At 70.9% G+C, this 115343-nt stretch carries 80 protein-coding genes, 1 tRNA gene and 3 pseudogenes (1 of these 84 running past the window's edge); 36 read left to right on the forward strand and 48 right to left on the reverse strand.

The window, feature by feature from the left end; translation table 11 throughout:
- Positions 1 to 125 (reverse strand): annotated as a pseudogene (locus ACFVUT_RS28170) (xylose isomerase); the annotation flags it as partial.
- Positions 126 to 402: 277 nt separating this feature from the next.
- Between ACFVUT_RS28170 and xylB the strand changes: the two are divergent.
- The 5 genes from xylB (at position 403) to ACFVUT_RS28195 (ending at position 6675) form a co-directional block, all read left to right on the forward strand.
- Positions 403 to 1884, forward strand: coding sequence for a xylulokinase (gene xylB / locus ACFVUT_RS28175; protein ID WP_389653418.1), 1482 nt, complete (start codon positions 403 to 405; stop codon positions 1882 to 1884).
- 251 nt (positions 1885 to 2135) lie between these two features.
- Entirely contained in the window at positions 2136 to 3413 is a 1278-nt protein-coding gene (locus ACFVUT_RS28180) for a VWA domain-containing protein (RefSeq protein WP_389653415.1), read from the forward strand.
- Positions 3413 to 4252, forward strand: coding sequence for a hypothetical protein (locus ACFVUT_RS28185; RefSeq protein ID WP_389653412.1), 840 nt, complete (start codon positions 3413 to 3415; stop codon positions 4250 to 4252). The genes ACFVUT_RS28180 and ACFVUT_RS28185 overlap by 1 nt, the downstream gene beginning before the upstream one ends.
- A 288-nt stretch (positions 4253 to 4540) precedes the next feature.
- Complete coding sequence (locus ACFVUT_RS28190; protein ID WP_389653409.1) at positions 4541 to 5908, forward strand: cytochrome P450; 1368 nt, start codon at positions 4541 to 4543, stop codon at positions 5906 to 5908.
- A 236-nt stretch (positions 5909 to 6144) separates the two neighbouring features.
- A complete protein-coding gene (locus tag ACFVUT_RS28195; protein WP_389653406.1) occupies positions 6145 to 6675 on the forward strand; it encodes a DUF4232 domain-containing protein in 531 nt (176 codons plus the stop codon).
- A 175-nt stretch (positions 6676 to 6850) separates the two neighbouring features.
- Here ACFVUT_RS28195 and ACFVUT_RS28200 read toward each other — a convergent pair whose 3' ends face one another.
- Positions 6851 to 8185 (reverse strand): aspartate aminotransferase family protein, encoded by a 1335-nt coding sequence (locus ACFVUT_RS28200; RefSeq protein ID WP_389653404.1) that lies wholly within the window; start codon positions 8183 to 8185, stop codon positions 6851 to 6853.
- Between the two features lie 90 nt (positions 8186 to 8275).
- On the opposite strand from ACFVUT_RS28200, the gene ACFVUT_RS28205 reads away from it, so the two are divergent.
- Complete coding sequence (locus ACFVUT_RS28205) at positions 8276 to 9025, forward strand: SDR family oxidoreductase (protein ID WP_389653401.1); 750 nt, start codon at positions 8276 to 8278, stop codon at positions 9023 to 9025.
- A gap of 36 nt (positions 9026 to 9061) precedes the next feature.
- Here the strand turns inward: ACFVUT_RS28205 and ACFVUT_RS28210 are convergent.
- The 4 genes and pseudogenes from ACFVUT_RS28210 to ACFVUT_RS28225 form a co-directional block, all read right to left on the reverse strand.
- Positions 9062 to 9538, reverse strand: a pseudogene (locus ACFVUT_RS28210) (DUF6309 family protein); the annotation flags it as partial.
- On the reverse strand, positions 9535 to 10335 hold the full coding sequence (locus ACFVUT_RS28215; protein WP_389653398.1) for a phytanoyl-CoA dioxygenase family protein: 801 nt from the start codon (positions 10333 to 10335) through the stop codon (positions 9535 to 9537). The gene ACFVUT_RS28215 and the pseudogene ACFVUT_RS28210, both read right to left, overlap by 4 nt.
- Positions 10336 to 10587: 252 nt before the next feature.
- Positions 10588 to 12861, reverse strand: a complete 2274-nt coding sequence (gene yicI, locus ACFVUT_RS28220; RefSeq protein WP_389653395.1) for an alpha-xylosidase — start codon at positions 12859 to 12861, stop codon at positions 10588 to 10590.
- Positions 12862 to 12922: 61 nt separating this feature from the next.
- Positions 12923 to 15961 (reverse strand): glycoside hydrolase family 3 C-terminal domain-containing protein, encoded by a 3039-nt coding sequence (locus tag ACFVUT_RS28225; protein ID WP_389653393.1) that lies wholly within the window; start codon positions 15959 to 15961, stop codon positions 12923 to 12925.
- A 487-nt stretch (positions 15962 to 16448) separates the two neighbouring features.
- On the opposite strand from ACFVUT_RS28225, the gene ACFVUT_RS28230 reads away from it, so the two are divergent.
- The 5 genes from ACFVUT_RS28230 to ACFVUT_RS28250 all read left to right on the forward strand — a co-directional run bounded on the left by ACFVUT_RS28230 (position 16449) and on the right by ACFVUT_RS28250 (position 24817).
- On the forward strand, positions 16449 to 18125 hold the full coding sequence (locus ACFVUT_RS28230; RefSeq protein ID WP_389653390.1) for an extracellular solute-binding protein: 1677 nt from the start codon (positions 16449 to 16451) through the stop codon (positions 18123 to 18125).
- 98 nt (positions 18126 to 18223) lie between these two features.
- Positions 18224 to 19318, forward strand: a complete 1095-nt coding sequence (locus tag ACFVUT_RS28235) for an ABC transporter permease (RefSeq protein ID WP_389653387.1) — start codon at positions 18224 to 18226, stop codon at positions 19316 to 19318.
- On the forward strand, positions 19315 to 20298 hold the full coding sequence (locus tag ACFVUT_RS28240; RefSeq protein WP_389653384.1) for a carbohydrate ABC transporter permease: 984 nt from the start codon (positions 19315 to 19317) through the stop codon (positions 20296 to 20298). Before ACFVUT_RS28235 ends, ACFVUT_RS28240 begins: the two co-directional genes overlap by 4 nt.
- A gap of 221 nt (positions 20299 to 20519) precedes the next feature.
- Positions 20520 to 22499, forward strand: coding sequence for a beta-galactosidase (locus tag ACFVUT_RS28245; RefSeq protein WP_389653381.1), 1980 nt, complete (start codon positions 20520 to 20522; stop codon positions 22497 to 22499).
- Between the two features lie 8 nt (positions 22500 to 22507).
- Entirely contained in the window at positions 22508 to 24817 is a 2310-nt protein-coding gene (locus ACFVUT_RS28250) for a glycoside hydrolase N-terminal domain-containing protein (protein ID WP_389653378.1), read from the forward strand.
- 137 nt (positions 24818 to 24954) lie between these two features.
- Here the strand turns inward: ACFVUT_RS28250 and ACFVUT_RS28255 are convergent, their stop codons facing one another.
- From ACFVUT_RS28255 to ACFVUT_RS28280, 6 genes are all read right to left on the reverse strand, one after another.
- Positions 24955 to 25965: a LacI family DNA-binding transcriptional regulator gene (locus tag ACFVUT_RS28255; protein ID WP_389653375.1), complete on the reverse strand. Its 1011-nt coding sequence runs from the start codon at positions 25963 to 25965 to the stop codon at positions 24955 to 24957.
- A 397-nt stretch (positions 25966 to 26362) separates the two neighbouring features.
- Positions 26363 to 28093 (reverse strand): hypothetical protein, encoded by a 1731-nt coding sequence (locus ACFVUT_RS28260; RefSeq protein ID WP_389653372.1) that lies wholly within the window; start codon positions 28091 to 28093, stop codon positions 26363 to 26365.
- An 84-nt stretch (positions 28094 to 28177) separates the two neighbouring features.
- Positions 28178 to 30325 carry a regulator gene (locus ACFVUT_RS28265; RefSeq protein ID WP_389653370.1) on the reverse strand — a complete coding sequence of 716 codons (2148 nt, stop codon included), beginning with the start codon at positions 30323 to 30325 and terminating at the stop codon, positions 28178 to 28180.
- Positions 30326 to 30408: 83 nt separating this feature from the next.
- Positions 30409 to 31311 (reverse strand): RimK family alpha-L-glutamate ligase, encoded by a 903-nt coding sequence (locus tag ACFVUT_RS28270; RefSeq protein WP_389653367.1) that lies wholly within the window; start codon positions 31309 to 31311, stop codon positions 30409 to 30411.
- Positions 31308 to 32255: a RimK family alpha-L-glutamate ligase gene (locus ACFVUT_RS28275; protein WP_389653365.1), complete on the reverse strand. Its 948-nt coding sequence runs from the start codon at positions 32253 to 32255 to the stop codon at positions 31308 to 31310. Before ACFVUT_RS28275 ends, ACFVUT_RS28270 begins: the two co-directional genes overlap by 4 nt.
- A gap of 246 nt (positions 32256 to 32501) precedes the next feature.
- Positions 32502 to 33434: a translation initiation factor 2 gene (locus tag ACFVUT_RS28280; RefSeq protein ID WP_389653362.1), complete on the reverse strand. Its 933-nt coding sequence runs from the start codon at positions 33432 to 33434 to the stop codon at positions 32502 to 32504.
- A 159-nt stretch (positions 33435 to 33593) separates the two neighbouring features.
- Here ACFVUT_RS28280 and ACFVUT_RS28285 point away from each other — a divergent pair, with 159 nt between their 5' ends.
- From ACFVUT_RS28285 to ACFVUT_RS28305, 5 genes are all read left to right on the forward strand, one after another.
- Positions 33594 to 38027: an AAA family ATPase gene (locus ACFVUT_RS28285; RefSeq protein WP_389653360.1), complete on the forward strand. Its 4434-nt coding sequence runs from the start codon at positions 33594 to 33596 to the stop codon at positions 38025 to 38027.
- A gap of 61 nt (positions 38028 to 38088) precedes the next feature.
- Positions 38089 to 39531: a hypothetical protein gene (locus ACFVUT_RS28290; protein WP_389653356.1), complete on the forward strand. Its 1443-nt coding sequence runs from the start codon at positions 38089 to 38091 to the stop codon at positions 39529 to 39531.
- Positions 39532 to 39877: 346 nt separating this feature from the next.
- Positions 39878 to 40417, forward strand: a complete 540-nt coding sequence (locus tag ACFVUT_RS28295) for a GNAT family N-acetyltransferase (protein ID WP_389653352.1) — start codon at positions 39878 to 39880, stop codon at positions 40415 to 40417.
- A 227-nt stretch (positions 40418 to 40644) separates the two neighbouring features.
- Positions 40645 to 40821 (forward strand): hypothetical protein, encoded by a 177-nt coding sequence (locus tag ACFVUT_RS28300; protein WP_389653349.1) that lies wholly within the window; start codon positions 40645 to 40647, stop codon positions 40819 to 40821.
- A gap of 488 nt (positions 40822 to 41309) precedes the next feature.
- Positions 41310 to 41579 carry a hypothetical protein gene (locus tag ACFVUT_RS28305; protein ID WP_389653346.1) on the forward strand — a complete coding sequence of 90 codons (270 nt, stop codon included), beginning with the start codon at positions 41310 to 41312 and terminating at the stop codon, positions 41577 to 41579.
- 88 nt (positions 41580 to 41667) lie between these two features.
- Here the strand turns inward: ACFVUT_RS28305 and ACFVUT_RS28310 are convergent.
- A tRNA-Leu gene (locus tag ACFVUT_RS28310) sits at positions 41668 to 41755 on the reverse strand.
- A 225-nt stretch (positions 41756 to 41980) separates the two neighbouring features.
- On the opposite strand from ACFVUT_RS28310, the gene ACFVUT_RS28315 reads away from it, so the two are divergent.
- The 5 genes from ACFVUT_RS28315 (at position 41981) to ACFVUT_RS28335 (ending at position 50149) form a co-directional block, all read left to right on the forward strand.
- On the forward strand, positions 41981 to 43285 hold the full coding sequence (locus tag ACFVUT_RS28315; RefSeq protein WP_389653343.1) for a DUF2254 domain-containing protein: 1305 nt from the start codon (positions 41981 to 41983) through the stop codon (positions 43283 to 43285).
- Between the two features lie 327 nt (positions 43286 to 43612).
- Positions 43613 to 45295: a thiamine pyrophosphate-binding protein gene (locus tag ACFVUT_RS28320; RefSeq protein ID WP_389653339.1), complete on the forward strand. Its 1683-nt coding sequence runs from the start codon at positions 43613 to 43615 to the stop codon at positions 45293 to 45295.
- A gap of 16 nt (positions 45296 to 45311) precedes the next feature.
- Entirely contained in the window at positions 45312 to 46541 is a 1230-nt protein-coding gene (gene frc, locus ACFVUT_RS28325) for a formyl-CoA transferase (protein ID WP_389653336.1), read from the forward strand.
- Positions 46542 to 46543: 2 nt separating this feature from the next.
- Complete coding sequence (locus tag ACFVUT_RS28330) at positions 46544 to 48682, forward strand: acetate--CoA ligase family protein (protein WP_389653333.1); 2139 nt, start codon at positions 46544 to 46546, stop codon at positions 48680 to 48682.
- Positions 48683 to 48751: 69 nt separating this feature from the next.
- Entirely contained in the window at positions 48752 to 50149 is a 1398-nt protein-coding gene (locus ACFVUT_RS28335; RefSeq protein WP_389653329.1) for an OFA family MFS transporter, read from the forward strand.
- Between the two features lie 149 nt (positions 50150 to 50298).
- Here ACFVUT_RS28335 and ACFVUT_RS28340 read toward each other — a convergent pair whose 3' ends face one another.
- The 17 genes from ACFVUT_RS28340 to ACFVUT_RS28420 all read right to left on the reverse strand — a co-directional run bounded on the left by ACFVUT_RS28340 (position 50299) and on the right by ACFVUT_RS28420 (position 72397).
- Entirely contained in the window at positions 50299 to 51450 is a 1152-nt protein-coding gene (locus ACFVUT_RS28340; RefSeq protein ID WP_389653326.1) for a sugar phosphate isomerase/epimerase family protein, read from the reverse strand.
- Positions 51451 to 51499: 49 nt separating this feature from the next.
- On the reverse strand, positions 51500 to 52897 hold the full coding sequence (locus tag ACFVUT_RS28345; RefSeq protein ID WP_389653323.1) for an alkaline phosphatase family protein: 1398 nt from the start codon (positions 52895 to 52897) through the stop codon (positions 51500 to 51502).
- Positions 52894 to 54069: a metabolite traffic protein EboE gene (gene eboE, locus ACFVUT_RS28350; protein ID WP_389653320.1), complete on the reverse strand. Its 1176-nt coding sequence runs from the start codon at positions 54067 to 54069 to the stop codon at positions 52894 to 52896. Before eboE ends, ACFVUT_RS28345 begins: the two co-directional genes overlap by 4 nt.
- Positions 54070 to 54073: 4 nt before the next feature.
- Entirely contained in the window at positions 54074 to 54922 is an 849-nt protein-coding gene (locus ACFVUT_RS28355; protein ID WP_389653317.1) for a TatD family hydrolase, read from the reverse strand.
- Positions 54922 to 55584, reverse strand: coding sequence for an EboA domain-containing protein (locus tag ACFVUT_RS28360; protein WP_389653314.1), 663 nt, complete (start codon positions 55582 to 55584; stop codon positions 54922 to 54924). The genes ACFVUT_RS28355 and ACFVUT_RS28360 overlap by 1 nt, the downstream gene beginning before the upstream one ends.
- A gap of 22 nt (positions 55585 to 55606) precedes the next feature.
- Positions 55607 to 56464 (reverse strand): sugar phosphate isomerase/epimerase family protein, encoded by an 858-nt coding sequence (locus ACFVUT_RS28365; RefSeq protein WP_389653311.1) that lies wholly within the window; start codon positions 56462 to 56464, stop codon positions 55607 to 55609.
- A complete protein-coding gene (locus ACFVUT_RS28370; RefSeq protein ID WP_389653308.1) occupies positions 56461 to 57510 on the reverse strand; it encodes an SCO3242 family prenyltransferase in 1050 nt (349 codons plus the stop codon). Before ACFVUT_RS28370 ends, ACFVUT_RS28365 begins: the two co-directional genes overlap by 4 nt.
- Positions 57507 to 58625 (reverse strand): inositol-3-phosphate synthase, encoded by a 1119-nt coding sequence (locus tag ACFVUT_RS28375; protein WP_389653306.1) that lies wholly within the window; start codon positions 58623 to 58625, stop codon positions 57507 to 57509. The genes ACFVUT_RS28370 and ACFVUT_RS28375 overlap by 4 nt, the downstream gene beginning before the upstream one ends.
- 132 nt (positions 58626 to 58757) lie before the next feature.
- On the reverse strand, positions 58758 to 62492 hold the full coding sequence (locus tag ACFVUT_RS28380) for a ThuA domain-containing protein (protein ID WP_389653303.1): 3735 nt from the start codon (positions 62490 to 62492) through the stop codon (positions 58758 to 58760).
- 310 nt (positions 62493 to 62802) lie between these two features.
- Positions 62803 to 63807, reverse strand: a complete 1005-nt coding sequence (locus ACFVUT_RS28385) for a sugar phosphate isomerase/epimerase family protein (protein ID WP_389653300.1) — start codon at positions 63805 to 63807, stop codon at positions 62803 to 62805.
- A 12-nt stretch (positions 63808 to 63819) separates the two neighbouring features.
- The gene (locus ACFVUT_RS28390; RefSeq protein ID WP_389653297.1) at positions 63820 to 65058 is read right to left on the reverse strand and encodes a Gfo/Idh/MocA family protein; all 1239 of its coding nucleotides are present in this window, start codon (positions 65056 to 65058) and stop codon (positions 63820 to 63822) included.
- Between the two features lie 68 nt (positions 65059 to 65126).
- On the reverse strand, positions 65127 to 66164 hold the full coding sequence (locus ACFVUT_RS28395) for a substrate-binding domain-containing protein (RefSeq protein ID WP_389653295.1): 1038 nt from the start codon (positions 66162 to 66164) through the stop codon (positions 65127 to 65129).
- Positions 66165 to 66262: 98 nt separating this feature from the next.
- On the reverse strand, positions 66263 to 67321 hold the full coding sequence (locus ACFVUT_RS28400; RefSeq protein WP_389653292.1) for an ABC transporter permease: 1059 nt from the start codon (positions 67319 to 67321) through the stop codon (positions 66263 to 66265).
- The gene (locus tag ACFVUT_RS28405) at positions 67318 to 68847 is read right to left on the reverse strand and encodes a sugar ABC transporter ATP-binding protein (protein ID WP_389653289.1); all 1530 of its coding nucleotides are present in this window, start codon (positions 68845 to 68847) and stop codon (positions 67318 to 67320) included. Before ACFVUT_RS28405 ends, ACFVUT_RS28400 begins: the two co-directional genes overlap by 4 nt.
- Positions 68848 to 69189: 342 nt before the next feature.
- Positions 69190 to 70371, reverse strand: a complete 1182-nt coding sequence (locus ACFVUT_RS28410; protein ID WP_389653286.1) for an ROK family protein — start codon at positions 70369 to 70371, stop codon at positions 69190 to 69192.
- 332 nt (positions 70372 to 70703) lie between these two features.
- Entirely contained in the window at positions 70704 to 71381 is a 678-nt protein-coding gene (locus ACFVUT_RS28415) for a GntR family transcriptional regulator (RefSeq protein ID WP_389653283.1), read from the reverse strand.
- A 65-nt stretch (positions 71382 to 71446) separates the two neighbouring features.
- A complete protein-coding gene (locus ACFVUT_RS28420; RefSeq protein ID WP_389653280.1) occupies positions 71447 to 72397 on the reverse strand; it encodes a beta-ketoacyl-ACP synthase III in 951 nt (316 codons plus the stop codon).
- Between the two features lie 166 nt (positions 72398 to 72563).
- Between ACFVUT_RS28420 and ACFVUT_RS28425 the strand changes: the two are divergent.
- Together ACFVUT_RS28425 and fdhD are read left to right on the forward strand one after the other, a co-directional pair.
- Positions 72564 to 72737 (forward strand): annotated as a pseudogene (locus tag ACFVUT_RS28425) (Fe-S-binding domain-containing protein); the annotation flags it as partial.
- Positions 72738 to 72742: 5 nt separating this feature from the next.
- Positions 72743 to 73591, forward strand: coding sequence for a formate dehydrogenase accessory sulfurtransferase FdhD (fdhD, locus tag ACFVUT_RS28430; protein ID WP_389653276.1), 849 nt, complete (start codon positions 72743 to 72745; stop codon positions 73589 to 73591).
- Positions 73592 to 73679: 88 nt separating this feature from the next.
- Here fdhD and ACFVUT_RS28435 read toward each other — a convergent pair whose 3' ends face one another.
- Positions 73680 to 74711, reverse strand: coding sequence for a bile acid:sodium symporter family protein (locus tag ACFVUT_RS28435; protein WP_389653273.1), 1032 nt, complete (start codon positions 74709 to 74711; stop codon positions 73680 to 73682).
- Positions 74712 to 74829: 118 nt separating this feature from the next.
- Between ACFVUT_RS28435 and ACFVUT_RS28440 the strand changes: the two genes are divergently transcribed.
- The 3 genes from ACFVUT_RS28440 to ACFVUT_RS28450 all read left to right on the forward strand — a co-directional run bounded on the left by ACFVUT_RS28440 (position 74830) and on the right by ACFVUT_RS28450 (position 78952).
- Positions 74830 to 75732, forward strand: a complete 903-nt coding sequence (locus ACFVUT_RS28440) for a LysR substrate-binding domain-containing protein (protein ID WP_389653269.1) — start codon at positions 74830 to 74832, stop codon at positions 75730 to 75732.
- Between the two features lie 413 nt (positions 75733 to 76145).
- Positions 76146 to 77945: an AMP-dependent synthetase/ligase gene (locus ACFVUT_RS28445; RefSeq protein ID WP_389653266.1), complete on the forward strand. Its 1800-nt coding sequence runs from the start codon at positions 76146 to 76148 to the stop codon at positions 77943 to 77945.
- Between the two features lie 170 nt (positions 77946 to 78115).
- Entirely contained in the window at positions 78116 to 78952 is an 837-nt protein-coding gene (locus ACFVUT_RS28450; protein WP_389653264.1) for an aldo/keto reductase, read from the forward strand.
- Positions 78953 to 79451: 499 nt separating this feature from the next.
- Here ACFVUT_RS28450 and ACFVUT_RS28455 read toward each other — a convergent pair whose 3' ends face one another.
- Together ACFVUT_RS28455 and ACFVUT_RS28460 are read right to left on the reverse strand one after the other, a co-directional pair.
- Positions 79452 to 80045, reverse strand: coding sequence for a hypothetical protein (locus ACFVUT_RS28455; protein ID WP_389653261.1), 594 nt, complete (start codon positions 80043 to 80045; stop codon positions 79452 to 79454).
- A gap of 502 nt (positions 80046 to 80547) precedes the next feature.
- Complete coding sequence (locus ACFVUT_RS28460) at positions 80548 to 81501, reverse strand: class I SAM-dependent methyltransferase (RefSeq protein WP_389653258.1); 954 nt, start codon at positions 81499 to 81501, stop codon at positions 80548 to 80550.
- Between the two features lie 305 nt (positions 81502 to 81806).
- Between ACFVUT_RS28460 and ACFVUT_RS28465 the strand changes: the two genes are divergently transcribed.
- The gene (locus ACFVUT_RS28465) at positions 81807 to 82769 is read left to right on the forward strand and encodes a LysR family transcriptional regulator (protein ID WP_389653255.1); all 963 of its coding nucleotides are present in this window, start codon (positions 81807 to 81809) and stop codon (positions 82767 to 82769) included.
- A gap of 167 nt (positions 82770 to 82936) precedes the next feature.
- Here ACFVUT_RS28465 and ACFVUT_RS28470 read toward each other — a convergent pair whose 3' ends face one another.
- A complete protein-coding gene (locus ACFVUT_RS28470; protein ID WP_389653252.1) occupies positions 82937 to 83242 on the reverse strand; it encodes a 4a-hydroxytetrahydrobiopterin dehydratase in 306 nt (101 codons plus the stop codon).
- Between the two features lie 63 nt (positions 83243 to 83305).
- On the opposite strand from ACFVUT_RS28470, the gene ACFVUT_RS28475 reads away from it, so the two are divergent.
- Positions 83306 to 84190: a helix-turn-helix domain-containing protein gene (locus tag ACFVUT_RS28475; RefSeq protein ID WP_389653249.1), complete on the forward strand. Its 885-nt coding sequence runs from the start codon at positions 83306 to 83308 to the stop codon at positions 84188 to 84190.
- Here the strand turns inward: ACFVUT_RS28475 and ACFVUT_RS28480 are convergent.
- From ACFVUT_RS28480 to ACFVUT_RS28520, 9 genes are all read right to left on the reverse strand, one after another.
- Entirely contained in the window at positions 84180 to 84923 is a 744-nt protein-coding gene (locus tag ACFVUT_RS28480; RefSeq protein WP_389653430.1) for a YoaK family protein, read from the reverse strand. The two genes, ACFVUT_RS28475 and ACFVUT_RS28480, sit on opposite strands and share 11 nt — an antisense overlap.
- Positions 84924 to 85121: 198 nt before the next feature.
- Positions 85122 to 87431, reverse strand: a complete 2310-nt coding sequence (secD, locus tag ACFVUT_RS28485) for a protein translocase subunit SecD (RefSeq protein ID WP_389653246.1) — start codon at positions 87429 to 87431, stop codon at positions 85122 to 85124.
- A 767-nt stretch (positions 87432 to 88198) separates the two neighbouring features.
- Entirely contained in the window at positions 88199 to 89032 is an 834-nt protein-coding gene (locus ACFVUT_RS28490) for a rod shape-determining protein MreC (protein WP_389653240.1), read from the reverse strand.
- Between the two features lie 174 nt (positions 89033 to 89206).
- Entirely contained in the window at positions 89207 to 91318 is a 2112-nt protein-coding gene (ligA, locus tag ACFVUT_RS28495; RefSeq protein ID WP_389653237.1) for an NAD-dependent DNA ligase LigA, read from the reverse strand.
- A 46-nt stretch (positions 91319 to 91364) separates the two neighbouring features.
- The gene (locus ACFVUT_RS28500) at positions 91365 to 93479 is read right to left on the reverse strand and encodes a phage holin family protein (RefSeq protein ID WP_389653234.1); all 2115 of its coding nucleotides are present in this window, start codon (positions 93477 to 93479) and stop codon (positions 91365 to 91367) included.
- Between the two features lie 101 nt (positions 93480 to 93580).
- Positions 93581 to 93994 carry a hypothetical protein gene (locus ACFVUT_RS28505; protein WP_389653231.1) on the reverse strand — a complete coding sequence of 138 codons (414 nt, stop codon included), beginning with the start codon at positions 93992 to 93994 and terminating at the stop codon, positions 93581 to 93583.
- A gap of 189 nt (positions 93995 to 94183) precedes the next feature.
- Positions 94184 to 95623: a gamma-aminobutyraldehyde dehydrogenase gene (locus tag ACFVUT_RS28510; RefSeq protein ID WP_389653227.1), complete on the reverse strand. Its 1440-nt coding sequence runs from the start codon at positions 95621 to 95623 to the stop codon at positions 94184 to 94186.
- 87 nt (positions 95624 to 95710) lie between these two features.
- Entirely contained in the window at positions 95711 to 96130 is a 420-nt protein-coding gene (locus tag ACFVUT_RS28515; protein WP_389653224.1) for a YybH family protein, read from the reverse strand.
- A gap of 45 nt (positions 96131 to 96175) precedes the next feature.
- Complete coding sequence (locus tag ACFVUT_RS28520) at positions 96176 to 97714, reverse strand: purine-cytosine permease family protein (RefSeq protein WP_389653220.1); 1539 nt, start codon at positions 97712 to 97714, stop codon at positions 96176 to 96178.
- Between the two features lie 116 nt (positions 97715 to 97830).
- Between ACFVUT_RS28520 and ACFVUT_RS28525 the strand changes: the two genes are divergently transcribed.
- The 3 genes from ACFVUT_RS28525 to ACFVUT_RS28535 all read left to right on the forward strand — a co-directional run bounded on the left by ACFVUT_RS28525 (position 97831) and on the right by ACFVUT_RS28535 (position 100773).
- The gene (locus ACFVUT_RS28525) at positions 97831 to 99282 is read left to right on the forward strand and encodes a PucR family transcriptional regulator (protein ID WP_389653217.1); all 1452 of its coding nucleotides are present in this window, start codon (positions 97831 to 97833) and stop codon (positions 99280 to 99282) included.
- Between the two features lie 91 nt (positions 99283 to 99373).
- On the forward strand, positions 99374 to 100156 hold the full coding sequence (locus tag ACFVUT_RS28530; protein WP_389653214.1) for an MBL fold metallo-hydrolase: 783 nt from the start codon (positions 99374 to 99376) through the stop codon (positions 100154 to 100156).
- Positions 100153 to 100773 carry a DedA family protein gene (locus tag ACFVUT_RS28535; RefSeq protein WP_389653211.1) on the forward strand — a complete coding sequence of 207 codons (621 nt, stop codon included), beginning with the start codon at positions 100153 to 100155 and terminating at the stop codon, positions 100771 to 100773. Before ACFVUT_RS28530 ends, ACFVUT_RS28535 begins: the two co-directional genes overlap by 4 nt.
- Here the strand turns inward: ACFVUT_RS28535 and ACFVUT_RS28540 are convergent.
- The 3 genes from ACFVUT_RS28540 to ACFVUT_RS28550 form a co-directional block, all read right to left on the reverse strand.
- Positions 100763 to 101833, reverse strand: coding sequence for an MBL fold metallo-hydrolase (locus ACFVUT_RS28540; RefSeq protein ID WP_389653207.1), 1071 nt, complete (start codon positions 101831 to 101833; stop codon positions 100763 to 100765). The genes ACFVUT_RS28535 and ACFVUT_RS28540 overlap by 11 nt on opposite strands.
- A gap of 44 nt (positions 101834 to 101877) precedes the next feature.
- Positions 101878 to 103146 (reverse strand): aminotransferase class I/II-fold pyridoxal phosphate-dependent enzyme, encoded by a 1269-nt coding sequence (locus ACFVUT_RS28545; RefSeq protein ID WP_389653204.1) that lies wholly within the window; start codon positions 103144 to 103146, stop codon positions 101878 to 101880.
- A 144-nt stretch (positions 103147 to 103290) separates the two neighbouring features.
- The gene (locus ACFVUT_RS28550) at positions 103291 to 104142 is read right to left on the reverse strand and encodes an SMP-30/gluconolactonase/LRE family protein (RefSeq protein ID WP_389653201.1); all 852 of its coding nucleotides are present in this window, start codon (positions 104140 to 104142) and stop codon (positions 103291 to 103293) included.
- A gap of 553 nt (positions 104143 to 104695) precedes the next feature.
- Between ACFVUT_RS28550 and ACFVUT_RS28555 the strand changes: the two genes are divergently transcribed.
- The 3 genes from ACFVUT_RS28555 to ACFVUT_RS28565 all read left to right on the forward strand — a co-directional run bounded on the left by ACFVUT_RS28555 (position 104696) and on the right by ACFVUT_RS28565 (position 107772).
- Positions 104696 to 106204 (forward strand): bifunctional phosphatase PAP2/diacylglycerol kinase family protein, encoded by a 1509-nt coding sequence (locus ACFVUT_RS28555; RefSeq protein WP_389653198.1) that lies wholly within the window; start codon positions 104696 to 104698, stop codon positions 106202 to 106204.
- A gap of 380 nt (positions 106205 to 106584) precedes the next feature.
- Entirely contained in the window at positions 106585 to 107394 is an 810-nt protein-coding gene (locus ACFVUT_RS28560; protein ID WP_389653193.1) for a class I SAM-dependent methyltransferase, read from the forward strand.
- 24 nt (positions 107395 to 107418) lie between these two features.
- On the forward strand, positions 107419 to 107772 hold the full coding sequence (locus tag ACFVUT_RS28565) for a VOC family protein (protein WP_389653189.1): 354 nt from the start codon (positions 107419 to 107421) through the stop codon (positions 107770 to 107772).
- A 57-nt stretch (positions 107773 to 107829) separates the two neighbouring features.
- Here the strand turns inward: ACFVUT_RS28565 and ACFVUT_RS28570 are convergent, their stop codons facing one another.
- On the reverse strand, positions 107830 to 109800 hold the full coding sequence (locus ACFVUT_RS28570) for a DUF5107 domain-containing protein (RefSeq protein ID WP_389653186.1): 1971 nt from the start codon (positions 109798 to 109800) through the stop codon (positions 107830 to 107832).
- 252 nt (positions 109801 to 110052) lie between these two features.
- Here ACFVUT_RS28570 and ACFVUT_RS28575 point away from each other — a divergent pair, with 252 nt between their 5' ends.
- Entirely contained in the window at positions 110053 to 110406 is a 354-nt protein-coding gene (locus ACFVUT_RS28575) for a DUF6204 family protein (protein ID WP_389653184.1), read from the forward strand.
- Positions 110407 to 110530: 124 nt separating this feature from the next.
- Here ACFVUT_RS28575 and ACFVUT_RS28580 read toward each other — a convergent pair whose 3' ends face one another.
- Entirely contained in the window at positions 110531 to 114991 is a 4461-nt protein-coding gene (locus tag ACFVUT_RS28580) for a CHAT domain-containing protein (protein ID WP_389653180.1), read from the reverse strand.
- Between the two features lie 98 nt (positions 114992 to 115089).
- Here ACFVUT_RS28580 and ACFVUT_RS28585 point away from each other — a divergent pair, with 98 nt between their 5' ends.
- Positions 115090 to 115343, forward strand: the 5' portion of a protein-coding gene (locus ACFVUT_RS28585) for a hypothetical protein (protein ID WP_389653177.1). The gene runs 139 nt beyond the window's last position; the window shows 254 of its 393 coding nt (coding positions 1-254); it begins with the start codon at positions 115090 to 115092; its stop codon lies off the right edge, out of view.

Consider the following 115343-nt stretch of genomic DNA (forward strand, 5'->3'; position numbering starts at 1 on the left):
ACGGACTCGACCGGGTCGAGCGCGGGACGCGTCGCGTCACCGAAGGGGTCGTTACCACGCCAGCCGACAGTCCACAGACCGAAGGTGAACCTGTCGTCAGGGGTGGGCGTGAAGCGTTCCGTCATCGTCTGGCCGCCTTCGGTGCTGTCGGGGTCCATGACCCGGCGAGGTGGCCGGACCCTATTTGTTTACTGGCATGACTAATTATGCACCGGCCGCACGCGGCACGTAACCTCCCGTCGACGGGATTCTGTGAACGATCACTGTTCCCGGCGCGACCGATCGCGTAATTTGTTTTTTGTACGATCAAATAACCGTGGCGGCGTTCCCGCGGCCACACCACGGCGACGGCCGCCCCGCATCCGTCTCCCCGCAGCACAGGAATCAGGAATGAGGTCACCCATGCCGCCGCGTACCGTCGTCATCGGTGTGGACAGCTCCACCCAGTCCACCAAAGCCGCCTTCGTCGACGCCGGGACCGGCCGCCTGCTGGCCGTCGGCCGGGCACCGCATGTCGTCACCGGTGAGGCAGGGGCCCGCGAGAGCGATCCCGAGGTGTGGTGGCAGGCACTGCGCGACGCCGTCGCCACCGGGCTGAAGGAGTCCGGCGTCGCCGCCTCCGACGTGACCGGCATCGCGGTCGCCGGACAGCAGCACGGACTGGTCGTCCTCGACCGTGCCGGACGCTCGCTGCGCCCCGCGATGCTGTGGAACGACACCCGGTCCGCTCCCCAGGCAGCCGCCCTCACCGAGGCGCTGGGCGGGCCCGACGCCTGGACCGCGCGGACCGGGACGGTGCCGGTGGCCTCCCTCACCTCGACGAAGTGGCAGTGGCTGCGGGAGAACGAACCGGAGACCGTCGCCGCGACCGCGGCCGTGCGCCTCCCCCACGACTTCCTGACCGAACGCCTCGCGGGCGCCGCGGTCACCGACCCCGGTGACGCCTCGGGCACCGGCTGGTACTCCACGGCCACCGGCACCTACGACCCCGAACTCCTCGCACTCCTCGGCCTGGACGCCGCGTTGCTGCCCGAGGTGGCCGAGACCGGAGCGGCCCGCGTCGGCTCGCTGACCGCCGAGGCGGCCGAGGCGCTCGGGCTGCCCGCCGGGATCGCCGTGGCCGCGGGCACCGGGGACAACATGAGCGCCGCCGTCGGCCTCGGGCTGGGCGGCGCCGGGCTGCTGGACCACCCCGTACTCAGCCTCGGCACCTCGGGAACGGTCTTCGCCGCCTCCCGGACCCGGCCGGCTTCGAAGGCGTTCTCCGGCTTCGCCGGAGCGGACGGCACCTACCTCCCGCTGGCCTGCACCCTCAACTGCACGCTCGCGGTGGACAAGGTCGCCTCGCTCCTCGGCCTGGACCGCAACGACGCCGTTCCCGGTGGCGAGGCGGTACTCCTCCCCTACCTCGACGGCGAACGCACCCCCGATCTGCCGGGCGCCTCCGGACTGCTCACCGGTCTGCGGCACGACACCACCCCGCAGCAACTGCTGGGCGCCGCCTATGAGGGCGCGGTCTTCACCGTGCTGCGCGCCCTGGACGAACTCCTGCTGGCCTGCGGCCTCGACCCGGCCGATCCCGAGGTGGCCGCCCGGCCGCTGCGCCTGATCGGCGGGGGCGCCCAGGGGCGCGTCTGGGTGGAGACCGTGCGGCGGCTGTCCGGTCGGCCGGTGATCGTGCCCGCCAGCGGCGAACTGGTGGCCCTGGGCGCGGCCGCACTCGCAGCCGCCGCGGCCACCGGCGCGGACCCCGTCGCCATCGCCGCCGGATGGAACACCGGCGAGGACACCCAACTGCCTGCCGTCCAGCGGGACTCGGCGACATGGGAACGGATCGGCTCGACACTGGACCGGGCCGCGGGCCCGTTGCTGGGCGGGGCCTGACGCTCCCTGCGCCCCTGCGCACACACCCCGGCGCAGGGGCGGGCCGCGCGCCCTTCGGCGGGCGCGGCCCGACACCACCAGCACCCCGCGCGCACCCCCCGCGCAGGGGGCGTGCGTGGAGAGGCCGACCCGCACGCCCCGCAAGAATCGCTGATCGGTTGTCACTTTCCTTCGGCCGCTTCGGCCTACGCCGTCCCCGGCCGCCCCGGACCGGTTTGGGGAAGCGAACCGGTCTTCACTAGTATCCGCCGATGATCATAAGAAGAAGGCTGACGGTCGGGGTGGGCGTCCTGCTCGCCACTCTGACCGCCGGGCTCGGTTCGGCGCTCCCCGCCTCGGCCGATGAAACCCCCACCAAAGCCTCCCCCAAGGTCGAGCTGGTGCTCGACGTCAGTGGCTCCATGCGGACCCGGGACATCGACGGCCAGTCCCGTATGGCCGCGGCGAAGCAGGCGTTCAACGAGGTCCTGGACGCGGTGCCCGAGCAGGTGGAACTGGGCATCCGGACGCTCGGCGCCGACTACCCGGGCGATGACCGGAAGGTCGGCTGCAAGGACACCAAGCAGCTCTACCCGGTCGGGCCGCTGGACCGCACGGAGGCGAAGACCGCCGTCGCCACCCTGGCTCCCACCGGCTGGACCCCGATCGGCCCGGCCCTGCTGGGCGCCGCCGACGATCTGGAGGGCGGCGACGCCACCCGCAGGATCGTGCTGATCAGCGACGGCGAGGACACCTGCGGCCCGCTCGACCCGTGCGAGGTGGCCCGTGACATCGCGGCCCGCGGCATCCACCTCGTCATCGACACCCTGGGCCTGGTGCCGAACGCCAAGATCCGCGAGCAGCTGACCTGCATCGCCGAGGCCACCGGCGGCACGTACACGGCCGTCCAGCACGCCGACGAACTCTCCGGGCGCGTCAAGCAGTTGGTGGACCGGGCCGCCGAACCCGTCGTCACACCGGTGGCGACCGAGGGCGCGGACACCTGCGCCAAGGCTCCGCAGCTCAAGGCGGGCCTGTACACCGACCGGGAGAAGTTCGGCGAGCACCGCTGGTACCGGGTGGACGTGCTGCCCGGTCAGGAACTGCGCGCATCGGTCAGCGTCTCCGCGGACCGGGCCGTGAACAACGACTACGGCGTGCTGCTGCGCGCGATCACCGTGCACGGCCGGGAAATCGTCCGGGGTTCGGAATCGGGCACCGGCCGCACCGACGCGATCAGCGCCGGTCTGCGCTACCCGAAGCCCGAGCAGGACGACACGGACAGCGGCGACAAGCCCGCCGCCGAAACGGTGTGCCTCCAGGTCAGCAACTCCTTCTCGGCCCCCGCGTCGGTGAAGACCGCGCCGGGCATGCCGGTCGAACTGACCGTGGATCTGGTGGACGGCCCGGACAACGCGGCCGATGTCGCCGCGTTCGGACTCGGCCGCGGCTGGTGGCTGCTGGGCGTGCTGGTGCTCACCGGACTCGTCGCGGGTCTGCTCACCGGCTGGATCTCGCGCTGGCGCGTCGCCGTCTGGAGGACCAACTGATGATGCATACGACACGTGTACTCGCGGGGGCGCTGCTGTCCGGCCTCGCCCTGCTGACCTCGGCCGGCGCCGCCGCGGCCGACGACCCGTCGCCGAGCCCGAGCGCCTCGGACAGCGGGTCCGGACCCACCGAGGCCGGCACGACCTTCCGTACGGCCACGGCGATCCAGCAGAACCAGCGCGCCACCGCCGGGGCGTCCACGGGTGACTACCTGTACTGGGTGTTCCCCGCCGACGCGGGCCAGCGGGCCACCGTCAAGGCGAAGATCACCCTGCCGGAGAGCGCCACCCGGCACGGCGCTTCGACCTGGCAGGTCGATGTGTACGACGGGCTGCGGCGCCGCCAGGCCTGCATGTACGGCCGCCAGACCGGGAAGGCGGCGGCCGACGCGTCGGCGGTCGAGCTGACCTGCGTGCTGCGGACCGTCCGCGCCTGGTCCGAGCCGTGGGCCAATGATCCGCTGCCGGGCAGCTACTACCTGCGCCTCACGGTCGTCGACCTGCCGTCGGCGGACCTGGGTCTCCCGGTGCAGACCGAGGTCGAGGTCACGGCGGCCGACAAGGGCGGTGCCGGGGACGTCGACGGAACGCTCGCCGAGCCGCTGGTGCCCGGTGCGTCCATCGAGCAGGCGTCGGACACCTCGGCCACGACCGGCGACGACGCGTCGACCGAGGTCGCGCTCGGCACCGAGCCGGAGGACGGCTGGGCGTCGGGCTGGTGGACCGATCGCTGGCTGTGGACGGTCGGCGGCGGGGTTCTCGGGGCGCTCGCGGCCGTGTTCGGCTACTCCCTCACCCGCGGCAGTGGCCGCCCGTCCAGGGTTCCGCCGGGCGTCTGACCCGCACGGCGCGGGGCAGGGAGCGGATCGGGAGCGCGCGGTACGCGCCCCGGTCCGCACCGCTGAACCGCCACCGCTGGACGGGCTCGGACCCGAGCCCGTCCGGTGGTCGGCCCGCCCACCGCGTCGACCGTCCGAGCACGTGTACGATCCGTGCCCGGCGGCCCGCTACTCTCGACAACTCACTTACCGCACAAGGCCGATGGCGTTTCGCCACCGTGCGGTACTGCTGAGATTCCAGGTCGCTGCGCACCACATCGGGTGCGCCACAAGGGAGCGGAGACCTTCATGTCCACGGAGACCGGCCCGGCCGTCGATGCCGAGCCGCGAGGCCACACGATCGTTCCGGGCCCGAAAGGGCTGCCGTTCCTCGGGAACCTGCCGCAGTTCGGTAAGAATCCCCTCGCCTTCTTCGAGCGGCTGCGCGGCCACGGCGACATGGTCGGCTGGCGATTCGGCCCCCACTCATGCGTGTACCTTGCCGATCCGGAGTGCATCGGCGAACTGCTCACCGAGACGGAGCGCACGTTCGACCAGCCCGCACTCGGTATCGCGTTCCGCACCGTGATGGGAAACGGTGTGGTGGTCGCCCGCGGTGCGGACTGGCGGCGCAAGCGGTCGCTGGTCCAGCCTTCCGTACGCCCCAAGCAGGTGCGGTCGTACGCGGCGACGATGGCGGGCAGCGCCGTGGAACTGGCGGACACCTGGTCCGACGGTGAACGCGTCGACGTGAAGCGGGAGATGGCGGCGCTGACACAGCGGATCGCGGTCCGTACGATCTTCGGCGTGGACACCCCGGCCGACGCCGATGCGATGGGCCGGGCGATGGATGTGGCGCAGCAGGAGATCGGCAAGGAATTCGCCGGTCTCGGCGCGCTGCTGCCGGACTGGGTGCCGACACCGGGCCGCGCCAGGATCAGGAAGGCCGCCGCGGTCATCGACGCCGAGGTCGGCCGCGTCGTGGCCCGTCACCGCGACGGGGAGGACGACCGCCCGGATCTGCTGAGCCGGCTGCTCACCGCGGTCGACGAGACGGGGGCGCGGCTCACGGACAAGGAAATCCGTGACGAGACGGTCACGCTGTACATCGGTGGGCACGAGACGACCAGCTCCACTCTCGTGTGGGCCTGGTACCTGCTGTCCCGCACCCCTCAGGCGCGCGCCGCGCTCGCCGAGGAGCTGGAGCGGGTGCTGGGCGACCGGGAGCCGGAGTTCGACGACTACGCCCGGCTGACGTACACCCAGTCGGTGGTCAAGGAGACTCTGCGCCTCTATCCGACGATCTGGCTGGTCACCGGCGTCGCGAAGGAGGGCGCGCGGATCGGCGGTGTGCCGATGCCCGAGGGCACCAGGGTGTGGACCAGCCAGTGGGCGACGCACCGCGACGAGCGGTGGTTCCGCGATGCGGAGGAGTTCCGGCCCGAGCGCTGGGATCCGGAGGAGGGCGACGACATCGCGGAGTACGCCTGGTTCCCGTTCGGCGGCGGTCCCCGGGTCTGCCTGGGCACACGGTTCGCGATGGTCGAGGCGGTGCTCGTCCTGGCCGTGCTGGCGCGCAGGTTCGAGCTGGAGGTGGATCCGGTCACCGTCAATCCCGTACCGTCGCTGACGCTCCAGCCGGACCGCGAGGTGATGGCAACGGTCCGGGCACGGTAGCGGCATCCTCACCCTCCGTGTCCGCGGACGCCCTCCGCGGGCGCGGGTACACCGCGCGGGCGCGGACGCACGGCATGGCGCGCCCCGGTGGGACCGCACAGACGACGCGATGCGATATATCCGATGTGTCGCGAGGATCACGGCATACCGGTCACACTGACGAGTGCCGGCCGCCGCACCGGCCGCCAGTCCGTCCGGCCGCATCCGGGGACTGTGGAACCACCGGGAGGAACCTCATGCGTCTCTGCTCCGCTCTCGTCTCCGCCCTCACCCTCGCAGCCGCACTGGCACCGACCGCCGCCACCGCTTCGGCCGGAGTGCCGTCCGCCGAGGCCGCCGTCCTCCCGGGAATCTGCCCGGAGAAGAGCCTAGATGTGCGTGCCGCACCCGGCGGGCAGCGGAACGTGGCCCGGATCAGCGTCACCAACCACGGCGACCGGGCCTGCGTCGTGGACCGCGTCCCGACCATCACCTTCCGGGGCCTGGACGGCTCCGCCGAGCCCGTGCCCCCGGCTGTGAGCGGGCCCTACGTCCTCTCGGGGGGCGAGCGGGCGTACGCCGCCGTTCGCACGGCGGACCCGGCGGCGACCGAAGGACACGTCGTCGACAGCCTGTCCGTATCGGCCGATCCCTCCCACCGGGGCGTCACGTTCCGCGCCGCCGCTGTGGGCATGCCGGAAGGGGTTCATGTGTGGGTGCCGGTCACCACGCTGTGGCAGGAGTCGCGCGCCGCGGCGGACAGCGCCCTGGCCGACGCACTGGGCTGACGGGAGGGCGGGAGGTCGCCCACCCCCGGGAACGCACGGACGGCAGGCCGTGTCGTGATGCCGTGCTCCGAGATGCCGAAGACCCGGGATGCCGAAGACCCGGGGCGGTGCGGCTCGCCCCGGGATCGCACCGCCTCTCGCCCCGGGGTCGCGCCCTCTCTCTTTCGTCAGCGGCTCACAGCGCGGCGAAGGCTTCTTCCACCGCTTCGCAGGTGGCGTCGAGGTCGTCGTCGGTGACCGTGGCGGCGACGAACCAGCACGCCATCCCGTAGGCGTTGGTGTGCACTCCGCGCCTGAGGAGTTCATGGCGGAAGGCGTTGTAGCGGGCCTGGTCGGTCGCGAGCAGGTCGCGGTACTGACGGGTCGGCGCGCCGTCGGCGGTGAACACGGCCTGGAACATGGCGCCGACGCCTTGCACCGAGCAGGGCACGCGCCGGTCGTGCGCGGCCCGCCGGATGGACTCCATGAGCCGTCGGCCGCTCTCATCGATGCGCTTGGTGACATCCGGCTGGTTCAGCTGCCGCAACGTGACCAGCGCGGCCGTGGCACACAGCGGCGAGGCGTTGTAGGTTCCGCCGTGCTTGACCTGCCCCTGCGCCAGGGGTTCCATCACGTGTCGCTGCCCCGCGAACGCGGCGATGGGCACACCGCCGCCCAGCGCCTTGGAGAAGACGGCGAGGTCCGGCACGACCCCGAACATCGCCTGGGCGCCTCCGGGGCCGGTGCGGAATCCGGTGCAGACCTCGTCGAAGACGAGCACGATGCCCTGTGCCGTGCATTCCTCCCGCAGCAGATTCAGGTAACCCGGCTCCGGCATGGTGCAGGCGTTGTTGGCGACGATCGGTTCGCAGATGACCGCCGCGAATTCGCCACGGTGAGCGGCCAGGGCGGTGCGGAGTGCCGCGGGGTCGTTCCACGGGCAGACGACCACGTCGTCGACGACCCCCGCCGGGATCCCGGGGGAATGGGGTACAGAACGCGGAGTGGCGTAGGAGCCGGCCTCGGCGGCGGTGGGACGGTTGGAGATGGCCAGGGTGTCGGACCACCCGTGATAGTGGCCCTCGAACTTGAGGATCTTCGAGCGGCCGGTGTACCCGCGGGCGGCGCGCACGGCTCCCTGCACCGCTTCGCTGCCCGAGTTGGCGAACCTGACGAGCTCCGCACAGGGCACCATGTCGCATATCAGCTCGGCGAGTTCGACCTCGGGGGTGTTGCAGGTGCCGAACATCGTGCCGGTGCTCAGGACGGTGCTGAGCGCCTCGGTGAGCTGCGGATGGGCGTGGCCCAGGATCGCGCTGCCGTAGGAGATGAGGTAGTCGAGGTACTCGTTGCCGTCGACATCCCGAATGCGCGCACCGGACCCACTGGCCATGTAGAGCGGATAGGGGTGCGGGCCGGTCGAGGTCAGCCGGGAGGAGGAACTGATACCGCCGGCCAGCGATGCCTGTGCCCGGTCGAACCAGGCCCGGCTGCTGTCGGTCCCGCCCAACGCCTTTATACGGCCATTCATCTGCGGCTCCTGTTTGGGTGTGGGGTGCTCGGGCACGCTCGGAGAGCCCTTCGTACGCGGGGGCTTCCCTGAGGAGAGGACAGGTGGGACGTGGCTGGGAGAACGGCGGTCGTCACTGGAGCGGGAAGCGGCATCGGGCAGGCGTGCGCACTGGGGTTGCTGGCGGACGGCTGGTCGGTGGTCCTGGTGGGCCGGCGCAAGAAGCCCCTGGAGGAGACGGTGGCGCTCACCCCCTCCACCAGTCGTGTCCGTGCCGTCCCGTTTCCCGCGGACATCACCGATCCCGCGGCCGTCGACGAACTGTTCGGGTACGTCGTGGACCGGTTCGGCCGGTTGGACATGCTGTTCAACAACGCCGCCGACACCATGCCGTACACCTCGACCGAGGACGTGCGCGTCGAGGACTGGCACCGTGTGATGGACTCCATCGCCACCGGAACCTTCCTGTGTTCCCGCGCCGCCTTCCGGGTCATGAAGCAGCAGACACCGCGCGGGGGACGCATCATCAACAACGGAGCGCCTTCCGCTCAGACACCCCGGCCGGACTCGATCGCCTTCACCGCGGCCAAGCACGCCGTGGCCGGGATGACGCGCTCCCTGTCCCTGGACGGCCGCCGCTACGACATCTCCTGCGGCCAGATCGACATCGGCAATGTCACCCCGCAGGACCGTCCTCAGCCGTCGGTCCTGCAAGCCGACGGGTCACGGCGGGTCGAACCCACCATGGACGTGGGGCACGTCGTCGACATGGTGCGGACCATGGCCGGCCTTCCTCTCGGAGTCAACATCCAGTCGGTCCTCGTCATGCCCAGCGCCATGCCGTACGTGGGCCGGGGATAGCCCGGCGACGTACGCCTCGAACCAGTTGCCGGGCACCAGCTGCCCGGTCCGGGCCCAGGCGAGCATGCGGTGCAGCCCGTCCAGATGGATGAGCCCCTCGCGGACCGCCAAGGACTCGTAGTCACGCCCCGGAACGGGCCGTGTGCTCAGAAACAGGGGGAGGTGCGCAGCGGTGTTCTGACGGACGAGTTTGAACGCGCACAACGGATTGGAACGCGCATACGAGGTGCCCAACATCGTGAGCCGGTCCGCCGCCGCGGCCACGGTCAGCCCGGCTCCGGGGACGAGCTCCACCTCTCCGTCCTCGCCGAGGTGCCAGGGGAGCACCACGCGCAGCACCTCCGGCCCCTCCAGGAGGACGTGGTGCCATCGGCCGCGCAACTCCAGCTGGGCCTTGCGGATGTGTCCCTCGGCCTCGTCATTGGAGTTGGCCTGATCAGAGGCGACAAAGGGGTGCTCACGGGCGAAACGGCGCATGACCGTCTCGAACGGGACCGCTCCCAGAATTCTCATCGGCTGCGCCTCTCCGCCTCTTCGAACTCGCTGAAATGCCGCTCGGCGAACAACTCCGGCCGTCCCGCGTCCAGACCGCGCGACCGGGCCGCCGCCAGCACATGGCGCCAGTACGGCTTGGCCGGAGGCCACAGGGTGCCCGTGCGGCAGTAGGAGCCATCGATCATGTACCGCGGGCCCGCGCTCACGCCTGATGCGGGTGCGGCCCGGCGCGTGTGGAAGAGAGCGGAGTGGAGCACGACGGTGGACCCGGGCGGCAGGTCGTCGATGGCCACTTCGCCCGGCAGCACGTCCGAGCCCGCATCGCTGCGGGCGTTCTTCTCCGCGACCTCCCGGTGCGAGCCCGGCAGCACCGCCAGGCCGCCCTGGTCGGACCGGAGCCCGCAGATGTAGTGCAACGCGTGGACCATCGTGAATCGACGGTCACGCTGGGGACGCTGCTCGTAGTCGTGATGCCAGCTCTTGCCTGCTCCCCCGGCCGGTCGACGGTCGCTGTGCATATGGTGGAAGACGAAGGCCCCGCCCAGCAGACCGGGATGGCCGAGCAGGTCCATCAGCGGCGGATACACGGCGAGTTCACCGTGCGCCTCCAGGTCCAGCTCGGTCACCTGCGGAGGCGGAGCGTCGAGACTCCGACAGGCGTCGATCGACCTCTGGCGCCACCCCGCGTCCACCCACTTGTCCACCTCCGGCACGAGACGGCCGACGAGGCCGGCCGGCAGGAATCCGGGCAGAACGAGGTAGCCGTACTCGGCGAAATTCTCTACATGAACCTCGGTGGCACGGGTGCCTCTCACGTGGTGGACCCCCCGGTTCACTCAGCTGTTGCCCTACGGACGCCACAATGCTCGGCATTTCTGTCCCACACCGGTATGTGCCATACCCAATGCGCAAAGAATGGCCAGAAGCGCACGTTCAGGGCGGCGGGGCCCCGGCGCCGCACACGACGAGGTGTTTCGACGCGGCGCGAAGCACCGGCGGCGCGCCGGGCACGGGGGCCGCCCCGCACAGCTGCGGGCGCCCGCCGTGCCTCTCCCCACGCGGTGGCCTCACTCCACCCGTACCGTCCCCGCCCCCTCGCCCGCCGCCCCGGTCTCTTCCAGGACCACGCGGTACGGGAGGTCCGTGCCCTCGGCCGTGACCTGTACGGCGGCTCCGTCCCGTACGAGGTGGTAGGTCGCCGCGGGCGCACCCGTCGGGTCGGGCACCGTGACCCGTGTGTCGGTGACCGTGTCCGCCGGGCCGAAGGCCCGCAGGGTGAGTCCGTCCGGCCAGTCGCCGTCCGGGCGCCGGTCGTCGGCGCCCCAGGGCAGCACCGCGCCGGGGCGGACCAGGACCGGCAGGCTGTCGAAGCCATGGGTCTCGTGGCGCCAGGCGGGGCCGGTGACCGTCTCACCGGTCAGCAGGGACGTCCAGGTCCCCTCGGGGACGTAGTACTCGACCCGGCCGTCCTCCGTGAAGACCGGGGCGACCAGCAGGTCGGGGCCGAGCATGTACTGGCGGTCCAGCATCCGGGTGGTCGGGTCGTCCGGGAATTCCAGCAGCATGGGGCGCATCACCGGGATCCCGGTCCGGTGCGCCTCCACCGCCGCCCCGTACAGGTAGGGCATCAGCCGGTGCTTGAGCCGGGTGAACTTCCGGGCGACGTCGACCGCCTCCTCGCCGAAGGCCCACGGCACGCGGTAGGAGACGTTGCCGTGCAGCCGGCTGTGCGAGGACATCAGGCCGAAGGCGAGCCAGCGCTTGAAGACGGCCGGGTCGGGGGTGCCTTCGAAGCCCCCGATGTCATGGCTCCAGAACCCGAAGCCGGACAGGCTCAGCGACAGGCCGCCGCGCAGGGACTCGGCCATCGCGGTGAACGAGGCGAAGCAGTCACCGCCCCAGTGGACGGGGAACTGCTGGCCGCCCGCGGTGGCCGAGCGGGCGAAGACCACTGCCTGGCCGTGTCCGCGCTCCTTCTCCAGGAGTTCGAAGACCGTGCGGTTGTAGATCTGCGCGTAGTAGTTGTGCATGCGTTCCGGGTCCGAACCGTCGTGCCACACCACATCGGTGGGAACGCGCTCGCCGAAGTCCGTCTTGAACGAGTCGACGCCCTGGTCCAGCAGGACCCGCAGTTTGCTGGTGTACCAGTCGCGGGCGGCAGGGTTGGTGAAGTCGACGAGCGCCATGCCGGGCTGCCACAGGTCCCACTGCCAGATGTCGCCGTTCGCCCGCTTCACCAGATAGCCGTGTTCGGCTCCCTCCGCGAACAGCGAGGACTTCTGGGCGATGTACGGATTGATCCACATGCTGATCCGCAGGCCGCGGTCCTTGAGCCTGGCCAGCATGCCTTCGGGATCGGGGAAGACATCCGGATCCCACTCGAAGTCGGACCACTGGTATTCGCGCATCCAGAAGCAGTCGAAGTGGAACACGCTGAGCGGGATGTCGCGTTCGGCCATTCCGTCGACGAACGAGGTGACCGTGTCCTCGTCGTACGAGGTGCAGAAGGACGTGGTCAGCCAGAGGCCGAAGGACCACGCGGGCGGCAGTGCGGGGCGGCCGGTCAGTGCGGTGTACCGGGCGAGGACGTCCTTGGGCGTCGGGCCGGCGACCACGTAGTACTCCAACGTCTGGTCCTCGACGCTGAACTGCACCTGGCCCACCGATTCGGAACCGATCTCGAAGGAGACCTTGCCCGGGTGGTTGACGAAGACGCCGTAGCCGCGCGAGGAGAGGTAGAACGGAATGTTCTTGTACGCCTGCTCGCTGCTGGTGCCGCCGTCGGCCTGCCAGATCTCGACGGTCTGGCCGTTCTTCACGTACGGGGTGAAGCGCTCGCCGAGTCCGTAGACGTTCTCCCCGACGTCCAGGGCGAGTTGGGCGATCATGTGGTGCGTGCCGTCCGGGGCGGTGGCGAACGCGGTGCCCTTGGTGTCGACGCCGGTGAGACGGCGGCCCTCGGCGTCGAGGAACGTCATGCCCCACGGCCCCTCGCCGTCGACGCGCAACGTCAGCGGACCGCTGGTCAGTTCGGTGACACTGCCCTCGCTGCGGGTGTGCGCGCCGGCTGCGGCGGGGTCGAGTCCGGGGAGATCGAAGTCCGGTCCGTGCTTGGCCTTTCCGGCGTGGTGCGTGGCGCGGACGCCGATGATTCCCTCGGCCGGGGAGAAGCATTCGAGGGTGATCAGCGGGGTGTTGAGGGTGTCGCCCCGTTGGGCTACGTGCTTGACCGCCGCATGTGCGGTGAATCGGTCGGGGCGTACGCGCAGATCGCGGATCTCGGTGGCGTAACTGGCGCGGACGCCCTCACGCATGAGCCAGAAGCCGTCGGTGAACTTCATGAGTGCTCCTTGCGGTGGGCAACTGGACGGTGCGGGGCGGTGATGCGTCGGGCCGGTGCGGTCATTCCGCCACTCCGGTGAAGGAGAGACGGGCAAGGCGCACGGCTCCGTGCAGGGTGACGCGTACGTCATGGACGCCGAAGGCGCTCAGCGCGGACGTGTGGGTGCGGTAGTCGTACGGTCCGGCGGTGGCGGGAATCGCGGTGGTGACCGTGCGGCCGTCGACCGTGATGTCCACGGCCCCTTCTCCGGCCGCGGACACGGCGACGGCACGTGTGCCGCCTCCGAAGTCGCATGCCCGGAAGAGGAGTTCGTTCTCACCGGCGGCGGGATCCACTGCGGCGGGAGCATCCGGGGCAGGAGCGTCCGGGGCAGGAGCGTCCGATTCGGGTTCGACCGTGGCGGGATCCACGGCGGCAGGAGCAGCGGTGGCGGGTTCGGCCGCGGACGGCGCGACCGCGTCGCCGTGTGTCCGGGTGCGGTCGACGATCTCGGTGCCGAACTGCTCGTCGTAGTCGGCCGCTTCCAGGCCGCGCTGCAGGACCGGTCGGGGGCCGAGCGGTTCACCGTCGACGGTGACGGCGGCGACGAGACGGATGTCCGTGCTGGAGGCGCCCGCCTGGATCTCGTACGTGCCGGGCTCGACGGTCCACCGGCCGTGTGCCACGTCCCAGTGGCCGAGCTCGGAGACCGGCACCATGAACTCGACGCGCTGCGCGGCGCCCGGGGCGAGGTGCAGCCGGCGGTGGGCGACCAGTTGACGCAGGGGGCGCACGACGGACGGTGCCACGGCCCGTGCGTAGAGCTGGGCGACCTCGTCGGCGGCGACGGCACCGGTGTTGGTGGCGGTCAGCCCGACGCGCAGCAGGTCGCCGTCGCGCTCGGCCGTGAGGCCGGTGTGGGTGAAGTCGGAGTACGACAGTCCGTGGCCGAACGGGAAGAGCGGCGTGCCCTGGTAGTAGAGGTACGTCTGGCGGGAGCCGATGATGTCGTAGTCCAGCAGCCCGGGCAGTTCCGCGTCACCCGTGTACCAGGTCTGCGGGAGCCGGCCGGCCGGGGAGACGTCGCCGGCCAGGACGCGGGCGAGTGCGGTGCCGGCGGCCTGGCCCCCGTGCGCGGTCCACAGGAGGGCCGGGAGCGCGCTCGCGGCGTCGGTGAGGGCGTACGGGTAGGGGGAGGTGACCGCCAGTACGGTGCGCGCGTTCGCCGCGTGGGCGGCCCGCCAGAGGCGCTCCTGCTGGGCCGGCAGGTCCAGGGTGGTGCGGTCCTCGGTCTCGCGGCCGTTGATGTGCGGGTCGTTGCCGGCCACGACGATCACGACGTCCGCAGCGGCGGCGGCGCGGGCCACGGCGTCCTCGCCGTGCTCGGCCACCTCGATCTCGAAGACGGTCGCCGTACGGGGGGCGTCCGTGTCCGCGGGACCGTCTCCGTCCGCGTCCGCGGAAATTTCTTCGTCCGCGGCGGCAACCTTTACGCCGTCGGCGGCGACAGAGACATACCTGCCCGTGCCGATGTGCAGAAGACGGTGACCACCCGGATGCCCCTCCGCCTCTTCCCACCGGAAGGTCTCCTGGACGCTCCAGCCGCCGGGCTCGTCGGCCGACGCCCGGACATAGCCGTCCTCGGCGACCGACAGGTACCGGCCCTCGGGGGCGCGAAGGGTGATGACGCCGTCGCCCCAGTCGATGAGCGCCAGCTCGGACGGGGTGTCGCCGCAGGTCAGCGGAGGCAGATCGGTGCGGCCTGCGAGCATGGCCGGGTCGAGGGCGCCCTCCGCTCCGCGCGCCCGGTCGTGGCCGTCGTCGGCGGCGGGAACCCGCAGCCAGCCGCTGGCGCATTTGAGGCGGATCCGGTCGACGCCCTCCGCGAAGACGACGTGGTCCGCGCCGAACCGTTCGCGGATCCCGTCGAGCGGAGTGGACCGGTGGATGAGGGTGCCGCTGTACCAGTCGAGCTTGCAGGCGTCGGCGAGCAGTCCGACGACCGCGACCGTCTTGCCCGCCCCGGGGTCGAGCGGCAGGATTCCGTCGTTCTTGAGCAGGACGACGGCCTGCTCTGCGGCCTCCTGGGCGAGCGCCCGGTGCTCGGCGGTGTCGAACAGGGTTCCTTCGCCGCCCGCCGCGACCGCGTACGGGTCGGCGTCCGGGTCGAACTCACCGAGCGAGAAGCGCAGTTCCAGCAGGCGGCGGACGGCCGTGTCGATGTCGTGCTCATCGAGCAGGCCGCGCTCCAGCGCGCGGCGGATCCGGCCGGTCATGACCGAGGAGTCCTGGCCGTGGTCGGTGAAGCTGTCGACTCCGGCCTTGAGCGAGGCCGCGGTGGCCTCCTCGTGGGTGTCGAAGTAGTGCTCGGAGTCGACGAGGTTGGACGGTGCTCCGGCGTCGGAGCAGACCACCAGCGACCGGTCGGTCCAGCTCCTCAACTGCTCGGAAAGCAGCGGCGACACATGGTTGGGCCGCCCGTTGACCAGGTTGTACGCGGGCATGACGCCGGCCACCGCGCCCGCCCGCACGGCGTCCCGGAACGCCCTCAGGTCGTATTCGTGCAGAACCCTCGGGCGGACCGACGAGGAGGTGGTGTCCCGGCGGGTCTCGTTGTTGTGGGCGAGCCAGTGCTTGAGCACCGGGGCGGTGCGCCAGTACAGGGGGTGGTCGCCGCGCAGCCCGCGGGTGTAGGCGACGGCGATGGCGGAGGTGAGTCCGGCGTCCTCGGAGTACCCCTCCTCGCCGCGGCCCCACAGCGGGTGGCGCAGCAGATTCACCGTCGGGGCCCAGACGTTGAGGCCGACCCGGTCGTCCTGGGCCCGCTTGGCGCGGACCTCGTTGCCGACGGCTTCACCGACCCTCCGGACCAGTTCGTCGTTCCAGGTGGCGCCGAGGCCGACCGCCTGGGGGAAGACGGTCGCGGGCCCCATCCAGGCGACGCCGTGCAGAGCCTCCTGACCGGTGCGGAAGGCGCCGAGCCCGAGCCGGTCGACCGGTGGCGCGAACTGGTGCAGCATCGCTGTCCGCTCGTCGAGGGTGAGCCGCTGCAACAGGTCGTCGATGCGCTTGCCGAACGGCAGCTGCGGGTCGCGGAAGGGCTGCGGTTGTTCCGTCACGTGCGGATCCCCTTGGAGAGGTGGGAGGTGTTTCGGTGCAGGGGCCTCGAAGCGGTCCCGGAGGTGTTCCGTTGGTGGTTCAGCCGAGACGCCAAAGATCTTTCGAAGCGCTTCGATGCTCTGTGCCCACCCCTGGAGGTGTCAAGGGCGGGGCGCCGGGGTCATGCGCAACCGTCCTTCGCAGCGCCGGGAAATGACGGGGAAACACGGCGGAGGAATCTCGAAACGGACTCTTGTGCGACAGGTGCCCTTCACTTAACCTCGCTGCAACATCGAAGCGCTTCGACAGAGTTTCGAACGGGCGCCCCTCGCGCTCGAATCCCGGGACGGTGACCAGCGCTGTGCAAGGTTCTGCCACCTCCCCGTTGAACCGCTTCACCTATGGCCGATCGACCTGATCAGCCGGCTACGCCCCACCTCAGACACAGGAACCGAACGGCGGACGTCCGCCGGGTGTCGTCCTGGTGCGCCTCGAAGGGTTGACGCAATGACGCCGAATTCCTCCCCCGCTCCCACCGCCCCGAGTCGGCGGGGCTTCCTGGCTTCGAGCGCTTTCGCAGCGGTCGCCGTGGCCGGTGGCGCACCGCTCCTCGCCGCGTGCGGCGGCGGCTCCGGGTCCGGGTCCGGGAGCAAGGACGGCACGACGACGGGCAAGGCGCTCAAGAAGGTCCTGCCGGACTACATCCCGTCGAACCTGGTCCAGCCCGACGTGGCGAGCGTCAACGGTTCGAGCCCCGGGTTCACCAAGCTGCCCGACCCGCTGGTCACCTCGGTGAAGTCGGCGCCGGGCAAGGGCTCCACGTTCCGGGTCATGACTCCGCTCTGGGGAACCGTCCCGAAGAAGAACAACCCGTACTACGCGGCGGTCAACAAGGCGGTCGGCGCGACGCTGAACTTCGACCCGCAGGACGGCAACACCTATCAGGAGAAGATCGGCGCGGTCCTGGCCGGCTCCGACATCCCGGACGCCATGACCATCCCCGGCTGGAACATGCAGGGGCAGATCCGCAATGCGATCACCGCCAAGTTCGCCGACCTCGGGCCGTACCTGGCCGGCGACGCGATCAAGAAGTACCCGAACCTGGCGAACATCCCGACCGGCGCCTGGCAGTACTCGGTCTTCGGCGGCAAGCTCCGCGGTCTGCCCCAGCCGTCACCGGTCATCGGCAACGCGATCTTCTACCGCAAGGACCTGATCGGTTCCGGCGCCCTGCCGGCCAGCGCGGACGACCTGCTGGCCTTCGGCAAGGAGTACACCGACGCGAAGAACAAGGTCTGGGCCTTCGACGACCTGTGGACCTGTATCCAGTGGATCTACGGGCTGCTGCTCGACGCCCCGCACTACTGGAAGCTGGAGGACGGCAAGCTCGTCCACAAGATCGAGACGCAGGAGTACCGCGAGGCACTCGCGTTCGCCCGCAAGCTCCACGACGGCGGTTACGTCCACCCGGACGCCGAGGCCGGCAAGGACGCCGACTCCAAGATCCGCTTCACCGGCGGACGCGTCCTGATGTACAACGACGGCACCGGCGGCTGGAAGGGCATGGTCACCGAACAGGCCGCCGCCAACCCGAAGTTCGACATGCAGGCGCTGGACTTCTTCAACCACGACGGCGGAACGCCGACTCTGTGGCAGGGCGACCCGGCCGGCATCTTCACCTTCGTCAACAAGAACCTGCCGAAGGAGAAGATCGAGGAGTTCCTCGGCCTCGTCGACTTCGCCGCGGCGCCGTACGGCACCGAGGAGTTCATGCTCACCAACTACGGCGTCAAGGACACCCACTACACGGTCAAGGACGGAGTGCCGGCCTTCACCCCGCAGGGCATCCAGGAGGCCCAGCCCGCCACGTTCCTGTTCCTCGCCCAGCCGCCGCACACCATCGCGTTCCCGGACGAGCCGCAGCTGGTGAAGGACTACGCCGGCTGGATGGCCCGGCAGGCCCCGCACATCAAGAAGCCGCTCTTCTTCGGCATGCAGGTCGTCGAACCGCAGCGGTACGCCTCCCTGTACACGCCCTTCGACGACCTGCAGAAGGACATCCGGCGCGGCCGCAAGAAGGTCAGCGACATCGAGGCCGCCGTGACGACGTGGAAGAAGAGCGGCGGCGACAAGCTGCGCGACTGGTACCAGGACGTTCTCGACAAGAACGGCTCCGGCAACTGACCCGTACGGCGGAAACGGACCGTACGCAGGACAGCGAGGCGGCCGCCGGGCGCAGGGACGCCCGGCGGCCGGGGCGAAGAGCATGACATGGGGAGCACATGGTGAAGCCACAAGCCACGGTCGCGACCGGAACGGACCGTTCGGCCGACCGGGCCACGGACCGGGTCGGCGCCGACGAGAGCGGCAGTGAGGACAGCGACGGCACGCCGCGCAAGGGCCGCCGCGGGAAGAGCGGCAGAAAACGCGCGGTCGCGGGAAGGACCTCACCGGCGGCGAACGGCATCACCTGGCGGCTGCGCCTGCGCCGGGACCGCACGCTGATCCTGATGACGCTGCCCGCCATCGCCCTGCTGCTGATCTTCAACTACATCCCGTTGCTCGGGAACATCGTGGCCTTCCAGGACTACGACGTGTACGACCTGGGCATCACCGGCAGCCCCTTCGTCGGCTTCGACAACTTCACCCGGATCTTCGACGACTACCGCTTCTGGGAAGTCCTCGTCAACACGCTGGTCATCTTCCTCACCCAGCTGCTCCTCTTCTTCCCCATCCCCATCGCCATCGCCCTGCTGCTCAACACGATCATGAGCGCGCGGGTACGGGCCTGGGTGCAGGCCGTCGTCTATCTGCCGCACTTCTTCTCCTGGGTCCTGGTCGTCACCGTGTTCCAGCAGATGTTCGGCGGTGCCGGCCTGGTCGCGCAGTGGCTGCGGGAACACGGTCACGAGGGCTTCGACCTGATGACCAACGCGAGCTTCTTCAAGTTCCTGGTCACCGGCCAGGCCATCTGGAAGGACGCGGGCTGGGGCGTCATCGTCTTCCTCGCCGCGCTCGCCGCCGTCAACACCGATCTGTACGAGGCCGCGGCCGTCGACGGCGCGGGGCGCTGGCGCCGCATGTGGCATGTCACCCTGCCCGCGCTGCGCCCGGTGATCGCACTCCTGCTCGTCCTGCGGGTCGGCAGTGCCCTCAACCTCGACTTCGAGCAGATTCTGCTCCAGCGCGACCAGGTCGGACCGGGCGCCTCGGAAATCCTCGACACCTACATCTGGTGGACGGGCATCAAGACCGGCGACTTCGGCTACGCGGCCGCCGCCGGAATCTTCAAGGGACTGTTCAGCGTCGCCATGGTGCTGGGTGCGAACAAGGTCGCCCACATGCTGGGCGAGCAGGGGGTGTACTCCAAGAAATGACGACTCTCCTGGAAACGGACAAGGACAGGAACCGGACGGAGCGGCCCTCCGCGGAGCCCGAGGAATCACGGCTCCGGCGTGCGCTGCGGACGGAACCCCGGCCGGTGTGGGAGGAGGAGCCCACCAAGGCGGGTCTCGCCTTCAAGGGTTTCGGTCTCGTCGCGATCTGCGCGATCGTGCTCGTGCCGCTCTGGGTGGTGATCGTCACCAGCCTCTCCGACACCAAGACGATCAACGACGCCGGCGGCCTCGTCGTCTGGCCCAAGACCATCACCTTCGTCGCGTACAAGGAACTCCTCAGCGGCGGTGCCGTCACCCGGGCCGCCCTGGTGAGCATCGGCCTGACCGTCGTCGGTACGGCGTTCAGCATGGTGGTCTCGGTGCTCTGCGCCTACGGGCTGAGCCGACGGGACTCCTTCGCGCACGGCAAGCTGCTGATGACGTTGATGGCGACGATGTTCTTCGGCGCCGGACTCATCCCGACCTATCTGCTGGTCACCGGCATCGGCCTGAGCAACAGCTACTGGTCGATGATCCTGCCCAGTGCGATCAGCGTGTTCAACATCCTGGTCCTGCGCGGCTTCTTCATGGACACCGCACCGGAACTCATCGACGCGGCCCGGATCGACGGCGCCGGCGAGTGGCGCATCCTGCTCCAGATCATCATGCCGCTGTCCCGTGCGGTGATCGCCGTCATCTCCCTCTTCTACGCGGTCGGCTACTGGAGTCAGTGGTTCAACGCGATGCTCTACATCCAGGACAGCGAGAAGTACCCGCTGCAGATGATCCTGCGCCAACTGGTCCTCCAGCACCAGGTGCCGCCGGGAGCCATGGGGGCCGCGGTGAGCAGCGGCCAGATCAACAGCCTCTCGGTGCAGATGGCGGTCATGGTGCTGGCGCTGATCCCGGTCGCCGTGCTGTCGCCGTTCGTCCAGAAGCACTTCCAGAAGGGGATGCTCACAGGCGCCGTCAAGGGCTGACCCGTCAGCCCCGGCCCCGCCGATCCGCCCGTGACGTCCTCGCCGGTCCGCGCCCCCTGACGACGCGGGCGCCGCCCCCGTCGGATCGACGACGACAGCCGCCCGTGGGGCCGGACCGGCGAGGTCGTCACGGGCGGCCCCCGCGTCCACGGCCGTGTCTGTCCGGGCACGCACGGCCGCGGCACCCCGTACGAAGATCCGGAACGAGGAACGAGAAACCGATGCCATCCCTGCGCGACGCCGCCCGCGGCCGCATCCTGTTCGGCGGCGACTACAACCCCGAACAGTGGCCCGAGGAGGTGTGGAAGGACGACGTACGGCTGATGAAGGAGGCCGGGGTCAACTCCGTCACTCTCGGGGTGTTCTCCTGGGCGAAGCTCGAACCACGGCCCGGAGCACGTGAGTTCGGCTGGCTCGACCGGATGATGGACCTGATGCACGCCCATGACATCGGCGTCGTACTGGCCACTCCGACCGCGTCCCCGCCCCCCTGGATGGGAGCGCGGCACCCCGAGACCCTGCCGCGCGCCGAGGACGGTTCGGTCGTCTGGTACGGATCGCGACAGCAGTTCTGCGCGAGTTCACCGGTCTACCGGCGGTACGCGGCCGCACTCACCGAGGACCTGGCGGCACGGTACGCGGATCACCCGGCGCTCACGGTGTGGCACATCAACAACGAGTACTGCACGCACTGCTGGTGCGACGAGACGGCTGCCCACTTCCGCCGGTGGCTGGAGAGGCGCTACGGCACGGTCGAGGCGCTCAACGAGGCGTGGGGCACGGCGTTCTGGAGCCAGCGCTACGACACCTGGCCGGAGATCCTGCCGCCCCGCAAGGCGCAGTACATGAGGAACCCCACGCAGATGCTGGACTTCAAGCGGTTCACGTCCGACGCGCTGCTGGAGTGCTACACGGCGGAGCGCGACATCGTCGCCCGGCACAGCCCGGACATCCCCGTGACCACCAACTTCATGCCGTTGTGGTCGGGACAGGACGCCTGGGCGTGGTCGGCCGAGGAGGACATCGTCTCCGTCGACATCTACCCGGATCCGAAGGACCCGCTGGGCGGCCAGTACAACGCGATGCTCGCCGACATGACACGCTCGCAGGCGGCGGGCCCCTGGATGCTGATGGAGCAGGCGGCGGGCCCGGTCAACTGGCGGGGCGTCAACCATCCCAAGCCGGCCGGTCTGAACCGGCTCTGGTCGCTCCAGTCGGTGGCGCGCGGTGCCGACGCCGTCTGCTACTTCCAGTGGCGGCAGTCCCGGCAGGGATCGGAGAAGTTCCACTCCGGCATGCTCACCCACGCGGGCGAGGAGGGCCGCACGTTCCGCGAGGTCAAGCGGCTCGGCGCGGAACTGGCCACCATCGGTGGCGCGGTCAGCGGTACGGACGTGCCCACCGAGGTGGCGATCCTGCACGACTGGGACGCGTGGTGGGCCGGCTCGCAGGAAGGGCGTCCGTCCGGCCTCCTCGACTACACCGAGGTGATCCAGCGCTGGCACCGGGCGCTCTGGGAGAGCGGTGTCGCCACGGCGTTCGCCCGCCCCGAGGGCGACCTGAGCCGCTTCAGAGCGGTGGCCGTACCCCATCTCTATCTGCTCACCGATGCCGCGATCGACAACCTGGTCGGCTACGTCCGAGGCGGTGGGACACTGGTCTGCGGCTTCTTCAGCGGGATCGCCGACGCAGACGACCGGGTCAGGCCGGGTGGCATGGACGCGCGGCTGCGTGAGCTGTTCGGCATTCGTACGCTCCACGAGTGGTGGCCGCTCGACGCGGACACGACGGTGGAATGCGACGGATTTCGCGCCGGACTCTGGTCGGAGGAGCTGGAACCGGAACCGGGCACGGAGGTGGTGTCCGCGTACCGCGACGGTGAGCTGGCCGGCCTCCCCGCGGTGCTGCGCAGGGGCCGTGCCTGGTACGTGTCGACCCTGCCGGAGCCGGCGGCGTTGCGCACCCTGCTCGGCCGGGTGGTCGAGGAGGCCGGCGCACGTCCGGTGCTGGCCGGGCTGCCGAGCGGAGTGGAGGCGGTCCGCCGGGGCGACCTGCTCTTCCTGCTGCATCACGGCCGGTCCACCGTCACCGTGCCCGTCCCCGGTGCACACGTGGACCTGCTGACCGGCAGGACGGTGGACGGCCATGTGGAGCTGGGCCGCTACGGCGTGGCCGTACTGCGCGGCAGCGCCGGGCGATGAGCGCCGGCGTGAGGTCAGCCCCTTCGCACACCACGGGCACGGGGCGCGCGAAGGCGCCCTTCCACGGCACCTGGGAGCCGCGGCCCGCGACCCGCTGGGAGGACGCCTTCCTCAGCGGCAACGGCCGCCACGGCGCCATGGTGTACGGCGATCCGGTGGACGACCGGGTCATCGTCAACCACCACACCCTGGTCCGCCCCAACGGCAGCGAGCACGCCCGTCCCCCGCGTCTCGCCGATCAGCTGGGCCGCCTCCAGGACGCGCTCCTGGCCGGGGACACCACTGCCGCGGAACGGTTCGGGGCGGGCCGTCCCCTGCTGTGGGTGCAGCCCTTCCACCCCGCTTTCCAGACCCGTTTCCGCAGTGCTCCGCAACCGGTCGCGGCATCGGGACCGTCCCCGTACCGGCGCACGGTCGACTTCGCCACGGGCGAGATCGACGCGGTGCACGGTGACTGGCGCAGCCGGACGTTCGTGTCCCGGGCGGACGACGTCATCGTCCAGTACGTCACCCGGCTGGGGATCGCGGCGGATCTGACGCTCGATCCCGTACTGCCCGGCGCCCCGTCGGGCCTGGCGGTCGGCCGGAGCACCGTACTGACCCCGGACGGCGCCCGGTTGGCGCTGCGGGTGGGCTATCCGGGGAGCGAGCTCGCGTACACCGGGGTCACCGCCGCCCGGGTGGACGGCGGCAAGGTATCGGTGGCGGGCGACGGCATCCGCGTCGAAGGGGCGCGCAGCGTGCTGCTTCTGACCCGGGTGCGCCGGCATGCGGGGGACCTGGATCCGGCGCGGGAATGGGCCGCACTGCCGTCCGCCGACTACGCGACGCTACTCTCCCGGCATCAGGCTCTGCACCGCCCCGCCTTCGAACGCGCGGCACTCACCCTGCGTTGCGACCCGGACGAACGTGCCCTGCCGGGAAGCGAGTTGACGCGCAGACCGGGGAGTGCCGCGCTCCTCGAAAGGCTCTTCGCGGCGGGCAGGTACCATCTGCTGTCCTCGTCCGGAGCGCTTCCGCCCCGGCTGACCGGCCTGTGGACCGGCGACTGGGACACTGCCTGGTCCGGCGCGTTCACCACGAACGCCAACCTCAACCTGCAGATCGCCTCCGCCGCACCGGCGGCACTGGACGAGGTGTCCGAGGCCCATGCCGCCCTGGTCTACGGCCAGTTGCCCGACTGGCGCGACAACGCCCGGGAGATATTCGGCGCGCGCGGGGTCGTCGCCCCGTCCCATACGGACGGCGAGTCCGGCCACACCCGTCATTTCCAGCGCGCCTATCCGCTTCATCTGTGGACGGCGGGCGCCGACTGGCTTCTGCAGCCGCTCGTCGAGCACGCCGAGACCACGGGCTCCACCGATCCTCGACTCGTCGACGCGCTCGCCGAAGTCGCCGTCTTCTACGAGGACTTCCTCACCCGCAGCGGCCCCGACGGGTCACTCGCCGTCGTCCCCTCGTACTCGCCGGAGAACCGCCCGGCGAACGCGAGCTGGGGAACGGTCAACGCCACCATGGACATCGCGGCTGCCCGTCACGCGCTGACCACGGCGGCCACGCTCTCCCCCGGCCACCCGTCCGCCGCCCGCCGGCATGCCCTGGCCGAACGGCTGCCGCCCTACCGTGTCAACGAGGACGGCGCACTCGCCGAGTGGGCGTGGCCCGGTCTCCAGGAGACCTACGACCACCGCCACCTCAGCCACCTCTACCCCGTCTGGCCGCTCGACCTGATCAACCCGTACGACACCCCGGATCTGGCCGCCGCCGCACACCGTGCGCTGGAACTGCGCGGCTCGGAGAACGATTCGGCCCACGGCCATCTGCACCATGCGCTGGTCGCGGCACGGCTGCGGGACGGCGAGCGGCTCTCCGCCGCGCTGCACGCCGTACTGGACGGCGACTTCTTCCACGACTCGCTGATGAGCGCGCACTATCCGTCGCGCGATGTGTACAACGCCGACGCGGCCCACGCCCTGCCGGCCGCCGTCATCGAGGCGCTGGTCCAGTCGTCGCCGGACCGGCTGGTCCTGCTGCCCGCGCTGCCTCCGGCCTTCCCGGCGGGTGAACTGCGCGGCATACGGACGAGGTTCGGCGCTCGCGTGGATCTGTCCTGGTCCGGCGACGGTCACGCCACCGCGGTCCTTCGTCCGACCCGCGATGCCCGGATCGACGTGCGTACGGGCGCGGGGCTCGCTGTCGCCGACTCCCGCGACGCCACCGCCTCCACCTCGTCCGCCCCGTGCTCCGCCAAGACTCCCGTCACCGTGCTGGAGCTGACGGCCGGCGTGGACCGTGTGCTCGCTCTGCGACCGCGGTAGCGCGTCCTTCCACCACCGACGGGCAGGGACAACCCATGGCACGACGCGCCCTCAGCAGGTCCGCACCGGCCCCGGCAGCCGCACCGTCCGCCCCCGTCGGCTTCGCCGCCGCACGGGCCGGCCCGTGCGCGGCACGGTCACCCGGCAGGCGCCGGCCCGCTGCTCTCGCGCACCGTCAACTCCGGTGCCAGCAACTCGACTTCGTCCGTCCCACGACCGCTCAGTTTCGCGACGACCTGTTCGACGGCGCGCCGCCCCATCTCCTGCGCCGGAATGGCGACCGAGGTGAGACGGACCGAGGCCTGCAGGGCCACCTGATCGGGGCAGATGGCGACCACCGACACATCCTCCGGCACGGCCCGTCCCTGCTGACGCAGCAGATTGAGCAGTGGCTCCACGGCGGACTCGTTCTGCACGATGAATCCCGTGGTGCCCGGCCGCTCGTCGAAGATCCGGGCCAGCGTCTGGGCCATCGCCGCGTATCCCCCCTCACAGGGCCGGTGCAGCACCCGCACACCGGACTCCTGCGCCCTCGCGCGCACCCCGTCGACGGTCCGCTCGGCGAATCCGGTGTGGCGTTCGTAGACGGCTGCCGCCTCCCCGATCAACGCGATCTCGCGGTGCCCGAGCCCGGCAAGGTGCTCCACACAGAGCGCCCCGGTCGCCTCGAAGTCGAGGTCCACGCAGGTGAGCCCGTCCGTCTCGGCGGGCAGCCCGATGAGCACGGCGGCCCGGTCGCTCTCGCGCAGCAACGGCAGCCGCTCGTCGTGCAGTTCGACGTCCATCAGGATCATGGCGTCGGCGAGCGAACTGCCCGCGATCCGCCGCACGGTGGCCGGCCCCTCCTCTCCGGTGAGGAACAGGACGTCGTAGTCGTGCGTACGGGCGGTCGTGGCGACCGCGAAGGCGATCTCCGTCATCACGGGCACGTACATGTCGGTGCGGAGCGGGACCATCAGCGCGATGATGTTCGACCGGCTGCTCGCGAGCGCCCGCGCACCGGCATTGGGGTGGTATCCCAACTGCTGGATGCTTCGCTCCACCCGCTCACGGGTGGCCTCCGAGATGGACCGCTTGCCGCTGAGGACATAGCTCACCGTGCTCGCGGAGACTCCGGCATGCTGGGCGACCTCGGCAAGGGTGACCATTCAGGGTTCTCCATCACAGGACGACTGCGGGTATCGGCACACCCAGTGCCACGTGACGACCGAAGGGGGCGAAGCGCTTCGAAGGGGTCGGATCAGTCTGTGACATGGGCAGATGTTTCCGAGCGTAGACCTGACCGAAGACCGTGTCCAGAGAAGTGTCGAAGCGCTTCGACAGCACTCCCTTCCGCTGGTTGTACTGGGCAACCAGGGTGCGGCCCGGGCGCCTTGGCAGGGCCGGAAGCAACCCGTCCACCCTAGAGGGACGGCGGACCGGGCCACAGTCCGTATGCCGCACTGTCCGGGTCCGACGCCCCGGCACGGGGTCACCCGACCGCGCCTGGGCACGGCACCGGGTCGGCACGGCCCTTCCGCCGGGACAGGTCGTGTCAGCGGCGTTTCACCGGTTCTGTCGCGCGGAGAAGGCCACACGGATCTGCCAGTCCCCGGTTCGCACCGACAGGCCGTTCGTCAGGTCCTCGTCGCGCTTGCGTGCCGTGTCGGTGAGCCAGACGTTGACGGCCGCACCGAGAACGACCGCGTCCAGCGGTGGCCGCCGTGCGCCCCACTCCCGCTCGGTGCGGGCCTCCAGCTCGCGGCCGCCGCGCAGCCGGACCAGACACCGGGTCGCGTCGAGAGCCGCGATCACGACATTCGCGTGCTCGAAGCGCCGGCTCTCGCGGTCGACCCACTCCGCGGCCGGGAGTTCGGCCTCCGGGGCGGTACGGGCGACGACCTCGGCGGCCTGTCTCCACAGCAGGTGGTTCTCTTCGTCGGTGACGGCGTAGAAGCCTCTGGCCTCCGTGTGGTGTCCGGCGACGAGGGGCCGACGCCGGACGTCGACGGTTCCCGTCCCGTCGCGGGCACCGGTGACGTCGTAGGCCGTGGGCGCGGGGCGGCAGGCCGGTTCCGGTGCCGGGACAGGGGTGGGACAGGGCGCGTGCGGCGGCGTCCGTACGCCGCGCGGTGCCAGGAACGCGTACATCCGCTTCTGGGTCAACGCACCCGAGTCGTCCACGGAGGCGAGCTGGCGGTCGACCACCGGTCTCAGGGTGTCGGGGTCGTAGCGACGTGCCGCGTCCAGGAGTTGGGCGTGCACATCGCCGTCGGGGTCGAGCCGGGGAGCCCGGTGGCCGAAATCCGCGGCCGGGGACGCGGGATCCAGTTCGTCGAGCCCGGTCGCGGCCAGCAGGGTGACGCGGTCCGCGGCGGCCGAGTAGAACGAGGTGGAGCCGTGGTCGCCCACCACCCAGTCACTGGCCACGACCGCCGCACGCCACCCCTCCTGCGGCGGGATGACCATGAGTCCGGCGTCCATCGCCTCGCCCAGCCGGTCGAACACGCCGTCAGGGGTGTGGCGTGCCCAGACGTTGGGATGGAAGACGGCCGCGACCGCGAACTCGTCGACGGGCAGCGAGGTGACGAGTCGCAGCGGCAGGCCGGGATGGCGGCCGAGGAGCGAGTGGCTGCTCCAGGTGGAGTGGACGACCACCAGCCGACGGCCGTTGACCGCACCGAGCCGCGCCCGGTAGTGATCGCGGCGGGACATGCTGGCCCTGATCCGCTGGAAGCACCAGTCGCCCACGGTCACGGCGTACGGGACCGCTTCCGGGCAGGTCGCGGCGAGCCGGTCGATCTGATCCTGGTGCGAGACGCCGATGGCGGCGGGAAGGACCCGGCCCCGCCACATCAGTTCGCGCCGGGAGAGCCCGGCGGGCGTCTCGGTGTCCCCGGTGGACTCCGCCACCAGGCGGTTGTAGCCGGCCCCGTGCGGCAGGACCATCAGCGGGGCGTCCAGCCGTCTCATCGTCGGATGCACCGAGCAGGCGACCGCCAGGTCGAACGGACGCCGAGTGGCCTCGTCCCAGGTGAGCACCCTCACCCCCATGGCGGAGAGGTACTCGCCGAGACCGTCGCCGAACGCCGAGCCCGGGTTGACCGTGTAGTACTTCTCGATGCCGTCCTCGGCCCGCAGCAGCCGCATGACGTCGAGCAACCGGGTCGCGGAGGTCAGGGTGCGGGCCACACCGAGGACCGCGGCCTTCGGCGGCTCCCAGGTGTTCCAGCGGGACCGGTCGTGCCGGACGGCCCGGGTGGACCGGCGGCGCAGCTTCGACGGCACCAAGGTCAACAGTGGCTCCGGACGGTGAAAGGGGTGGGCGGTGGCGGTCGTCGGTGGGGTCACCCGGCCGGTGGGATCACTCGGCCGGTGGGATCACTCGGCCGGTGGCGCCATGCCCACCCGCAGACGGAGTTCGCGCAGCTTGTCGTCGCAGGCTTCCCGCAGCGGCGTGTCGTCCGTCCGTTCCGCCAGCTGCGTGAGGAGGGAGAGTGCCTGGTCGAGCTTGGCGTACTGCTTGGACCGAGCTGCCTGGTCGGCCGCCATGACGACGGCTTCGGCGGCGCGTTCCCAGTGTTCCAGACCCATCAGGGCCCGGGCCGTGACCAGGCCGATTCGGGGCAGCATGGGTACGTCGCCACTGTCCCGGGCGGTGGCCGCGGCGCCTTCCAGCACGTCGAGGGCCTCCTGCCAGTGCTCTCCGGCGACCCGTGCCTGCCCGATGTTGTAGCTCTGCACCACGATGCCGTGCCGGTCACCGCACGCACTGTTGGCGTGGAGTGCTCGTTCGAAGAGCCGACGGGCGGCGTCGGGGCGGGCGAGGGCCAGCTCGATCAGGCCCTGGCTCTCCCACACCGCGCCGCTCAGGCGGGGATCGTCCACCAGGTCGAGCAGTTCGGCCGCCGCCGCCAGCTCACGCCCGGCCCGTTCGAACTCGCCCAGTTCGTACTCGGCACGGGCCAGTTGGTTGCGCATGCGGACCTCGGCGTCCGGCCGGCCCTCCCGTTGGGCGGCCTCCGTGCCCAGCCGGTGTGCCTCGATCCAGTCGGCGTGGTGCTTGCGGCTGTGGTAGAGCGCCCACAGGGATTCGCAGAGGCGCCACACGGAGCCGTACCACTGTTCCCCGGCGGCGGCGCGCAGCACGGCGAGGAGGTTGGCCCGCTCGGCGTCCAGCCAGTCCAGGGCGCCGGCCCGGTCCGCGAAGAGGGGTGCGTCCGGGGAGAGTTCGCTCATCGAACGCGCCGGTGGCTCCTGCAGGCGCAGCCGGGCCCCGAGAATGTCCGCGTCCCCGAGCGCGGCCGCGTCGGCGTAGAAGTCGACGACGGCGCGCAGCACGGTCCGGCGCTCCTCTGCGGACACGGTCGCGGCGCGCGTGCGGGCATGGGTGCGGACGATGTCGTGCAGGCGATATCGGGGGACGCCGTCCTCGGCCTCCGCGGCGACCGCCAGATGCGCGGTGAGGAGTTCCCCGAGGGCGCTGTCGACATGTGCGGCGCCTGCGGCCCGGAGCAAGGGGCCGCTCACGGTCTTCAGCGGCAGGTGCCCGAGCATGCGGTAGAGGTCCCGGGTGTCGTCGTCCAGCCATCCGACGACGGTGTCGAGCGCGGCCCCGACGCTTCCCGAACCCGTGTCGCCCGTCATCGTCCCACCCGTCCTCGTCCCGGCCGCGGCCACTTCCTCCGGCTCCCCCGCCGCGCGGCCGTGTTCGGCGGCGAGAGCGCGCACCACGTCGTCGAGCCGCAGGTGCGGCCGTCCGCCCAGCCACTCCCCCACGGAGCGCAGGGCCAGTGGCAGTCCGCCGCACAGCCGTACGAGCTCGGCGGCGGTGTCCTCGGCGGCCGTGACATGCCAGCGGCGTACCAGTTGCACGCCCGCGCCCACGTCGAGCGGGTCCACGACGATCGACACCGCTCCGTCCAGTTCCAGCGAGGGCAGGCGTCTGCGGCTGGTGACGACGAGAAGGCCACTGGGCGGCATCAGGGGCCGTGCCTCCGGGGCATGATGCACGTTGTCCGCGACCACCAGCACGGCCCGGCCGGCGGTGAGGCTCCTGAACAGCCCTGTGCGCTCGGCGAGCCCCGGCGGCACGTACTGTTCGTGCACGCCCAGCGCCCGCAGGAACCCGGCCAGCACTCCGGCCGTGTCGACCGCCCCGTCGCGCCGGTGGTCGTCGAGATCGACGTACAGCTGACCGTCCGGGCAGCGCTCCTTCATGTCCTGCCCGACCCAGTTCGCCACCAGTTGGGTCTTGCCGACGCCGCCGAGCCCGGTCACCACGACGATGCCGGGCGACCGTTCCGCGGAGTACGACGCCGCGACCGCGCCGAGGGCGGCGAACTCCGCGGTGCGGTTGACGAAGCAGCGGCTGGGCGGCGGCACCTGGCTGGGTGGCACGTTCGGAGCACTGGGCGACAGCGCGATCTGTCCCACGTACTTGGCCATGACCAAGGGCCCGGCCACCACCGCGTTCCCCGAGAGGGTGTTGTGCACGGACCCCTCGTCCTCCGTACCGCAGATGGTCACCCGTTCTCCCTCTCCTCGGCCCGTTGCCCGCACGGTCCAGACTAAGTGTTGTCCCGTCAGCCCTGGGGGGTGCGCGACGACAGCTACGGCACCTCACTGATCCGCCGCGGATTACCGGACACCCCGTACGGGCCGGGGGTCCGGTCCAGGGCCGGACCCGGCGGGTTCGGTACCACGAGAGGCCGTAGTGCCAAGGCTGCCAGTGCGGCCGGGGCGCCCTTGGGCCCGCGGATGCCCGGGAAGGCGTTGACGTCGACGACGACGGGCGACCCCGCGCGGTCCAGCAGGTCGACCCCGTAGACCTCCAGGCCGAAGACCTCCCCGGCGTGGAGAGCCAGTCGGATCCAGTCCCGCGGCAGGTCACGGACCAGTGGCGCCGGCCGTGCACCGTCCGGCGGGGCACCGACCGGGGCGGGGCGCACTGCGGCGAACACCTCGCCCGCGATCACCCACAGCTTGTGGTCCCAGCCGCTGTTCGCGACGAACTCCTGGATGACCACGGGCTCGTGGGGCCACTTCGTGGCAAGGTCCCGGAGCTGTGCCGGGCCGTCCACCCGGGCGACCAGGTCCGCGCGCCGGCTGTGGCGGCTCTTGACCATGAGCGGATAGCCGCTCCGGGGCCGATCCTGGGCGAGAAGGGCATCGGAGAACGCGACCAGGGTGTCCGTCCGGGGCATCGGCAGGCCGGCGGCCCCCGCCACGGCGGCGATCCGGCTCCTGTCCTGGCACAGCTCCGTCGCGGCGGCGGAGTTCACCACCCGCGCACCGTGTGCTTCGAGGAAGCGGGCGAGGGCCAGTGCCCGGGAGGTGTGGGCCTTGAGCAGGTAGACGTCCGCGAGGGCGTCCGGGTTCACCAGTTCCGACGGGGGTCCGGTGCCGGTGTCGGGGTTCAGGAACCCCACCTGATGCTCCGCCTCGGTCAGTACGAGGGAGGCCGCGGCCAGCAGCGGATGATCCGGCTTGTCGGTCAGCAGGCAGACCCTCATATCTGGACGGTTCCCGGGACGGCCGTGAGCACATCCGCTCCGGGACGCGGAGCGGGACGCGGATGAGGCTGCCCCTGGGGGTTCTGCGGCTGCGCGGGGATGCGCGGGGCAGGGGTGAGTACCCCCGTCCTGGCGGTGCTTCCCGCCCTGGCCAGGTCGAGGACGGCTCCGGCCAGCCGGGGCACGGCGTCGGGCACCTGGCGGAAGCTCGGAAAGTCATTGATGTCGACGATCACGGGGCCGTCGGGGCCGAGCACCACGTCGATGCCGTACAGATCGAGGCCGAAGACCGCCCCCACCTTCGCCGCCACCGCGGCCACCTCCGCGGGCAGGGGGACGGCTCCCTCCTCGACCGGGCCGTCCGGGTGGAGCGGGGAGCGCCGCACGGTCGCGTGGAACTCGCCCGCGAGACAGTAGACCTTCAGGTCGGAACCGGAGTTGGGCACGTAGGGCTGTGCGATCAGTTGCCCCTCCCCCTCCTGCTCGGTCTCCATCAGGTGCCCGGGGTCCGGCACGAGCCGCACCCCCCGCCCCGAACTGCCCTCGGCGGGCTTGACCACCAGGGGGAAACACTCGTCGGGAACATCCGCGAACAGGGTGGCCCGAGGCGCCGCGTAGGTCACCGGAACCGGTAGTCCGTGCCGGCGCGCGATGACCGCGGTGAGGACCTTGTCACGCACGGCACGGATCGATCGCGCATCGTTCACCGTCGTCATGCCCACGGCCGCCGCGGCCTCCAGCAGAGTGAGCCCGGGGCCGCCGGAGACGGTCTTGAGCACCCAGGCGTCATGGGTGCCCGCCCGCACCTCTTCCGAGATCCGCAGCAGCGAGCTGCCGGGTCGCACCACGTCCACGTGGTGTCCCCACTCCGACAGTCGTCGGGCCACACCAAGCGGCAATCCGTCATGCCGGTACAGCTCTTCGACGAGGAAGCAGAGCTTCATCCCAGTACCCCTCGGTGCCCTCACGACCGATGAAGGCAGAACGATGCCGTGCGATGTTCTCTTTCGAACACCACCAAAAGGGCCACGCTACGTCATGCTTGCCCCAACGAAGCGTCTGCCGGGCGATACTGACGGTGCGTCGACTCGACTGTCCGCGGTGACCGCGGAGACCGGCCGTCGAAGTGGTCACCGACTGGACCGGGGCGGGTGCCGATCGCTCAGTACCGCCCGCGCCGCAGTCGGCCGTTACGCCGCATCGTCCCCGTCCTCGGCTTCCTCCACCACGCGGCGTTCGGTTGCCTCGACGTCGTATCGGGCGTCCGGATTGCCACCGTCGGCACGGACCGCTCCGCGCACCAGCGCGAGATAGAAGAGAGCCGGGGCGCAGGGCGTCCACTTCTCCTCCGGCTCGTCACGGAGGAAGCGCAGCACGGTCTCGGGGTCCGCGTTCACGAAGGCGTGGCGGTCATGTTCCCACTTGTCCTCCACACCCCGACTCCAACGCACCCGCAGGTCGTCTTCGGACAGTTCGGGGAGCACGGCCCGGAAGAACGCCGCCCACTGGTTGTTACGGAGATCGAATCCGAAGCCGAGCAGTTCGAGATCGACCTCGTCCCCGTCCAGGACGGCCAGTTCCTCCCGCAGCGCTCGTCGCGCCGCGGCGTGCAGGCTCACCTGGCCGTCGGGCGAGAGGTCGTGGTTGCTGGCGAGGCCCTCGTTCGCGGACGAGTTCCACTTGGACCGGTTCGGTCCCGCGACCCGGGAGCTCCGGTGGGAGAACAGCATCTTGCCGTCCTTGCCCGTCTCCACCGCGACATTGACGCCGAAGCTGCAGAACATGAACGGCGGCGCGTCCAGCGGGTCCTTGCCGTCCATGTACTGCTGACGCAGCGTCAACCCGTTCTTCTGCTTGCGGTTCAGGTTGATGGACGTGGCGAGGAAGTCGTAGTAGTCGGCGTCGCACAGGGTCAGCGTCGCGACCGGATCCTCGGCCGCGTGGGTGCGGGTGGCCACCAGGCGTTGCACCGCGAAACGCGGGTTGTTCCAGAAGTGAGGCTCCCCGGCGGCTTCCTTGCGGGCCTCTTCCGCTTCGATCTCACGACGCCATTCGGTAATCTCCTGAGGATGCCGGACGCGCTCGCGCACGTACTTCACCCGCATGTTCTCCTCGGTGATCACCCGAGTCCCGTCACCTTCGAACACATGGCATTCAGTCGGGCGTCCGACGACGGTAAAACGGTCCATGGAGGTTACCAACGGGCCTTTCACTGGGCTCAGTTGTCGATTCGTCGACACGCATCGTGTCGATCGCTCAGTATAGGCGCGAAGGGGGCGGTGATGTCGGTCGAGTACGAGATCAGACGCGAGGATCTCCGGTCGTCCGCTCTGGTCGGCACGGTGGCCATCGCCGCATACGGGGAGCGCGACGGGCTGCGCGACCGCAGGCACGTCCTCCAGGCGCGCAACCGGTTCACGCAGTTGTGCGGCCGCCTCGGCTTCGGGCGGTCGGCGAAGCTGGAGGGCGACGGCACCCGGAGCGACGTCGTCGCGGGCATCCGGCGATTCGTCGAGGACGACGCGACCCGGAAGATCTTGTACTGGACCGGCCACGGACACGCGACGGACGCGGGCTATGTGCTTGCCTGCCGCGACAGTTACACGCGCGGCCACCCGCACCCCGACCCCTACCGGGCCATGCCGTTCACCACGCTGCTCGATGAACTCACCAAGGCGAAGACGTCCGATGTGCTCCTGATCATCGACGCCTGCGAGTCGCAGGACAGCCTGTCCGGAAGTGCGAGGCTGCTCGAACCCCTGCGTGAGTCCCAAGCCCCGAAGGGCAGCCGTGACCTGCCTCGGCGCGGCTTCGCCGTCCTGGCCACCGCGGGGGCCGACCGACAGATGGAGGAGAGCCTGTGGGTCGACTGGCTTGAGGAAGTGCTCGCCGATCAGAGTCTCGAACTCCACGACAGGGTGCGGCCGTTCGAGCCGACCTCGCCGTTCCTCCACGTGGAGGACCTGCTGGAGGCCATCGACCTGCGGGCCTCCGGAGCGGGCTTCGAGGACCCGGAGCAGCGACCGTCGTCCGTCCAGAGCCACCCCCTGAGCCGGCGGTTTCTCCACAACCCGTACTACGACTCGACCGACGCCGCCTACCACTCGGCCGTCCTGCCGCCGGACCGCGAGCCCTGGCTCACGCCCGCGTTGTTCAGCCCGGTCATCGGCGGCGTTCCCACGCACCAGTTCTCCGGGCGGGTGCGCCCCCTGAGTCGGCTGGTCACCTGGATCGCCTCCCAGAGCCGCGGCATGGTCGTGGTGACCGGGCCGGCCGGGACCGGGAAGACAGCGCTCCTTGCCCGCCTCGCGCTGCTGTCCGTGCCGCGGCTGACCGCGTCGCTGGTTCCCGAGCCGCCGCCGCAGTCCGTGCCGCGGCCGGGTTCCGTCCACGGTGCGGTGTCCTGCCACGGCGCGTCGCTGCATTCCCTGGCCCGCTCCCTCATGAGGGCGCTGGCCCCGCTGGGAGTCGACGTTCCGGACCATGCGTCCGCCACCGCGCGGGATGCCGTGGACCTCATCGGCGGGGCGGTGCCACGGGTCGGCGGTATCACCCTGATCGTCGACGGACTCGACGAGGCGATGCCGGGGCAGGCGCACGAGATCGCCCGGAGGCTGCTCAACCCCCTCTCCCGATGCCCCGGTGTGAAGCTGATCGTCGGCACCCGCGCCCACCCGCGGCAGGCGACGGGCGGAAGGACCGAGGAATCACTGCTCGACGCCCTGGACCGCTCATCGCCCGACCTGGCCCTTGACCGGGACCGGGAGGCCGAGGGCGACATCGCCGCCCTCGTGACATCGATCCTGGCCGAGACCTCCGGCTCCCCCTACGCGGGCACCGACGCCGCGCCGCTGCGGGAGGAGACGGCCTCCCGGGTGTCGCGGCGGTGCGGTCGCAGGTTCCTCGTGGCGCAACTGGTGGCCCGTGAGCTCGCCCGCCAGTCCCGGCCGCTCGCCGCCGAGGAACTCGACTCGTTCATCCGGGACGGGGGCGGAGAACTGCACGAGCGGATGGCCGACGAGTTGAACGCGCTCGACCCCGACGGCCGGGGCCGCTGCGCCGAGCTGCTCCTGCCGCTCGCCGTGGTCCAGGGCCCCGGTCTGGACGACCGGGAACTCTGGCTCCACCTGGCCAACGAACTGCGCCAGGAGCCCAGCCCGAGGATGACGCGCGAGATGCTGGACGCCGTGATCCGCCGGATCGACGGGGTGCTGGTGACCAGTGAGCGGCGGCCGGGGCAGCGGCCGCTCTACCGGCTCGACCACGCCAGTTACGGGACCGCGCTCCTGAAGGGGTGCCACTGGAGCGAAGGAGCGGCGCACCGGCGCGTGTTCAAGGCACTCCACAGGCCCTCCGACGACTGGGGGCGGGCCGATGACTACACCCTCACGTATCTGGGTGCGCACGCGGCCCGGAGTCCGATGGCCGCCGAGGAGCTGGAGGAGGAACACCCCCTTGAGCGTCTCTTCCGCGACCCGGGGTTCCTCGTCGCCACCGCCCCGGACGTCATGCTGACGCTGACGGGGCAGTTGATCGCCACCTGCGACGGTGCCGCGCTGTACCGGCGGGTGGGCCCGTGGTTCCGGGACCACACCTTGCCCGAACGGCGCAGAGCCATCCTGAGGGCCGAGGCGTTCGTCGGCCATCCGGAGATCCATGACGAACTCAGCCGTCACCCGGGCTTCTCGTCGCAGCCCTGGCTCGACGTATGGACCGAGGCGGAACCTCAGCCGCCGGAACTGACCCTGCCGGCCCCGCTCGGCGGGGCCATCGCCCTGAGCTGGGATCCCACGGGCAGCGGCACGCTCTCCATCGCGGGCCGCGGTGAGATCGTCAGCCGCCGTACGGACACCGGCGCGTACGTCCACACCAGACGTGCGCACGGCGACGGAACGCGCACCGTGTTCGCCGAGATCCGCGAGACGGCCGCGCGGCGCGGACGCATGACCGTCTCCCACGACGGCCGGGCGCTGCACCTGTGGTGGCGCGACGAGCGCCGGCCCCGCAGGAGTTACACGTGGGACGGCCGGATCAGTGCCCTGGACGCCGCTCGCTGCGGCGACGGCGTCCAGATAGTGACGGCCGACGGCAGGTGTGTGTGGGCCTGGCGCTGGGCCATGGTCCCCGCACACACGGCCGACGCCCCCGACGTACACCACGACGTCCTGCCGGTGCCCGCTGAGCGGGTGGCGCTGCTGAGCCTGCGCGACCGCTGCTTCCTGCTCACCGCGGCGGACGCCGTGACCTTGCACGAACTGCGGGTCAAGCTCTACGGCGATCGACCGCTGGTGCAGGACAGCTGGCCGTTGCCCACGGAACCGGGCCGACGCTATGCCGCGGCGGCCCTCCCGGAGGGCCCCGAAAGCGGCCTCATCGCGATGGCCGAAGGAGGCACCGAGCGTGCGCAGGTCACGGTCTGGAGGGTCACCGCGGGGCGTCGCGACGCCCCGCACATCACGCGTGTGCTTCAACTCACCTCCCCCGCACGGGAGATCGCTCTCGGCCGGAAGGGCGAGCTGACGCTGATCGCCCTGCACGAGGGCCACAGGGTCCGGATCCGGAGCCTCGACGACGACGCGGTGAACACCGTTCTGGAACTGACCAGCCAGCGCAGCGGACTGGCGTTCGACCCTCGGGGGACCGGTCTGCTGGCGGTCGGGGACGGCGACGACGTCCGGGTGATCGACACCGCGGCCCTGCCCGGCACCGATCCCACGCAGCGGCCCCGCGGCAGGTACTCCCGGGCGGGGATCGCCGTCGCGGCGGGTGCGCCCGGGGCCCCTGTGCTGCTGGTACGGGAAGGGGATCAGCGGCTGCTGCTCAGCCTGCACGACCCGCTGCGTGGACAGGTCGGCTCCGACACGGTGCTTGAGGTCGGGGCGGACGTCAGCGCCATGTCGGCGCTGTGGAGCGTCGGCGGATGGACCGTGGCCGCCGCGGTCGGGCGTCGGGTCCGTCTCTGGCGGCTCGACGGGGGTCTGAGCGGGGCTGCCGAGGACACCCCCGTCGAACTGAGCGGTGATGCGGGGGACATGACCACCAGCCTCGCCCTGGTGTCCGGTCCCGGGGGCAGTCCCTGGTTGTTCGTGCCCGACGGCAGGCATGTGGTCCCCTGCACCCGGGAAGACGGCCGCTGGACGCCTCGGCAGCGTTTTCACGCCGCCGAGGTCAAAGTGTCCGAAGTCGCCGCGCACACGGCCTCCGGGCGCACCTGGGTCGTGGCGAACGAGGGCGACAAGCTGACCCTGTGGGAAGGCGGCGAGGCCGGCTTCGCCTTCCGCGACTCTCGCGCCGCCGTGCCCGACCGTCTGACGGGTATCGCCCTGACAACCCGTCACGACGGTGAGGAGGACCTGCCTCTCCTCGCGTGGATCGAGGCCGGCGCCCTTCACCTGGCCGAGTACGACGAAGGCCGTTGGCTGTCCCGCCGGTGCACTCCTCCCCATGGCACACCCACCGCGCTCGCCTTCGTGGGCCCGGCGACCCGGCCCCTGCTGCTGGCCTTCGGCGGGGAGGAGACGGTGGCGATCCGGGACGTGACGGGCGGGGAGTGGATCCCGGAGCTGGCGATCCCGTACCGGGGCACCGACGTGTACACGGCGTGTGCCGTTCGCTCCCCGCGGCAGGGCCTGACGCTCTTCCTTCAGGGCCGCAGAGGGTGTGACCAGGTGAGGATTCCCCGGGAGCGGCTGGAGACCGCCTTGAGGCGAACCTGATCCGCGTTCCGCGCGCGACCACCGCCGCAGTACGTCAGAACAGCAGAAGGTGAGAGGCAACGTGAACCATGACCTGGTGGTCTTCGTGCCGGGCATTCTCGGCACGCGGCTGACCCGCGACGGCAAGGACGTCTGGAATCAGTCGAAGCAGGCACTTCTGAGCCTGCGAAACCCAGGCACGGCCGCGCAGGGGCTGACGCTCCCGGAGGGCATCGGTGACGAGGCACCCGAGGAGCCCTTCGCACTGGACGCGGATCAGCTGCTCAAGGGTCCTGAGGCGTTCCCGGGCTTCCTCTCCTGCCTCGGATACCCGGATGTCCGGACCGCTCTCGGCTGGACCGACGAGAGCAGGGGCGGCAAGGGCCCGCATCCCAAGCAGTACGTGGTGTTCCCCTACGACTGGCGGCTGTCGAACCGGCTCACCGCCCACCGGCTCCGGGCGAGGGCAGAAGCCGCCTTGGACGAGTGGCGGCACATCGCGCCCGAGGTCTATCCGGAGGCTCACGACGATCCGCCCAGGCTCGTCCTGATCGCTCACTCCATGGGCGGTCTGGTCTCCCGCTACTACCTGGAATGCCTCGGCGGCCGGGAGCACACGCGAGCCCTGGTCACCCTGGGCACGCCCTTCGAAGGCGCGGCCAAGGCCCTCCGGGTCCTGACCGGGCACGCGTGGGAGCCTCAGAGGGTGACCACCAGGGTGGTCGAGCGCGTGCTGTCGGTCAACGCCGGGCTGGCCGCTCTCGCACGGTCCTTCCCGTCCGTCGCCCAACTGCTTCCCGTGTACGGCGCCGTCCTGGAAGCGGGCCGCAGAAAGAGGCGCCTGCTGACCAGCGTGCCCGTACCGGACCTTCCGAGCCCTCTGGTCGATGAGGCGTTCGGCTTCCATCAGGAAATCAACGACGCCTGGGAGCGCAACCAGGCGGGTCTGACCGCACCGCCCTACCGGGTCCATTGCTTCGTGGGAACCGGCCACCCCACCACGCACGGTGTGGTGGTCGGCGTCGACGGATCCTTGGAGTTCCCCACCCACTTCGACAACGAAGGCGACTGGAGTGGGGACGGCACGGTCCCGAAGGGTTCGGGCATCGCTCGCTGGACGCTGGAGAGGGAGGACGAGGTCCTGTGGAACGGTGAGCGACACGCCGGCATGGCCGGTGCGGAGTCCCTCCGGCACCAACTGGCCGCCATTCGCGGCAGCAGGCCGACACGCCAGATGCTCTCGGGCGACACCGCCTTCGGCCTCGACGTCCCCGAACTGGCCGTCGCCGGGGAGCCGTTCAGCGTCCGCGCGATCGGCCCGACCGTCACGGAATCAACGTTCCGGGCGCGGCTCGCCGCTCCCGGCCGGCGGATCGAGGACGCCGAGCCGGTGACACTGCACGCGGACGGAACGGGCGGCATGGTTGCCGAACTCACGGCGCCGGAGGGCACCTGGGTCCTCCAGGTCGAGGCGGACCGCCCCTACCGGGTGTGCCACGAGGTCATCACCGTCGCGCAACTCTGACGCCGCGGCGACAGCGGACGCCCGGGATGTCCGGTGCGTGGCCGGAGGTGCGGAGCGAGCCACCCGCCGCACCTCCGAAGGACGCGCGCTCGCACGCGCCGCCCGCCTCGTCCACCGTGACCCGCGGGAAGCCGACCCCGCCATGGTTGACGTCGAGCTGATCCTTGACGCTCCTGGCGCGGAGAGACCGCCGGCGCTGTGATCGCATGGGTTCGCCGAATCGGTGGTCGCTTCCTTCGTTCGTGCCGGGAGCGATCCGCACTTCTGGGTGGCGGTGCCACCCAGAAGTGCCACCCAGAGGAAAAAATAAATTGCCTCGGGGCCAGAGCTCACGTTGGCTGGCAGCATGGCTGAACTGCGCACCGATCGCCTCGTCCTGCGCCAATGGCGTGACTCCGACCTTGAACCGTGGGCGGCGATGAACGCCGATCCCGAGGTTCGGGAGCACTTGGGCGACCTGCTCACCCGCGAACAGAGCGATGCCTCCGTGGCGCGGTTCAAGGCCGAGTTCGACCAGCGAGGCTACGGGTGGTGGGCGGTTGAGGTGGCGGCCACGGGCGAGTTCATCGGCTTCGCGGGCTTGGACGAAGTGGACGACGACATGCTGTTCACAGGAGTGGAGATCGGCTGGCGCCTCACCCGCTCGGCCTGGGGCCAGGGCTACGCCACCGAGGCTGCGCTGACCGTCCTGGCCCACGGCTTCGACACCCTTGGGCTTCCTGAGATCCTCGCTGTCACAACAGCCACCAACGTTCGTTCACAGGCGGTGATGCGCCGGATCGGCATGACTCGGGATCCGGCCGACGACTTCGACGACCCCACCGAGCCCGAAGGGCCACTGCGTCCGAACGTGCTGTACCGCATCACCCGTGGAGCGAGGGCCTGACGCCTGCACGGCCTCAGGTTGTACAGCGATGCGGCGGGCTCCAGGCGGTGGAGCGGCAGGAACCTGCGGGTGCGTATCGTCTCGAAGGGGGCGCGGCGCGAGCGATGTGCTTTGTGGCGGCAGTGCCCTGCTTTCGGGACCATCCATGATCGCGCTACGGTCGCCTGATGGATGCGTCCCCGCCGATTGCGAGCGAGGACCCACGCGATGTCGCCTGAGGAGACCAGATGGCACAAGTGAACTTACGTACTGCGTTCCTGGGCGGAGCGGCGTCCACCATCACAGCGCAGCGGGTGTTCACCAACCGCGTGAGCGAGACGACCGCCTTCAGCCGCTCGCTGGAAGGGCTTCACGAGGCACTGGACGCGGCCGAGGTCTCACCGGTCGTCGATCGCCTTCAATGACGCCGGTTTGACGCCCTCGGCGTGACACCGACATGACGCCCGAGGGACGCCTTGAACGTCGCCGCAATGGTCATGGCTGATCCGGAACATGGTCGTCATGTCCATCCGCACATCAAGCCGCACATCGGCGGCGTGAAGCTGTGCGAGGTCACCGACGACACCCTTGACGACCTGTACCGGCTGCTGGAAACAGCCCCGTGCCCGACCAACAAGGGCAAGCCGATCGAGGCCAAGCCGGTGCGCCACGTGCACAACATGCTGTCCGGAGCGCCGGGGGCGGCGGTGCCCAAGCTGACACCCGTCAACCCCGCCGCGACGGCGCACCCTCCCACGGCCCGGCAGATCCGGGCGCAGGAGTCGAAGTATCCGAAATATCCGACCCTGGACGACGGTCAGACGACCCGGTTCCTGGGAACCGTGCGGGAGCCGTGCGGCAACCGGGCCTGTGACGGCGGCCTGACCCACCACCGCCTGCGGGACGCCCCGCTGTGGACCGTGTACGCCGCTACCGGCGTGCGCCGCCGGCACGGTGGCGCACCCGGCTCCACCTGCCCGAGGACTTCCCCATCCACGACTGGCGGCACAGCAAGGTCACGAACGACCTGCAGGCCGGGGAGAACCCCGTCGAGGTCTCCGCCGACGTCCGGCATCACTCGCCGGGCTGCACCATGGCCCGGTACGGGCACTCACGTAAGGACGGAGCGCGGCGGCTGGCCGCTTCCGGAGCGGGCCGACTCGGCCTGTCATCCCTGGTCTGACCAGGAAGTTCGCTCGGCTGTTGGTCACGTGGCTGGTCACGCCACAGCCGGAGAAACAGAAAGACCCCACGTGAAGTGGGGTCTTAGCTGGTGTCCGAGGGGGGACTTGAACCCCCACGCCCGATAAAGGGCACTAGCACCTCAAGCTAGCGCGTCTGCCATTCCGCCACCCGGACCAGGTGGTCGGCCTCGGTTTCCCGTGGCGACAAAGAAAACAATACCAGGGGTTCGGGGTGCCTCTCACCTGCATTTTCGGTGGTCAGTGCCGTGCGGGGGCCCTCTCCGCGGGCGCCGGGGAGCGTGGCGCACGTTTCGTAGTCGGATGACCGCATGAGGTGCGTCCGAAGGTTCGCCGGGCGGCGTCCCGGTGTCGCGGTGGCGGCCGGGCTACCTTCGCGGGCATGAGTGATCGCGGCTTTCGGCGACTCCGGGCGCTGTCCCCCTTGCGCGAGCATCTGCGCGATACGTTCTGGTTCGCACCGACGGTGGGGCTGCTGTGCTCCTTCGCCCTGTGGTGGGGCGTAGCGGCACTCGACACGGCGATCCTCACGCATCTGCGGGACGAGCGGGCGTACGAGGAGATCGCCGATCTGAACAGGTTCGCCGACGACGCCAGGACCATCGTCACCACCATCAGCTCGGCGATGATGACCTTCATCGGTGTCGTCTTCAGCATCTCGCTGGTGGCCGTGCAGATGGCGAGCGGCCAGCTCACGCCCCGGGTGGTGAGGATCTTCGTCAGGAGCCGGATCAGCAAGCTGACGCTCACGGTGTTCCTGGCGACGTTCTCGTTCTCGCTGCTGGTTCTGACCTCGTACGAGAGCGAGAGCGATCCACGGCGGGTCACGTCCGTGCCTCTTCTGCAGAGCATGCTGACGCTGGCCCTGGTGGGCCTGAGTCTGCTGCTGTTCATCGCGTACGTGAGCTCGACGCTGCGGCTCATGCAGGTGGGGCCGCTCGTCGATCGCATCACCCGTGAATCCCTCCAGGTACTGGGGCGCATGCCCGATGGGGTGCGGGAGGAACTGCCGCTCGGGGCGGAGACCGCTCTGGTCGGGCACTCGGGGCGGGCGGGGGTGCTGCGCGAGGTCAACGCGGAGCGGCTGGTACGCGCCGCTGCGCGGCAGGGGGTGGTGCTGCGGCTGATTCCGCGGATCGGGGACTTCCTGGTGCCGGGCATGCCGGTGCTGGCCGTGCACGGTGGCGACGCTCCGTCCCGGCGGATGCTGAGGTACACGCTCTCGGTGGGGAGCGAGCGCACACTGTGCCAGGATCCGGCCTTCGGGCTGCGTCAGCTTTCGGACATCGCGTTGCGGGCCCTGTCGCCGGCGGTGAACGATCCCACCACGGCCGTGCAGTGCCTGGACCGGATCGTGCGGCTGCTGGCCGCCGTGGTGCACCTGCCGCTCGGGGCGGCGCGGCACCGGGACGGGACGGGTGCGGTGCGGCTTGTGCGGGACCTGCCGGAGTGGACCGATCTGGTGGATCTGGCCTTCGAGGAGATCCGGGGGTGCGCGGCACGGCAGCCACAGGTGTCCCGCCGGATGCTGGCGGCCATCGACGATCTGATGGCGCTGGCGCCCGAGGGCCGGAAGGGAGCGCTCGTCAGACACCGTGCGCTCCTGGTGAAGTCGGTGGAGCACGCGGTACCCGACGTCACCGAGCGGGCGTTCGCGCTCCTTCCCGACCGCCAGGGCATTGGGTGAGGCCGGATCCCCTCCCGGGACCTCCTCCCGGGCGCTCGCTGTGCCGTGTTCCGTGAAGCCGTGTTCCGTGAAGCCGTGTTCCGTGAACGGATGCCGCGGCCAGGTGCACGGCTGTGCCGCGCCCGGTGAAGAGATGCCGTGCCCGTTGCCCGTGAAGAGCCGTCGCCACTCCTGATCGCGCCGGCTGTGAAAGTACGCACGCCCCCTGGACACCACCCATCGAATGCGGGATAACAAGGTTCATACAGTATTCGTCGACTGTATGCAATCCACCGCCCGGGGGCGCTGGAGCGGCTTCCGCCCCCCTACGAAGGGACAGGATTCGCCATGCCCGAGGACAGCCAGGAACTCATTTCCGGTGGGCACTTGGTCGCCAAGGCCCTGAAGGCCGAGGGGGTGGAACGCGTCTACACCCTCTGCGGCGGCCACATCATCGACATCTACGACGGCTGCGTCGACGAGGGCATCGATGTCGTCGACGTGCGCCACGAGCAGGTCGCCGCCCACGCCGCCGACGGCTACGCCCGGATCACCGGCAAGCCCGGCTGTGCCGTCGTCACCGCCGGACCGGGCACGACGGACGCGGTGACGGGCGTCGCGAACGCCTTCCGTGCCGAATCCCCCATGCTGCTGATCGGCGGCCAGGGGGCCCACAGCCAGCACAAGATGGGTTCGCTCCAGGACCTGCCGCACGTCGAGATGATGTCGCCCATCTCCAAGTTCGCCGCCACCGTGCCCGATACCGCCCGCGCCGCGGACATGGTGTCGATGGCGTTCCGCGAGTGCTACCACGGCGCGCCCGGCCCGTCCTTCCTGGAGATCCCGCGCGACGTTCTGGACGCCAAGGTCCCGGTCGCGAAGGCGAGGGTGCCGGAGGCCGGGCAGTACCGGGCGTCGACCCGCACAGCCGGCGACCCCGACGCCGTGGAGAGGCTCGCCGATCTCCTCGTGCATGCCGAGAAGCCGGCGATCCTGCTGGGCAGCCAGGTGTGGACCACCCGGGCCACGGACGCGGCGGTCGAGTGCGTACGCACCCTGAACATCCCCGCGTACATGAACGGGGCCGGCCGCGGCACCCTGCCGCCCGGCGACCCGCACCACTTCCAGCTGTCACGGCGGTACGCCTTCTCCCACGCCGATCTGATCGTGATCGTCGGCACACCCTTCGACTTCCGCATGGGGTACGGCAAGCGGCTCTCCCCCGACGCCACCGTCGTACAGATCGACCTCGACTACCGCACCGTCGGCAAGAACCGGGACATCGACCTCGGCATCGTCGGTGACGCGGGAATGGTCCTGAAGGCGGTGACACAGGCCGCGAGCGGGCGGCTCAACGGCGGGGCCGTCAAGCGCAAGGTGTGGCTGGAGGAGCTCCGAACGGCCGAACAGACCGCGATCGAGAAGCGGTTGCCCAGCCTGAGGTCGAACGCCTCGCCCATCCACCCGTACCGGCTGGTCAGCGAGATCAACGACTTCCTCACCGAGGACTCCATCTACATCGGGGACGGCGGCGACATCGTCACCTTCTCCGGACAGGTCGTGCAGCCCAAGTCGCCCGGCCACTGGATGGACCCGGGCCCGCTCGGCACGCTCGGTGTCGGCGTGCCCTTCGTGCTGGCTGCGAAGCAGGCCCGGCCCGACAAGGAGGTCGTGGCCCTCTTCGGCGACGGCGCCTTCTCCCTGACCGGCTGGGACTTCGAGACGCTGGTCCGCTACAACCTCCCCTTCGTCGGCATCGTCGGCAACAACTCCTCCATGAACCAGATCCGTTACGGCCAGAAGGCCAAGTACGGGGACGCGCGCGAACGGGTCGGCAACACCCTCGGCGACGTCCACTACGACAGGTTCGCCCAGATGCTGGGCGGCTACGGCGAGGAGGTCCGCGACCCCGCCGACATCGCGCCCGCACTGCGACGCGCCCGCGAGTCCGGGCTGCCGTCGCTGATCAACGTGTGGGTCGACCCCGACGCGTACGCCCCCGGAACGATGAACCAGACCATGTACAAGTAGCGGAGGAGCCGTCGGCATGACCAAAGCTCTTGAGGGCGTGCGCGTCCTCGACATGACGCATGTACAGTCCGGTCCCTCCGCCACCCAGCTGCTCGCCTGGCTCGGCGCGGACGTGGTGAAGCTCGAAGCGCCGACCGGCGACATCACCCGCAGGCAGCTGCGCGATCTGCCGGACGTCGACTCCCTCTACTTCACGATGCTCAACTGCAACAAGCGGAGCATCACTCTCAACACGAAGAGCGAACGCGGGAAGGAGATCCTCACCGAACTGATCCGCCGCTCGGACGTGATGGTGGAGAACTTCGGGCCGGGCGCCGTCGACCGGATGGGGTTCGGCTGGGAGCGGATCCAGGAGATCAACCCGCGGATCGTGTACGCCTCCATCAAGGGTTTCGGCGAAGGCCCCTACACCGGCTTCAAGGCGTACGAGGTGGTGGCCCAGGCGATGGGCGGCTCGATGTCCACGACCGGTTTCGAGGACGGCCCACCGCTCGCCACCGGTGCGCAGATCGGCGACTCGGGCACCGGCATCCATGCGGTGGCCGGCATCCTGGCCGCACTGTTCCAGCGCGAGAACACCGGTCGCGGTCAGCGCGTGAACGTCGCCATGCAGCACGCGGTGCTCAATCTCTGCCGGGTGAAGCTGCGCGACCAACAGCGTCTCGCCCACGGCCCGTTGGCCGAGTACCCGAACGAGGACTTCGGTGACGAGGTGCCACGCAGCGGGAACGCCAGCGGCGGCGGGCAGCCGGGATGGGCGGTGAAATGCGCTCCCGGGGGGCCCAACGACTACGTGTACGTCATCGTGCAGCCGGTCGGCTGGCCACCGCTCTCGGCCCTCATCGGGCGGCCGGAACTGGCCGACGACCCCGAGTGGGCGACACCCGAGGTCCGGCTGCCCAAGCTCGGCAAGATGTTCCAGCTCATCGAGGAGTGGTCCTCGACGCTGCCCAAGTGGGAGGTGCTGGAGCGGCTCAACACCCACAACATTCCGTGCGGCCCGATCCTCTCCACCAAGGAGATCATCGAGGACGAGTCCCTGGTCGCCAACGAGATGGTCGTCCGGGTCGAGCACCCGGAACGCGGCACGTTCACCACCGTCGGATCCCCGTTGAAGCTCTCCGACTCCCCCGTGGACGTGGTGACGTCGCCCCTGCTCGGCGAGCACAACGAAGAGGTGTACGTCGGCGAGTTGGGCCTCGGCGACGAGGAACTGCGGCTGCTGAAGACGAACGGAGTCATCTGAGCATGATCGAATCACAGGATCACGAACGGGTGCGGGAACTGCTCGACTCCGTCCGGGCCGCCGGACGCAGCGCGCTCACCGCCCCCGAGGGAAGGACCGTCGCGGACGCGTACGGAATCGCCGTGCCCGGTGAGGAGTTGGCCCAGGACGTCGACGAGGCGGTGGCCTGCGCGGATCGGCTCGGCGGACCGGTCGTCCTGAAGATCGTCTCCCCCGACGTGCTGCACAAGACCGACGCGGGCGGTGTCGTCGTCGGCGTGGAGGGGGCCTCGGAGGTCAGGGACGCGTTCCGCCGGATCATCGAGAACGTGCGCGCGTACGCGCCCGGCGCACGCATCGACGGAGTACAGGTGCAGCAGCTCGTGCCGCCGGGACAGGAGGTCATCATCGGTGCGGTGACCGACCCGACGTTCGGGAAGGTCGTCGCCTTCGGACTCGGCGGCGTCCTGGTGGAGGTACTGAAGGACATCACCTTCCGCCTGGCACCGGTCACCGCCGACGAGGCGCGGTCGATGCTCGACTCGATCGGCGCGGCGGAGATCCTGCGCGGGGTGCGGGGCGCGCCGCCGGTGGACCGGTGGGCGCTGGCCGAGCAGATCAGGCGGGTCTCCCACCTGGTCACGGACTTCCCGGAGATCGCGGAGGTGGATCTGAATCCGGTGATCGCCTCGCCGGAGGGCGCGGTCGCGGCGGACATCCGCATCCTGCTGACGACGCGGGCCGTCCGGCCCCGGCGCGCCTACGGCCGCGAGGAGATCCTCGCCTCGATGCGCCGGCTGATGGAGCCGCGCTCGGTCGCCGTGATCGGCGCCTCCAACGAGCAGGGCAAGATCGGCAATGCGGTGATGCGCAATCTCATCGACGGGGGCTTCTCCGGGGAGATCCATCCGGTGAACCCCCGGGCCGATGACATTCTGGGCCGCAAGGCGTACAAGAGTGTCACCGACGTTCCCGGTGAGGTGGATGTGGCGGTCTTCGCGATCCCCGCCAGATTGGTGGCCCCGGCGCTCCGGGAGGTGGGACGCAAGGGTGTGCCGAACGCGGTCCTGATCCCGTCCGGCTTCGCCGAAACCGGTGAACAGGCCCTGCAGGACGAGATCGTGGCGATCGCGGAGCAGTACGGTGTCCGCCTGCTCGGGCCGAACATCTACGGCTACTACTCGACGTGGCAGGACCTCTGCGCCACCTTCTGCACCCCGTACGACGTCAAGGGCGGGGTGGCGCTGACCTCCCAGTCCGGTGGCATCGGCATGGCGATCCTCGGCTTCGCCCGTTCGACGAAGACCGGCGTCTCGGCGATCGTGGGGCTCGGCAACAAGTCCGACATCGACGAGGACGACCTGCTGACCTGGTTCGGCGAGGACCCCCGCACCCAGTGCATCGCGATGCACCTGGAGGATCTCAAGGACGGGCGCGCGTTCGTGGCGGCGGCGCGGGCGACCGTACCGAAGAAGCCGGTCGTGGTGCTGAAGGCGGGCCGTACGAGCGCGGGCGCCAAGGCGGCCGGTTCGCACACGGGCGCGCTCGCGGGCGACGACGCGGTGTACGACGACATCCTGCGCCAGGCCGGGGTGATCAGGGCACCGGGGCTGAACGAGATGCTGGAGTACGCGCGGGCGCTGCCGGTGCTCCCGACGCCGCAGGGCGACAACATCGTCATCATCACGGGCGCCGGCGGTTCGGGGGTGCTGCTGTCGGACGCGATCGTCGACAACGGGCTCGCGCTGATGGAGATCCCACCGGATCTGGACACGGCCTTCAAGGCGTTCATTCCGCCGTTCGGTGCGGCGGGCAACCCCATCGACATCACGGGCGGCGAACCCCCGTCGACGTACGAGGCGACGATCCGTCTGGGCATGGAGGATCCGCGCATCCACGCGCTGGTCCTGGGCTACTGGCACACGATCGTCACGCCGCCGATGGTCTTCGCCGAGCTGACCGCCCGGGTGGTCGGTGAGTTCCGGGAGCGCGGGATCGTCAAACCCGTCGTGGCGTCGCTGGCCGGTGACACCGAGGTCGAGGAGGCCTGCGCGTACCTCTTCGAGCACGGTGTCGTGGCCTACCCCTACACCACCGAGAAGCCGGTCGCGGCGCTCGGTGCGAAGTACCGCTGGGCAAGGGCCGCGGGGCTGCTGACCTGACCCTTCCCAGGCACGGAGAGTTTGGACAGGGGGCGCTGGCCAGGTTCTTTCGAAGCCAAGGGGAGACTCATGAGCACAGACGAACGACCGGGCGGCGCGCCAGATGCCGTGTTCCGGGAAGTGACGGACGGCAAGGGCCGCGTCTATCGCGTCGGTGAGACGGACCGGGATCTCCTCGGTCACAACCGCAAGATCATGGTGTATCTGCCGTGGATCGCGATGATGGCCATCAGCGTGTCCGAGTACGCGTACGGCTCCGCGGAGGACACCCTCTCCGAGGCCCACGGCTGGTCGCAGAGCAACACCTTCTGGATCCTGAGCGTGTGGGTCTTCTTCCAGGCGGGAATCGCCTTCCCCGCGGGGTGGTTGCGCGAGCGAGGGATACTCACGGCGCGCCGGGCCATGTTCGCCGGAGCCGCACTCTGTCTCGTCGGCTTCGTCGCGCTCTCGCATCTGGACAACGTGTTCGCGGCGATCTGCGGCTTCGGCGTCGTCGGAGGACTGGGCTCCGGGCTCATATACGCCACCTGCATCAACATGGTGGGAAAGTGGTTCCCGGAACGGCGCGGGGCGAAGACGGGATTCGTGAACGGCGGTTTCGCCTATGGCGCGTTACCCTTCATCTTCATTTTCAACTACGCGTTCGACACCGGCAACTTCCACGAGGTCCTGGACCTCATCGGCGTCTATGTACTGATCGTGGTCGCGGTCTGCGCCTGGTTCTTCAAGGACCCGCCGAAGAACTGGTGGCCCGCCGACATCGATCCGCTGAACTTCGCGGGCAACGCGAAGAGTGCGGCGAGCCTGGCGAAGAATCCTCCCGCGGTGAAGCAGTACACACCCAAGGAGGCCATCCGGACGGGCATGCTTCCGCTGATGTGGGTCACCATCGTGCTGACGGCGGGTGTGTCCATCTTCGGTATCTCGTTCCAGGTGGACTTCGCCAAGGAAGTGGGTTTCGGACCGCTGGTCGCGGCCTCCTCGATGGGCGTCATGTCCGTCATCAACGGGGTCGGCCGCGCCGTCGTCGGCTGGTTGTCGGACCTCTGGGGCCGCAAGCCGACCCTCGTCTTCGTCATCGTCGTGCTGGGTCTGGCCCAGTTCGGCGTGATCTGGGCGGGCAACCTGCACAACGAATGGCTCTTCCTGTTCTTCGCGTTCCTCTCCGGCTTCGGCGGCGGCGCCTTCTACCCGATGTTCGCCGCTCTGACCCCGGACTACTTCGGCGAGAACTACAACGCCACGAACTACGGGCTGGTGTACAGCGGAAAGCTCATCAGTGGTCTGTTCGGCGGCGGTCTCGGCTCCATGGTGGTCGACGCCTGGGGATACAACGGCGCCTACGCCCTGGCCGGGGGGATTTCCATGGTGGCGGCCTGCATCGCCCTGATGCTGAAGCAGCCGGGGCGGCCCCGGGTACGGGACATCGTCCCCAATCCGCAGCCGATCAGCCGGGAAGCAGTCTGACCCGGTCCCGCGAGGGATGACCTCGTCAGGCACCGTGCGCTCGTCGGAGCGCACGGTGCCTGACGTCATCGGGCGGGTGTCCGCGCCGCTCCCCCGCCGTCAGGGATGCGGGTGCGGCGCGGCCCGCCCGTCCGGTGCTGATGACATTTCTACTTGCGCAGTGCCGCCAGGTTGTCGTAGCCGATCCGCGCATGGTTCAGGGACTGCGCGGGGTCGGTCGCGCTCGGTGCGTTGTCCTGCTCGATCATCGGGTTGTGGTAGTTCTTCGCCCCGACGCGGCGGAAGAACGTCCGGTAGTCGATGACCCCGGTGCCGAAGGGAACCATGTCGTAACCTTCGCCGCTGGTCGTGTTGACGATGCCGTCCTTGGCGTGGAACAGCGGGTAGCGCTTGGTGTTGCGGCTGACGAGTGCCGCCGGGTCGAAGATCTTCTCCCGCTGCGATCCGTCGTGCGCGGTGTAGGTGTGGAACTTGTACTGGGCGACGTGCGCCCAGTAGATGTCCATCTCCAGCCATACGGACTTCGGGTCGGTGGCCTGGAGGAAGTACTCCAGCTTGCGGATGCCGGAGCTGCGGGTCGGGCGGCCCTGATCGTCCAGCGGACCGCCGTCGAGCAGGAAGCCGTAGGCCGCGTCGTGGTTGTGGGTGTACAGCTTGATGCCGGCGCGCTGGGCGATCCGTCCCAGCGTGTTCCACTTGTCGGCGGCCACGTCCCAGTCGGCCCGGTAGGCGCTGCCGGTGGGGTCTCCACCGGTGCCCATGTGGTCCATGCCGAGGATGTTGGCTATGTCGAGGTGGCGCTTGAACTGGTCCAGGTCGCTCTGGGTCAGCGGCCAGGACGACGGGATGAAGCCGTGGTTGCCCTGGGCGCGCAGACCGTACTCGTCCAGCCACGAGCGCAGCAGCTTCGCGCCCTGCACCGATTCGAGGTTGCTTCCGCCCGGTGCGTTGGCGTGCTGACCGTATCCGGCGAACTCGACCTGCCGGTAGCCGTAGCGGGCCAGTTGCTCGAAGACCCCGCGGAAGCCCGAGGGAAGTCCGGTGGCGAGCGGATCCCGCCCCGTGGCGTCGCGCACGGTGTAGAGGATGATTCCTCGTCTGTCCGCCGGGACCAGAGCCTGGCCGACGCCGTTTCCCTTGCCGGAGGCGGGCTGGGCGAAGGCCGGCGAGGCGCCGAAGACGGGCGCGGCGATCGCCCCCGCCGCGGCGGCTGTGCAGGTGCTCAGGAAACTGCGGCGGCTGACGCCGAGGCTCCGGCGCAGGGCGTGGTCCGTTCCGGGTTCGTCGTTGTACGCGGTCACGGTCTCTCTCTTTCTCGAAGATGCTCGAAACGCTGGGCGGGGACCGGTCTCAGGCGAGGCCGGCGAGCTGGAGGAGCAAGGACTTCACTTCGGTGGCCCGGACGGGCCCGGTGAACGCGTGGGGGGTGGAGCACAGGATGAGCGGACCTTCCTCGTCGCTCGCGGGAAGGCGGCCGTGGCTGCCGCGAATCGGTGACGGGTCCAGCGGCACGACCGCCATGCGGTAGCGCATGCCGAGCTTCTTGCGGGCGACGGCCGCGGCGGCCTTGACCCGGACGTACGGGTCCTGGGGATCCAGGAAGAGTTCGACGGGGTCGTAGCCGGGTTTGCGGTGGATCTCGACGAGCTGGGCGAAGTCGGGCGCGCGGGCGTCGTCGAGCCAGTAGTAGTACGTGAACCAGGCGTCCGGCTCGGCGACGGCGACCAGTTCGCCGGAGCGCGGGTGGTCGAGGCCGTGGGCCTTCTTGCCCTCGTCGTCGAGGAGCTGATCGATGCCCGGGATGTCCCGGAGGGCTTCGCGGGTCGCGTCGAGATCCTCGGGGCGGCGTACGTAGACGTGGGCGAGCTGGTGGTCGGCGACGGCGAAGGCGCGTGATGCCATCGGGTCCAGGTACTCCATGCCGTCCTGGGTGTGGACCTCCAGCAGGCCGGCCCGGCGCAGGGCCCGGTTGATGTCGACGGGCCGGTCGACGCGCGTGATGCCGTATTCGGAGAGGGCGACGACGGTGCGGCCCTCGCGGCGCGCGTCGTCCAGCAGGGGTGCCACGGCCCGGTCGAGATCGGCCGCGGCGCGGTAGGCGCGCGGGTCGTCGGGGCCGTAGCGCTGAAGGTCGTAGTCGAGGTGCGGGAGGTAGCACAGGGCCAGATCGGGGTGGCGGGTGTCGAGGATGTGCCGGGTGGCGTCGATGATCCACTGGGAGGAGACGAGGTCGGCGCCGGGGCCCCAGAAGTGGAAGAGGGGGAACGTGCCGAGTTTCTCGGTGAGTTCGTCGTGCAGGGCGGGCGGACGGGTGTAGCAGTCGGGCTCCTTGCGCCCGTCGGCGTAGTAGACGGGGCGCGGGGTGACGGTGATGTCGGTGTCGGCGCCCATCGCGTACCACCAGCAGATGTTGGCGACGGTGTAGCCGGGGTGGGCGCGGCGGGCGGCGTCCCAGAGTTTGTCCCCCGCGACCAGACCGTTGTGCTGGCGCCAGAGCAGGACGTCGCCGAGCTCGCGGAAGTACCAGCCGTTGGCGACGATGCCGTGCTCGGCGGGGGTGGTGCCGGTGAGGAAGGTGGACTGGGCCGCGCAGGTGACGGCGGGCAGCACGGTACCGAGGGGGGCGTGGGTGCCGGACTGTCCCAGCGCCTTGAGGTGCGGCATGTGGTCGAGGAGCCGTGGGGTGAGGCCGACGACGTCGAGGACGAGGAGGGGGGTGGGCGCGGCGGCCTGCTCGGCTGCGGTCATGGAAGCTCCTTGAGGCCGAGGTCGACCAGGAGGTCGCGGGCGAGGGTGAGTTCGGCGGCGATGCCGTCGGCGAGCTGGGCGCGGGTTCGGGGACGCAGCGCGGCCGGGAGCGCCTGCCAGGTGTACGTCTCGACCTCCAGGTGGCTGGTGAGGGGGTGTGCGCCGCCGACGAGCCGGGCCAGCGTGGTGCGGAGCACGGGGAGGGTCGAGGTGAGCGGGGGCGCGGGAGGCGCGTGCAGGGGGACGTGGAAGTGGGCGCGCCAGGGGGCGCCGTCGGGCAGGGCCCGGCCGGTGACCGCCTCGTCGAGGTCGTCGGTGCCGCGCAGCCCGGCGGCGGTGCGGGTGCGGGTCTGATGGAGGAAGCGGGGCTCGGCGAAGGAGGCGAGCGCGGTCCGTACGTCGGGAAGGTGGGGGTGCTCCGCGTGCAGTGCGGCGGAGAGCTGCGCCTTGGCGACCGGGATGCCGGCGGCGCCGAGTGCGTCGACGGCGGTGTCGGGATCCTCGAAGGAGGTGGCCAGGTGGCAGGTGTCGATGCAGATGCCGATGCGTCGGTGTCCGACGGCGGCGAGGGGTGCGATGGCGTCGCCGGTGGTCTCGACCGTGCAGCCCGGCTCCGGTTCGAGGCCGATGCGGATGGACTTGCCGGTGAGTTCGGCCAGTGCGTCGAGGCGTTGCGCGAGCGTGGTGAGCGCGGTGTGTGCGCGTCCGGCCGCCGCGGTGTCGGAGTCGAAGGGGGTGCGCCAGGCGAGCGGGAGGGTGGAGATGGTGCCTTCGGTGACGTCGTCGGGAAGCAGTCCCGCGAGGAGCCGGGCGAGGTCCGTGGTGTGGGCGAGCCGTTCCGGATCCGTCCAGTCCGGCTTGTACACCCGGTACTTGACCTCGTCGGCGCCGAAGCCCTCGTACGGGAAGCCGTTCAGGGTGACGACCTCAAGGCCGCGGCGGTCCAGTTCGACGCGCAGGGACCGCAGCAGGGACGGGTCGTTGATCAGGCTGCGGGCGGCGTCCCTGGCGAGCCAGAGGCCGATGCCGAGCCTGTCCCGGCCGAGGCGCTTGCGGACGGGTTCGCAGTGGTCGCGCAGTTGGGTGCGCACTCCGTCGAGTGTTTCGGCGGGGTGGACGTTGGTGCAGTACGAGAGGTGGACGGTGGAGCCGTCGGGGTGCCGGAAGCGCATCGCCTCACTCCCCGCCGCGCAGGACGGAGTTGCCCTCGTGGAGCGGTTTTGGTGCGGCGAGGTCGAGTTGGAGCCGGCCGCTCTGCCCGTAGAAGGCGACGGGGTTGCGCCAGAGCACCTGGTCGACGTCTTCCTCGTCGAATCCGGCGGCGAGCATCGCGTCGCCCACCTTGCGGGTCTTGAGCGGGTCGCTCCTGCCCCAGTCGGCGGCCGAGTTGACCAGGATCTTCTCGGTTCCGTGGGTCCGGAGGATCGCGATCATGCGGTCCTCGTCCATCTTGGTGTCGGGGTAGATGGAGAAGCCGGCCCAGCAGCCGCTGTCCAGGGCGTCCCGCACGGTCGTCTCGTTGAGGTGGTCGAGCAGGACCAGTTCCGGGGGGAGGTGGGACTCGCGGACGACGTCGAGGGTGCGGTGCAGTCCGGCGAGTTTGTCGCGGTGCGGGGTGTGCACGAGGGCGGGCAGGCCGTGGTCGGCGGCGAGCTGGAGCTGTGCGGCCAGGGCGGTGTCCTCGGCCGGGGTCATGGAGTCGTAGCCGATCTCGCCGACGGCGACGACGGAGTCCTTGACGAGATAGCGGGGCAGCGCGTCCAGGACGGGGGTGCAGCGGGGGTCGTTCGCCTCCTTGGGGTTGAGGGCGAGCGTGCAGTGGTGGGCGATGCCGTACTGGGCGGCGCGGAAGGGTTCCCAGCCGAGCAGGGCGTCGAAGTAGTCGAAGAAGCTGGCGGGCGAGGTGCGGGGCTGGCCGAGCCAGAAGGAGGGTTCCACGAGGGCGCGGACGCCCGCGTCGTACATCGCCCGGTAGTCGTCCGTGGTGCGGGAGGTCATGTGGATGTGGGGGTCGAAGATGCGCATCAGGACTCCTCCGTGGGGGCGGCGCGGCCGGGAGTGGTGAGATCGAGCACCCGGGTGAGATCGGCGGGGACGTCGCGGCCGGCGGCGGTGCGTTCGGCGGCGAAGTCGCCGAGCATGCGGGCGAGTTCCGCGTCGCCGCGCGAGCGCCGCGCCAGTTGGTCGACGGCTGCCACGGGTACGCCGGTGAAGAGGCACTTGAGGATGGCGTGGCGCCAGTTGTGCGGGTCGAGGTGGGCGGCCGCGTACGGGCCGACGGCGGCGGCGACCAGCCGGGTGTCGTTGGTGCGCAGGGCGTCCTCGACGAGCGGCAGGGCGGTGGGGCCGAGGTCGAGCCGGTGCAGGCCGAGCAGGACGGCGCGTCGTTCGGCGGCGGTGCCCTGCTCGTACAGCCGGGTCAGGGCGGGCAGCGCGGCGCGGGCCTCGACGATCAGGAGGACGCGTACGGAGTCGGCGTGTTCGAGTCCGCAGTAGCGGCCGGCGGCGGCGTACCGCAGTTCCCACGGCGGTGCGGCGTACCGGGCGCCCGGTTGTCCGGTGTCCTCGTGGGAGGCGGCGTGTTCGGCTTCGGCGAGGGCTTCGTCGAGCCAGGCGCGTGCGGCTCCGCCGAGCCGTGCGTCGAGTTCCTCGCGGTTCAGCAGTGGGGCGGTCGTCGGGGTCGGCATGGCGTTGCTCCCTTCGGCGGTGTCAGCGGCTCGACGGACTGTGCTTGCGGAGGAATTCGGCGGAGGTGCGGGCGAGTTCGGGGCCGGCGTGCGAGTGGCGGGGCAGTTCGACGACGGTGAGGCCGTGGTAGCCGGTCTCTCCGAGGGCGTCGAGCGCTTCGAGCACCGGTGGGAAGTCGATCTCGCCCTCGCCGAACGGGAGGTGTTCGTGGACGCCCCGGCGCATGTCCTCGATCTGGATGTGCCGCAGCCAGGGGGCGGCGGCGCGCACGCAGTCGGCGGGCGGGACGGGCTCCAGGCACTGGCAGTGGCCGATGTCCAGGGTGAGCCCGAGCGGTGGTGGGTCGCCGCTGAGGACGCGCAGGTGGTGGAAGCCGGCGAGATCGGCGAGGAGGTGTCCGGGCTCGGGTTCGATCGCCAGGGGGATGCCGGCCCGGGCTGCGGCGTCCAGGACGGGGTCGAGGGAGCTGGTGAGCCGCTGCCAGGCGGTGTCGGGGGAGGTGTCCGGCGGGGTGACGCCGCTGAAGCAGTGCACGGCGTGGGCGCCCAGGTCGGCGGCGATGCCGACGGCCCGGACGAGCAGCCGGGTGCGGGCCGCGCGGGCCTCGGGGTCCGGGTCGAGGAGGGACGGGCCGTGTTTGCGGCGGGGGTCGAGGATGTAGCGGGCGCCGGTCTCGATGGTCACGCCGAGGCCCAGTTCCTGGAGCCGGGACGCCACGTGGCGGGTGCGCGTGGCGAGGTCGGGCGCGAGGGGATCGAGGTGCATGTGGTCGAGGGTCAGGCCGACCCCGTCGTAGCCGAGATCGGCGAGGAGTCCGAGGGCGTCGTCCAGGCGGAGGTCGGTGAGCCCGTTGGTGCCGTAGCCGAAGCGGATCGTCATGTGAGGCTCACCTTCCGGGCGAGGGTGCGGGCGAGCGGCACGAGGCCCATCACGGCGAGCCCCGTTCCGAAGGCTCCGGCGCGGGCGGCGAGGGCGGCCTGGAGCGGGATCATCGCCCGGATGCCTCCGCCGACGGCGCGCTGGGTGAGCGGCGGGGACGGATTGAGCGCGGCGTGGAGGAGGGGTCCTGCGGCGGTACGGACGTAGCTGCTGGTGAGCGCGGTGCGGATGAGGCGGGAGGCGGTGCCGTTGCTGACGGCGGGGGCGGTCGACGACCGGTGCGTCGCCGTTGTGCTCCCGCCGCGCCCCGGATCCGTGGCCGTCCCCTCGGATCCGCGCTGCCCCCGCAGGGCTGCGGCGCCCAGGACTGCGGTGGCCGCGAGCGCCGCGAGGGGGGCGATGGTGGACCCGCCCTGCGCCTCGTGCCGTGAGACGGCGGTGACGGCGTAGGTGTGTGCCCCGAGCAGGCCGGCGGCCGGGAGCGCACCGCGCACGAAGCCACGCGAAGCGGAAGCAGAAGCGGAAGCAGAAGCGGAAGCAGAAGCGGAGGCGGCGGAGGAAGCAGAGACAGAGCCGGAAGCAGAGGCAGGGGCGGTCGCCGGGCCGGTGGCGGTGGCTCCGAGCAGCAGGTCGAGTCCTCGTGCCGCAGCCATCGCCGCCGGTCCCGCCGGGGTGTGCTTGAGACGGAGGTCGTACGCCCAGACGGTCGCCGCCAGTCCTGTGGCCACGGCGAGGGCCGGGCGGCCGGCCCGGGCGGCGAGACCCAGGCCCGCGGCTGTCAGCGCGCCCGCCGCCGTCAGGGCCGCACCGGGTGCGATGCGGCCCGAGGGGATCGGGCGGTGCGGGCGGTCGACGGCGTCCTCGTCACGGTCGGCCCAGTCGTTGAGCGCCATGCCCGCCTCGTACAGGCAGAGCGACGCGCCGACGGCGAGCGCGGTGCCGCGGTCGGGGCAGCGGCCCGACGCCGCCGCCCCGGCGAGTGCGTCGCCGGGAACGGTGAACAGCGCCGAGACCCGCAGCAGTTCGGCCCAGGCCCGTACCGTCACCGCTCCCCCCGCAGTGTGTCGGCGAAGGCGAGCAGTGCTGTGTACTGCTCAAAGAGCGCCGCCGGGCCTCCGTCCGGGTCCTTGAAGTAGAAGCCGAGCTGGGGCAGGGGTCCGGCCAGCCCCCTCTCATGGGCGCGGGCCACCAGTCTGGCGAGGTCCAGGACCAGGGGTGCGGCCAGTGCGGAGTCGCAGCCCTGCCAGGTCGTCTGGAGGACCATGCGCGCCCCGAGGAATCCGTCGAACGCGATGTGGTCCCAGGCCGTCTTCCAGTCCCCGAGGGCCGGTACGTCGTCGATGTGGACCTCGCCCTCGGGGGCGGTACCGAGCGTGTCGGCGAGGACGCGTTCCTTGCCGGCGTTCTTGGCCGCGGCCGCGCCCGGGTCGGCCAGTGCCGCGCCGTCCCCGCCGCCCAGCAGGTTGGTGCCCGACCAGGCCCGTACGGGCAGGGCGCGTTGCACGAACATCGGGGCGAGTACGGAGCGGAGCAGGGTCTGGCCGGTCTTGCCGTCGCGGCCCGCGTGAGGAAGTCCGCTGCCCGCGACGGCGTCCCGCAGGGCGGGGGTGCGCAGTCCGGTGGACGGGGTGAAGTTGATGTACGGGCAGCCGGCCCGGAGTGCTGCCGCGGCGTACAGCGAGCTGGCGGGGAGCCGCTGCTCGCCGGGGGCCGGGACGGGTTCCGTGGAGGCGACGTTGATCACGACGGTGCGGGCCAGGCCGTTGCGGTGCCCGAAGTCCGCGAGATCGGCGGCGAAGGCGGTGATCAGCTCCTCGTCGCCGCGGGTGTCACCGGGCAGGGGCCCGCCGGGACGTATCTCCACGTCGGCGGCGGCGAGTTCGGAGTGTACGGCCGACGGCAGACCGTGCGGCAGCACTCCCCCGGCGGCCAGCGCCTCGGCCCGTTTGGGCAGGGGGCAGCCGGCGGTGTCGTGGCCGCCGAAGACGAGCGAGGCGAGGGCGGGCAGCCCGCTGTCGGCGAACGGCGGTGTCTCGGTGACCATGCCTGCCGCCGGGTGGAGCCCCGCTGCGACCGCCGCGCACCCCGCTGTCGCGGTGGTGGCGACGGAGCCGCGTGCTCCGATGAACCAGACTCCGGTACGAACGGCGGGTGCTGACACGGGCTGCCTCCCTTACTGGGGGTCCTGGCTGGGCAGAGCAAGTGGCGCTGTACGACGAGAGAACGGGGTCGGGTGGTGACGGCGGGCGGGACGGGATTCCTGCCCCGCCCGCCGTCGGCCGGAACGACCGCTCTAGGCGGAGGGCAGTTCCTTCAACTCGATGTTGCGGAAGGACACATGGTCATCGGCGCTGTGGTTCTGGAGGCCGATGTAGCCGTTCTTCAGACTCCGTACCGGATCGGTGTTGGTGAAGTCGTTGATCTTCACTCCGTTGAGGAAGACCTGGAGACGTTCGCCCTGGACCTTGATCTCGTAGCTGTTCCACTGGCCGGGCGGTCGCAGGACCTGGTCACGGGCCTTGATGTTCGCCGCCTTGAAGGTGTAGATCGAGCCCGTGGTGCGGTCGGGCGCGTCGGTGGCGTCGATCTGGACCTCGTAGCCGTTGTTCACCGCGGACCAGGGGTCGTCGGACTCGGGGAAGCCGACGAAGACACCGGAGTTGTCGTCGCCCTCCATCTTCCAGTCGAGCTTGAGCGAGTACGCGCCGAGCTCCTTGGCCTGGTAGGTGAGCAGGCCCATGCCGCCCTGGGAGCGGAGTTCACCGTCGACGACGTCGAACTTTCCGGGCCCGGCCTGCTTCCAGCCTTCGAGCGTCTTGCCGTTGAAGATCGGCCGGTATCCGGTGCCGGGCTTGCAGTCGGCCTTCACCTGGCCGGCCGCGTACCGCAGGCCGCCGAGGAGAAGCTGGCGGAAGTCCGATTCGGCGTAGGACTCCTTGGTGTGGCCGAGGCCGGTGTAGAAGGAGCGGCCGCCCTGGTAGGTCTGGCACCAGGTGATCGGGTGGTCGCCCTTCATGGTGCCGCCGGTGTAGGTGGTCTCGTCGAGGGTGGCGAGCACCTTCACCTGGTCACGCGGGTTGGTGCGGTAGTTGTACAGCTCGTCGGTCCGCTCCCAGGCGTCGTCGAGGTGCGCGGTGGCGGGGTGCTTGTGGTCCTCGACGCGGACGGTGACGGGCTGGATGGCGGGGTGTCCGGAGAAGTACGCGCCGACGAGTCCGCCGTAGAAGGGCCAGTCGTACTCGGTGTCCGCCGCCGCGTGGACGCCGAGGTAGCCGCCGCCGGTGGTGATGTAGTTCTCGAACGCCTTCTGCTGATCGGCGTTGAGCACGTCACCGGTGGTCGAGAGGAAGACGACGGCGTCGTACCGGGCCAGGTTGCTGGTCGTGAACTGGCCGGCCTCCTCGGTCGCGTCGACGGTGATGTTGCTGCCCTGGCCGAGTTCCTTCAGCGCGGCGATGCCCTCGGGAATCGCGTCGTGCCGGAAGCCGGCCGTCTTCGAGAAGACCAGGACCCGCTTGGCGGTCCGGTCGGGCGGGCTGTCGGAGAGCTCGAAGTCATCGATGTCGTACAACGCCCCGGCTCCTCCCTTGAAGACGAGGAAGAGTTCGGTGGCCTTCTTGGGAACACCGCGCAGCGGTACGTCGATGTCCTGGAAGGTCTCCCAGCCGCCGGTCACCGGCACCGGTGCGGAGCCGAGGATCTTGCCGGTGGCCGATCCCGACCGTACTTCGAGGAAGCCGCCCGCGCCGCCGGAGGAGATCCGGGCGGTGAGCTTGGTCGTTCCGTCGAGGATGTACGGCTTGAACGAGATCCAGTCGTCGTTGTCGATGTCGCCGACCGTCTTACCGCCGTGTGCGGCGGCCTTGTCGTACAGCTTCACGCCGGACGACGAGGTGAAGTGCTCGGCCTGCCGGTGGCGGGGCTGGAGCTGTGACTGGTCGTGGCCGGACAGGGCCGCCTGACCGCCGCCCCCGCCGTCCGTGTAGGAGGCGTCGATGACACCGAAGATGTTGGCGTTCGGGTCGTGCCCGCCGTCCATGGTGGTGTTGATCGTGCCGGAGCACCCGTTGACGGTGGTGATGGGGTGTCCGTGGCTGTCGTGGCCGAGGACGAAGCGGACCTCGACCTTGGAGCAGTCGATGGTGCCGTCCTCGGGATCGGTGACCGTCACCTTGAACGGCACCTTGTCACCGAATTCGAACAGCTGCCCGTCGCCGGGGAGTTCCAGGTTCACCGTGGGTGCCGTGTTGCCCACGGTCACGTGGACGCTGGCCGAGCCGGTGCGCCCGTCGGGGTCCGTGGCGGTCACCGTGGCGGTGTAGGTGCCGTTCTTCTTGTACGTGTACGTGGGGTCGGCGGCCGTGGAGGTTCCGCCGTCGCCGAAGTCCCAGGCAAAGGTCAGCGCGTCGCCGTCACCGTCCGTGGTGCCCGCGGAGGAGAACTTCACCTTGAGCGGTGCGGTGCCGGAGGTCTTGTTCGCCGACGCCTCGGCGACGGGCGAGCGTCCGCCGGTGGCGTTCTCGATGCGGTAGAGCGCGGAGTTCTCGTCGCCGCCGAACCAGGAGAGGCCGTAGTCCAGGACGTACAGCGCCCCGTCGGGGCCGAACGCCATGTCCATCACCTGGGTTCCGGACCAGGGGATGTCGTTGATGGACCGGACGGTGCCGTCGCTGTCCTGCTCGATGCGCTTGATCCACTGTCGGCCGAACTCACCTGCGAAGAAGTCACCGTCGTACGCCTCGGGGAACTTCACCGGCGAGTCGAGATCGGCGTCGTAGTGGTAGACGGGTCCGCCCATCGGGGACTCCGAGCCGGTGCCGAACTCGGGCACGGAACCGCCGTCGTACGGAATCCAGGCGGGTTGCGCCGCCGGCAGGTCGACCAGGCCCGTGTTGTGCGGCGAGGTGTTCTTCGGGGCCGCGCAGTCGAAGGCCGCTCCGGACGTCTGCGTCGCGAAGTCGTAGTCGATGAACGGGTCGTTGGCGCCGGTGCAGAAGGGCCAGCCGAAGTTGCCCGGCTCCGTCACCCGGGCGAACTCGACCTGTCCGGCCGGTCCGCGCTTGGGATCGGCCGCCCCCGCGTCCGGTCCGTAGTCACCGACGTACAGGATGCCGGTGGCCTTGTCGACGCTGAAGCGGAACGGGTTGCGGAAGCCCATCGCGTAGATCTCGGGGCGGGTCTTGTCCGTACCCGGCGCGAAGAGGTTGCCCTCCGGAACGGTGTACGAGCCGTCGTCGGCGACCTTGATCCTCAGGATCTTGCCGCGCAGGTCGTTGGTGTTGCCCGAAGTGCGCCGGGCGTCGAACGCCGGGTTGCGGTCGGGGCGCTCGTCGATGGGGGTGTAGCCGTCGGAGGCGAACGGGTTGGAGTCGTCACCGGTCGACAGGTACAGGTTGCCCTGGGCGTCGAAGTCGATGTCCCCGCCGACGTGGCAGCACATGCCGCGCGACGTCTTGATGTCGAGGACCTTCTTCTCACTGCTCAGGTCGAGGGTGCCGTCCTCGTCGAGGACGAAGCGGGAGAGCCGGTTCACTCCGTCGAACTTGGCGAAGTCGGCGGCGGTCCCGGTCTCGGGGGCGTCGCCCGCCGGGGTGTCCAGCGGGGGCGCGTAGTAGAGGTAGATCGCCCGGTTCTCGGTGAACTCCGGGTCGATGCCGACGCCCTGGAGGCCCTCCTCGTCGTGCGAGTAGACGGGGAGGACGCCGGACACCCTGGTGTTGCCCGCGCTGTCGGTGATCCGCAGCTCGCCGCTGCGCGAGGTGTGGAGCACGCTCCGGTCGGGGAGCACGGCCAGCGACATGGGCTCGCCGGTCTCGGCCGCGCCCTTGGCGAGGGTGACCTGCTGGAACTCCTCGGCCGCCACGTCGGCGGCGGCCGGCGAGGACGGTCCCGCCGCGGCCGCTCCGGGCGAGGAGCCCAGAGCGAGAGTGGCCGCTGCGAGCAGGCCGCCGGTGAGGAGCGCGAGAGATTTACGTACGCGGAGTCGGGAACTGCTCCCGTATCCGCTCCTGCTTCTGGTTCGGTGCACGAGTGTCCTCCGGAAAGTGCCGGTGGTACGGGCGGGTGCTGCCGTGACGTTCTGCGCGGGGACTGCCGCGCAGGTCATACGGGACCTGAGAGGCGCCGGTGACCCGGGTTATGTCATGTACACGATTTGGACGGTAGACCGGTTCGTCCAGGACGGAAAGCCCTTACGCAGCGGTCATGTTGACCTTTTTCCCGCGTCAGGACAAAGCGGGGTGAGGGCAGGGGTGAGCGCGGGGCGGCGGGCTCCCTGCCCACCCCGCCCCGGCCCGGCGGCACCGCCCCTCAGACGGCGCCGCCCCTCGGGCGACCCGTCAGTCGCCGCCCCCGAACGCCGCGTCGAACGACGCGGACGGCGGGTCGAAGTCGTACCGCTTCAACGTGGCAAGCGCCTCGGGCGCACCTGCCAGCCGGTCCATCCCCGCGTCCTCCCACTCCACGGAGACCGGGCCCTCGTACTCGATGGACCGGAGCATCCGGAAGACGTCCTCCCACGGCACGTCGCCGTGTCCGGCGGAGACGAAGTCCCAGCCGCGCCGCGGGTCGCCCCACGGCAGATGGGAGCCGAGGCGGCCGTTGCGGCCGTCCAGGCGTTTCCGGGCCTCCTTGCAGTCCACGTGGTAGATCCGGTCGCGGAAGTCGTACAGGAAGCCCACCGGGTCGAGGTCCTGCCAGACGAAGTGGCTGGGGTCGAAGTTCAGCCCGAAGGCGGCCCGGTGTCCGACGGCTTCCAGTGCGCGGTGCGTGGTCCAGTAGTCGTACGCGATCTCGCTGGGATGCACCTCGTGGGCGAACCGCACCCCCTCCGCGTCGAAGACGTCCAGGATCGGGTTCCAACGCTCGGCGAAGTCCTCGTAGCCCCGTTCGATCATGTGCGGCGGGACGGGCGGGAACATGGCGACCAGGTGCCAGATCGAGGAGCCGGTGAAGCCGATCACGGTGCGCACCCCGAAGGCGGCAGCCGCGCGGGCGGTGTTCTTGATCTCCTCGGCGGCCCGGCGGCGCACCCCTTCGGGTTCACCGTCGCCCCAGATCCGGGCCGGCAGGATCCCCTGGTGCCGCTCGTCGATCGGGTTGTCGCAGACGGCCTGGCCGACGAGGTGGTTGGAGATCGCCCAGCACTTCAGTCCGTACTTGTCGAGCAGTTGCCGGCGCCCGTCCAGATAGCCGGGGTCGGTCAGGGCCTTGTCGACCTCGAAGTGGTCGCCCCAGCAGGCGAGTTCGAGCCCGTCGTATCCGAAGTCCCGGGCGAGCCGGCAGACCTCCTCCAGCGGCAGATCGGCCCACTGGCCGGTGAAGAGTGTGAAGGGACGGGGCATGCGCAGGACCTCCTAGACAACTACGGGGGTGTGTACGGAGTTCTTCTCGGCGCTCTCCTCCACTGCTGCGAGCACCCGCTGCACCTGTAGTCCGTCGGCGAACGACGGCGTGGGCGCGCTCCCTTCGGCGATCGTCCGCACCAGGTCACGGGCCTGGTGGATGAAGGTGTGCTCGTAGCCCAGGGCGTGGCCCGGCGGCCACCACGCCTCCAGGTACGGGTGCGCGGGTTCGGTGACGAGGATGCGCCGGAACCCCGCCGTGGCGGCCGGTTCGGTGTGGTCGTGGAAGGAGAGTTCGTTGAGCCGTTCCAGATCGAAGGCGAGCGAGCCCAGCTCCCCGTTGATCTCCAGCCGCAGCGCGTTCTTCCGTCCGGCGGCCATGCGGGTCGCCTCGAACGAGGCGAGCGCACCGGAGGCGAGCCGACCGGTGAACAGGGCCGCGTCGTCGACGGTCACCGCTCCCCGTACGGCCGCGTCCGCGGTGCCGGAGAGCCCGGCCGACGCACCGGCGAGCAGGGGCCGTTCGCGTACGAACGTCTCGCTGACCGCCGAGACCCCGGTCAGGAGCTCGCCCGCCAGGTACTGGGCCAGGTCGACGATGTGCGCCCCCAGGTCGCCGAGCGCTCCCGAGCCGGCCTGTTCCCGCTTCAGCCGCCAGGTGAGGGGTGATTCGGGATCGACGAGCCAGTCCTGGAGATAGGTGGCGCGCACGTGCCGCAGGGTGCCGATCCGTCCCTCGGCGATCAGCTGCCGGGCGTAGGCGATCGCGGGCACCCTGCGGTAGTTGAAGCCCACCATCGCCACCTGGCCGCGTGCCGCGGCGCGCTCCGCGGCCTCGACCATGGCCTCGGCCTCGGCGACGGTGTTGGCGAGCGGCTTCTCGCAGAGCACGTGTTTGCCCGCCTCCAGGGCGGCGATGGCGATCTCGGCATGGCTGTCGCCGGGCGTGCAGATGTCGACGAGCTGCACGTCGTCCCGGGCGATGAGGGCCCGCCAGTCGGTCTCGGCCGCCGCCCAGCCGTGGCGGGCCGCCGCCGCGTCGACCGCCGTCCGGTCGCGTCCGCAGATCGCGGCGAGAGCCGGTCTCATCGGCAGCTCGAAGACGTGTCCCGCGGTGCGCCACCCCTGCGAGTGGGCGGCGCCCATGAACGCGTATCCGACCATGCCGACTCCGAGCGTCGGCGCGCTCGTCGTCGGCGGCTGCGTCGGCGGCGCTGCGGCCTCCTGATCCGTCTCTTCCCTACCAGCCATCCGGGCTTCCTCCTCGTCGGTCGTTCGGTGAGTGCGGCAGGAGGGTCAGCACCCTCCTACGGGGCGGATCAGCTGAAGCCCGTCGGCAGGTACTGGTCGACGTTCTCCTTGGTGACGACGGCCGAGTAGAGGGTGAGACCGGTCGGGATCTCCAGTTCGGCCAGGCCGCTCACGCCCTTGCCCTGCGCGAGGGCGCGGGCGAGGTCGATGGCGGACGCGGCCATCGTCGGCGGGTAGAGAACAGTGGCCTTCAGCACGCTGTTGTCGGCCTTGATGGCGTCCATCGCGGACTTGGCCCCGGCGCCGCCGACCATCAGGAACTCGTCGCGGCCCGCCTGCTGGATGGCGCGCAGCGCGCCCACACCCTGGTCGTCGTCGTGGTTCCACAGGGCGTCGATCTTCTTCTGCGCCTGGAGGAGCTGGGCCATCTTCGCCTGGCCGGACTCGACGGTGAAGTCGGCTGCCTGACGGGCCACCAGTTCGATGTTGGAGTAGTTCTTCAGAGCGTCGGCGAAGCCCTGGCTGCGCTGCTTGGTGAGTTCCAGGTTGTCGATGCCGGCCAGCTCGACGACCTTCGCGCCCGTCTTGCCCTTGAGCTGTTCGCCGATGTACGTGCCGGCGTTGAGGCCCATGCCGTAGTTGTCGCCGCCGACCCAGCAGCGGTAGGCCTGCGGCGAGGCGAAGATCCGGTCCAGGTTGACGACGGGAATGCCCGCCCTCATCGCCTCCAGTCCGACCTGGGTGAGCGCCTTCCCGTCGGCGGGGAGGATGACGAGGACGTCGACCTTCTTGTTGATGAGGGTCTTGACCTGCCCGATCTGGGCGGCGGTGTCGTTGGAGCCCTCGGTGCTCTCCAGGGTCACCTCGGAGTACTTCGCGGCCCGCGACTTGGCGTTCTCGTTGATGGCGTTGAGCCAGCCGTGGTCGGCTTGCGGGCCCGCGAAGCCGATGGTGACGGGCTTGCCGGGCTTGTCGTCGGAGGCGGGCTGATTGCTCGGCGCGGTCTCCGACTTCTTGGGCTCGTTGCTGGTGCAGGCGGTGAGGAGGGCGCCCGCGGAGACGGCTGCGGTGCCGAAGAGCAGTCCTCTGCGGCTGGTTTCTGGCATGGCTGTCAAACCCTTCATCCGGTGCGTGACGTGTCACAGGTGGCGAACGGGGCGGTGGGTGGGCGGGAGGTGCCGAGCGGCCGGGTGTGCGCCGGGGCTCAGGTCTCCCCGTGCGCCGAGGTGCGGCGCTGGACCAGGACGGCGGCGACGATGATCGCGCCCTTGGCGATCTGCTGGACATCGCTCTGCAGATTGTTGAGCGCGAAGATGTTGGTGATGGTGGTGAAGACGAGGACACCGAGTACGGAGCCGACGATGGTGCCGCGTCCGCCGCTGAGCAGGGTGCCGCCGATGATCGCTGCCGCGATGGCGTCGAGCTCGTACAGATTGCCGTTGGTGTTCTGTCCCGAGCCGGACAGGATGATCAGCATGAAGGCGGCGATGCCGCAGCACAGTCCGGAGAGCAGATAGAGGTAGAGCCGCTGCCGTCGTACGTCGATACCGGCCAGCCTGGCCGCTTCCGCGTTGCCGCCGACCGCGACCGTACGCCGTCCGAAGGTCGTACGGTTCAGCACCAGCCAGCCGATGACGGTCACCGCGGCGAACATCATGACCAGGGGCGGGATGCCGAGGACGTACGAGTCGGGCAGCCCCAGGTCGAGGACCGACTTGACGGTGACGATCTGCGTCTTGCCGTCGGTGATCTGGAGGGCGAGCCCGCGGGCGGAGGCGAGCATGGCCAGCGTGGCGATGAACGGCACCATCCGGCCGTACGCGACGAGCACGCCGTTCACCAGGCCGGCGCCGAGTCCGACGATCATCGCGGTGAGCAGGATCCCCGCGAAGCCGTACTCCTGGGTGGCGAGCGTGGTCGCCCAGACGGAGGCGAGCGCGACCATCGCCCCGACCGACAGGTCGATGCCGCCGCTGGTGATGACGAAGGTCATCCCGACCGTGACGACCCCGATGACGGACGACTGGGTCAGGATCAGCTGAAGGTTTCCGGTGTCCAGGAAGGCGTCGGGCTCGGTGAACCCGCCGACGGCGATCAGTACGGCGAGGACGCCGAGGAGCGAGAGGTTGCGGACGTCCACGCGCAGTCCGAAGGTGCGCGAGGGTCCGTCGTTCTTGCGGGGTTCACGGGGTTCGGCGACCGGGGCGGGGACGGCCCCCTTGTCCGGCCCGCCCTGCTGCGCCGAGGAGACGGGCTGCGTCATGACGTCGGGCTCCCTTCCATCACTAGGTCGAGTACGCGGTGCTCGTCGAGCTCCCGGGCGTCCGCCGCGTGCACGACGCGGCCCTCGCGGAGCACCAGCACCCGGTCGGCGAGGCCCAGCACTTCGGGCACCTCGCTGGAGACGAGCAGTACGGCGAGGCCTTCGTCGGCCAGCCGGCGGATCACGGCGTAGAGCTCCGCGCGGGCGCCGACGTCGACGCCGCGGGTCGGTTCGTCGAGCAGCAGGACCCGGCAGCCGCGCAGCAGCCAGCGGGCCAGGACGGCCTTCTGCTGGTTGCCGCCGGAGAGCGTACGCACGGGGGTGTCCGGATTGTCGGGGCGCAGGGAGAGTTCACGGGTGGCGGCGCGGGCCGCGCGGCGCTCGGCCCCGTGGTCCATCCAGCCCGCCCGGGAGAAGCGGGACATCGTGGAGACGGAGACGTTGCGGGTGACGGATTCGAGCATCAGCAGCGCCTGCGCCTTGCGTTCCTCGGGGGCGAGGCCGATGCCCGCGGCGACGGCCGCGCGGACGCTCCCGGGCCGGAGTTGCCTGCCCGCCACGGTGACCCGTCCGGCGGTCGGTTTGCGGGCGCCGTAGACGGTCTCCAGGATCTCGGAGCGTCCCGAACCGACGAGTCCGGCCAGGCCGACGATCTCGCCGGGCCTCAGTTCCAGGTCCACCGGGGCGAATTCGCCCTTTCTGGTCAGCCCTTCGACCTTCAGCACCGGCTCCGCCCGCCCGGCCGTCCCCGCGCTGTTCGCGGGGCGCGGCGGAAAGACGTATTCGACGTTGCGGCCGGTCATCAGGGCGACGATGTCGCGGGTCGGTGTGGACTCGGCGGGCAGCCCCACGGCGACGGCGCGGCCGTCCTTGAGCACCGTCACCCGGTCACCGATCCGGCGGATCTCCTCCAGCCGGTGCGAGATGTAGACGACGGCGACTCCGTCGGCGGTGAGCGCGGCGACGATCCGGAAGAGGTTGTCCACCTCGTCGGGGTCGAGTGCGGCGGACGGCTCGTCCATCACGATGAGCCGCACGTCGTGGGAGAGCGCCCGCGCCATGGAGACGATCTGCTGCTGGGCGGCGGACAGCTCACCGACCGGCCGGGCCGGGTCGATCTCCGGGTGGCCGAGGCGTTTGAGCAGTGCGGCGGCGGCCGTACGGCCCTGGCGGGTGCGGACGACGAAGCGGGCGGTGGTGGGTTCATGGCCGAGGAAGACGTTCTCGGCGACCGACAGCCCTTCGACGAGGTCGAGTTCCTGGTAGATGGTGGCGATGCCCAGGCGCATCGCGGCGATCGGCGACTTGAGGGCGGCCGGTCGGCCGCGCCAGGTGATCTCGCCGCCGTCGGGCTGATGGGCTCCGGCGAGCACCTTGATGAGGGTGGACTTGCCGGCGCCGTTCTGCCCGAGGAGGCAGTGGACTTCGCCGGCCTGGACCTCCAGGTCCACGCCGTCGAGGGCACGCACTCCGGGGAACGATTTGGTGATGCCGGACATGGTGAGCAGGGGTGGTTCTGGTGCCATGACGATTCCCCTCGGCGGGTGCGGGCCGGTGAGCGGGCAGGGCTGTACCAGGTGCGGTGGTGCGGGTGTGGGCGGCACACGTGCGGGTGGTGCGGGTGATCCCGGCAGGTACCGGTATGTGCCGGAGGGTGTGGTGTGCCGTACGGGTGGCTCAGGTGGTGTGGTGTCGTGTGCCGGTGGCGCCGGTGGGTGCCGGGGGTGTGGTGTGCCGCACCGGTGGTTCCGGTGGTGTTGCGTCGCGAACCGGGGGTGTGGTGTGCCGTACCGGTGGTCTCGGTGCTTCCGGTGGTTCTGCCGCCCGCCGGTGGTTCCGGTGGGTGCCGTGTGCTGCCGGTCCGGGTGTCAGGCCGGTGAGAACAGGTGGTCGCTGATGAGCCGGGCCGCGCCGATCACTCCGGCGGCCGGTCCCAACTCGCCCAGCACGATGGGAAGGTTTCCGGTGGCCAGCGGCAGCGACTGCCGGTAGACCTGGGTCCGGACACTGGCGAGGAGCGTGTGGCCGAGGCCGGTCACACCGCCGCCGATCACCACCAGTCCGGGATTGAAGAAGCTGACGAGTCCCGCGATGACCTGGCCGACCCGGTTGCCGCCTTCGCGGATCAGGTCGAGCGAGGTGGCGTCACCGGCGGCCGCGGCGGCGGCCACGTCGGCGGCGGTGAGCTTTCCGGCCGCCTCCAGCCGGCCCGCGAGTTCCGTCGACTGCCCGGCCCGCGCCGCGTCCTCGGCGTCACGGGCGAGCGCGGCACCGCTGAAGTGGGCTTCCAGGCAGCCCCGGTTGCCACAGGCACAGGGGCGTCCTTCGGGTTCGACCTGGATGTGGCCGATGTCCCCGGCACTGCCGGTCGTCCCCCGGTGCACGCCGCCACCGACGACGATGCCGCAGCCGATGCCGGTACCGATCTTGACGCAGAGGAAGTCGCCCACGGAGCGTGCGACGCCCGCGTGCTGCTCCCCCATCGCCATCAGGTTCACATCGTTGTCGACCATGACGGGACAGCCCAGTTCCTGGCTGAGCGCCTCCCGGACCGGGAAGCCGTCCCAGCCCGGCATGATCGGCGGTGCGACCGGTATGCCTTCGGGGAAGCGGACCGGTCCGGGTACGCCGACGCCCGCGCCGTCGAAGCCCTCGGCGAGCCCGGAGGCCCGGAGCTTGGCCGCCATGGACAGCACCTGCTCGAAGATGGCGACGGGCCCTTCGCGTACGTCCATGGGGTGGTTGAGGTGGCCAAGGACCTCCAACTCCGCGTTGGTGACGGCCACATCGACAGATGTGGCACCGATGTCGACGCCGAGGAAACGCAGTTGCGGGGCGAGCCGGATGTTGTGCGAGCGACGCCCGCCGCGGGAGGCGGCGAGTCCGTCGGCCACGACAAGTCCGGTCTCCAGCAGCCGGTCGACCTCGACGGCGAGCTTGGAGCGGGAGAGATCGACCTCGTCCCCCAGCTGTGCCCGGGAGTTGGGCCCTCCGTCGCGCAACAGCCGCAGCAGTCGCGCCTGATGCGCATTCGCGGGTCGTGCCGTCATACGTCTCACGCGCCCCTCCCCGCCACATCGGCCTCTCCGTCGGGCTTTCGAGTGGAACGTAGCAGCGGTTGCCGGGAGTGGGAAGAAGTTGCGCAGGAATCTGTCGCAACTTTCTCCACACCGAGGACAAAGCCGTCCGGCCACATCACCGGCCGGTGATCGGCCGGCACCCTCGGAACGCCCCGCCGAGGCGCACAGCACCCCCGCGCCGCCGTCTCCGCGCCGCCGTGTCCGCGCGCGGAAGACGGAGAACGGGGAAGGACCGGGGCTCGACGCCCCGGCCCTTCCCCGGCCTTCCCCGTGCACACCGAGCTGCCTGCCCGGCCGCCTCGTCACCCCTGGTCGCGCTCGTGGTACGTCCGTCGCGTGTGTTCCGTGTGCGCCCGCATGATCTCCGTGGCCCGCCGCTCGTCGCGCGAGGAGATCGCGGCGATGAGCGAGCGGTGCTCGATCCAGGACTGGGCGCCGCGCTGACGGGCCACCGGGGTGTAGTACCAGCGGACCCGGCGGTCCACCTGCCCGGCGAGTTCGGACAGGACGACGTTGCCCGCCAACTCCATGACCTTGGCGTGGAAGGCCGCGTTGGTCGCGACCGCCAGGTCCACGTCGTCGTCGGCGACGGCCTGCTCACCCGTGGCGCAGAGCTCCTCCAGGGCGGCGATGCCCTCGGCGCCGGAGCCGGCCGCGGCCAGGCGGGCGGCCTCGGCCTCCAGGAGGGTGCGGACCGAGAGCAGTTGGTCCGCCTCCTCCTCCGTGGGTTCATGGACGAACGCACCCTGGGCGGGCCGGAGATCGACCCAGCCCTCGGTGTTCAGCCGCTGCAACGCCTCGCGCACCGGCTGCCTGGACACCCCGAGATGACCGGCCAGCTCGCTCTCGACGAGGTGCTGACCGGGACGGAGCGCACGTGTCGTTATGAGTTCGAGCAGCGCCTCGTACACACGCTCACGTAGCGGACCGGGCCGTTCCAGCTTCGGCACAGTCCCGTGCGGCAGTCCTGCGGACAACATCGCGGTCCCCCTCCGGGCGACGAGCAATTGGTTATCGTCTACAGTCTACCGATCGCACGGGCCCTTCAGGGACAGCGGATCACCTGGCCCGCGTACGAGAGATTGCCTCCGAAGCCGAAGAGCAGAGCCGGCGCGCCGCTGTGGACCTCGCCGCGTTCCACCAGCTTGGACAGGGCCATGGGAATGGAGGCCGCGGACGTGTTGCCGGACTCCACGACATCGCGGGCGATGACGGCGTTGACAGCACCGATCTTCCTGGCGACGGGTTCGATGATCCGCAGATTGGCCTGATGCAGTACCACCGCGGCCAGGTCCTCGGGAGCGACGCCTGCCTTTTCGCACACCTTGCGCGCGATGGGCGGCAGCTGCGTGGTGGCCCAGCGGTACACGGACTGCCCCTCCTGCGCGAAGCGCGGCGGCGTCCCCTCGATCCGTACCGCGTTCCCCATCTCCGGCACCGAGCCCCACAGAACGGGCCCGATCCCGGGCCGGTCGCCGCCGTCCGGGTCCGCGACGACGACCGCCGCGCCGGCTCCGTCGCCGACGAGCACGCAGGTGCTGCGGTCGGACCAGTCCGCGATGTCCCCCATCTTGTCGGCGCCGATGACGAGGACGCGTTCGGCCGCCCCCGCCCTGATCGCGTGGTCGGCGGTGGCGAGGGCATGGGTGAAGCCGGAGCAGACGACGTTGATGTCCATCACCGCGGGCGAGCCCATGCCCAGCCGGGCGGCGACCCGCGCCGACATGCTCGGCGACCGGTCGATCGCGGTGGAGGTGGCGACCAGTACCAGGTCGATGTCGAGTGGCTGCAGCCCCGCCCCGGCCAGCGCCTTGGCCCCCGCGTGCGCGGCCAGTTCGTCCACCGGCTCGTCAGGACCTCCGACATGACGGGTCTTGATGCCGACGCGACTGGTGATCCACTCGTCACTGGTGTCGACCATGACCGCCAGATCGTCGTTGGTGAGCACCTTGGCGGGCTGGTAGTGGCCGAGCGCCACGACACGTGAGCCGGTCATGTACAGGATCCCCTCGCTACATCGGCAGGAACCATCCAGTCTTGGTCGCTACCGCCCGGTACAGGGGCAGGTGATCCCACAGGAATCACACCCGGACGTTGGAGACTTGACCACAGCCTTGACCACTCACAAGGCATACTGTAGACAATATTCTGTCGACTTGACCCGGACCGAGACCACCGCCCTCTGCGCGTACCGCGGCGTGGGCCGCAACGTCACACCCCACGTGCAGGACAATGAGACCGCCAAGGTCACTTCGCCGCACGACCATCCGGTGACCCACGTCAACCTCTGCATCAAGGGCCTGTTCGGCTTCCACCACGTACAGAATCGGGTTTAACCGCTATGGGACGGGTCACCGAGCGCCGCCGCACCATCCGCATCCGGGACGGGGCCGTCTCCACACGCCCCGACACCCTCGTCGCCGAGGAGCCCCTGGAGATCCGGCTGAACGGCAGGCCGCTCGCCATCACGATGCGCACGCCGGGCGACGACTTCGCGCTGGCGGCGGGCTTCCTGGTGAGTGAGGGCGTGATCGGTGGCGGCTCGGACGTGCAGTCGATCGTGTACTGCGCCGGGGCCACCGCTGACGGCGTCAACACGTACAACGTGGTGGATGTGCGGCTCGCCCCCGGTGTCGCGGTCCCTGACGTCACACTCGAACGCCATGTGTACACCACGTCGTCCTGCGGGCTCTGCGGCAAGGCGAGCCTGGACGCGGTACGCACCACGACCCGGCATCCGATCACCGACACTCCCCCGGTCCGGGTCGAGCCGGCCCTGCTCGCCGGTCTCCCCGACCGGCTGCGCGCCGCGCAGCGGGTCTTCGACCGGACCGGGGGCCTGCACGCGGCGGCACTGTTCTCCGAAGCGGGTGAGCTGCTCGACATCCGGGAGGACGTCGGCCGGCACAACGCGGTCGACAAACTGGTCGGCCGGGCCGTGACCGACGACCGGCTGCCGCTGTCCCGGGTGATTCTGCTGGTGTCCGGGAGGGCCTCGTTCGAGCTGGCCCAGAAGGCGGTGATGGCCGGGATCCCGATGCTCGCCGCGGTCTCGGCGCCGTCGTCCCTCGCCGTCGACCTGGCGGCCGAGTCCGGACTGACCCTGGTCGGCTTTCTCCGGGGCCGCTCCATGAACGTGTACGCGGGCGAGCACCGCATCGCCCTGGAGGCGACGGTCGGCCAGGGCTGAGGCACCCCGCCCGTCTGCACGGGTCAGGGAACCGGCCGGCGGGGAGCGCCCCCTGCCGCCGGCCGGTCCCATCCCCGGGGAGGCGTCCTCAGCTCACCGCGACGCGCTCCCGTGACACCTCCGCACCGTTCTCGCGGCTCTCCTCCTGCGGATCGCGCGCACGGCGCTTGGCGATCACCGCGCACACCATCAGCTGCATCTGATGGAAGAGCATGAGCGGCAGGACGGCGAGGGACGCCTGCGCCCCGAACAGGACACTCGCCATGGGCAACCCGGAGGCCAGGCTCTTCTTCGAGCCGGCGAACTGGATCGCGATCCGGTCCTCCCGGTCGAAGCCGAGTCGCTTCGCCCCGTACCAGCTCAGCGCGAGCATCAGCGCGAGCAGCACCGCCTCGGCACCGAGCAGGGCGCCGAGCCTGGCCGGGGTGACCTGGTGCCAGATGCCCGCGACCATGCCCTCGCTGAACGCCGTGTAGACGACGAGCAGGATCGAGCCGCGGTCGACGTAGCCGAGGACCTTCTTGTGGCGGGTGATGAAGCCGCCGATCCAGCGGCGCAGCAACTGTCCCGCGACGAACGGCAGGAGCAGCTGGACCCCGATCTTCAGCAGCGCGTCGGCCGAGAACCCGCCTCCGTCGTTGCCCAGGAGCGCGGCGGCGAGCAGCGGGGTGAGGAAGATTCCGGCGATCGAGGAGAAGGAGCCCGCGCAGATGGCCGCGGGCACGTTGCCGCGGGCGATCGATGTGAAGGCGATCGACGACTGGATGGTCGACGGGACGAGGCAGAGGAAGAGGAAGCCGCTGTAGAGCTGGGGCGTCAGCACGTACGGCACCAGTCCGTGGCCGGCCAGGCCGAGCAGCGGGAACGCCACGAAAGTGCAGACGAGAACGGTGAGATGGAGCCGCCAGTGCTTGAGGCCGTCGAGCGCCTCGGCGGTGGAGAGGCGGGCGCCGTACAGGAAGAAGAGGAAGGCGACGGCTCCGGTCGACGCGCCGCCCGCCACATCGGCGGCGGTGCCCGACGCGGGCAGTATCGCCGCGAGCACGACCGTGCCGATCAGCGCCAGGATGTACGGGTCGATCGGCAGCCAGGACGGCAACTTCAGCGTGCGGCGGCTCATGTGCTCCACATGTTCTCTTGGTTCGGGTCGTGCCCTCCCCATCCTGCTCCTGATCACCTCGATCGGGAATCCGGCATACCGCTCTCACTGTCATCGCGCTTCGCGATAGCCTGGTGGCATGTACGACCCCGCACAACTGCGTACGTTTCTCGCCGTCGCCCAGACACTGAGCTTCACCCAGGCGGCCCGTCGGCTGGGGGTTCGGCAGTCCACGGTGAGCCAGCATGTGCGACGCCTGGAGGATGCGACGGGGCGCCGGCTGTTCACCCGGGACACGCACCGGGTCGATCTCACCGTGGACGGCGAGGCGATGCTCGGTTTCGCCCGGACGATACTGGAGGCCCACGAGCGCGCCTCGGCCTTCTTCACCGGCACCCGGCTCCGCGGGCGGCTGCGGTTCGGGGCCTCCGAGGACTTCGTGCTGACCCGGCTGCCGGAGATCCTGGAGTCCTTCCGCCGCGACCATCCGGAGGTCGAGTTGGAGCTGACGGTGGAGCTCTCCGGGACGCTGCACCAGCGGCTGGCGGCGGGCCGGCTCGATCTGGTGCTCGCCAAGCGGCGCGTCGGGGACACGCACGGAGAGCTGGTCTGGCAGGACGCGCTGACCTGGATCGGCGCGCCGCGGCTGCGCATCGACCCGGACCGCCCGATTCCGCTCGTGCTCTTCCCGCCACCGGGCATCACCCGGGCCCGCGCCCTGGAGGTCCTGGAGGAACACGGGCGGCCCTGGCGGGTCGCCTGTACGAGCACCAGCCTCAGCGGACTGATCGCGGCGGCCCGTGCGGGCCTGGGCGTCATGGCGCACAGCCGGGGTCTGATCCCGCCCGGTCTGGTCCCGGTGCCGGCGAGAGCGGGCCTGCCGGAGCTCGGCGACGTGGACTTCGTCCTGCTGCACGGCCGCCGACGGGACGGGGCACAGGACACCGCGGCGGCCCTGGCGGCGGCGATCCTGGCGGGTGGCGACCGGCTGATCCGGGGTGGCGGCGCACTCGGTTCGATCGGCGGCCGGGACGGCACGTGACCGTGCGTCCGCGCGGGCGGAACAGCGGTCAGCCGCGCCTTCGCGTCCGCGCGGGCGGGACGGCGGACAGCCGCGCCTTCGCGCCCGCGCGGGCGGAACGGCGGGGCGGCAGCCTCTTCGCGGCCGTCCCGCCAGGTCCCCCACCTGCGTGGCGAGCCCCCGCGTCCGCCGGGAGCGGGAGTGACAGCTGCGTACAGATTCGGTGGAGATTCCGGCGCCGGCCTCTTACTCCGTGGTCCCAGCCGCGCCCGAGCCTTGCCCATCTGGCCGGATTTCGGTGGCTGAGCTGTGCATGTGCCACGTTGTCCGCTGTGACGGGGGCCCTCCCGCCGCGCTGCCCGGTGGGGTAGCGTCACGGCGCTGTGCGGAGCGCCACGAGGAGCAGGTCATTGCGCGAGTTCACTGTCCCACCCATGGCGGCCGCGCCCCTCGTGGGCGGGCTGGCCGATGTGGTGTTCGACCATGCCGAGGAAGATCCGCGCCGGGTCGTGTTCGGCCGAAAAGACGCGAGCGGGCAGTGGCAGGACGTCACTGCGGCGACCTTCCGCGACGAGGTGCTGGCGCTCGCCAAGGGGCTGATCGCACACGGCGTCAGATTCGGCGACCGCGTGGCGTTGATGGCGCGTACATGCTACGAGTGGTCGCTCTTCGACTTCGCGCTGTGGACGGTCGGCGCCCAGTCCGTGCCGGTCTATCCGACGTCCTCGGCGGAACAGGTCCTCTGGATGCTGCACGATGCCGAGGTGTCCGCCATCGTGGTGGAGCACGAGGACCACGCGATGACGGTCGCGTCGGTGATCGACCGGCTGCCGCAGCTCAAGCGGCTCTGGCAGCTGGACGCGGACGCGGTGACCGAGCTGGTCGAGGCGGGCATCCCTGTCGAGGACGAGGTGGTGCACCGCCACCGGCGCGCGGTGACGCCTGATTCGGTGGCGACCGTTATTTACACCTCGGGGACGACGGGACGTCCCAAGGGCTGTGTGATCACGCACGCCAACTTCATGTTCGAGACGGACACCATGACCTCCCGCTGGGAGGCGCTCTTCCGCTCCAGGTCGGGCGACCGGGCCGCGACCCTGCTCTTCCTCCCCCTGGCGCATGTCTTCGGCCGGATGGTCGAGGTCGCCGCGGTCCGCCGCCAGGTGAAACTGGCGCATCAGCCGGAGCTGTCGGCGAAGGCGCTGATGCCGGACCTGCTGTCGTTCCGGCCGACGTTCATCCTGGCGGTGCCGTACATCTTCGAGAAGGTCTTCCACGCCGCCCGGCGCAAGGCCGAGGCGGAGGGCCGGGTCGGCCCGTTCGACAAGGCCGTGGACATCGCGGTGAAGTACGCCGAGGCGATGGAGGCCCGGTCGTTCGGTACGGGGCCCGGGCCGACGGCCGGGCTGCGGATGCAGCACCAGTTCTTCGACAAGGCCGTGTACAGGAAGGTGCGCGAGGCCATGGGCGGCCGGATCCGGTACGCCATGTCCGGCGGTTCGGGGATGGACCGGCAGCTCGGACTGTTCTTCGCGGGCGCGGGCGTCACGGTCTACGAGGGGTACGGACTGACCGAGTCGACCGCGGCGGCCACCGCCAATCCGCCCGAGCGCACCCGGTACGGCACGGTCGGTCAGCCGATCCCCGGGACCACCGTGCACATCGCCGAGGACGGCGAGGTGTGGGTGCACGGCGACCATGTGTTCGCGGGCTATCTCGGCAACCCGAAGGCCACCGACGCGGTGCTGCACGAGGGCTGGCTGGCCACCGGGGACCTGGGGGCGCTCGACGAGGACGGCTATCTGACGATCACCGGGCGGAAGAAGGAGATCCTGGTGACCTCGGGCGGCAAGAGCGTGTCACCGGCCGGTCTGGAGGAACGGGTACGGGCGCATCCGCTGGTCGCCCAGTGCATCGTGGTCGGGAACGACCGGCCCTACATCGCGGCGCTGGTCACGGTCGACCAGGAGTCGGTGGACCACTGGCTCGCCATGCGGGGCCGGTCGCCGATGAGACCGGAGGACATGGTGCGGGATCCGGACCTGGAGTTGGAGGTGCGCCGGGCGGTGGTGGCCGCCAACACAGCGGTGTCCCAGGCCGAGTCGATCCGTACGTTCCGGATTCTGGCGCATCCCTTCAGCGAGGAGCACGGTCTGCTCACACCGTCCCTGAAGCTGAAGCGCAAGGCGATCGAGACGGCGTACGCGGCGGAGGTCGACGCGCTGTACGGCTGAGGCGGCTCCGTGCCGGGGCGTCACGCGGCGCCCGTCCGCCCGGGCCGGACCGCTGAGGGCCGACCGCGGCCGACCGGGGGCCGCGAAACACCGGGCCATCGGGGAATGCAGGGGACCGGCTGATCGTTCACCTTGAGAATCCCAACCGACGACGTAAGGATCGACCGCTCGTGAGCAAGGTCCCCTCCCTCACCCTGAACAACGGCGTCGCGATGCCGCAGCTCGGTTTCGGCGTCTGGCAGGTGCCGGACGACGAGGCCGCGAAGGTGGTCGCGACAGCCATCGAGTCCGGGTACCGGAGCATCGACACCGCCGCGATCTACCAGAACGAGAGCGGCACCGGCCGGGCCGTCGCCGCATCAGGCGTCGCCCGCGAGGAACTCTTCGTCACGACGAAGCTGTGGAACCAGGACCAGGGCTACGACTCGACCCTGCGCGCCTTCGACGCCTCGCTCGACAAGCTCGGCCTGGACTATGTCGATCTGTATCTGATCCACTGGCCGGTACCGGCCAAGAACGCCTACGTCGACACGTACAAGGCCCTTGAGAAGATCTACTCCGACGGCCGCGCGAAGGCCATCGGTGTCTCGAACTTCCTGCCCGAGCACCTGGAGCGTCTTCTCGGCGAGACGTCCGTGGTCCCGGTGATCAATCAGATCGAGCTCCACCCCCAGCTCCAGCAGGCCGAATCGCGCGCCTTCCACGCCAAGCACGGCATCGCGACCGAGGCCTGGTCGCCGCTCGGCCAGGGCAAGGGTCTCCTGGAGGTTCCGACGGTCGTCGCGATCGCCCGTAAGCACAACCGCACACCGGCCCAGGTGCTGCTGCGCTGGCACATCCAGACCGGTCATGTGGTGATTCCGAAGTCCGTGACGCCGTCCCGGATCGTGGAGAACCTCGATGTGTTCGGCTTCGAGCTGGACGCCGACGACCTGGCCGCGTTCGCCGCTCTGGACGAGGGCAAGCGTATCGGCCCGAACCCGGGCGAGTTCAACAGCGGCGCCTGAGCGTCGACGCCTCACTCCTGACGTGTACGGGCCGCCGCTCGCCGCCGCACCGGACGGTCGTCGGTCACCCGGGAGGCGAACATGACGGAGGCACCGACTCCCCCGACCAGTGGTCGTGATGGGAGTCGGTGCCCGATGCCCGCATGGGCCAAGCCGTTGCGTTCGGAATCGCTCGCCGGGCCGGTGGACCATCGGGTACTCGGCCCCGAGCCTGGCCGGGCTCCCGGCGTCCGGGACGTGGGCGGCGTCTGCCACGCCGGCGCCACATTCTGTCGCCCCGGTTCACCGGGTCCTGCCCAGGGCTCGGGGGCCGCGTACGCGCGGCCGTTCCAGCCGGGCTGGCAGCGCCTCGCCGTCCGGCTCTGAAATGGCGAGGCCGAAGTGCCCAGACTGGAACCCCGGCCCGATTCCGGCGGGCCGGGGTTCTGCGTCAGGCGAGTGACTCGATCACCAGCCTTGTGAGCGGTGCTCGGTTACCGACCATCGTGATGGTGCTCGGTCACCGGTCGCCGAAGTCGCCGCCACCGAAGTCGCCACCGCCGCCGAAGTCGCCGCCACCGTGGTGACGCTCGATCACGCGGAAGCTGCCCACCACGCCGTTGTGGACCTTCACGCCACCACGGACACGGCCCGGGTGAACGCCATCGCTGGAGCTCCAGGGTCCGACGACCGCGATCGGGGCGCCGTTGTCGCAGGTCGCGCCACGGAAGACCTCGACGGTCCGGCGGCTGTCGTTGCGGATGTTGAGGGTCTTGGAACCGAGACCGCTGACCACGGTCACGCAGCCGCCACCTTCGGCGGTGTAGGTGCGCTCGTTGATGTGGATGCGGCCCTCGAAGTGGCGGCCCCTCTTGTTGCCGCCCCTGTCATTGCCCTTCTCGTAGCCACCCCTGCCCTCGTTGCCCTTGCCCTCTTCGCCCTTGCCGGCGTCGCCGCCGTTGAGAGCCGAAACGGGGGCAGCAGCCTGCTGCTGGACAACGGGGGCTGCCTGGGCCGGCTCCGTGGAGGCGGCCGAGGCGTACGTGATGCCGGTGGCGGCCAGAGCCGCGGCAGCCGCGAGAGCGGCGGTAACGACGGTGGAACGCGTAACCATGTCACTTCTCCTGTCTCAGAGAGATCGGCCGAGCAGCCGACCCGAGATTGAACGTACTGACGCTCCACAAAGCTGTCATATCGGACACGTTGCACGGTTCGGGCCGGGGCGCCGATCGGGGTACACGAGACACCCAAATGCCATTTTCAGATAATCTGACAAGCTGCCAATCGCCCTTATTTATGGGCGCATTGATGTCTCATTAGCCTGTCCAGGCGACTTGCTGATGCTCGCTCACCCCTTGTGGCAGCGTGTCTTCGTTGACACGGCCCGCGCAGGAGTCGTACGCGAGCGGTCTGAGTACTCATCATTCGCCATCTCACCTGCTCTGACCTGCGGTGACATGGAGAGGGACCGCATCGGAGCAATCCGCCGGGCCGCCTCCCGCAGCTTCGGGCACATCCGCATGTTCAGGCGCGCGTCGGCCCGCAGGCGCCAGGCAGCCTCCGGCCGCGGGTCAGCAGCGACGCACTGCTGACCCGCGGCCGGAGACGCACTCGGGTCAGCCCCGCCGGGCCAGGTGCACCGTGCGAGCCGTGAGCAGGAAGACATCGGGGCGGTTCCGCAGTCCGGCCGGGTCCTCGGGGTCGAGCAGCCGGTCCAGCACGGCGATGTCCTCGGCCGACAGGGAATCCACGAACATCTCGCGCCGACGGGCGAACTCGGCGATGACATGGTCTCGGGCGGGCTCGTCGAGCGGTGCCGGAAGGTCGAGCAGGAAGCTGCGGGTGCCCTGCGGCTCCAGGCCCACGGCGGCGAACAACGCGCTCCAGTCCTCGGTCTCCCGCTTGGCACCGGGCAGTGACGTCCGCATCTCGTCGAACCAGTCCGCGGTGATCGCGTCGATCCTGGCCTCCAGACCCGGCCGCCCCATGCCGATGTCGCGCGGAAGCTGACGGGGCGGCAGACCTCCCTCAAGCAGGGCGAGGGTTCCGCCGGGGCGCAGCAGTGCGGCGAGTCCGGCGAGGGCGGCGCGCTGGTCCCCCATGTGATGCAGGGCGTTGCCCACCCAGATCAGATCCGCCTCCCCCAGCTCGGCGAGGCCGCCGGGGATCTCTGCCTGCTGGATGCGGACCCGTTCTCCGAGACCGAGCCGCCGCGCGCGTGCCCGGGTGCGTTCCAGGAGGGCCGGGGTGCCGTCGACAGCGACGACTTCCGCCTCGGGGAACACCTCGGCGAGCAGGCAGGCGATCACGCCGGGTCCACTGCCGATGTCGAGGATTCTGCGCACCTCCGGGGCCGTGGGCAGGCCGGCGATCCAGCGGGCCGCCTCCTCGTACTGCGGTCGGCTGAGCTCGGCGTTCTGCTCCAGCATCGGGCCCATGACATCCCAGTCGAATTCGGTGGTGTCGTGAGCGTGTCCCGGGGTACCGCCGTGGCGATGAGTGTGGGTGGCGTCGTGTCGATGGCCGTCGGTGGTGTCGTGCTGATGACCGTGGTCGGTGTGCTGGCTCATGGGACAGCCTCATCACACAGCCGCACCTGTGGCAAGAATCATTGCCGTTTCGGCAAGCCGCCGCCTGAAACACCGGTCGATGCTGCTCCGTCCCAGTCTCTCGTGCGCAGCGCCGGCAGCCGGTACCGCGGCCTGTCGGGCACGTCGAGTCTCCGCGGCGGCCTCGGCCCCGGGCACACCGCCGCGGGGGCGTCGTGGGCAGCTGCCTCTGTGTCGCAGTTCAGCATCCGGCCAACTCCAGGCCCCCCTGGCCGAATGGACACCTGCATATTGCCGGTACGGCGCGGGGCCCATAACGTGCGTTTATGGAGCTGGAGTTGCGCCATCTGCGTACCGTACGTGCCATCGCCGACACCGGCAGTCTGACCAAGGCCGCAGCCGCCCTCGGGCTCGCCCAGCCCGCGCTCAGCGCGCAGTTGCGACGCATCGAGAAGGCTCTGGGCGGCCCGCTCTTCGAGCGGGACCACACGGGCTCCCGCCCCACGCTCCTCGGCGAGCTGGTACTGGAAAGGGCCCGGGTGGTGCTGCCCGCCGTGAGCGAGCTCCAGGAGGAGGCGGTGCGGTTCGCCAACGCCTGGGGGGCGATGCAGCGCTTCCGGCTGGGCGGCACGCACGGCCCGCTGCTGGGCGGACTCGTCGACCGGCTGGTCACCGCGCATCCCTCGGCACCCGTATCGACATACACCTCCTGGTCGGTCGCCGAGATCGCCGCCCAACTCATCGACGGGCGACTCGACTTCGCACTCATCGGAACCTGCGGGGAGAGCGCGCCACCGGCGAACGACCGGCTGACGTGGCAGGTGATCGGGGTTGATCCGGTCTTCGTGATGCTGCCGGAATCCCATCCGCTCGCCGGTGAACAGGAGCTCGGTCTCTCCGCGCTGGCGGACGAGTGCTGGGCCGATGTGCCCGGCGACGGCTGCTTCGCGGACTGCTTCGTCAGCGCCTGCGCACGGGCCGGGTTCACTCCCGTGTCGGTGTACGAGACCGACACGACATCCGTCGTCCACCTCGTCCAGGTGGGGCGCGCGGTCGGACTGTGCCGGGCGACGTTTCCGCCGACGCCGGGAGTGGTGACACGACCGCTCGCCGACTCACCGCTGAGCTGGCGCCACCTGCTGGGCTGGCACCCACGCTCGGCGGCGGCCGCTGCGGCGTCGGGAGCCGTGAGCGGCCACACCCGGGCGGCGTACGCGGAGGCGGTGGAGCGCAACGAGGGCTTCACGCGATGGCTCGCCGCGCATCCACGGTTCGGAGCCGCGATCTGATCTCTCGTCGGTCACCCGCGATTCCGCGCGCCCTCGCTCCCGCCCCGCGCCACGACGGCCGCGCACCCGTGCCGCGCACCCGGGCGGCGCGTCCCGGTGCGACGGGTGCACGGCCCGGGCGCACCGGATGCCCGAGCCGGTGTCCGGTGACGCGCCGGCCCTTCCGGTCACCTCACGCCGTGGCCGGGGGCGATCGCGACCACGCGCGCGGCCAGGTTCAGGTCGTTCTCGGTGACCACGCCACCGGCGTCATGGGTGTTCACGGACAGGGTGACGGTGTTGTATCCGAGGGTCAGATCGGAGTGGTGGTTCAGTTCGTCCTGGATCTGGGCCACATGCACGGTCAGCCCGACAGCGGCGAAGTGTGTGTGGAGCCGATAGGTGCAGGCGATCCTGTCCCCCTCCAGCGACCAGCCGGGCAGGTCGCCCAGACGGTCCTCGATCTCCTTCTGCGACAGTGGTGCGGCGGGCATGCTACGACTCCCTCACGAACGTTCGGTGCCGGTCGGCGGTGCGGGTGACGTTACGGTCTGGGTATGACAACTGTCGCGCTTGACACGGGGGTAGGACCGCTCCTGCGCAGCTGGCGGGAGCAGCGCAGGATCAGCCAGCTGGAGCTGGCGCTGCGCGCGGATTCCTCGGCCCGGCACATCTCCTTCATCGAGACGGGCCGTTCCCGCCCCAGTGAGGACATGATCCTGCGGCTGGCCGAACAGCTCGACATCCCGGTCAGGGACCGCAACGCCCTGCTGGTGGTCGCCGGTTACGCACCACGCTACGCACAGACCGCCCTCGACGACCCGTCGCTGGGCGCGCTGCGCGAGGGGATGGAGCGGCTGCTCCAGGGATACGAGCCCTACCCGGCGCTCGTCGTCGACGGCATGTACGACGTGGTGGCGGCCAATCGGGGTATCGCGATGCTGCTGGAGGGGGTGGCCGGGCATCTGCTGACGCCGCCGCTGAACGCGATGCGGCTCACTCTCCACCCGGAGGGTCTGGCCCCGCGCATCCGCAATCTTCGGGAGTGGCGGGCCGATCTGCTGGCGCAGATGGAGCGCCAGATCGCGCTGGCCCGGTCGGCGGGGTTGCGCAAGCTCTACGAGGAGGTCGCGGGCTATCCGGCGCCGAAGGGCACGGGCACGACCGAGGACGAGGATGCCGGGGCCGGGGATGCCGAGCCTGCGGAGAGCGGCAGGCGTGGCGGAGGCCCGGGCCGGGAGAAGCCGGGGGCCGGCCCGGCGTCCTCCCCGCCCTTCGCGCTGCCCCTGCGCATCGAGCACGGTGGGCGGGTGCTCTCGTTCGTCTCGTCCATCGCGACGTTCAACACACCGATGGATGTGACGGTGGCCGAGCTGGCCATCGAGACGTTCCTGCCCGCAGACCACGCCACCGCCGACCATCTGCGCTCGCTCATTTCCTGACGATCGGACGGGCCCAGGGCGCGTCGGCGCGTGCCAGGACGATCGCGGCCGCGGTCACGAAGCCCAGGATCAGCACGGCGAGCAGCAGGGGGAGTCCGGGGTGCCCGTGCAGTGCGGCCAGGGCTCCGACGAACGCGCCGGTGACCATGGCGGCGGCCGAGAGCACCCGTCGTCCGGCCTTGCTGCCGCCTCCGCCGGCGAACCGGCTGTCGGAGAGGATGCCGGTGATGGTCAGGGTCAGCACGGTGGTGGTCAGGTCGGGGACGGCAAGCGCCCGGGAAACGGCGTTCTGCACGCCGAGGCCGAGTCCGAGCAGGGAGATGAGCGCGAATCGGGCCCCGCCGTCGAACGGATGGCCCGACACCAGGGCGACGATCAGGGCGGCCAGTGCGCAGGTGGTCTCGACGAGGAGCGCGTAGAGCAGCATCCGGCCGCGATGCGTCGCGGTGCGGTGCACGATCAGCCCGCAGAGCAGTGCTCCGACCGCGAACGCGGCGAGCGCGACGAGCGAGGCGACGAGTGAGAATCCGGGGGCTCCGGCGATCGCGAAGCCGGAGAAGACCACATTGCCGGTCATGTTGGCGACGAAGACCCGGCCGAGTTCCAGATAGCTGACGGCGTCGACCAGTCCGGTGACGACGGTCAGGGCGAGCATCAGGGGCGGCAGCGGTCCATGGCGGTCGTTCAGGTCCGGTACGAGGGTGGACCACGCCTCACGCAGCACGACGGGCATGGGCACGGGGCACGCTCCGATCACGGGGGTGGATGGTCGGAATTGTGCCGCCCGGAGGGTGCCGGGCACCACGACCGACGCACATCGCCCGACCGGGTCGGGGCTGGGGTTCCCGGAGGCGGGCGAGGTGCGTCCCGGATCGGCTGAGAGCCTGTCGGGTGACCTCTGATCGGAAGTCACCCGACGGGCTCTGAGCGGCTACACACGTGCTCCGTTGTCGAACGGATCCCGGCGCACCGCCCTGTGCCCGGCCCTGCGTCCGGGAGCCCGCTTCCGGGCCGGCGGCGGGACCTTGCTGCTCCGCTCCAGAAGGAGCGCGGCCGGTACGGCGGTCAGCACCGAGGAGTACGTGCCGACGCAGATGCCGATCAGCAGCGCGAGCGCGAAGTCGGCGAGGGAGTCGCCGCCCAGGACGGCGAGTGCGGCCAGGATGAACAGGGCGCCCATCCCGGTGTTGACCGTGCGCGGGACGGTCTGGAGAACGGCACGGTCGGCAATCACGGCAAGGGGCAGGCGACGGGCCTTCGCCCACAGTTCCCGCACCCGGTCGAAGACGACCACCGAGTCGTTGACGGAGTATCCGATGACGGTGAGGAGTGCGGCCAGGAAGATGCCGTCGACGGTGCGCCCGAGCCAGGCGAAGGCGCCGACCAGGATGATGACGTCGTGGACCAGTGCCGCGACCGACGCCACGGCGAACGTCCAGCGGAACCGGATCGCCAGATAGCCCAGCTGGACGACGACGGCGATGGCGAGCGCGATCAGGGCGTTGCGCCGGAGCTCGTCGCCGAGGCTCGGGCCGATGAGTTCGTCGCGGACCTTGGTGGCGCTGCCTCCCTCCTCCGCGAGGGCGGCACGCAGGGCGTGTTCGCCGTCGTTGTCGAGCGCGCCGATACGTACGGAGAGGTCCCCCGCACCCGCAGTGGTGACCTCCGCGTCACCGAACCCCGCGTCGGCGAGGACGGTTCGGGCCCGTTCGACGTCGACGGGCCGGCTGGTCGCGTACTCGACGAGCCGTCCGCCGGTGAATTCGACGCCCAGGTTGACGCCCCGCACGACGATGCCGAGGACGGCGACGGCGACCAGCGCGGTGGAGACCAGCAGCCAGCGGCGCGGGGAACTCATCAGCCGGGGATCGCGTCGGGTGAGCCAGGTGCGGACCCGGCCGAGGGTGCCGATGCCGTTGACGCCCCGGTGGCCGCTGACGAACCGGGAGCGCGCGGCAATCTCGGTGAGCGCGCGGGCGATGACGAGCGCGGAGAACATCGAGGCGAGCACACCGATCGCGAGGGTGACGCCGAACCCCTTCACCGGTCCGGAGCCGAGGAAGAAGAGCAGCCCGGCCGCGATCAGTGTCGTGACGTTGGAGTCGGCGACGGCGCTCCAGGCTCCCCGGAATCCGGCGGTCAGCGAGAAGCGCAGCGAGCGGCCCGGATGCTGCGCGTGTTCCTCTCGGGCCCGTTCGAAGACCAGCACGTTGGCGTCGACCGCCATCCCGATGGCCAGGACGAATCCGGCGAGGCCGGGCAGGGTGAGGGTGACGCCGAGGGCGACCAGGGCCGCGTAGGAGATCACTCCGTAGGCGGCCAGTGCGGCGGCGGCGAGTGCGCCGAAGAGCCGGTAGACGACGGTGATGAAGAGTGCGGTGGCCGCGGCGCCGATGAGGGCGGCCCGTGCGCCGGCATCGATGGCGGCGGCGCCCAGGGTCGGGCCGACGGTCCGCTGTTCGACGATCTCGACCGGGAGCGGCAGGGCTCCGCCCTTGATGAGAAGGGCCAGTTCCCGGGCCTCGTCGGCGCTGAAGGAGCCGGTGATCTGGGTCGATCCGGACGGCAGACCCGCGTCGCAGCCGACGGACGGCGCGACCTCCGGCGAGGAGATGATCCGCTGGTCGAGGACGATGGCGACGCGGCGCCGTTCGTCCTGGACCGGATGGCAGGCGGCTTCGCCGGTCAGCCGGGTCCAGTCCCGTCCCGCCTTCTTGTGGAAATCGAGGGAGACGGTCCAGCCGGTGCCCTGTTGGGCGTCGAACACGGCGGTGGCGTCCTTGACACCCGCTCCGGAGAGCCGGGCCGGGCCGAGGTCGAGGGAGCGGCCCCGCTCGTCCGGGAGTGCCGGCCCGTCCCCGGCGTCCTCCGTGCCGTCGGTCTGCGCGGCGGGGCCCTGAACGGCGTGGAAGGTGAGCTGAGCGGTTCTGCCGATGACTTCGGCGGCCTTGCGCGGGTCCTGGACGTCAGGGAGTTCGACGATGATCCGGTCCTCGCCGGAGCGGGTCAGGGCGGGTTCGGTGACGCCGAGGGAGTCGATGCGCTGACGCAGCACCTCAAGAGTGCGGTCGGTGCTCTCCCGGTCCGCTCGCGCGGTGTCGGAGTCCTTGGCCTGGAGCACCATTCTGGTACCGCCCTGAAGGTCGAGGCCGAGTCGGGGTGACATGGTCAGCGTGATGAGCACGGAGACGAGCAGAACGGCCGCAGCCAGAACCGCTCGCACCGTGGTGGCGCGAGTCATGGTTTTCCTCCGAGGGGGCGCCGGGCGCCCTCACCTCGGCGAGGACGTTCCGGCAGGTCTGTGGGACGGAGCCGGTGGCAGGACCGGCGGCCGGTGGACGGCCGTCCTCGGAGGACCCCGCACGGCGGGGAGTGCCCGGCGGAAGCGGTCGGTGGCGCGAGCGGGTGCGGTGGGGGCAGCCCGGAGAGCGCGGTGCGGTGCGCGGACGCCCGGGGCGCTGGGCAGCACGAAATGGGGGCCGGGCGGCGGGAGAGGCTGCGGGACGCGGGCGTGGTCGGTGCCGGCCCTGGGCTGGGGTGCGGGCGGCGGCGCCGCCCGGTGGCGGTCGGCCGCCGTGACTGTGCGGGTGCGCCGGAGGTCGTGGACGGTGCCCGTGCGGGCGGTCCGGTCGGTGTGCGGGCTGGGACGGTGGGCTCCGGGTGCGTACGCGACGGAGGGCGGCGCCCCGGCGAACGGCTGTGCGGGACGTACGGATCCGGCGGCTGCCGGAACACCGCCGACGACAGTGAGTACGGCGAGAAGAACGGCGACGAGAACCCGCCGGGCCGCCTCGGCGCGCCCGCGGTGTGCCGAGGCATCGTGCCGACGGTGCGCCACGGCATCCTGCGAAGTACCGTGCAGACGGCGCTCCAGGGCGTCCTGCTGAACACCCTGCCGGAGGCGGCGCGCCGGGGCGTCCGGGCAAGCACCGTGCCGACGGCGGGGCGCCGGGGCGTCCGGCCGTGCCCCTGGGGGCGCGTTCCCCGGGGGCGGTCCCGGGAGGGGAGTCACCTCGTTCGGCCGGACAGGGCCGGCGCCACACCGGCGTGGCGGAGCACGGAGTCGAGTATCAGGCCCGCACCGCGTACGGCCGTGGTCGCCGGGTCCTCGCAGAGGCGGACCGGAACACCGACGCGTGCCGCGATCCGGTCGGTGATGTCGCGGCGGGCGGCACCGCCCCCGGCGAGCAACGGGCCCCTGCGCAGCGCTCCCAGGACGGCGCCGTGCCGGTCCTGCCTCCACATCTCGTCGACCATGTCCACGACGGCGCGGACGACGGCGGTGGGCGGCTCGGAGGGATCGAGATCGGTCAGGCCCGTCTCGGCCTGGCGGGCATCGCGGACCAGTCCGTCGACGAGGAGGGTCGTCTCGGTCAGTTCGGCGCCGATGTCGACGACGAGCAGGGGGCCGCCGTCCTGAGGACCGGCATACGCGGCGGCGGCCCTCGCGCTGTCCAGGGCGATGACGCTCGTCGGCCCGAGTGCGGTGATCAGTTCTCGTGCCGTGGCGCGGTGGCCCGGCCCGGCGAGGACGGGATGGCTGAGGACGATCACGGCATCGGTGCGGTCCGTGCCCAGTGCCCTGTCGGCGATGCGGCCGAGCAGCCGGCCGCAGGATTCGGGGTCGACGATCCGCCCCCGCCGTACCGGGCTGCCGTGCCCCGGCCCGGAACCGAAGGCGCCGAGGCCGGCGAAGTCGTCGGCATCGGCGATGACGCCGTGTCCGGGCATCCAGGCGCGGGGCCGGGAGCTGCCGAGGTCGAGGGCGAGGCCGCGGGTGACGCCCCGGTACTGCCGGAGGACGGACCGGGCGATGCGCGGACCGTCGTGCAGCGAACGCATCGCTCCTCCCCCCGGCCTGCCGACGCGGCCGTACACCCACCCATTGACCCGCTGATAGCGAGGCATGGCCGAGCCCTCACTATGCAATAGGGAGGCAAAGAAAGCCACTCCCCGGCACAATGCAAGGGTCGGAGGGCGGTGACGGATTCCACCCCGCCCGTCACATCCCGCCCGTCACACCTGGGACGGCAGGAATCCGGCGATCAGTTCGGCGAACTCGTCGGGCGCGGCGATCCGGACACCGAGGTCCTCGGCCTTGGTCCGCTTCGATCCGGCCTTCTCCCCGGCGACCAGAAGTGTGGTGCGCTTGGAGACGCTGGACGAGGACTTCCCGCCGGCTCGCTCGATCAGCTCGTTCATCTCGTTCCGGGACAGCTTCTCCAGCACGCCGGTCATGGCTCCGGTGACCACCACGGTCATCCCCTCCAGCGGCAGACCCTCGGCCGGCTCACCCTCCTCGGCGGCAGCCGCTTCCGTGCCTTCGTCGCCCGGCTCCGGCGGCGGCACCGCACCGGGCTCGGTCATGTTGACCCCGGCGGCCACCAGCTTCTCGATGAGCGGGGCCAGCTCCACCAGCTCCGCGACGACACCCGCCGCCTTCTCCTTGCCGATGCCGTCGACCCGCTGGAGCTCCTCGGCGTCGGCGGCCCTGATCCGGTCCATGTCCGCGAAGTACCGGGCGATCCGCCGTGACATGGAGCGCCCGGTGCCGCGTACTCCCAGGGCGCAGAAGACCCGGGAGAGTGGCTGGGCCCGTGCCGTTTCGATGGCGGCCAGGAGGTTGTCGGTACTGGTCTCGCCCATCCGGTCCAGGCCGAGCAGCTGCTCCCGGTCGAGGGTGAAGAGGTCGGCGAAGTCGGCCACCAGGCCGGCGTCGACGAGCTGGACGACCCGAGTGGCGCCGAGGCCCTCGATGTCGAGCTGATCGCGGCCCGCCGCGTACGAGACGGAGGCGACGAGGCGGCAGTCGCGGCCCCGGACGCAGCGCCAGCGCTGCTCACTGGTGTCGATCTCGGATCCGCACTGCGGACATGTCTCGGGGAAGACTATGGGCTGCTCGTCCCCCGTCCGCAGATGGGCTACGGGCGCCTCGATACGGGGGATGATGTCGCCCGCCTTGTACACCATCACGCGGTCGCCCAGGCGCAGATCGCGGCGGGTGATGTCGGCCGGGTTGTGCAGGGTGGCGTAGCTGACGGTGGAGCCGTCGATCTCGACCGGCTCCAGCACGGCGCGCGGCGCGATGATGCCGGTCCTGCCCACGTTCCACTCGACGCCGAGCAGCCGGGTGACCTTTTCGACGGCCGGGAGCTTGTAGGCGATGGCCCAGCGCGGCGCCCTGGTCCCGGAACCGGCCTCGCGCTGGTCGGCCGCGAGATCCGCCTTGATCACGATGCCGTCGATGCCGAACGGCAACGAGGCACGCAGGGCCGCCACTTCCTCGACCCGGGCCTGCACCTCCTCGACGGCGGTGAGGGTGCGCGGCGCCACGGCCGTGTCCGCGGCGGTGTGCACACCGAGACCCGCGACGTACTCCAGCACCTCGCTGTGCGGCAGTTCGGCGAGAGTGTCGGTCAGCTGTCCGGACTCGGGCAGCGGGAGGGCGCCGTAGGCGAAGAAGGTCATCTCCACCGTGTACGCGCGGTCCTTGGCGCGGAGGGTGCCCGCCGCTCCGTTCCTCGGGTTGGCGAAGGGGGTGCCGCCGTGCTCGGTGCGCACGGCGTTGGCCTGCTCGAACTGCTCGGTGGTCATGAGGATCTCGCCGCGTACCTCGATCGTCACCGGCTCGGCGAGCCGCTGCGGCAGGCCCACGACGGTGCCGATCGCATGCGAGACGTCCTCGCCCGCGGTGCCGTCGCCCCGGGTGATCAGCTGTTCCAGACGGCCCGCGCGGTAACGGGCGGCGACAGCCAGGCCGTCGAGCTTCGGCTCCACGCTCCACGCGGCGACGGGCCGGCCGATCCGGCGCTCCAGCGACGCCGTCCAGGTGACGAACTGTTCGGCCGAGAAGACGTTGTCCAGGGACAGCATCGGCACCGTGTGCGGCACGTCCCCGCTCGCGGCGCCGCCCGCGACCTTTCCGGTGGGGGACGCCTCCAGCACCTCCTGCGGGTGCTGGAGTTCATAGGCGGCGATCCCCCGCACGAGGCGGTCGTACGCGTCGTCGTCGAGCGTGCTCTCGCCCGTGGCGTAGTACGCGGCAGCAGCCTCCGACGCTTCTTCGACCGCGGCGGCGTAGGCGGCAGTATCGGCGAGCACAACAGCTGAGTTCGTCATGACCCCCATCCTGCCGCCCCCCACTGACAATGCCCCTGAGCAGCGACAACGCCCCTCAGCTCGCCGCCCGAACCGTGCCGTCCGCCTCGTCGGCGCCGCCCGGCTCCGCGCCCACCGCGTCCCGGGGAGCCAGCGGGATCTGCGGCCCGGAGCACTCCCGCAGCCAGCGCCGCAGCACCTGGTGCACCTGCTCGGCTCCCGCCAGCTCCGTACCCTCCGCCACCGGTGCCGACAGATCCGTCGGCCACAGCAGGAACGGCCGGGACTGCTCGCCGCCCAGGCCGCCGTGCGAGCCGATCTGCTCCTCGAAGGCGTGCACCCGGCCCGTGGCCACGTCGTGCATCGAGTTGACCATGATGTCGGCGGCGTGCGGGAAGGTGTCGGTGCGGCGCACCGCGGCTGCCGCGCCCGGCCCGAAGGGGGCCAGCGGCCCCTGCCCGTCCTGCAGTTCCGACACCGGGACCTCGGCGCCGTCGCGGCCCAGCACCAGGGATCCGTGCCGCTCGCTGCGGACCAGCAGGAAGCCGATGCCGGGATGGTTGGCGAGGGTGCCGAGCAGTGCGGGACGGCTCCGGTCCAGCTGTTCGCGCGAGGCGCGTCCCTCGATGTCGGGGAAGGAGATCAGTCCGAGGTTGCCGGAGGCGAGGACGACCGGGTCGGACGGCTTGGTGCGGTATTCCGCCTCCCCCTCCTCGACCGGCCCGCGGTGCAGGGCGATCCGTACCGCGTCACGCGCCTCGGAACCGCTGCGGGTGCGCTGCGCCCGACGGGACACGGGCAGCCCGCAGCCCGCCCGCACCAGGTCCTTGAGCGTCAGCCCGTACGCCCCCGCGAAGGTCTCCCCGGGACTCTGTCCGTGGTCGGAGAGCAGCACGATCCGGTACCGGCGCGGGGTGTGTTCGGCGACCTTGGCTATCAGGGCGAGCGAGCGGTCCAGTCGCGCGAGCACCTTCTGCGCGTCACGGCTGTTCGGGCCGGAGTGGTGTGCCACCTCGTCGTACGCGACCAGGTCGGCGTAGACGGCGGTGCGGCCGGCGAACATGTCGCCGATGACGGCGGACACCACCACATCGCGTTCGACGACGGTCGCGAACGCCCGGATGAAGGGGTAGAGCCCGCCGCGCTTGATCCGGGGCGTGTCCTTCCGGATCCGCGCCGCGGTCGACTGTCCGATCTCGCGGCAGACCTCGGCGGCGAACGACAGCGCGGTGCGGACGGCGTTGGCCGGATCGGAGAAGTAGGCGAAGTATCCGGCACGGGAGCGGCGGCCCTTGCCGAGGCGTGCGGCCATGGACAGGACGAGGGCCAGTTGGTCGGCACCGCCGCTGAAGAGGTTGCCGCGGCTGGCGCCGTCGAGTGTGAGCAGCCCGTTGTCGTGGGTGCGTGCGATGGCCCGGCGCTGGAGCTCGATGGCGCTCGCGGGCCGGCTGGAGACCATGACGTCGCCGGTCTCCTTCTCGTACCAGCGGAAGGCCGGGACGTCGTGGTTGCTGCCGTGCAGGATGCCGAGCTGACTGGCGCCGGTCTGGCTGGACCAGTCGGTGCGCCACGGGATGATCCGGTGCCTCTTCTCGTCGGCGATCCGGTCGGCGACGGTCGGCATCAGGCCGGATCCGGCGGCCCGGGCGAGCACGTCATGGCCGACACCGTCGAGCTGGATGAAGACGATGCCCGGGGGGCCGTTGCGCCCGTTGTCCACGCCGCTGCGCCGTCGGCGGCGGTCGGCGAGCCGTGAGAGCCGGCGCCGGTAGGCGTTGTCGTCGCGGACGGCGAGGGCCGTGGAGGTCGCGGAGGCCACGGCGGACATCACGGCGGCGACGACGACGGCGGTCTCCGGGGCGGCGGCGCCCCGCCCGTCCGGGATGAGCCGCAGGGCGACCAGCAGCAGCGATCCGTTCAGGAAGAAGACGAGCATTCCGAGGACGAGTGCGGGCACGATGAGCAGGGCCCGTACCAGAACCGGCCAGACCAGTGCGGAGAGCAGGCCGAACGCTCCGGCGCCCCACGCCGCGGTGAACGCGGTCTTCGTGATGCTGTCGCCGTCGTCCGACTGGAGCTGGAAGTCCGGCAGTATCCCGGCGAGCGCCAGCATCGTGAGCGTCGAGACCGCCCACACCACCACCACTCGCATCAGGGCGCTGCCGGCTGTTCGCCATCGCCCGTCGTCCACGCCGTTCCACCTCACGTCCGGACCCCGCCGTTCCGGGCCCTGTCCCCCAGCTTTTCACAGCGCCGGTCGCCGTCCGCCGACGGCTGCGGGCGGGAGACCGGTCAGCAGCCGTCGTATCCGGCGGTCGGCATGGAGAGCCTGCGGTGCACACTCGCCTTCGTACGGGCGTTGTACGGCGGCTCCTCCAGGCCCGCGATCTCCAGCCGTACACCGCGCCGGTCGCACTCCGCGGCGAACTCCTGCACCGAGGTGAGGGCCCGCGCCAGCACCCGGTCGTTGGCGGCGACGAAGAGGTGGACATCGCCGCTCTCGACATCCGTCCACAGGGCGTGGTGGTCGGGGCGCAGTCCGTAGAGGCGCAGCTGCCGGGTGACGACGTATCCCTTGTCGGCGGCCCAGCGGGCGCACATGTCGTGCTGGCCGCGGGTGTCCACGAGGAAGGGGTCGCTGTCGAGCTCTTCGAGAGGCGTGAGGCTGGCGATGGCCGTCACGCGTACGTCCGTCGCGTCCCCCATGAGCGTTCCCCCCGTGCTAGGCGTACGGGCGACCCTACCCCTCCGTCCCGCGCGCAAGAAGGCGCGTGTCGGGGCAGGAGGAGTGCGGAATACGTGCACGAACGCGTGTGCGCCCCCCGCTCCGGGACGGAACCGGGGCGGGGGGCACACGCACAGGGGGCATGCGCGCGCGCAGGGGACATACGCGGGTCAGAGCGAGGTCATGACGTGCTTGATGCGGGTGTAGTCCTCGAAGCCGTACGCGGAGAGGTCCTTGCCGTAGCCGGACTTCTTGAATCCGCCGTGCGGCATCTCGGCGACGAGTGCCATGTGGGTGTTGATCCAGACGCAGCCGAAGTCGAGGTTCTTGGACATCCGCATGGCGCGGGAGTGGTCCTTGGTCCACACCGAGGAGGCGAGCGCGTAGTCGACGCCGTTGGCGTAGGCGACGGCCTGGGCCTCGTCCGTGAACTTCTGGACGGTGATGACCGGGCCGAAGACCTCGTTCTGGACGATCTCGTCGTCCTGCTTCAGGCCGGAGACGACGGTCGGGGCGTAGAAGTAGCCCTTCTCGCCGACCCGGTGGCCGCCCGCCTCGACCTCGGCGTGTGCGGGCAGCCGGTCGATGAAGCCGCTGACCTGCTTGAGCTGGTTGGCGTTGTTGAGCGGGCCGTACAGCACGTCCTCGTCGTCCGGCAGGCCCGTCTTCGTGTCGGCGGCGGCCTTGGCGAGGGCGGCGACGAACTCGTCGTGGACGGACTCGTGGACCAGGACCCGGGTCGCGGCCGTACAGTCCTGCCCCGCGTTGAAGAAGCCGCCGATGATCAGGTCCTCGACCGCCTTCCCCAGGTCGGCGTCCTCGAAGATCACCGCCGGGGCCTTGCCGCCGAGCTCCAGGTGGACGCGCTTGACGTCCTTGGCAGCACTCTGCGCGACCTGGATGCCGGCCCGTACCGAGCCGGTGATGGAGGCCATCGCGGGCGTCGGGTGTTCGACCATCGCGCGGCCGGTCTCCCGGTCTCCGCAGACGACGTTGAAGATGCCGCGGGGCAGTTCCATCTCCTCCAGTACGCCGCCGATGATCTCGGCGAGGAGGACGGTGGAGGCCGGCGTGGTGTCGGACGGCTTGAGGACGACGGCGTTGCCCGCGGCGAGCGCCGGGGCGAACTTCCACACGGCCATCATCATCGGGTAGTTCCACGGCGCGACCTGCGCGCAGACGCCCACCGGCTCGCGCCGGATGATCGAGGTCAGGCCCTCCATGTACTCGCCGGCCGAGCGGCCTTCGAGCATCCGCGCCGCACCGGCGAAGAACCGGATCTGGTCGATCGCCGGGGCCAGTTCCTCACTGCGGGTGAGGTGGAGGGGTTTTCCGGTGTCACGGCTCTCGGTGGCCACCAGGTCGTCGGCCCGCGCCTCCATCGCATCGGCGATCTTGAGCAGGGCCAGCTGCCGTGCGGAAGGGGTGGAGTCCCGCCAGACGGGAAACGCCGCAGCGGCGGCGGCCATCGCGGCGTCGACGTCCGCCTCGCCGGAGAGCGGGGAGGTCGCATAGACCTCGCCCGTGCTGGGGTCCACGACGTCGAGGGTGCGGCCGTCGGCGGCGTCCACGAAGACGCCGTCGATGTAGTTGCGGAACGTGGTGCTCATGGAACCGGTCTTTCTCGGGGCGGTGCGGAGGTGGTGCGGGTGGGAACGCGACCGCCCGACCGCGCACGGTCGGGCGGTCGTACGTGGTCAGGCGGCCGTACGGGCGGACAGGTGCTCGTGGACCGCCGGCCAGCTGCCGTCGGCGGCGCGGGCGAACACGATCGTCTCCCGCTCGTGGACGGTCTCCTCGCCGGCCCGGGTGGCGACCGTGGTCTCCACGTCATGGCTGAAGACGGCCGTGGTTCCGTAGTGCTGGATCAGCTGTCCGGTGGAGGTGCAGCGCACGACGCGGAAATCGTCCTGTGCCACCCACTCCTGCCACAGCGCCCGGTACTCGGCGGTGGAGGCGAGCCGCTGCGGGGTGGAGTGGAAGACGAACGTGGCGTCCGGCGCGAAGGCGCCGAAGTAGTCGTCGAGGCGGCCCTCGCCGAACGCGGCGATCAGCGCGTCGGCGGCGGCCCGGACCTCGTGGACGTCCTGGACGTCGTGGGCGGGGGTGGTGCTCATGTACAGCTCCTGGTCACGGGGCGGGTCGGGCGTCGGGGCCGGAGGTCAGACCGCGGCGGTCGCCCGCGCGGCGGTCTCCTCGTCCGGATCGCCGACGATGGGCTGCACCGGCATGTCCGACGCCCTGACGATTCGGGGGCCGTCCGGGCCGTAGACCCCGCGCGGCTCGGGGAACAGCGTGAGCAGGCCGAGGTAGAGCACGGCCGCGAGGGCGAGGCCGACCGGCAGGGAGATGTCCGTGCCGTTCGCGAGGTCGCCGAGCGGGCCGACGAACTGGCCGGGCAGGTTGGTGAACATCAGCGCCACACCGGCGGACACGAACCAGGTGGTCATCCCTCGCCAGTTCCAGCCGTGGTTGAACCAGTAGCGGCCACCGGTCTGGCGGCGGTTGAAGACCTGGAGCGCGTCCGCGTCGTACCAGCCGCGCCGGGTCACGTAGCCGAGGGTCATCACGATCATCCAGGGGGCGGTGCAGGTGATGATCAGCGTCGCGAAGGTGGAGATGGACTGTGCGAGGTTGAGCGCGAAGCGCCCGATGAAGATGAAGGCGATCGACAGCGCGCCGACGAAGAACGTCGCCTGCACCCGGCTGAAGCGGGTGAACACACTGGAGACGTCGAGGCCGGTGCCGTACAGCGCGGTCGTACCGGTGGACAGGCCGCCGATCAGGGCGATCAGGCAGAGCGGCAGGAAGTACCAGCCGGGCGAGACGGCGAGCAGTCCACCGACGTAGTTGGGCGCGGCCGGGTCGACGTACTTGGCGGCCTTGGACGCGATGATCGACGCGGTGGCCAGTCCGAAGACGAACGGCAGCAGTGTGGCGATCTGGGCGAGGAACGCGGCGCCCATCACCCGGCGACGGGGCGTCGTCGCCGGAATGTAGCGGGACCAGTCGCCGAGGAACGCGCCGAAGGAGACCGGGTTGGACAGCACGATCAGCGCGGCGCCGATGAACGACGGCCAGAACAGCGGGTCGGAGGTCGAGGCGAAGGCGCCCGCGTACCCGGCGTCGAAGTCTCCGGCGAAGGCGAAGACCCCGAGGACGAAGAGCGCCGATGCGGCGATCACCGCGATCTTGTTGACCATCAGCATGAAGCGGAAGCCGTAGATGCAGACCGCCAGGACGAGCCCGGCGAAGAGCGCGTAAGCGATGCCGTACGTCACATCGGACTCCGGCAGTCCGGCGAGCCGGTGAGCACCGCCGACGAGCGCGTCACCCGAGGACCACACCGAGATCGAGAAGAACGCGACCGCGGTGAGCAGCGAGAGGAACGAACCGACGATCCGGCCGTGCACTCCCAGGTGGGCGGAGGAGGAGACGGCGTTGTTGGTGCCGTTGGTGGGGCCGAACAGGGCCATCGGGGCGAGCAGCAGCGCACCGGCGACGAGGCCGAGCACGGTGGCCGCGAGCCCCTGCCAGAAGGAGAGTCCGAACAGGATGGGGAAGGCGCCCAGCACGCACGTCGCGAACGTGTTGGCGCCGCCGAAGGCCAGGCGGAAGAGATCGATCGGACGGGCGGTGCGGTCGGCGTCGGGAATCCGCTCGACACCATTGGTCTCGATCTCGGTGATCGAAGCTGTCACGGGCGCTCCACCTCTGGTTCACGGGGACGGTCCCGTTCATGGGGACGGTCCCACAGTCTGTGGCCCCGGACGGCGGTCGACAATTGTGTACATCACAGAGCACTACGCTGTTGTGTGTGGCCAGCGACAAACTCACCGTTGAGGACCTGCTCTCCTTCCCCGCTCTGCAGCTCTCCGTCAAGGCGGGCAGCAGCGGCCTGGGACGCTCTGTCTCCTGGGCGCACGCCAGCGAACTCGCCGATCCGACTCCCTGGCTGCTGGGCTCCGAGTTGATCATGACGACGGGCCTGGCGGTCCCGCGTACCGCTGCCGGACAGCGCGCCTATCTGGAGCGGCTCGACGACGCCGGTGTCTCCGCGCTCGCCCTGTCCGCGCAGCTGCACACGCCTCCTCTGCACGACGCGTTCTTCCGGGCCGCCGAGGAGCGCGGCTTCCCGGTCCTGGAGGTCCCGCTCGCCGTCCCGTTCATCGCGGTCTCCCAGGAGGTGGCCGCCTCGGTCCAGGAGGATGCCAGGCACCGGCTCGGCGCCCAGCTCCAGGTCTTCGGCTCGTTGCGCTGGCTGGTCGCCGAGGATCTGGACACGCCGACACTGCTGCGCCGCCTGGAGCGCCTCTCCGGTTACGACGTGTTTCTGTGCACGCCCCAGGGGCGCACGCTGCTGCCCGGCGTGCCGGTGCCGGAGCCGGGCGTGCTGCCCGACTCCGTGGAGGCTCCGCCGACCGTGCCCGGCGGCTTCGTCCTGCCCGTTCCGGCGCCCGGTGGTCCGGCGGGCTTCCTCGTCGCGTACGAGCGGGAGGGCGCGCGGCCGGCCGGTCTGGCCGTCGTCCAGCACATCGCCACGGTCGCGGCACTGCGGGTCGCGATGGTGCGCAACGAGCGCGAGACGCTGCGCCGGGAGGGCGCGGAGACGCTGGCCGAGCTCCTGCAGGAGGTGCTGGATCCGGAGGCGGCCCGGCGCCGGCTGGCCCGGCATGCGATCGAGGGCGACACCGTGCTGATCGTGGTGCGGCAGGCCACCGACGAGGCACTGCTGCGCTGCCTTCAGGACCATCCGCATCTGCTGCTCACCTGGGGTACCGACCGCTATGTCCTGGGGGCGCCGCGGCTGGCCGAGGAGATCGGTGAGCTCCCGGGCGTGGCGGCCGGGATGAGCCGCCCGTTCCGGCCCGGTGACGCGCTGCGGGTGGCCCAGCGCGAGGCGCTCTGGGCGGTCTCGAAGGCCGTCGAGTCGGGCCGTTCCGTGGTCCGCTACGGCGACGACTCCCTGGGCCGCTGGCTGCCCGACGAGCCCGCCGTACTGGCCGCGCTGGTCGAGCACGTGCTGGGCGAGGTCCTGCGCTACGACCGGGCCCACGACTCGCAGCTGCTCGTCTCGGTCCGTACCTGGATGGAACGGGACCGCCGCACGGAGACGGCGGCGGCCGCGCTGCACATCCACGCCAACACCCTGGCCTACCGGCTGCGCCGGTTCGGCGCGCTGACCGGCCGTGACATGGCGTCCACCGGGGCCCTGGCTGAGGTCTGGCTGGCCATCCAGGCGGCGGGGGCGCTGGGCCTCACGGACTGAGAGCGACCGGACGGAGCACGGGACAGCCCTTAGGCTCGACGCAGGGCCGGAAACGCCGGAAACAAGGAACCCGGGAACGAGGAGGCGCCGCGTGCCGGTGGAAGTCACTTGGTGGGGCCATGCCACCTGCACGATCGAGGACTCCGGAATCCGGGTGCTGACCGATCCGCTCTTCGTACGGCGTTTCGCGCACCTGCGCCGCCGCCGGGGCGAGCTGCCCGGTCCGGCGGCCTCGGTCGCCGATGTGGTGCTCGTCTCACATCTGCACTCCGATCATCTGCACCTGCCGTCACTGGCCCGGCTCGCGCGCGGCAGCCGGCTGATCGTGCCGGTGGGTGCGGTGCGCTCGGTACCGGGGCTGCGCATGCTGCGCTCGGTGCGTGAGCTGCGGATCACGGAGGTGGCGCCGGGCGACGAGGTCAGGATCGGCGAGGTGCGGGTACGGGCCGTTCCCGCCCTGCACGACGGCAGACGTCTGCCGGTGGGACCGCACCGCTCCCCCGCGCTGGGCTACGTGGTCGAGGGCGAGGCGCGGACGTATTTCGCCGGGGACACCGGACTCTTCGACGACATGGCCCGGGTGGTGGGTCCGGTGGATGTGGCGCTGCTGCCGGTGGGCGGCTGGGGTCCGTATCTGGGGCACAGTCATCTGGACGCGGGCCGGGCGGCCCAGGCGCTGGTCAGGCTGGCGCCGCGGTCGGCCGTTCCGGTGCACTACGGCACGTACTGGCCGATCGGCATGGACGGCGTCAGGCCGCACGAGTTCCACGCCCCCGGTGACGAGTTCGTCCGCAAGGCCGCGCTCCTGGCGCCGGAGGTGGCGGTGCACCGGCTGTCCCACGGCGAACAGGTGCGGCCGGAGGCCGCCAGGTGATACAGGAGGTCGTGAGGCAGCTGCCCCCGGAGTCGACGCAGCAGGCTGTCGGATACCCGTCCCTGTTCCTGCTGGTGGCGCTGGGCTCACTGGTGCCCGTGGTTCCGACGGGTGCGCTGGTGAGTTCGGCGGCGGTCGTGGCATTGCACCAGTCGTCGCCCTTCTCGCTGCTGATCGTTTTCGCGGTGGCGTCGGCCGCGGCGTTCCTCGGCGACATCTGCCTGTACTGGCTGGGTCAGCGCGGGGTGCGGTCGAAGAACGGTTCGAAGTGGCTGCGGGCGATCAGCGACCGGGCCGCTCCGGAGCGGCTGGCACAGGCGCGGCAGAAGCTGGAGGAGCACGGCGCGATGGTGCTCGTGCTGTCGAGACTGGTACCGGCGGGGCGGATTCCGGTGATGCTGGCCTGTCTGCTGGGCACGATGCCGTTGCGCCGGTTCGCCCGTGGGGATGTGCCGGCGTGTCTGGCCTGGGCGGCGACGTACCAGTTGATCGGCGTTCTGGGCGGGTCGCTCTTCCCCGAGCCGTGGCAGGGGGTGGTCGCGGCGGTGGGCCTGACCCTGCTGGTCAGCGGGTCGCCCGCGGTGTTGCGCAGGATGCGGGCGCGGTTCAGCCAGTGAGGGTGCGGGGTTCCCGCTCAACCACGCGGGAGCCGCCGATCGGCAGGTCCCAGAGCCGTTCACGCGGGTGCCCGGCCCGTTGCCAGGCGGTACGCAGCCGGGCCAGCGGTTCGAGCACGGGCTCCGCCGAGAGCAGGAAGGTGGCCCAGTGCATCGGCGCCATCGCGCGGGCACCGAGGTCCTCGTACGCCCGCACGGCCTCCTCAGGATCGATGTGTACGTCACCGAGCCACCAGCGCGGTTCGTAGGCCCCGATCGGCAGCAGGGTCAGATCGATGCCGGGGTACCGTCGGCCGATCTCTCCGAGCCAGTGCCCGTACCCGGTGTCCCCGGCGAAGTGGATCCGCTGCCCGTCGTCGCCGGCGGCGCCGATGATCCAGCCGCCCCACAGGGAGTGGCAGGTGTCGGCGAGGGTCCGCTCGGACCAGTGGTGGGCGGGCACGAAGTCGAAGCGGACGCCGTTCAGCTCTGCCGACTCCCACCAGTCCAGTTCGGTGACGCGGGTGAAGTGGCGACGGCGGAACCAGCGTCCGAGCCCGGCGGGGACGAACATCGGGGTGTCGCGCGGCAGTCTGCGCAGGGTGGGGGCGTCGAGATGGTCGTAGTGGTTGTGGCTGATGACGACGGCGTCGACGGCCGGCAGGTCCTCCCAGCGGACGCCGACCGGGGTGATCCTGGCCGGTGTGCCGAAGATGCGCCGGGACCAGACAGGGTCGGTGAGAACGGTCAGCCCGCCGGTGCGCACGATCCAGCTGGCGTGTCCGGCCCAGGTCACGGATGTGGTGCCCGGCGGGGTGTCGGGCAGCGGTTCGGGGGCGTACGGGAGCCGGTGGATGCCGCGCAGCCCCTCGGCGTCGGGCCGCAGGGCACGCTCGCGCGCCGGGCGAGACATGCCCGTGACTCCGGGCAGGGGCGCGGTGAGCCGGTCGGCGAAGGTCGTGGGCCAGAGCCGCGGTTCACCGAGCCGACGCGGTTCGACGACCTCACCGCGCAGGGCCTGCTGCGGATCGTGGTGCGAAGGCGCGGTCCCGGCGCGGGGGCGATCGGTCTGTTCCGTCATCGGGGCACTCCCGTCTCGGAGATCGACACCGGAGTGGTCCGGGGTCAGCGCAGTTCGTCGAGGGCTGCACCGAAAATGCTCAGGGCTCGGGCCACATGCGGCAATTCCAAGGGCTCCACCGCGGTGAGCGACTCCATCTGCTGGTCCGGGGTCGATCCGAGGAGCGATCCGGTGCCCAGTCGTACGCGCAGCGCCCCCAGTTCGTCGCCGAACCGATGACCGCCCGGCACCGGTGCGCCGAGACGCTCCGTCAGGTACTCCTCCAGTTCCAGGGAGTCCGTGACACCCCGGCTCGCGAGGCGGGCCCTGAGCGGCCCGAGGTCGGCGTAGAGGTGGCGGCCGGCCTGCGGGGGCCTGGCCAGCGCACCCGCTGCGAGGACCGCGCGGTGGGCCGCCGCCGCTACCTGTGCCTGGAGCGCGGCGGCCTGCCGGACCCGTTCCGTGACGGATGCCGGTTCGCGCAGCACGTGGGCGGCGGCCATCGCGACCGGACCCGCGACATGCGCGCCGAGCGCGGTGAGGATGTCGAGCGTACGGGCATGACGCACCGCCGCCCGCTCGGTGTCCGGGAACCGGGCGACCGCGACCGGCCAGGCGGACGGGATCAGCGCACCGGCGAGATCGCAGAGGACCGTGACGTCGTCGGGGCACATTTCGGCCGGGCTGAGCAGGACCGTGTCGTGCGGCCGGTGCAGGGTGTCGCGCCAGGTCTCGTCGCTGATGATGTGCAGCCCCTCGGCGACCGCGGCCTCGCACGCCTCACGGACCAGTTCCGGCGGGGCGACGGTGGCGGTCGGATCGTCGACGACGGACAGCAGCAGCAACCGGGGCCTGCCTCCCTCGGCACGCACCCTGCGCACGGTCTCCAGCAGGGCGTACGGGTCGGGCACGCCGCCGCACTCGGCCGGGGTCGGCACCTGGTACGCGGGCCTGCCGAGCAAGCGCGCCTGCGGGATCCAGGTCGCCGTGCAGGGGCGCGGCATGAGCACGTCGCCGCCGTGCGCGGCGATGAGTGCGAGGAGGAGCGGGGAGGCGCCCGGGGCGGCGGCGACGTCCTCCGGGCTGCCGTGCAGTCCGCGCCGCTCCCAGTAGGAAGTCGCGGCGTCGCGCAGGGCGGTGCCGCCGCCGGTCGGTTCGGGTTCGCCGCGGGCGGCCGCGGCGGCGAGTACCTCGGCCAGCTCGGGCAGGACGGGCAGGCCGGGGTCGGGGGCGGGCGGACCGTACCGGACGGGGCCGCGGTCCTCCCGCACGGAACCGGCAGCGTGCGCACCCCGTCGCTTGCGCCCCGCCCGCCCGGTCTGCTCCCGCGCCATCCGGGCCTCCTTCGCCGCCGCCCCGTCACGCTGTGCCCTCGTCGCGCCCTCAGGCCCCTTTATACGAGGGTTCGTCCGGCTGCGCCCGCTCGGCGGAGCCGCGAGGGGCGCTCCGTCACCCGGCCGTGGCCGGGTGACGCGGGCTCAGCCCGCGAAGGCCGGCTGGGGCAGTCCCTGTCCCGCGTCCGGGATCACCAGGAGCGAACCGGACAGCGGGTGGGGTGCGGCGAGCTCCGTGCGGGCCGAGGTGATGTAGAGATCGCGCAGGTCCGCACCGCCGAAGGCGCAGGCCGTCGGGCGCTGCACGGGAAGTGCGACGACCCGGTCCAGTGCGCCGTCGGCTGTGTAGCGGCGCACCGCGCCACCGTCCCAGAGAGCGACCCAGACGGCTCCCTCGGCGTCGACCGTCAGCCCGTCGGGGAAACCCGCGCCCTCTTCGACGGTGGCGAACGGGCGTCGGTTCACGGCGTCCGGACCGTCGACGTCGAAGACGTCGATACGGCGCGTGGGCGTGTCGATGAAGTACATCAACCGCTTGTCCGGGCTCCATCCGATGCCGTTGCTGCAGGCCACGACGGGCAGCACCGTGGTCACCGCACCGTCGGCCGCGAAGCGGGCGAGGTTGCCGCCCGTCGCGTCACCGTCGTAGCGCATGGTGCCGGCCCACAGCGCCCCGTCCGGAGCGACCGCCGCGTCGTTGCCCCGGCGCCCGGGCACGGGGTCGTGGACCAGCCAGCGGAACGCGCCGTCGGGGCCGTACAGCCCGACGCCGTCGCGCAGATTGACGACGAGCCCGCCGCCGGCCCGCGGCTTGGCGGCGCCGACATGCTGTTCGGTGGCCATCACCGTCCGGCGGCCACTCACCGGATCGTAGGTGTGGACGCGGGCGGAGACGATGTCCACCCAGATCAGCCGGCTGGTGACGGGATCCCAGGTCGGGCCCTCGCCGAGCTCGGCCTGCTCCGGTACTGCCACCTCCAGGTGCGTGGTGGTCACTTCTGCCCCTCGTGATGTCCGGGTCGACCGGCGGATGCGGCTGCGAGACCCGCCGGCTCGTCCTCGCGCTCCTCGGTCCAGCGGATCACGGATACGGAGTCGGAGAATGCGGCGACGACACTGCCCCTGGCCGGAATTACGGACCCAGCGTAATCACGTGGCACGTACCGCGACAACGTCGGCCCCGAGGACGAGGCCGTCCCCGTGGCCGTCCACGGGGAATGCCCGGCGCCCGACCAGCCGGAAGCCGGGCGGCCGAGGGGGAGCTGAATGAGTGGCCCGGACGCGGGACGGGTGCCGCGTACATCACCGAAGGGCTCGGCGCGGACCCCCGGCCGTACATTTTCCGGCGTGAGGAGGGCTGCTGCCCGAAGAGCTCCCGACCCCTGCCGGAGCTCCGGACAGATCGGGATCCCCGGTGCGTTGCGCTCTCCCCGGCCGACGCCCGACGCGGCTCCGTTCTTCCCGGCCGACCCCGGCACCGGTCCGCTCCGCTCCCCGGTCGGTGGCCGATGCTGGTATGGCGTGACCGGGCAGGGGTATGCGCTGTCCCATGTCCGCACCACGTCGTACCCCGTTCACCGGTCCCTCGTCCGCCAAACCGCACAGTCGGCTGCAACGCCTCGACGTCGCTCTCTTCCGCGGCCTGGCTCACCGGAACTGGCCGGGCGCCGAGCCGGTGCTGCCGCGGCTCAGCCGCAGCGCCGATCACGGGCTGCTGTGGGTCGGGGCCGCCGCCGGCCTGGCCGCGCTCGGCGGCAGCGCCCGGGCCCGGCGGGCCGCGCTGCGCGGCATCGCGTCGCTGGGCGTGGCGTCTGCCTTCATCAACACCATCGGCAAGGGCGCGGTCCGCAGGGAGCGCCCGGTACTGGACACCGTTCCGATGATCCGGCGGCTCAAGCGCCAGCCGTTCACCACCTCCTTCCCTTCCGGGCACGCCGCGTCGGCTGCGGCCTTCGCCACGGGGGTGGCTCTCGAATCGAAGGGCTGGGGCGCGGCCGTCGCACCGCTCGCCCTGTCCGTCGCCGCCTCCCGCGTCTACACCGGCGTCCACTATCCGAGTGACGTGCTGACCGGTGCGGCACTCGGCGTGGGGGCGGCGTTCGCCCTGCGGGGCGTCATACCGACCCGTGGGCAGCTCCCGGCACCGGGGCGACGGCCCGGCAGTGCGCCGGCCCTGCCGGACGGCGAGGGGCTGGTGGTCGTCGTCAACAGCGAATCGGGCACGGCGACCGCGACAGCCTCGCTGATCCACGGCGCGCTGCCGCGGGCCGAAGTGGTGGAGTGCGCCCCCGAGGAGCTCGCGACCGAGCTGAAGAAGGCGGCGGAACGGGGCCGGGTGCTGGGTACATGCGGCGGGGACGGCACGGTCAACCGGGCCGCGGCCGTCGCCGCGGCGCACGGCCTGCCGCTCGCCGTCTTCCCCGGCGGGACGCTGAACCACTTCGCGTACGACCTCGGCATCGAGACCGTGGACGACACCTGTGCCGCGCTGGCATCGGGCGATGCGATACGGGTCGACCTCGGCCGCTTCCGCCCCGGCCCCGAGGGGCCCGGGGGCCCGGACGGCCACTTCCTCAACGCCTGGAGTCTGGGCGTCTATCCGGAACTGGTACGGACCCGTGAGCACTGGGCACCCCGGATCGGAAGCTGGCCCGCGGGCCTGGTGGCGGCCTGGGAGGCGCTGCGCGGCGAGCGCCCGCTGGAGGCCGAGGTGGAGGGGCGGCGGCGTCCGCTGTGGCTTTTCTTCGCGGGCAACGGACTGTTCCAGCCGGTGGGTCCGGCGCCCGGCCGACGGCACGATCTCGCGGACGGCCTGCTGGATCTGCGCGTGGTGCACGGCGGGCGCAGCCCGGGCGCGCGGCTGCTCCTGGCCGCCGTCGCGGGGCCGCTGACCCGCTCCCCCGTACATGCGGCGGCGCGGCGCCGCGCGGTCCGCATCTCCGGGCTGAAGCCCGGCACCCCCTATGCGTACGACGGCGAAGTGGCTTACAGCCAGGGCGAGTTGCTTATCGACAAAATCCCTGAGGCGCTGACGGTGTACTGCCCGATGGCGGGCTGACGGAACGTCCGGCGGCCCGCAGGACAACGGGCAGGCAAGGGGTGGCCGACTGCGTGTCGACCACCCCTTCCGCGTACCGACCACATCCATGCCGTCCACATGACAAGACGCCGGTCTCATTATTCGACATCCGGGCGTACGGTGGCCGTACCGAACAGCACGATCAACACGACCAGCAGGTTCGGTCCGACCAGCAGGTTCGGTCCGACCAGCAGGTTCGATCCGATCGGCGCGTTCGGTCCGAACGGTGCATGCGGTGCGGCGCTCTGATCAGCACGTCCGGTCCGAGAAGCAGGTCCGGTCAGCACGTTCGGCGCCCGCCCGCGACCGTTCGTCCCCCGTCAGCACGTCCGGCCCCATCAGCGAGAGGATCCACGGCCATGCCGAAGGAGACCGCCGTCTACACCCACGGCCACCACGAGTCGGTGCTGCGCTCGCACCGCTGGCGCACCGCCGCCAATTCCGCGGCGTACCTGATCGACGAACTCCGCCCGGGCATGAGCGTGCTGGATGTCGGATGCGGGCCCGGCACCATCACCGCGGATCTGGCCGCGCTGGTCGCCCCCGGCCGGGTGACCGCCGCCGACACCACGCGGGAGATCCTGGACCGGGCAGCCGAGGTCGCGGGCGAACGCGGCCTGGAAAACGTCGAGTTCACCATCGCCGATGTCCACGCACTGGACTTCCCCGACGACTCCTTCGACGTCGTCCATGCCCACCAGGTGCTTCAGCACGTGGGTGACCCGGTGCAGGCGCTGCGCGAGATGCGGCGCGTCTGCCGCCCCGGCGGGATCGTCGCGGCCCGGGACAGCGACTACGCGGCGATGGCCTGGTACCCCGAGGTGCCGGGCATGGGCGCCTGGCAGGAGCTGTACCACCGGGTCGCCCGCGCCAACGGCGGCGAGCCGGACGCCGGACGCCGACTGCTCTCCTGGGCGCTGCAGGCCGGCTTCACCGACGTCACCCCGACCGCCGGCAACTGGTGCTTCGCCACCCCGGAGAGCCGCGCCTGGTGGAGCGGCCTGTGGGCGGACCGCACGGTCGGCTCGGTGTACGCGGAACAGGCCGTGGACGGCGGTCACGCGGGCACCGAGGAGCTGACCGCGATCGCCGCGGCGTGGCGCGAGTGGGGCGCACGGGACAACGCCTGGTTCATGGTCCCGCACGGTGAGGTGCTCTGCCGGGCCTGAGAGCCGCCAACTACCCTTGTCCGCATGGACATTCTGGGAACCACGTTGCGCATCTGCGTCGACGACCTCGATTCCGCGGTGGCCTTCTACGAGGACCTCACGGCCAGTTCCGCACTGCGCTTCGAGCGCGGCGGGGTCTCGGTCGCCGCGATCAGCTGCTTTCTGCTGATGAGCGGTCCGGAGTCGGAACTGGAGATCCTGCGCAGGGTGACGGCGACGATCGCGGTGAAGGATGTCGACGAAGCCCACGCCTCGCTCACCCGCGTCGGCGCCCGGGTCCTGGCGGGCCCGGTGCCGACGCCGGTGGGCCGCAATCTGATCGCGGTGCATCCGGACGGCTCGGTCTTCGAGTACGTGGACCGGAAGACGGCCGCCTGACCCGCGGCCCCAGGCCCGCACCGGCGGAGAGGGGCGCGGGCCGGACGGCCGCCACCGTCACGTCCGTGGACGCATGCGGTAGTTGTACGAGTCCGGCAGCGGCTCGTCGGTGAGCTCGGCCCACACCTCGTCCAGGATCTCCGCGCCCTCGCGGAGATCGGCGACCTCGAAGCCCTCGTCGAACACGGCCCGGGCACCGGCCCGGTCGCCTTCGGCGATCAGCAGCCGGGCCTCCAGCAGGCGGAAGCGGCCGCGCTGTCGGACCGCCGGCCCCAATGCGGCCCATACAGTCCGGGCTGCTCCGGGGCGTCCCGCCGTCAGCAGCGCCTCCATCGCCTCACGACCGAGCGCCGCCGTGGCGGACGTCCAGATGTCTCCGTCGTCGCGACGTTCCGCGCACAGGTCGTCGAACGCGTCGGTGTAGAGGTCGGCGGCCCGGTCGCGCTGACCGCTCTCCCCGGCGGCGACGGCGAGGCAGCGCAGCAGCGGCCAGCGGGACGGGGCGAGGGTCAGTCCGCGCTCCCAGCTGCGGACCGCCTGGGCGCGGTCCCCGGCGTGCCACTGGGCGATTCCGAGGTGATACTCCGTGAGGGGTTCGGCGGGGGCGGTCTCCAGCATGTCGCGCCAGTGCGGGGAGACCAGGGAGGGTCCGGGCGGGGCAACCCTGCGCGGTTCGGGGAAGGCTCCCTGGTCGAGCAGCTCCAGCCAGGGCACCTGCTGTTCGCCGAGGGTCGACTCGGCGAACGGTGTGCCGGGAAGCCGGTACGCGCCGCGCCTGACTTCGAGCGCACCCCAGCCGGAACCGGTGGCGAGCGACTCTCCGGGTTCGGTGTCGGCGTGCGGGCGCCAGGCCGCGTACGCCGCGTCGACACCGGCGCGCGGCAGCGCCGCGTCGAGGCGTCGCTCGGCCTCGGCCCGGGCCGCGCCCCAGTCGTCGCCGTGCACGGCGCCGGGGTCGGCACTCAGCGGACCGTACGACTCCAGCCAGCTGAACTCGGCGCCGGGTTCCAGCGGGATGTGTTCCAGTTGGGTACGGGCGAGTCCGGCCTGGATCTCGGCGTAGCCGACGGTGCCGGGCTCCGTGAGCCACTCCTGCCAGCGCCGCCCGCCCGGGCCGCTGCCCCACAGGAACAGCTTGCGGCCGCGCAGCAGATCGGTCGACGTCTGGACAAGTCCGTGACCGTCCTCGTCGAGGGAGGCGATCCAGCGGCGGGCGCCGTCGGGCACCTCGTAGAAGTAGTCGGCGGGGAAGTCGCTGCGCAACGGGTACGTGCGGTCGACCGAAGCGGTCTCGGGGACCGGTACGCGGGTCAGACTCCGCTCGTAGCCGAAGTGCCAGGCCTCGTCGGCCGGGGCGAGGACGCGGGTGCGTTCGCCTTCGGGCACGGCGATGTTGGACCACCAGTAGACGGGGACGGTGTGCTCGTGCGGATTGCGTATCCGTATGCCGACATGCAGGAAGTCGGAGTCCTCGGGCAGCCACAGGTCCACCTGGAAGGGCAGGTCGCGCAGCCGCTCCCACTCCCAGAGGCGGACCATTTCACCGCCGTCGGGGGCGGCCACCCGTGCGGCGTGCACCGGCGCGCAGGACAGCGTGGTGTGTCCCGTGGCGCCGATGTTCCATTCGATGCCGCCGGAGAACCAGGCGCCGTTGAGTGCGAAGTCGGCGGGCTGCAGGACCGGGTTGGTGTAGAGGAGTTCACGGCCGGTCGGCTTGTGATGGAGCGAGTGGATACGTCCGCCGAGTCCGGGCAGGACGGTGGCCCGCAGTCGGTCGTTCTCGATGACGATCGCGTCCACTGCGGTGCGGGTGCGTCGACGCCCGTAACCGTCGAGGATGCGGACCGGGAGCACCGTGGCCAGTGGTGCGTAGCCGATCTGGCGTGCCATGTCACGTGGCAGCCCGGCCCGGTCGCGGTCGTCGACGACGTGCGTCTCGTCGAGCGGACGCAGTGCGGGCAGCGGGTTCTCCGGGCCCAGTGGTGCGGTCGGCAGATTCAGTACGGTACGTCGTACGGTCGTGGCCAAGGCAACCTCGCTCCCTCGCACGGGCCGCCGCAGGTCCGGGCGCCCCCCTCCGTCGACCATGGAACACGCTGGACAGCGGCCCGACCAGGGGCACTGCCGTCAGACTTCGGCAAAAGGCCGAAAGATCGCCAGGAAACAGCACGGGGATGCCGCCCCCCGATAATTCGGATGCGTTCCGCCCTCGCCTCCGTACCCTTGGCCCTCTGCGGTTCACGAGCGGAACCACGAGCGGAATACGGAGCGGGACACACGATGAGCACGCAGCACACCTACCGAGTGATCGTGCGCGGCACCTGGGACGGCCTGACGGACGAAGCACGCGCCCGGCTCCTCGCGGAGGTGGACGAGCACGGCCTGAGCGCGATGCAGTTCACCGAGGAGGGCTCGCTCACGTACGACCGTGTGCTCAAGCACTTCAGCTTCCGGTTCGTGGTCGTGTCGGACGCCGAGGACGGCGAGGAGATGGCATCCGCGATCGCCGAGGACCGGGCCGTGACGCTGCTGCGGGAGCGTGGATACGGCCATGGTGAACTGCGGTCCACGGCAACGGACATGGACACCATGAAGATCAACTACAAGGGGCGGCGGGGGCCGGGGGCGGGGTGACGGCCGGGCGGACACCGCCCTGTCCACGCTGACCACGTGCCGGCCCTCTACGACCTGGAACGGATCACCGGCTCCTGATGAGCCGCTGAGATCCGCGTGCAGGGTGACCGGCGACCTCCAGAGCTCAGGCTCCCGCATGGATGTACGCGGCCCACTCGTACGGCCGGTCCGGCGCGAGGTCTCGCAGTTCCCTGACCGCGTGGTGGAGTGCGTGAGCAGCCGTCGGCCCGTCGGCTGGTGCCCGGTTGTAGAAGGCGCGCAGGAACGCGCCGATCCGAGTGCTCTCCACCTCCCACAGAGTGCCGACGACCTCCGGGTATCCGGCCAGCAGAAACGCACTGGAGACATGCACGGCCTCATCCGTGAGCCGTGTTGAGGTACGTGCCGTGCCGCAGGCTGTGAGCACGGCGAGGCGGGTGGATTCGGGCCGGATCCGGCAGATGTCCACCACCGACAGCGCCTCCCCGGTCGGCAATTGGATCCAGCTGCCGGACGGTTCGTCGGGCGAGCTGTGGGCGTGGCAGCCGAACTGTACCCACTGCGAGCTCTCCAGGGCCGTGAGGACGTCCGTGCGGGTGGCGGCGTCCCCGACGAGCAGGTTCGGGTGGGCGAGCGCGTCCGCCGTGAGATGTGCGGCAGCCACGGCGCCCGGCAGCACCTCGTCCGATTCCGAGACGATCAGCGCATGCTCCGCCCCGGAGCCCTGCCGCCCGGCGGCCCGGGAACGCGCGTGGGCCAGGGTCTGGAACCCTGGGATGTAGGAGGACACCACCGTGTCGAGCGCGCTGCCGCAGCGACCGTTCTCGCAGTCCCCGGACAGGCACTGGGCCGCGTGCAACGGGAGCGACGTGAACGGCCCGGTCGGCACCCACCAGATCCTGGGCGGGGCGGCGTCGGGTCGCACGCACCCGTCGCGACGCAGGTGGTCGAGTACGGGTTCCACCACGGCGTGCCAGGTCCATCCGAGCAGGCGGTGGATCGTGTCCCGGGCCGCGATCAGCTGGGACGGCGGCGGCCGCCGGCTGCCGCGGGCGTAGATCGACTCGATGGCCTCACCGAACTGTCGCGCCGCGTCGGTGACCTCCTGCGCCGTGGCGTCGAGAAGAAGCGCGGTCGCCCCCTCGGGGGTGACGACGAAGGCGATGCTCGACAGGTTCAGCGCGTGGTTCAGGACGACGACCGGCCCCTCGGACGCGAGCCGGCGCAAGCGATCCGGCGGGAGTGGTGCGAGGAAGTCCTCGAACTCCGGTTCCGTCCGGATCCGCTCGATGAGCCGGTCCAGTTCCTCCGAGGCCCGTCGGGCAGTCAGCCGGGCCCGGCCGGAACCGCTGCCGACGCCCTCCTCCAACTGCCCGGTCAACTGCGTGAACCGGGAGGCGAGATCGGGATGTGCCTCGGCCAGAGCGCCGAGATCTGTACGGGATTCGAGCCGGCGGGCGAGCAGGAGGCCGCGGCCGCGTTCGTGCAGGGCGACGGCTGCCTCGATCCGGGGGCCGCGGACGGCACAGATGGGGTCCACGGCCAAAGGCCCCGACGTGAGGGCGTCGCCGTCGCCCCTGCTCTCACCGTCGTCCACGACGCCGCGACCGGCGCGCTCCACCGCCGCCTGGAGTCGCCCTCGCAGCGCTTCCAGGTGCGATCGATTGCGGTGATACAGGAGGTTGACCGCGATCATCGCGGTGAGTCCGCGCACATCGCCGTCGAAACCGAGCAGGCCGTGTTCGGCGGCGAGCCGCGGACCGCCCCGGTCGGTCACCCGCTCCAGCAGACTCACGGTCTCCGCTCCCAGCGACAGGGCGAGATCGACGTCCGACCTGCTCGTGTCGGTGCAGTTCACCGCGGCCGCGATGCCGGCGTGGGCGCGTATCCAGACCGAGTGGAGCGGACTGCGCAGCGTGGCGATGTGCTGCTCCAGCCGGTCCTCGGCACGGAAAGAGCCCAGCAGGGGGGACATCATGTCCTCCACCATGTCGAACAGCGTCCCGGAGCGTTCCCGGCCGGCCTCCGGTACCGATGGGAGATGACCGACGTCGATCGGGTCGCCGGGTTCGATGCGGTGCAGGGCGCTCAGCAGCCGCATCAGCGCGATCATGTTCGCGTCCATGTCGTCCGTGATCGTCCCGATGACGGTGTCGGCCTCGTCAATGAGCCGGGTGCCCTGGTCCGAGCCGCTGGAGCGCAGTGTCATGGATCGCTGGAGCAGCGCTCTGACCAGCGTCATTCCCGCAAACCCCCTGCGCCACCCCGGAGGGGCCGCAAGGAAGGTCCGGCGGCACCCCTCGACCTCCTCGTCCGTGGTGTCGGTCGCCGGGCCGCCGCCGGGGCCGACCAGGCCGATCAGGTCCCTCAGGCTCTCGGCGTGGATACGTTGCTCGCCCACACCGGGTTCCTGGCAGGCGTCCGCCCGCTCGCCCAGCTCAACGAGGCTCGGTAGCAGCCGCCGGGCACGCTCCAGCTGCTCCCGGTCGTGGGTGAGGACATAGGCGGAGACTCCGTCCAGCACCGTGAAGTAGGTGGCCCGGAAGGATTCCTCGACGCTCGCCGGCTCACTGTCCCGTCCGGAATCCGCCATGTCCTCCTGGACGGCCGCCGCTTCCATGACGCGGTCCGGATCTCCGGTCACCACGCCCAGCAGCATGAGCAGTTCGCGCAGCCGGGTGGCCACCGCGGCAGAGGGTCGCTCCGACTGCTCGTACACCTGCCGCAACAGTCCGACCGCCTCAGCGAGGGTCTGCGCGTCCACGTCGCCCAGGCTGCCCGTGCCCAGGGTCGCGCTCAGCAGCTCGGCCCCGGCATCGCGCAGGTCCTCGTCCCAGCCCAGCCGGTCGAGGGCGATCCGGAGGTTCTGGACCATCGAGTCCACGGCAGGCTGTTCGCCGTCGTCCTGGCCCACGAGGTTGACCATGGCCCTGATTCCTGCAAGGTCGCCCCCGATCTCCTGCCTCATCGAAGCCGCAGCGTCCGCGAGCGACCCGGCCAGCACGCGCAGCGCCTCGCAGCCCATGAGGTCCAGCGCGTGCGCCGTCTCGGCGGACCACACCGGTTCGGTGAGTGTGCACAGCGCGCCCAGTGCCGCCTCGTCCACATGCCCGGCCCGGAGCCAGGAGAGGGGTTCGAAGCCCGCCGGTGCGCAGGCGGCCGTCTCCCCGGTGACCGCGGTGGCCAGCGCACCCAACTGCCCGGCCGCCTGCGGGGAGCTCTCCGCCATGGCCTCGGCCTGGCGCCGGGCAGCGGCGGCCAGGACGACGCCGTAGACGGGGCGTGCCGCGTCGTCCGGTGCGAGCGAGTCGAAGGCCCGGCGGTATCGGCCGGTCCGTTCCGGCGGCCGGTCCGTGGGGTCGTCCGCCGCCAATTCAACGAGGCAGTCCGCGAAGGCGATGGCCGCCCGCAGGTCGGCGGGGAGGCCGGGCAGGCCATGGCCGAGGGCCAGTTCCTGCGCCAGACCCAGGATCCGGTCGAGCAGTGCGTTCATCTCACCGGCCCGGTGACCGTCCTGCCTGCGCTGCAGGCCGAAGTACCGCAGGACCGCCACCTCGATCTGTTCCGGCACCTGGGCGGCGGGCCGGGAAGCGTCCTCGGTGCCCTGCCCCAGTCGGTCGAGGATGTCGTGCAGTGTGGCAGCGAGCGCACCGCGGGCAGGGTGGTCCGGCGGCAGCGTGGCGAGCGCGGCCCGTACACGGACGGCCGCACAGGCCAGGGTGGGCAGTTCGCCGTCATCGACGGCTGCCGCGGAGAGCAGCAGGCCGGTCCCGGCGTGCAACTCGGCAGGGTCATGGTGGGCGGCGCGCCACAGTTCCCTCAACTGCGTGACGCGTTCGACCGTTTCGGGCAGCGGTGTGATGGCGCAGGTGTTCAGCAGTTCCTCGACCCTGTCCGGCGCCGGCTCGCCCAGCAGCACCGCGGCCTGGACGACCACGTCGAGCATCAGCGGCAGCAGGCTGCCCTGGCGGGGGTGTTCGGCCGGCACAAGGACGCATGCCTTGGCCGCGGTCCGTGCCGCCGCCGTGAGCGAATCGGGCTCGGCCAGCGCCTCGAAACGCTGCATGCGTACGGCGATGAGTGCCGTTGAGACGTCACCGTAGCCCTCGTGGTCGGGGGGCATGGCGAAGAACGCGTCGAGCAGCCAGGCGAGTGCCTGATCGAACAGGGCCGTGGCCGCGGCTGCGTCGCCGTGCTCCATCGTCCGCACGGCCAGCGCACCGCAGGCGGACCCCATGACGCAGGCGAAACCCGACAGGCGCACGAGCGCGTCGGCCTCCAACTCCTCTACTCCCGGGGGTAGATCCGGCAGTACGTCCGGATCGGGCAGCAGCGGACGAAGGACGTTGCGCAGGGCGAGGGCGAGTACCGCTTCCTCGTCGGCCGCCGGATTCCGGTCACCGGCGCTCGCGCGGTACCAGTACGTCCAGCAGACGAGCAGAAGGGGCCCGAACCGGACCTCGACGTCCGGTGCGGGTGCCGCCTCGGCGAGAAGTCCGAGCGCGTCGGTCTCGGCGCTCTCGCTCAAAAGCGCTTCGAGGTCCTGTGTCTTATCGGCCTCGGCAAGCCGGGCGGCCACGCGACGTGTCAACTCGCCGTCAGACATGGCGCGTATCATACTCTGACGGATCTTCAGAAGACTCGACATTCTGATGGCGGTTCGAGAGCAAGGGGCCGCGGCGCACTTACGGGGGAGCGTGGCAGGTGAGCAAACTGGAGCGCCAACGGCGTGAGGCCTACAGGGACGCGGTCGAGTACCTATGTGCCCAGTTCGCTTCCCTGAACGAACAGCTCGGCGGCCCGGAATGGACACGGGCGGTCGAGACGATCACCTCCGGTGAACCGTACACAGAGAGGTGGTACACGGCCGTCCGGCTCCTGCACGAGGCCGTCGAGGACGCGGGTGTCCCGGGCGGGCTCGGCCTGACCACACCCATGGGCGTCCAGCAGTGGCCGGC

This window comes from Streptomyces sp. NPDC058051, assembly GCF_042885475.1.
In the GTDB taxonomy this organism is placed as follows: Bacteria; Actinomycetota; Actinomycetes; order Streptomycetales; family Streptomycetaceae; genus Streptomyces.

Coding starts and splice junctions, on each gene's coding strand:
- ACFVUT_RS28240 (WP_389653384.1), top strand. CDS start 19,315: ATGACGACTCTCCTGGAAACGGACAAGGACAGGAACCGGACGGAGCGG.
- ACFVUT_RS28400 (WP_389653292.1), bottom strand. CDS start 67,321: ATGACGCAGCCCGTCTCCTCGGCGCAGCAGGGCGGGCCGGACAAGGGG.
- ACFVUT_RS28300 (WP_389653349.1), top strand. CDS start 40,645: ATGGCACAAGTGAACTTACGTACTGCGTTCCTGGGCGGAGCGGCGTCC.
- ACFVUT_RS28475 (WP_389653249.1), top strand. CDS start 83,306: ATGACAACTGTCGCGCTTGACACGGGGGTAGGACCGCTCCTGCGCAGC.
- ACFVUT_RS28405 (WP_389653289.1), bottom strand. CDS start 68,847: ATGGCACCAGAACCACCCCTGCTCACCATGTCCGGCATCACCAAATCG.
- ACFVUT_RS28320 (WP_389653339.1), top strand. CDS start 43,613: ATGCCCGAGGACAGCCAGGAACTCATTTCCGGTGGGCACTTGGTCGCC.
- ACFVUT_RS28445 (WP_389653266.1), top strand. CDS start 76,146: ATGGCGGCCGCGCCCCTCGTGGGCGGGCTGGCCGATGTGGTGTTCGAC.
- ACFVUT_RS28575 (WP_389653184.1), top strand. CDS start 110,053: ATGAGCACGCAGCACACCTACCGAGTGATCGTGCGCGGCACCTGGGAC.
- ACFVUT_RS28360 (WP_389653314.1), bottom strand. CDS start 55,584: ATGCCGACCCCGACGACCGCCCCACTGCTGAACCGCGAGGAACTCGAC.
- ACFVUT_RS28560 (WP_389653193.1), top strand. CDS start 106,585: ATGCCGAAGGAGACCGCCGTCTACACCCACGGCCACCACGAGTCGGTG.
- ACFVUT_RS28180 (WP_389653415.1), top strand. CDS start 2,136: ATGATCATAAGAAGAAGGCTGACGGTCGGGGTGGGCGTCCTGCTCGCC.
- ACFVUT_RS28285 (WP_389653360.1), top strand. CDS start 33,594: ATGTCGGTCGAGTACGAGATCAGACGCGAGGATCTCCGGTCGTCCGCT.
- ACFVUT_RS28540 (WP_389653207.1), bottom strand. CDS start 101,833: ATGACGGAACAGACCGATCGCCCCCGCGCCGGGACCGCGCCTTCGCAC.
- ACFVUT_RS28580 (WP_389653180.1), bottom strand. CDS start 114,991: ATGTCTGACGGCGAGTTGACACGTCGCGTGGCCGCCCGGCTTGCCGAG.
- ACFVUT_RS28390 (WP_389653297.1), bottom strand. CDS start 65,058: ATGGCTGGTAGGGAAGAGACGGATCAGGAGGCCGCAGCGCCGCCGACG.
- ACFVUT_RS28295 (WP_389653352.1), top strand. CDS start 39,878: ATGGCTGAACTGCGCACCGATCGCCTCGTCCTGCGCCAATGGCGTGAC.
- ACFVUT_RS28410 (WP_389653286.1), bottom strand. CDS start 70,371: ATGACGGCACGACCCGCGAATGCGCATCAGGCGCGACTGCTGCGGCTG.
- frc (WP_389653336.1), top strand. CDS start 45,312: ATGACCAAAGCTCTTGAGGGCGTGCGCGTCCTCGACATGACGCATGTA.
- ACFVUT_RS28505 (WP_389653231.1), bottom strand. CDS start 93,994: ATGGGGGACGCGACGGACGTACGCGTGACGGCCATCGCCAGCCTCACG.
- ACFVUT_RS28385 (WP_389653300.1), bottom strand. CDS start 63,807: ATGCCCCGTCCCTTCACACTCTTCACCGGCCAGTGGGCCGATCTGCCG.
- ACFVUT_RS28195 (WP_389653406.1), top strand. CDS start 6,145: ATGCGTCTCTGCTCCGCTCTCGTCTCCGCCCTCACCCTCGCAGCCGCA.
- ACFVUT_RS28270 (WP_389653367.1), bottom strand. CDS start 31,311: ATGAGGGTCTGCCTGCTGACCGACAAGCCGGATCATCCGCTGCTGGCC.
- ACFVUT_RS28460 (WP_389653258.1), bottom strand. CDS start 81,501: ATGAGCCAGCACACCGACCACGGTCATCAGCACGACACCACCGACGGC.
- fdhD (WP_389653276.1), top strand. CDS start 72,743: ATGGGACGGGTCACCGAGCGCCGCCGCACCATCCGCATCCGGGACGGG.
- ACFVUT_RS28565 (WP_389653189.1), top strand. CDS start 107,419: ATGGACATTCTGGGAACCACGTTGCGCATCTGCGTCGACGACCTCGAT.
- yicI (WP_389653395.1), bottom strand. CDS start 12,861: ATGAAGTTCACCGACGGCTTCTGGCTCATGCGTGAGGGCGTCCGCGCC.
- ACFVUT_RS28490 (WP_389653240.1), bottom strand. CDS start 89,032: ATGCGTTCGCTGCACGACGGTCCGCGCATCGCCCGGTCCGTCCTCCGG.
- ACFVUT_RS28275 (WP_389653365.1), bottom strand. CDS start 32,255: ATGAAGCTCTGCTTCCTCGTCGAAGAGCTGTACCGGCATGACGGATTG.
- ACFVUT_RS28470 (WP_389653252.1), bottom strand. CDS start 83,242: ATGCCCGCCGCACCACTGTCGCAGAAGGAGATCGAGGACCGTCTGGGC.
- ACFVUT_RS28415 (WP_389653283.1), bottom strand. CDS start 71,381: ATGTTGTCCGCAGGACTGCCGCACGGGACTGTGCCGAAGCTGGAACGG.
- xylB (WP_389653418.1), top strand. CDS start 403: ATGCCGCCGCGTACCGTCGTCATCGGTGTGGACAGCTCCACCCAGTCC.
- ACFVUT_RS28465 (WP_389653255.1), top strand. CDS start 81,807: ATGGAGCTGGAGTTGCGCCATCTGCGTACCGTACGTGCCATCGCCGAC.
- ACFVUT_RS28455 (WP_389653261.1), bottom strand. CDS start 80,045: ATGGTTACGCGTTCCACCGTCGTTACCGCCGCTCTCGCGGCTGCCGCG.
- ligA (WP_389653237.1), bottom strand. CDS start 91,318: ATGGGGGTCATGACGAACTCAGCTGTTGTGCTCGCCGATACTGCCGCC.
- ACFVUT_RS28420 (WP_389653280.1), bottom strand. CDS start 72,397: ATGACCGGCTCACGTGTCGTGGCGCTCGGCCACTACCAGCCCGCCAAG.
- ACFVUT_RS28345 (WP_389653323.1), bottom strand. CDS start 52,897: ATGACCGCAGCCGAGCAGGCCGCCGCGCCCACCCCCCTCCTCGTCCTC.
- ACFVUT_RS28230 (WP_389653390.1), top strand. CDS start 16,449: ATGACGCCGAATTCCTCCCCCGCTCCCACCGCCCCGAGTCGGCGGGGC.
- ACFVUT_RS28245 (WP_389653381.1), top strand. CDS start 20,520: ATGCCATCCCTGCGCGACGCCGCCCGCGGCCGCATCCTGTTCGGCGGC.
- ACFVUT_RS28555 (WP_389653198.1), top strand. CDS start 104,696: ATGTCCGCACCACGTCGTACCCCGTTCACCGGTCCCTCGTCCGCCAAA.
- ACFVUT_RS28200 (WP_389653404.1), bottom strand. CDS start 8,185: ATGAATGGCCGTATAAAGGCGTTGGGCGGGACCGACAGCAGCCGGGCC.
- ACFVUT_RS28435 (WP_389653273.1), bottom strand. CDS start 74,711: ATGAGCCGCCGCACGCTGAAGTTGCCGTCCTGGCTGCCGATCGACCCG.
- ACFVUT_RS28335 (WP_389653329.1), top strand. CDS start 48,752: ATGAGCACAGACGAACGACCGGGCGGCGCGCCAGATGCCGTGTTCCGG.
- ACFVUT_RS28510 (WP_389653227.1), bottom strand. CDS start 95,623: ATGAGCACCACGTTCCGCAACTACATCGACGGCGTCTTCGTGGACGCC.
- ACFVUT_RS28515 (WP_389653224.1), bottom strand. CDS start 96,130: ATGAGCACCACCCCCGCCCACGACGTCCAGGACGTCCACGAGGTCCGG.
- secD (WP_389653246.1), bottom strand. CDS start 87,431: ATGACTCGCGCCACCACGGTGCGAGCGGTTCTGGCTGCGGCCGTTCTG.
- ACFVUT_RS28365 (WP_389653311.1), bottom strand. CDS start 56,464: ATGACGATCCGCTTCGGCTACGGCACCAACGGGCTCACCGACCTCCGC.
- ACFVUT_RS28440 (WP_389653269.1), top strand. CDS start 74,830: ATGTACGACCCCGCACAACTGCGTACGTTTCTCGCCGTCGCCCAGACA.
- ACFVUT_RS28330 (WP_389653333.1), top strand. CDS start 46,544: ATGATCGAATCACAGGATCACGAACGGGTGCGGGAACTGCTCGACTCC.
- ACFVUT_RS28480 (WP_389653430.1), bottom strand. CDS start 84,923: ATGCCCGTCGTGCTGCGTGAGGCGTGGTCCACCCTCGTACCGGACCTG.
- ACFVUT_RS28185 (WP_389653412.1), top strand. CDS start 3,413: ATGATGCATACGACACGTGTACTCGCGGGGGCGCTGCTGTCCGGCCTC.
- ACFVUT_RS28235 (WP_389653387.1), top strand. CDS start 18,224: ATGGTGAAGCCACAAGCCACGGTCGCGACCGGAACGGACCGTTCGGCC.
- ACFVUT_RS28315 (WP_389653343.1), top strand. CDS start 41,981: ATGAGTGATCGCGGCTTTCGGCGACTCCGGGCGCTGTCCCCCTTGCGC.
- ACFVUT_RS28545 (WP_389653204.1), bottom strand. CDS start 103,146: ATGGCGCGGGAGCAGACCGGGCGGGCGGGGCGCAAGCGACGGGGTGCG.
- ACFVUT_RS28255 (WP_389653375.1), bottom strand. CDS start 25,965: ATGGTCACCCTTGCCGAGGTCGCCCAGCATGCCGGAGTCTCCGCGAGC.
- ACFVUT_RS28395 (WP_389653295.1), bottom strand. CDS start 66,164: ATGCCAGAAACCAGCCGCAGAGGACTGCTCTTCGGCACCGCAGCCGTC.
- eboE (WP_389653320.1), bottom strand. CDS start 54,069: ATGCGCTTCCGGCACCCCGACGGCTCCACCGTCCACCTCTCGTACTGC.
- ACFVUT_RS28190 (WP_389653409.1), top strand. CDS start 4,541: ATGTCCACGGAGACCGGCCCGGCCGTCGATGCCGAGCCGCGAGGCCAC.
- ACFVUT_RS28355 (WP_389653317.1), bottom strand. CDS start 54,922: ATGCGCATCTTCGACCCCCACATCCACATGACCTCCCGCACCACGGAC.